The organism is Phenylobacterium aquaticum, from assembly GCF_022695515.1.
GTDB classification, from domain to species: domain Bacteria; phylum Pseudomonadota; class Alphaproteobacteria; order Caulobacterales; family Caulobacteraceae; genus Phenylobacterium; species Phenylobacterium aquaticum.
Map to the genome: position 1 here is coordinate 1 of NZ_JALDPT010000007.1, position 110093 is coordinate 110093.

General features: G+C 69.3%; 109 protein-coding genes and 2 pseudogenes (1 of these 111 running past the window's edge). 63 read left to right on the forward strand and 48 right to left on the reverse strand.

Annotation, left to right across the window (positions count from 1 at the left end):
- A partial coding sequence (locus MQH10_RS06920; RefSeq protein ID WP_242563336.1) for a hypothetical protein occupies positions 1 to 695 on the forward strand: 695 nt, incomplete at its 5' end.
- A gap of 128 nt (positions 696 to 823) precedes the next feature.
- On the opposite strand, the gene MQH10_RS06925 is transcribed toward MQH10_RS06920, so the two are convergent.
- Together MQH10_RS06925 and MQH10_RS06930 are read right to left on the reverse strand one after the other, a co-directional pair.
- Positions 824 to 1504: a class I SAM-dependent methyltransferase family protein gene (locus MQH10_RS06925; protein WP_242563337.1), complete on the reverse strand. Its 681-nt coding sequence runs from the start codon at positions 1502 to 1504 to the stop codon at positions 824 to 826.
- 168 nt (positions 1505 to 1672) lie between these two features.
- Positions 1673 to 1930, reverse strand: coding sequence for a hypothetical protein (locus MQH10_RS06930; RefSeq protein WP_242563338.1), 258 nt, complete (start codon positions 1928 to 1930; stop codon positions 1673 to 1675).
- A gap of 376 nt (positions 1931 to 2306) precedes the next feature.
- Between MQH10_RS06930 and MQH10_RS06935 the strand changes: the two genes are divergently transcribed.
- The 10 genes and pseudogenes from MQH10_RS06935 (at position 2307) to MQH10_RS06980 (ending at position 12002) form a co-directional block, all read left to right on the forward strand.
- The gene (locus MQH10_RS06935; RefSeq protein WP_242563339.1) at positions 2307 to 2516 is read left to right on the forward strand and encodes a cold-shock protein; all 210 of its coding nucleotides are present in this window, start codon (positions 2307 to 2309) and stop codon (positions 2514 to 2516) included.
- Positions 2517 to 2632: 116 nt separating this feature from the next.
- Positions 2633 to 2905 (forward strand): hypothetical protein, encoded by a 273-nt coding sequence (locus MQH10_RS06940; RefSeq protein WP_242563340.1) that lies wholly within the window; start codon positions 2633 to 2635, stop codon positions 2903 to 2905.
- Between the two features lie 39 nt (positions 2906 to 2944).
- Complete coding sequence (locus MQH10_RS06945) at positions 2945 to 3715, forward strand: ATP-binding cassette domain-containing protein (RefSeq protein WP_242563341.1); 771 nt, start codon at positions 2945 to 2947, stop codon at positions 3713 to 3715.
- On the forward strand, positions 3712 to 5259 hold the full coding sequence (locus MQH10_RS06950) for a glycine betaine ABC transporter substrate-binding protein (protein ID WP_242563342.1): 1548 nt from the start codon (positions 3712 to 3714) through the stop codon (positions 5257 to 5259). The genes MQH10_RS06945 and MQH10_RS06950 overlap by 4 nt, the downstream gene beginning before the upstream one ends.
- A gap of 64 nt (positions 5260 to 5323) precedes the next feature.
- Complete coding sequence (gene fliQ / locus MQH10_RS06955) at positions 5324 to 5587, forward strand: flagellar biosynthesis protein FliQ (protein WP_242563343.1); 264 nt, start codon at positions 5324 to 5326, stop codon at positions 5585 to 5587.
- 4 nt (positions 5588 to 5591) lie between these two features.
- Positions 5592 to 6350: a flagellar biosynthetic protein FliR gene (gene fliR, locus MQH10_RS06960; protein WP_242563344.1), complete on the forward strand. Its 759-nt coding sequence runs from the start codon at positions 5592 to 5594 to the stop codon at positions 6348 to 6350.
- Between the two features lies 1 nt (position 6351).
- Positions 6352 to 7425 carry a flagellar biosynthesis protein FlhB gene (gene flhB / locus MQH10_RS06965; protein ID WP_242563345.1) on the forward strand — a complete coding sequence of 358 codons (1074 nt, stop codon included), beginning with the start codon at positions 6352 to 6354 and terminating at the stop codon, positions 7423 to 7425.
- 147 nt (positions 7426 to 7572) lie between these two features.
- A pseudogene (gene cckA / locus MQH10_RS06970) lies at positions 7573 to 9656 on the forward strand (cell cycle histidine kinase CckA).
- A 169-nt stretch (positions 9657 to 9825) separates the two neighbouring features.
- Positions 9826 to 10017, forward strand: coding sequence for a hypothetical protein (locus MQH10_RS06975; RefSeq protein WP_242563346.1), 192 nt, complete (start codon positions 9826 to 9828; stop codon positions 10015 to 10017).
- Positions 10018 to 10130: 113 nt separating this feature from the next.
- Positions 10131 to 12002: a DEAD/DEAH box helicase gene (locus tag MQH10_RS06980; protein WP_242563347.1), complete on the forward strand. Its 1872-nt coding sequence runs from the start codon at positions 10131 to 10133 to the stop codon at positions 12000 to 12002.
- A 3-nt stretch (positions 12003 to 12005) separates the two neighbouring features.
- Here MQH10_RS06980 and MQH10_RS06985 read toward each other — a convergent pair whose 3' ends face one another.
- Positions 12006 to 13295, reverse strand: coding sequence for a M20/M25/M40 family metallo-hydrolase (locus MQH10_RS06985; protein WP_242563348.1), 1290 nt, complete (start codon positions 13293 to 13295; stop codon positions 12006 to 12008).
- Positions 13296 to 13467: 172 nt separating this feature from the next.
- On the opposite strand from MQH10_RS06985, the gene MQH10_RS06990 reads away from it, so the two are divergent.
- Both MQH10_RS06990 and MQH10_RS06995 read left to right on the forward strand, forming a co-directional pair.
- Positions 13468 to 14061: a response regulator gene (locus MQH10_RS06990; RefSeq protein WP_242563349.1), complete on the forward strand. Its 594-nt coding sequence runs from the start codon at positions 13468 to 13470 to the stop codon at positions 14059 to 14061.
- The gene (locus tag MQH10_RS06995; RefSeq protein WP_242563350.1) at positions 14058 to 14555 is read left to right on the forward strand and encodes a hypothetical protein; all 498 of its coding nucleotides are present in this window, start codon (positions 14058 to 14060) and stop codon (positions 14553 to 14555) included. Before MQH10_RS06990 ends, MQH10_RS06995 begins: the two co-directional genes overlap by 4 nt.
- Here MQH10_RS06995 and MQH10_RS07000 read toward each other — a convergent pair.
- Positions 14552 to 16186, reverse strand: a complete 1635-nt coding sequence (locus MQH10_RS07000; protein ID WP_242563351.1) for an AMP-binding protein — start codon at positions 16184 to 16186, stop codon at positions 14552 to 14554. The genes MQH10_RS06995 and MQH10_RS07000 overlap by 4 nt on opposite strands.
- 103 nt (positions 16187 to 16289) lie before the next feature.
- A complete protein-coding gene (locus MQH10_RS07005; RefSeq protein ID WP_242563352.1) occupies positions 16290 to 17300 on the reverse strand; it encodes a fatty acid desaturase in 1011 nt (336 codons plus the stop codon).
- Positions 17301 to 17571: 271 nt separating this feature from the next.
- Here MQH10_RS07005 and MQH10_RS07010 point away from each other — a divergent pair, with 271 nt between their 5' ends.
- Positions 17572 to 19395: a DUF885 domain-containing protein gene (locus MQH10_RS07010; protein WP_242563353.1), complete on the forward strand. Its 1824-nt coding sequence runs from the start codon at positions 17572 to 17574 to the stop codon at positions 19393 to 19395.
- Positions 19396 to 19408: 13 nt separating this feature from the next.
- Here the strand turns inward: MQH10_RS07010 and MQH10_RS07015 are convergent, their stop codons facing one another.
- Positions 19409 to 21031 (reverse strand): EAL domain-containing protein, encoded by a 1623-nt coding sequence (locus MQH10_RS07015; protein WP_242563354.1) that lies wholly within the window; start codon positions 21029 to 21031, stop codon positions 19409 to 19411.
- A gap of 180 nt (positions 21032 to 21211) precedes the next feature.
- On the opposite strand from MQH10_RS07015, the gene MQH10_RS07020 reads away from it, so the two are divergent.
- Positions 21212 to 21721, forward strand: coding sequence for an NUDIX hydrolase (locus MQH10_RS07020; RefSeq protein ID WP_242563355.1), 510 nt, complete (start codon positions 21212 to 21214; stop codon positions 21719 to 21721).
- A 3-nt stretch (positions 21722 to 21724) separates the two neighbouring features.
- Here MQH10_RS07020 and MQH10_RS07025 read toward each other — a convergent pair whose 3' ends face one another.
- Positions 21725 to 23575 carry an ATP-binding protein gene (locus tag MQH10_RS07025; protein WP_242563356.1) on the reverse strand — a complete coding sequence of 617 codons (1851 nt, stop codon included), beginning with the start codon at positions 23573 to 23575 and terminating at the stop codon, positions 21725 to 21727.
- Between the two features lie 130 nt (positions 23576 to 23705).
- Between MQH10_RS07025 and MQH10_RS07030 the strand changes: the two genes are divergently transcribed.
- Positions 23706 to 24800 (forward strand): phosphatidylinositol-specific phospholipase C1-like protein, encoded by a 1095-nt coding sequence (locus tag MQH10_RS07030; protein ID WP_242563357.1) that lies wholly within the window; start codon positions 23706 to 23708, stop codon positions 24798 to 24800.
- Here the strand turns inward: MQH10_RS07030 and MQH10_RS07035 are convergent.
- A complete protein-coding gene (locus tag MQH10_RS07035; protein ID WP_242563358.1) occupies positions 24797 to 25198 on the reverse strand; it encodes a GFA family protein in 402 nt (133 codons plus the stop codon). The two genes, MQH10_RS07030 and MQH10_RS07035, sit on opposite strands and share 4 nt — an antisense overlap.
- An 82-nt stretch (positions 25199 to 25280) precedes the next feature.
- Between MQH10_RS07035 and MQH10_RS07040 the strand changes: the two genes are divergently transcribed.
- A complete protein-coding gene (locus MQH10_RS07040) occupies positions 25281 to 27089 on the forward strand; it encodes a sodium:solute symporter family protein (protein ID WP_242563359.1) in 1809 nt (602 codons plus the stop codon).
- Positions 27090 to 27097: 8 nt separating this feature from the next.
- The gene (locus MQH10_RS07045; protein ID WP_242563360.1) at positions 27098 to 27289 is read left to right on the forward strand and encodes a hypothetical protein; all 192 of its coding nucleotides are present in this window, start codon (positions 27098 to 27100) and stop codon (positions 27287 to 27289) included.
- Here the strand turns inward: MQH10_RS07045 and MQH10_RS07050 are convergent.
- From MQH10_RS07050 to MQH10_RS07060, 3 genes are read right to left on the reverse strand one after another with little or no spacing between them, the layout of a single operon-like run.
- Complete coding sequence (locus tag MQH10_RS07050; RefSeq protein WP_242563361.1) at positions 27286 to 28221, reverse strand: amidohydrolase family protein; 936 nt, start codon at positions 28219 to 28221, stop codon at positions 27286 to 27288. The two genes, MQH10_RS07045 and MQH10_RS07050, sit on opposite strands and share 4 nt — an antisense overlap.
- A gap of 19 nt (positions 28222 to 28240) precedes the next feature.
- A complete protein-coding gene (locus tag MQH10_RS07055; RefSeq protein ID WP_242563362.1) occupies positions 28241 to 29017 on the reverse strand; it encodes an enoyl-CoA hydratase/isomerase family protein in 777 nt (258 codons plus the stop codon).
- A complete protein-coding gene (locus MQH10_RS07060; RefSeq protein ID WP_242563363.1) occupies positions 29014 to 29877 on the reverse strand; it encodes a hypothetical protein in 864 nt (287 codons plus the stop codon). The genes MQH10_RS07055 and MQH10_RS07060 overlap by 4 nt, the downstream gene beginning before the upstream one ends.
- A 108-nt stretch (positions 29878 to 29985) precedes the next feature.
- Between MQH10_RS07060 and MQH10_RS07065 the strand changes: the two genes are divergently transcribed.
- Positions 29986 to 30513: a GNAT family N-acetyltransferase gene (locus tag MQH10_RS07065; protein ID WP_242563364.1), complete on the forward strand. Its 528-nt coding sequence runs from the start codon at positions 29986 to 29988 to the stop codon at positions 30511 to 30513.
- A gap of 6 nt (positions 30514 to 30519) precedes the next feature.
- On the opposite strand, the gene MQH10_RS07070 is transcribed toward MQH10_RS07065, so the two are convergent.
- The 3 genes from MQH10_RS07070 to MQH10_RS07080 all read right to left on the reverse strand — a co-directional run bounded on the left by MQH10_RS07070 (position 30520) and on the right by MQH10_RS07080 (position 34162).
- Positions 30520 to 31626, reverse strand: a complete 1107-nt coding sequence (locus MQH10_RS07070) for an NAD(P)-dependent alcohol dehydrogenase (RefSeq protein WP_242563365.1) — start codon at positions 31624 to 31626, stop codon at positions 30520 to 30522.
- Between the two features lie 12 nt (positions 31627 to 31638).
- Entirely contained in the window at positions 31639 to 32721 is a 1083-nt protein-coding gene (locus tag MQH10_RS07075; RefSeq protein WP_242563366.1) for an ecdysteroid 22-kinase family protein, read from the reverse strand.
- Between the two features lie 127 nt (positions 32722 to 32848).
- A complete protein-coding gene (locus MQH10_RS07080) occupies positions 32849 to 34162 on the reverse strand; it encodes an MFS transporter (protein WP_242563367.1) in 1314 nt (437 codons plus the stop codon).
- 193 nt (positions 34163 to 34355) lie between these two features.
- Between MQH10_RS07080 and MQH10_RS07085 the strand changes: the two genes are divergently transcribed.
- From MQH10_RS07085 to MQH10_RS07110, 6 genes are all read left to right on the forward strand, one after another.
- Positions 34356 to 34985 carry a sulfotransferase family protein gene (locus tag MQH10_RS07085; RefSeq protein ID WP_242563368.1) on the forward strand — a complete coding sequence of 210 codons (630 nt, stop codon included), beginning with the start codon at positions 34356 to 34358 and terminating at the stop codon, positions 34983 to 34985.
- Between the two features lie 77 nt (positions 34986 to 35062).
- On the forward strand, positions 35063 to 35203 hold the full coding sequence (locus MQH10_RS07090; RefSeq protein WP_242563369.1) for a hypothetical protein: 141 nt from the start codon (positions 35063 to 35065) through the stop codon (positions 35201 to 35203).
- Entirely contained in the window at positions 35197 to 36852 is a 1656-nt protein-coding gene (locus MQH10_RS07095) for an arylsulfatase (RefSeq protein WP_242563370.1), read from the forward strand. Before MQH10_RS07090 ends, MQH10_RS07095 begins: the two co-directional genes overlap by 7 nt.
- Positions 36849 to 37553, forward strand: coding sequence for a glutathione S-transferase N-terminal domain-containing protein (locus tag MQH10_RS07100; protein WP_242563371.1), 705 nt, complete (start codon positions 36849 to 36851; stop codon positions 37551 to 37553). Before MQH10_RS07095 ends, MQH10_RS07100 begins: the two co-directional genes overlap by 4 nt.
- Positions 37550 to 37921, forward strand: a complete 372-nt coding sequence (locus MQH10_RS07105) for a hypothetical protein (protein WP_242563372.1) — start codon at positions 37550 to 37552, stop codon at positions 37919 to 37921. The genes MQH10_RS07100 and MQH10_RS07105 overlap by 4 nt, the downstream gene beginning before the upstream one ends.
- Positions 37922 to 37990: 69 nt before the next feature.
- Positions 37991 to 39199 (forward strand): serine hydrolase domain-containing protein, encoded by a 1209-nt coding sequence (locus MQH10_RS07110; RefSeq protein WP_242563373.1) that lies wholly within the window; start codon positions 37991 to 37993, stop codon positions 39197 to 39199.
- Positions 39200 to 39206: 7 nt separating this feature from the next.
- Here MQH10_RS07110 and MQH10_RS07115 read toward each other — a convergent pair whose 3' ends face one another.
- The gene (locus tag MQH10_RS07115) at positions 39207 to 40103 is read right to left on the reverse strand and encodes a LysR family transcriptional regulator (protein WP_242563374.1); all 897 of its coding nucleotides are present in this window, start codon (positions 40101 to 40103) and stop codon (positions 39207 to 39209) included.
- Positions 40104 to 40220: 117 nt separating this feature from the next.
- On the opposite strand from MQH10_RS07115, the gene MQH10_RS07120 reads away from it, so the two are divergent.
- The 3 genes from MQH10_RS07120 to MQH10_RS07130 are packed head-to-tail and all read left to right on the forward strand — an operon-like array spanning position 40221 to position 41932.
- Positions 40221 to 40766 carry a carboxymuconolactone decarboxylase family protein gene (locus tag MQH10_RS07120; protein WP_242563375.1) on the forward strand — a complete coding sequence of 182 codons (546 nt, stop codon included), beginning with the start codon at positions 40221 to 40223 and terminating at the stop codon, positions 40764 to 40766.
- Between the two features lie 57 nt (positions 40767 to 40823).
- A complete protein-coding gene (locus MQH10_RS07125; protein WP_242563376.1) occupies positions 40824 to 41459 on the forward strand; it encodes a pyridoxamine 5'-phosphate oxidase family protein in 636 nt (211 codons plus the stop codon).
- On the forward strand, positions 41456 to 41932 hold the full coding sequence (locus tag MQH10_RS07130) for a nuclear transport factor 2 family protein (RefSeq protein ID WP_242563377.1): 477 nt from the start codon (positions 41456 to 41458) through the stop codon (positions 41930 to 41932). Before MQH10_RS07125 ends, MQH10_RS07130 begins: the two co-directional genes overlap by 4 nt.
- A 36-nt stretch (positions 41933 to 41968) precedes the next feature.
- Here the strand turns inward: MQH10_RS07130 and MQH10_RS07135 are convergent, their stop codons facing one another.
- Entirely contained in the window at positions 41969 to 42364 is a 396-nt protein-coding gene (locus MQH10_RS07135) for a c-type cytochrome (protein WP_242563378.1), read from the reverse strand.
- Between the two features lie 121 nt (positions 42365 to 42485).
- Entirely contained in the window at positions 42486 to 42704 is a 219-nt protein-coding gene (locus MQH10_RS07140) for a hypothetical protein (protein WP_242563379.1), read from the reverse strand.
- Positions 42705 to 42879: 175 nt separating this feature from the next.
- Between MQH10_RS07140 and MQH10_RS07145 the strand changes: the two genes are divergently transcribed.
- Positions 42880 to 43536: a DsbA family oxidoreductase gene (locus MQH10_RS07145; protein WP_242563380.1), complete on the forward strand. Its 657-nt coding sequence runs from the start codon at positions 42880 to 42882 to the stop codon at positions 43534 to 43536.
- A 6-nt stretch (positions 43537 to 43542) separates the two neighbouring features.
- On the opposite strand, the gene MQH10_RS07150 is transcribed toward MQH10_RS07145, so the two are convergent.
- Positions 43543 to 44304: a glucose 1-dehydrogenase gene (locus MQH10_RS07150; RefSeq protein WP_242563381.1), complete on the reverse strand. Its 762-nt coding sequence runs from the start codon at positions 44302 to 44304 to the stop codon at positions 43543 to 43545.
- Between the two features lie 89 nt (positions 44305 to 44393).
- Complete coding sequence (locus MQH10_RS07155) at positions 44394 to 45548, reverse strand: dipeptidase (protein ID WP_242563382.1); 1155 nt, start codon at positions 45546 to 45548, stop codon at positions 44394 to 44396.
- Between the two features lie 221 nt (positions 45549 to 45769).
- On the opposite strand from MQH10_RS07155, the gene MQH10_RS26325 reads away from it, so the two are divergent.
- The 7 genes from MQH10_RS26325 to MQH10_RS07185 all read left to right on the forward strand — a co-directional run bounded on the left by MQH10_RS26325 (position 45770) and on the right by MQH10_RS07185 (position 54087).
- Positions 45770 to 46183, forward strand: coding sequence for an MFS transporter (locus tag MQH10_RS26325; protein ID WP_336605054.1), 414 nt, complete (start codon positions 45770 to 45772; stop codon positions 46181 to 46183).
- A 5-nt stretch (positions 46184 to 46188) separates the two neighbouring features.
- Positions 46189 to 47262, forward strand: coding sequence for an MFS transporter (locus tag MQH10_RS07160; protein WP_272886776.1), 1074 nt, complete (start codon positions 46189 to 46191; stop codon positions 47260 to 47262).
- Positions 47263 to 47703: 441 nt separating this feature from the next.
- A complete protein-coding gene (locus MQH10_RS07165) occupies positions 47704 to 48546 on the forward strand; it encodes a TauD/TfdA dioxygenase family protein (RefSeq protein WP_242563383.1) in 843 nt (280 codons plus the stop codon).
- A 117-nt stretch (positions 48547 to 48663) separates the two neighbouring features.
- Positions 48664 to 51195: a TonB-dependent receptor plug domain-containing protein gene (locus tag MQH10_RS07170; protein ID WP_242563384.1), complete on the forward strand. Its 2532-nt coding sequence runs from the start codon at positions 48664 to 48666 to the stop codon at positions 51193 to 51195.
- 2 nt (positions 51196 to 51197) lie between these two features.
- Positions 51198 to 52142 carry an ABC transporter substrate-binding protein gene (locus MQH10_RS07175; RefSeq protein WP_242563385.1) on the forward strand — a complete coding sequence of 315 codons (945 nt, stop codon included), beginning with the start codon at positions 51198 to 51200 and terminating at the stop codon, positions 52140 to 52142.
- A gap of 44 nt (positions 52143 to 52186) precedes the next feature.
- Positions 52187 to 52864 carry a peroxiredoxin-like family protein gene (locus tag MQH10_RS07180; protein WP_242563386.1) on the forward strand — a complete coding sequence of 226 codons (678 nt, stop codon included), beginning with the start codon at positions 52187 to 52189 and terminating at the stop codon, positions 52862 to 52864.
- A complete protein-coding gene (locus MQH10_RS07185) occupies positions 52861 to 54087 on the forward strand; it encodes a dipeptidase (RefSeq protein WP_242563387.1) in 1227 nt (408 codons plus the stop codon). Before MQH10_RS07180 ends, MQH10_RS07185 begins: the two co-directional genes overlap by 4 nt.
- On the opposite strand, the gene MQH10_RS07190 is transcribed toward MQH10_RS07185, so the two are convergent.
- The 13 genes from MQH10_RS07190 to MQH10_RS07250 form a co-directional block, all read right to left on the reverse strand.
- On the reverse strand, positions 54084 to 54647 hold the full coding sequence (locus MQH10_RS07190; RefSeq protein ID WP_242563388.1) for a flavin reductase family protein: 564 nt from the start codon (positions 54645 to 54647) through the stop codon (positions 54084 to 54086). The two genes, MQH10_RS07185 and MQH10_RS07190, sit on opposite strands and share 4 nt — an antisense overlap.
- A gap of 11 nt (positions 54648 to 54658) precedes the next feature.
- A complete protein-coding gene (locus MQH10_RS07195; protein WP_242563389.1) occupies positions 54659 to 55753 on the reverse strand; it encodes an LLM class flavin-dependent oxidoreductase in 1095 nt (364 codons plus the stop codon).
- Between the two features lie 105 nt (positions 55754 to 55858).
- Entirely contained in the window at positions 55859 to 56506 is a 648-nt protein-coding gene (locus MQH10_RS07200) for a glutathione S-transferase family protein (protein WP_242563390.1), read from the reverse strand.
- 25 nt (positions 56507 to 56531) lie between these two features.
- Positions 56532 to 57602 (reverse strand): rhodanese-like domain-containing protein, encoded by a 1071-nt coding sequence (locus MQH10_RS07205; RefSeq protein ID WP_242563391.1) that lies wholly within the window; start codon positions 57600 to 57602, stop codon positions 56532 to 56534.
- A complete protein-coding gene (locus MQH10_RS07210; RefSeq protein WP_242563392.1) occupies positions 57488 to 58093 on the reverse strand; it encodes a rhodanese-like domain-containing protein in 606 nt (201 codons plus the stop codon). The genes MQH10_RS07205 and MQH10_RS07210 overlap by 115 nt, the downstream gene beginning before the upstream one ends.
- Complete coding sequence (locus MQH10_RS07215) at positions 58090 to 58689, reverse strand: cysteine dioxygenase family protein (RefSeq protein ID WP_242563393.1); 600 nt, start codon at positions 58687 to 58689, stop codon at positions 58090 to 58092. Before MQH10_RS07215 ends, MQH10_RS07210 begins: the two co-directional genes overlap by 4 nt.
- Before the next feature lie 13 nt (positions 58690 to 58702).
- Positions 58703 to 59281, reverse strand: coding sequence for a type 2 periplasmic-binding domain-containing protein (locus MQH10_RS07220; RefSeq protein ID WP_242563394.1), 579 nt, complete (start codon positions 59279 to 59281; stop codon positions 58703 to 58705).
- Positions 59282 to 59301: 20 nt separating this feature from the next.
- A complete protein-coding gene (locus MQH10_RS07225; protein ID WP_242563395.1) occupies positions 59302 to 59688 on the reverse strand; it encodes a type 2 periplasmic-binding domain-containing protein in 387 nt (128 codons plus the stop codon).
- On the reverse strand, positions 59688 to 60539 hold the full coding sequence (locus MQH10_RS07230; RefSeq protein ID WP_242563396.1) for a class II aldolase/adducin family protein: 852 nt from the start codon (positions 60537 to 60539) through the stop codon (positions 59688 to 59690). The genes MQH10_RS07225 and MQH10_RS07230 overlap by 1 nt, the downstream gene beginning before the upstream one ends.
- A 14-nt stretch (positions 60540 to 60553) precedes the next feature.
- Entirely contained in the window at positions 60554 to 61504 is a 951-nt protein-coding gene (locus MQH10_RS07235; RefSeq protein WP_242563397.1) for a D-isomer specific 2-hydroxyacid dehydrogenase family protein, read from the reverse strand.
- A 2-nt stretch (positions 61505 to 61506) separates the two neighbouring features.
- Positions 61507 to 62676, reverse strand: a complete 1170-nt coding sequence (locus MQH10_RS07240; protein ID WP_242563398.1) for an acyl-CoA dehydrogenase family protein — start codon at positions 62674 to 62676, stop codon at positions 61507 to 61509.
- Complete coding sequence (locus MQH10_RS07245) at positions 62673 to 63467, reverse strand: ABC transporter ATP-binding protein (protein ID WP_242563399.1); 795 nt, start codon at positions 63465 to 63467, stop codon at positions 62673 to 62675. Before MQH10_RS07245 ends, MQH10_RS07240 begins: the two co-directional genes overlap by 4 nt.
- Positions 63468 to 63487: 20 nt before the next feature.
- Positions 63488 to 64222 carry an ABC transporter permease subunit gene (locus MQH10_RS07250; RefSeq protein WP_242563400.1) on the reverse strand — a complete coding sequence of 245 codons (735 nt, stop codon included), beginning with the start codon at positions 64220 to 64222 and terminating at the stop codon, positions 63488 to 63490.
- A 212-nt stretch (positions 64223 to 64434) separates the two neighbouring features.
- On the opposite strand from MQH10_RS07250, the gene MQH10_RS07255 reads away from it, so the two are divergent.
- Together MQH10_RS07255 and MQH10_RS07260 are read left to right on the forward strand one after the other, a co-directional pair.
- A complete protein-coding gene (locus tag MQH10_RS07255) occupies positions 64435 to 65292 on the forward strand; it encodes a LysR substrate-binding domain-containing protein (protein ID WP_242563401.1) in 858 nt (285 codons plus the stop codon).
- On the forward strand, positions 65289 to 65879 hold the full coding sequence (locus MQH10_RS07260; protein ID WP_242563402.1) for a malonic semialdehyde reductase: 591 nt from the start codon (positions 65289 to 65291) through the stop codon (positions 65877 to 65879). The genes MQH10_RS07255 and MQH10_RS07260 overlap by 4 nt, the downstream gene beginning before the upstream one ends.
- A gap of 31 nt (positions 65880 to 65910) precedes the next feature.
- Here MQH10_RS07260 and MQH10_RS07265 read toward each other — a convergent pair whose 3' ends face one another.
- Positions 65911 to 67251: an LLM class flavin-dependent oxidoreductase gene (locus MQH10_RS07265; RefSeq protein ID WP_242563403.1), complete on the reverse strand. Its 1341-nt coding sequence runs from the start codon at positions 67249 to 67251 to the stop codon at positions 65911 to 65913.
- A gap of 299 nt (positions 67252 to 67550) precedes the next feature.
- Here MQH10_RS07265 and ssuD point away from each other — a divergent pair, with 299 nt between their 5' ends.
- From ssuD to MQH10_RS07290, 5 genes and pseudogenes are all read left to right on the forward strand, one after another.
- Positions 67551 to 68726: an FMNH2-dependent alkanesulfonate monooxygenase gene (gene ssuD / locus MQH10_RS07270; protein WP_242563404.1), complete on the forward strand. Its 1176-nt coding sequence runs from the start codon at positions 67551 to 67553 to the stop codon at positions 68724 to 68726.
- A 24-nt stretch (positions 68727 to 68750) separates the two neighbouring features.
- Complete coding sequence (locus MQH10_RS07275; protein ID WP_242563405.1) at positions 68751 to 69698, forward strand: aliphatic sulfonate ABC transporter substrate-binding protein; 948 nt, start codon at positions 68751 to 68753, stop codon at positions 69696 to 69698.
- 163 nt (positions 69699 to 69861) lie between these two features.
- Positions 69862 to 70929 (forward strand): recombinase RecA, encoded by a 1068-nt coding sequence (recA, locus tag MQH10_RS07280; RefSeq protein ID WP_242563406.1) that lies wholly within the window; start codon positions 69862 to 69864, stop codon positions 70927 to 70929.
- 282 nt (positions 70930 to 71211) lie between these two features.
- A pseudogene (gene alaS, locus MQH10_RS07285) lies at positions 71212 to 73853 on the forward strand (alanine--tRNA ligase).
- Positions 73854 to 73907: 54 nt separating this feature from the next.
- Entirely contained in the window at positions 73908 to 75278 is a 1371-nt protein-coding gene (locus tag MQH10_RS07290) for an FAD-binding oxidoreductase (RefSeq protein ID WP_242563407.1), read from the forward strand.
- Positions 75279 to 75511: 233 nt separating this feature from the next.
- Here the strand turns inward: MQH10_RS07290 and MQH10_RS07295 are convergent, their stop codons facing one another.
- Entirely contained in the window at positions 75512 to 75889 is a 378-nt protein-coding gene (locus tag MQH10_RS07295; RefSeq protein ID WP_242563408.1) for a VOC family protein, read from the reverse strand.
- A 59-nt stretch (positions 75890 to 75948) separates the two neighbouring features.
- Positions 75949 to 76542: a DUF2939 domain-containing protein gene (locus tag MQH10_RS07300; RefSeq protein ID WP_242563409.1), complete on the reverse strand. Its 594-nt coding sequence runs from the start codon at positions 76540 to 76542 to the stop codon at positions 75949 to 75951.
- A 141-nt stretch (positions 76543 to 76683) separates the two neighbouring features.
- Here MQH10_RS07300 and MQH10_RS07305 point away from each other — a divergent pair, with 141 nt between their 5' ends.
- Complete coding sequence (locus MQH10_RS07305) at positions 76684 to 77517, forward strand: SDR family NAD(P)-dependent oxidoreductase (RefSeq protein ID WP_242563410.1); 834 nt, start codon at positions 76684 to 76686, stop codon at positions 77515 to 77517.
- Positions 77518 to 77586: 69 nt separating this feature from the next.
- Here MQH10_RS07305 and MQH10_RS07310 read toward each other — a convergent pair whose 3' ends face one another.
- A complete protein-coding gene (locus MQH10_RS07310; protein ID WP_242563411.1) occupies positions 77587 to 78054 on the reverse strand; it encodes a MarR family winged helix-turn-helix transcriptional regulator in 468 nt (155 codons plus the stop codon).
- Between the two features lie 62 nt (positions 78055 to 78116).
- Between MQH10_RS07310 and MQH10_RS07315 the strand changes: the two genes are divergently transcribed.
- The 4 genes from MQH10_RS07315 to MQH10_RS07330 all read left to right on the forward strand — a co-directional run bounded on the left by MQH10_RS07315 (position 78117) and on the right by MQH10_RS07330 (position 83443).
- The gene (locus tag MQH10_RS07315) at positions 78117 to 79607 is read left to right on the forward strand and encodes an FAD-dependent oxidoreductase (protein WP_242563412.1); all 1491 of its coding nucleotides are present in this window, start codon (positions 78117 to 78119) and stop codon (positions 79605 to 79607) included.
- 89 nt (positions 79608 to 79696) lie between these two features.
- A complete protein-coding gene (locus MQH10_RS07320) occupies positions 79697 to 80371 on the forward strand; it encodes a hypothetical protein (RefSeq protein ID WP_242563413.1) in 675 nt (224 codons plus the stop codon).
- 137 nt (positions 80372 to 80508) lie between these two features.
- On the forward strand, positions 80509 to 82740 hold the full coding sequence (locus tag MQH10_RS07325; protein WP_242563414.1) for a S9 family peptidase: 2232 nt from the start codon (positions 80509 to 80511) through the stop codon (positions 82738 to 82740).
- A 73-nt stretch (positions 82741 to 82813) separates the two neighbouring features.
- The gene (locus tag MQH10_RS07330; protein ID WP_242563415.1) at positions 82814 to 83443 is read left to right on the forward strand and encodes a TetR/AcrR family transcriptional regulator; all 630 of its coding nucleotides are present in this window, start codon (positions 82814 to 82816) and stop codon (positions 83441 to 83443) included.
- Positions 83444 to 83447: 4 nt separating this feature from the next.
- Here MQH10_RS07330 and MQH10_RS07335 read toward each other — a convergent pair whose 3' ends face one another.
- Positions 83448 to 85037, reverse strand: a complete 1590-nt coding sequence (locus MQH10_RS07335) for a class I adenylate-forming enzyme family protein (protein ID WP_242563416.1) — start codon at positions 85035 to 85037, stop codon at positions 83448 to 83450.
- Between the two features lie 113 nt (positions 85038 to 85150).
- Here MQH10_RS07335 and MQH10_RS26735 point away from each other — a divergent pair, with 113 nt between their 5' ends.
- A complete protein-coding gene (locus MQH10_RS26735; protein ID WP_242563417.1) occupies positions 85151 to 86017 on the forward strand; it encodes a MaoC/PaaZ C-terminal domain-containing protein in 867 nt (288 codons plus the stop codon).
- Positions 86018 to 86035: 18 nt separating this feature from the next.
- Here MQH10_RS26735 and MQH10_RS07345 read toward each other — a convergent pair whose 3' ends face one another.
- On the reverse strand, positions 86036 to 86368 hold the full coding sequence (locus MQH10_RS07345) for a hypothetical protein (RefSeq protein WP_242563418.1): 333 nt from the start codon (positions 86366 to 86368) through the stop codon (positions 86036 to 86038).
- Positions 86369 to 86625: 257 nt separating this feature from the next.
- On the opposite strand from MQH10_RS07345, the gene MQH10_RS07350 reads away from it, so the two are divergent.
- The 7 genes from MQH10_RS07350 (at position 86626) to purB (ending at position 95533) form a co-directional block, all read left to right on the forward strand.
- Positions 86626 to 86853, forward strand: a complete 228-nt coding sequence (locus MQH10_RS07350) for a hypothetical protein (RefSeq protein ID WP_242563419.1) — start codon at positions 86626 to 86628, stop codon at positions 86851 to 86853.
- The gene (locus MQH10_RS07355) at positions 86854 to 87204 is read left to right on the forward strand and encodes a helix-turn-helix domain-containing protein (RefSeq protein ID WP_242563420.1); all 351 of its coding nucleotides are present in this window, start codon (positions 86854 to 86856) and stop codon (positions 87202 to 87204) included. It abuts the gene before it with no gap.
- Between the two features lie 102 nt (positions 87205 to 87306).
- Positions 87307 to 87780, forward strand: coding sequence for an Lrp/AsnC family transcriptional regulator (locus tag MQH10_RS07360; RefSeq protein WP_242563421.1), 474 nt, complete (start codon positions 87307 to 87309; stop codon positions 87778 to 87780).
- 273 nt (positions 87781 to 88053) lie between these two features.
- Positions 88054 to 91080 (forward strand): TonB-dependent receptor domain-containing protein, encoded by a 3027-nt coding sequence (locus MQH10_RS07365; protein ID WP_242563422.1) that lies wholly within the window; start codon positions 88054 to 88056, stop codon positions 91078 to 91080.
- 126 nt (positions 91081 to 91206) lie between these two features.
- The gene (locus tag MQH10_RS07370) at positions 91207 to 91692 is read left to right on the forward strand and encodes a protease-associated domain-containing protein (RefSeq protein ID WP_242563423.1); all 486 of its coding nucleotides are present in this window, start codon (positions 91207 to 91209) and stop codon (positions 91690 to 91692) included.
- Complete coding sequence (locus MQH10_RS07375) at positions 91677 to 93449, forward strand: transferrin receptor-like dimerization domain-containing protein (RefSeq protein WP_242563424.1); 1773 nt, start codon at positions 91677 to 91679, stop codon at positions 93447 to 93449. Before MQH10_RS07370 ends, MQH10_RS07375 begins: the two co-directional genes overlap by 16 nt.
- A 704-nt stretch (positions 93450 to 94153) precedes the next feature.
- Positions 94154 to 95533, forward strand: a complete 1380-nt coding sequence (gene purB / locus MQH10_RS07380; RefSeq protein ID WP_242563425.1) for an adenylosuccinate lyase — start codon at positions 94154 to 94156, stop codon at positions 95531 to 95533.
- Positions 95534 to 95724: 191 nt separating this feature from the next.
- Here purB and MQH10_RS07385 read toward each other — a convergent pair whose 3' ends face one another.
- Together MQH10_RS07385 and MQH10_RS07390 are read right to left on the reverse strand one after the other, a co-directional pair.
- Entirely contained in the window at positions 95725 to 96822 is a 1098-nt protein-coding gene (locus MQH10_RS07385; RefSeq protein ID WP_242563426.1) for a serine hydrolase domain-containing protein, read from the reverse strand.
- Between the two features lie 140 nt (positions 96823 to 96962).
- The gene (locus MQH10_RS07390; RefSeq protein WP_242563427.1) at positions 96963 to 97664 is read right to left on the reverse strand and encodes a hypothetical protein; all 702 of its coding nucleotides are present in this window, start codon (positions 97662 to 97664) and stop codon (positions 96963 to 96965) included.
- 237 nt (positions 97665 to 97901) lie between these two features.
- On the opposite strand from MQH10_RS07390, the gene MQH10_RS07395 reads away from it, so the two are divergent.
- Complete coding sequence (locus MQH10_RS07395) at positions 97902 to 98549, forward strand: hypothetical protein (RefSeq protein WP_242563428.1); 648 nt, start codon at positions 97902 to 97904, stop codon at positions 98547 to 98549.
- Positions 98550 to 98556: 7 nt separating this feature from the next.
- Here MQH10_RS07395 and MQH10_RS07400 read toward each other — a convergent pair whose 3' ends face one another.
- The 3 genes from MQH10_RS07400 to MQH10_RS07410 form a co-directional block, all read right to left on the reverse strand.
- The gene (locus tag MQH10_RS07400; protein WP_242563429.1) at positions 98557 to 98841 is read right to left on the reverse strand and encodes a hypothetical protein; all 285 of its coding nucleotides are present in this window, start codon (positions 98839 to 98841) and stop codon (positions 98557 to 98559) included.
- A gap of 104 nt (positions 98842 to 98945) precedes the next feature.
- Positions 98946 to 100163, reverse strand: coding sequence for an NADP-dependent isocitrate dehydrogenase (locus MQH10_RS07405; RefSeq protein ID WP_242563430.1), 1218 nt, complete (start codon positions 100161 to 100163; stop codon positions 98946 to 98948).
- A 147-nt stretch (positions 100164 to 100310) separates the two neighbouring features.
- Entirely contained in the window at positions 100311 to 101318 is a 1008-nt protein-coding gene (locus tag MQH10_RS07410) for a serine hydrolase (RefSeq protein ID WP_242563431.1), read from the reverse strand.
- A gap of 396 nt (positions 101319 to 101714) precedes the next feature.
- Between MQH10_RS07410 and MQH10_RS07415 the strand changes: the two genes are divergently transcribed.
- The 4 genes from MQH10_RS07415 (at position 101715) to rpsD (ending at position 106110) form a co-directional block, all read left to right on the forward strand.
- The gene (locus MQH10_RS07415; RefSeq protein WP_242563432.1) at positions 101715 to 102494 is read left to right on the forward strand and encodes an RNA methyltransferase; all 780 of its coding nucleotides are present in this window, start codon (positions 101715 to 101717) and stop codon (positions 102492 to 102494) included.
- Between the two features lie 218 nt (positions 102495 to 102712).
- A complete protein-coding gene (locus tag MQH10_RS07420) occupies positions 102713 to 103951 on the forward strand; it encodes a DUF1254 domain-containing protein (RefSeq protein ID WP_242563433.1) in 1239 nt (412 codons plus the stop codon).
- Positions 103952 to 103998: 47 nt separating this feature from the next.
- Positions 103999 to 105324: a DUF1254 domain-containing protein gene (locus MQH10_RS07425; protein ID WP_242563434.1), complete on the forward strand. Its 1326-nt coding sequence runs from the start codon at positions 103999 to 104001 to the stop codon at positions 105322 to 105324.
- Positions 105325 to 105492: 168 nt separating this feature from the next.
- On the forward strand, positions 105493 to 106110 hold the full coding sequence (rpsD, locus tag MQH10_RS07430) for a 30S ribosomal protein S4 (RefSeq protein ID WP_242563435.1): 618 nt from the start codon (positions 105493 to 105495) through the stop codon (positions 106108 to 106110).
- Positions 106111 to 106187: 77 nt separating this feature from the next.
- Here rpsD and MQH10_RS07435 read toward each other — a convergent pair whose 3' ends face one another.
- Entirely contained in the window at positions 106188 to 106919 is a 732-nt protein-coding gene (locus MQH10_RS07435; protein ID WP_242563436.1) for a DUF4386 domain-containing protein, read from the reverse strand.
- A 143-nt stretch (positions 106920 to 107062) separates the two neighbouring features.
- On the opposite strand from MQH10_RS07435, the gene MQH10_RS07440 reads away from it, so the two are divergent.
- On the forward strand, positions 107063 to 107440 hold the full coding sequence (locus tag MQH10_RS07440) for a hypothetical protein (protein WP_242563437.1): 378 nt from the start codon (positions 107063 to 107065) through the stop codon (positions 107438 to 107440).
- A gap of 153 nt (positions 107441 to 107593) precedes the next feature.
- Here MQH10_RS07440 and MQH10_RS07445 read toward each other — a convergent pair whose 3' ends face one another.
- The 4 genes from MQH10_RS07445 to MQH10_RS07460 form a co-directional block, all read right to left on the reverse strand.
- Positions 107594 to 108013, reverse strand: a complete 420-nt coding sequence (locus MQH10_RS07445; protein ID WP_242563438.1) for an acyl-CoA thioesterase — start codon at positions 108011 to 108013, stop codon at positions 107594 to 107596.
- A gap of 17 nt (positions 108014 to 108030) precedes the next feature.
- Positions 108031 to 108375 (reverse strand): Grx4 family monothiol glutaredoxin, encoded by a 345-nt coding sequence (gene grxD, locus MQH10_RS07450; protein ID WP_242563439.1) that lies wholly within the window; start codon positions 108373 to 108375, stop codon positions 108031 to 108033.
- 75 nt (positions 108376 to 108450) lie between these two features.
- Complete coding sequence (locus MQH10_RS07455) at positions 108451 to 109338, reverse strand: aldo/keto reductase (RefSeq protein ID WP_242563440.1); 888 nt, start codon at positions 109336 to 109338, stop codon at positions 108451 to 108453.
- A 10-nt stretch (positions 109339 to 109348) separates the two neighbouring features.
- Entirely contained in the window at positions 109349 to 109582 is a 234-nt protein-coding gene (locus MQH10_RS07460; protein ID WP_242563441.1) for a BolA/IbaG family iron-sulfur metabolism protein, read from the reverse strand.
- 72 nt (positions 109583 to 109654) lie between these two features.
- On the opposite strand from MQH10_RS07460, the gene MQH10_RS07465 reads away from it, so the two are divergent.
- Positions 109655 to 110093, forward strand: partial view of a hypothetical protein gene (locus MQH10_RS07465; RefSeq protein ID WP_242563442.1) — the 5' portion only. It continues 200 nt past the right edge of the window; only the first 439 of its 639 coding nucleotides appear in the window; it begins with the start codon at positions 109655 to 109657; the stop codon falls past the right edge of the window.

Here is a 110093-nt window from a genome sequence, read left to right on the forward strand (position 1 = left end):
CGGCCGCCCTGCCGGCCCGGGCCGAACCCGACCTCGGCCCGGCCCTGATCAAGGTCCGCGCCGAGGATTGGCGGGGCGCGCTTGGCCTGCTCAACCCCATCACCGCCGCTGGCTGCCCCGCCATGGCGCTCTATCTCAGCGGCCTGTCCTCGGCCAAGCTGGGGGACGCCAAGGCGACCCTCAAGGCCGAAGCCCGCGCCCTCGGCTGCGCGCCGCCCCTGGCGCCTGCCTATGCCGACGGCGCTCGCAAGCTGACGACCTGGGCGGCCGAGACCCTCGCCGCCCGGCCGAGCTTCACCTTCGGCGGGACGATGAGCGTCGCGGGCCTGGGCGCCCTGGGCGGGGACAGCTTCGCCAGCCATGCCGGCGACGCGGGGGAGGGGGCCCCCGCGACCGGCCACGCTCCCACCCCGGAGGACGCCGCGGTCGCCGCCTGGATGAGAGCCCACGCCGCCGACGATTCCGCCGTCCGCACCCTGGTCCGCGACAGCGCCCGCGAGGCGCCCGGTCTCGACCAGGTCTATGCCCGTGCGCGCCGGAACAACGCCCGGCAGGTCGCCCAATGCGTTGATCCTCGGACGCCTCAGTCTGTGCGACTGTCCTGCTCGGACTGGCTCGCCAACGGGGTCGAGCCGCCGGAAACCCCCGTGGTCGCCCTGCCGGACGCCGCACCCTCCACGCCGCCCTCGCCATGATCCGACGGCGCTGCCGCCCTGGCGGCCAGCCCGTGTGGGCCAAGGGCCGCGAACCCGGCTTTCGATCCCCAGAAGTGCATGGCCATGGTCGAGGCGCCGGTTCCGCCGCCGCCGGAGGTCGCGGTTCCTTAGCGCTCGAGATCCGGGCGTTGCGCCCCCTGGGCCTCACCGACCCTCAGCCTGTCATAGCCCACGAACCGGAACATGTGCTGACCGGCGACCAGCGGTTCGGGCGTCCCCGCGAACCGGTGGGCGCCTAAGCCGAACCCGGCGTCCGGGTCGGAGAGCCACTGCAGTTCGAAGCCGCGGCGTTCGAACCTGTCGCAGATCAGCGGAACCCTGTCCGGCGGCTTGCGATGGCGCGTCCACACCACGATCCCACCGGTCGCGCAGAGCTGGGGGCAGGTGTCGATCACCCGCTCGATGTCAGGGTCGGTGATGTTGCCGAACAGCCCGCAAACCAGCACCAGGTCAGCGGGCGTCATGCCCTGGTAGTGATCGGTCAGCGAAGCGTCGCCCGTCACCATCTCGACCTGATGCAGCCCGAAGGCGCGGATCGTTTCCCGAGCGCAGTCGGCGTTGCGCTCATCCAATTCGACCAGCCGCGCCCGGACATCGGCACGCCGCGGGTGCTCGGCCAGCACCTCCAGCAGATCGCGCCCTTGGCCGGCGCACAGGCTTACAACGCGAAGCGGACCCGGCGGGGCGTCATCCAGAGCGTCGCGAATCCGCGCTTGAACGGCCCGCAGCCGTCGCGCCAAGGCCGAGTCTGGATTGTCATAGGCGTCTTGCCAGACCTGCCAGTCCATGACGGGCGCTCCGCGAGGGTGATGTCGAACCCTGCGTACTCTAGGTTGAAGAGCTGGCGCGCGTCAAAGGGACGGCCCCCATGAGCTTAGGCGCCGAACAAGGCCGGTTCGAGTGTCGCCCCGACGGCAGAGGCGTTGGAGGCGGGCCCCCGATCGCGGCGCCCGGGCCTATTCGGCGGGGCTCGGCTCCAGGCAGCTGACGGCGCCCTTCAGGACGCGGACGCCCAGGAAACGCATCTCGCCATTGGCGAAGCTGATGTCGGTGACCGGGATTTCCGGGTCGCGCTTCAGGGCGGAATCGTCGCGCGGGGTCAGGCGGACGACGAAGGAGTCCAGGTTCACGCCCTCGGCGCGAGCGGCTTCGATTTCCTTGCGCAGGCTGATGATGGCCTGCCGGGCGGTCTTGGGCATGGGGTTTGCGCGCATGGCCGAACCTTGCGCCTATTCCCCCTCCATGAACAGCCCCGGTCCGGCGGAGGTTGAGTATTTTCCGGCCACGCAGCACGTATTTTGCGCCTTGGGATCGGAAAAATTCCGTCGTTGTGGCTGAAATCCGTCGCGTTTTCTGTCCCGGGCGGCATGTCTTCGCGCGGATCGATCTGGCCTTGGAGAAATTAAATCGAGGCCCGGGCGACAGATTTCTGGCGGGCGTTGCGGAATAGACCTATGACGGCGGCGTCGATATCTGCTGCGCAACGCTCTAAAGGCCGTCCCCCCGCGTGGCGAATCTTGGACGCCGACCCTTCCAGACTCGATGGCCCGCCGGGATTTTCCGGCGGCCCCACGCGATACGGAGGCCGTCATGGCGACCGGAACAGTCAAATGGTTCAACCCCACCAAGGGCTTCGGCTTCATCCAGCCCGATGACGGCGGCAAGGACGTGTTCGTGCACATCTCCGCCCTCGAGCGGTCTGACCTGAATTCGCTCAATGAAGGCCAGCAGGTCGGCTTCGACCTGGAGCGCGACTCGCGCTCGGGCAAGGAAAACGCGGTCAATCTGAAGTCGGTCTGACCGGCTGCGCGTTACCACAGGGTCGGGGCGTCCTGCGCCGGCCCTGTTCCGCGCGGCCTGTCGCCGCGCCTCCGCCAGAAAGAAACCTCATGGCCATAGCCGACATGATCCCGGGAATGGACGATTCCGAACTGGCGAACCTGCGCCAGAACGCCCAGCGTCTCACCGCTTCCGCCGTGGCCCGCCAGCAGGAGCAGGCCGTGGCCCTCCTGCCGCTGATCGACGCCGAACTGGCCCAGCGCGCGGCCGCCAAGCCCGCCCCCAAGACGCCTGCGCCCAAGTCCCGCAAGGCCAAGGTCCAGGCCGCCGCGGCCGCCGCCTCGGCCGAGCTTGAGGCTGACGAGGCCGACGAGGAGCCCGCCAACGACGACGACCCGACCGAACTCTAGGTCGCGCGCCGCGTCCAAACCCATGCTAGCAATTCTCCCATGGCAGACGCGAAGATCGAACTCCTCGAGGTCCGCAAGACCTATGGCGGGCATGTCGCGCTCTGCGGCGTGAGCCTCGCCATAGCCGCCGGGACCTTCGTGGCCCTGGTCGGCGCCTCGGGGTCCGGCAAGACGACCCTGCTCAAGACCATCAACGGCCTGGCCGCGATCGACGCCGGCCAGGTCCGCATCGACGGAGAGGACGCCCGCGCCGTCCCGCCGCACGTCCTGCGCCGCCGCATCGGCTATGTGTTCCAGGAGGTGGGCCTGTTCCCGCACCTGACTGTGGCCGAGAACATCGCCATCACGCCCAAGCTGCTCGGCTGGGACCCGGCCCGGATCGCCGCCCGGGTCGAGGCCCTGCTCGATCTCGTCGCCCTGCCGCGCGAGGTCGCGGGCCGCGCGCCCGCCGCCCTGTCCGGCGGCCAGCGCCAGAGGGTGGGCGTCGCCCGCGCGCTCGCCGCCGAGCCCGCCGTCATGCTGATGGACGAGCCCTTCGGGGCGCTGGATCCCATCACCCGCGACGCGCTCGGGACCGATGTCCGGGCCCTGCACGAGCGGCTGGGCCTCACCACCGTGATGGTCACCCACGACATGGCCGAGGCCGTGCTGCTGGCCGACCGGATCGTCGTGATCGACGCCGGCGTGGTTCTGGCCGACGGCCCGCCCCAGGCGCTGGCCGCCAGCGCCGAGCCCAAGGTCCGCGCCCTGATGGACGCCCCGCGCCGCCAGGCCGCGCGCCTGGCCGAACGCCTGGGGCTCGGCTCATGAGCCCCGCCCTGGCCGCCGCCTGGGCCCTGCTGCCCGACTATCTCGGCTGGCATGTGCTGCTCAGCGCCAGCGCCCTGCTGCTGGGCGTGGCGATCAGCCTGCCGCTGGCTGTGGTCGCGAGCCGCAGCCCCCGCCTGCGCTGGCCGGTCCTGGCCTTCGCCGGCCTGATTCAGACCATACCGAGCCTGGCCCTGCTGGCCCTGTTCTATCCCCTGCTGCTGGGCCTCTCGGCGCTGTTCCAGGGGCTGATCGGCCACGGCTTCTCGGCGCTCGGCTTCCTGCCGTCGCTGCTGGCTCTGACCCTCTATTCGATGCTGCCCATGCTGCGGACCGCCACCACCGGCATCCTCGGCGTCGACCCCGCCGTGCGCGAGGCCGCCGATGGGGTGGGGATGACCCCCTCGCAGCGGCTGTTCCAGGTCGAGCTGCCGCTCGCCATGCCGGTGATCATGGCCGGGGTGCGCACCGCCGCGGTCTGGACCATCGGCGCGGCCACCCTGTCGACCCCCGTCGGCCAGACCAGCCTCGGCAACTATATCTTCGCCGGCCTGCAGACCGAGAACTGGGTCTCCGTCCTGTTCGGCTGCGCCGCCTCGGCGGTCCTGGCCCTGGTCGTCGACCAGCTCCTGGGTCTGGTGGAAGCCGGCTTCGCGCGCCGCGACGGACGCCGCATCGGGCTGGGCGCCGGCGCGCTCGTCCTGGGCTGCGCGCTCGCCATCGCCCCCATCGTCCACCTCGGCGGCAAGGCGGCCTATGTGGTCGGCGCTAAGAACTTCTCCGAACAGTACATCCTGGCCGAACTGATGGCCGACCGCCTGGAGAAGATCGGCGCCCAAGTCAGCCGCAAAGAGGATCTCGGCTCGGCCGTGGCCTATCGCGCGCTCGCCGCCGGCGAACTCGACGTCTATGTCGACTATACCGGGACCCTGTGGACCAGCGTGCTGAAGCGCCAGGACAATCCGGGCCGCGCCGCCGTCCTGGCCGGCCTGACCCAGGAGCTGAAGCGCCGCGACGGCGTGATCGTCCTGGGCTCCCTTGGCTTCGAGAACGCCTACGCCTTCGCCATGCGCACCGACCGGGCCCAGGCGCTGGGGGTGACCAGCCTGGCCGATCTCGCCCGTGCGGCGCCCAGCCTCACGCTCGGCACGGACATCGAGTTCCTGTCGCGGCCTGAATGGAAGGCGGTCGACGCCGCCTATGGCTTCCAGTTCAAGGCAAAGCGCTCGTTCCAGCCGACCTTCATGTACCGGGCGCTGGGCGGCGGCGAGGCCGACGTGATCTCGGCCTTCTCCTCGGACGGCCGCATCGCCGCCGACCACCTGACCGTGCTCACCGACCCCAAGGGCGCGCTGCCGCCCTATGACGCGGTCATCCTGGTCTCGCCCAAGCGGGCGGGGGACCGCCGGCTGATCGCCGCGCTGCAGCCCCTGGTCGGCGCGGTCGACGTTCGCGCCATGCGGGCGGCCAATTACAGCCTCGACCGCGACCAGGGGAAACTCACCCCGGCGCAAGCCGCGCGGACCCTTGAAAAGGGCTTCCGTTAGGCTTCGTTAACCATGTCGCGCGATGGTCGCGGCGTTAAGGTTAACGCTTATCCGAGAGGCCTCCATGAACGGCGCCGAGGTGCTGGACGTCGGTCGCGACGCCATCTGGCTCACCATCCAACTGTCTGCGCCCGTGCTGATCGTCGGCCTCGTGGTCGGCGTGGCCATCGGCCTGATGCAGGCCCTGACCCAGATCCAGGAAGCGACCCTGGTCTTCGCGCCCAAGATCGTGGCCGTGTTCATCTCGCTCCTGTTCTTCCTGCCGCTGATGGGCGCGCTGATGAACAGCTTCATGCAGCATATCGCCGCCCGCATCGCGGCCATGTAGGGCCGTGGAGTCCTACGCAACAGCTCAGCAGGTCTATGCCGGCGGCCTGATCTTCGCCCGGCTCGCGGCCCTGATCATGCTGATCCCAGGGTTGGGGGACACGGTCGTGCCCGCCCGCATCCGCATGGCCTTCGCCTTCCTCCTGACCCTGATGCTGGTCCCGGTGGTCTCGCCGGTGCTGCCCGCGGTGCCGGGGACGGTCAGCGCCATGGCGGGCGCGATGATCGGCGAGATCCTGATCGGCCTGATGATCGGCTCCATCCTGCGGCTGTTCATGATGGCGCTCGCGGTGGCCGGGGAAATCGTCTCGATCCAGACCACCCTGTCCTTCGCCCAGACCGCGGCGCCGGGCATCACTCAGAACTCCACGACGCTCGGCACCTTCCTCAGCCTGATCGGCACGGTGCTGATCATGACCACCAACCTGCACCACCTGTTCCTGGCGGGCATCGTGCGGTCCTACAGCCTGTTCCCTTTCGGCCACGCCGTGCCGATCGCCGACGCCGGCGAGCTGGCGGTCCGCACCATGTCCGGCGCGTTCAAGATGGGCGTCCAGCTGTCGGCGCCGGTCGCCGTCTTCGCCCTGGTGTTCAACGTCGCCACCGGCCTGGTCGGGCGGGTGATGCCCCAGTTCCAGGTGTTCTTCGTCGCTTCGCCCCTGATCGTCCTTCTGGGACTGTCGATCTTCGCGCTCAGCCTGGGCACGGTCGGCATGGTCTGGGTGAACGGGTATCGCGACCTTCTCGGCGTCTTCGGAGGCTGATTTGGCGGACGATCCCGAAGACAAAACAGAAGAGCCAACAGCCCGAAAACTGGCTGACGCCCGCTCCAAGGGCGATGTCGTCAAGACGCCGGACCTGCCGCAGCTGGCCTCGTTCATGGCCGCGGCGGCGGTGATCGCCGTGGCGGGCGGCTGGATGAGCCGCGACATGGCCGTCGCCCTCAAGCCGTTCCTGGAGCATCCCGAGGCCTTCTCGGTCGGCGGGGGCGGTGGCGTGGGCGTCGCCCATCAGGCGCTGATGGCCGCCGTGCCCATGCTGGCCGCCGTCCTGGCCGCCTCGGTCATCGCCGGGGTGGCGGGCAATGTCATGCAGACGGGGCTCTTGTGGACTCCCAGCAAGCTCGCGCCCAGCTTCGACAAGCTGTCGCCCATGTCGGGCCTGAAGCGGCTGTTCGGCGTCGACTCGATCATGCAGTTCGCCAAGTCGATCGTGAAGGTCGTGCTGGTCGGCTGGATCGCCTGGATGGTCGTGAAGCCCCGGCTTGCCGACATGCCGGGCCTGGCGGCCATGGATGCGCTGGCGATCCTGCCCTACCTCTGCGACATCCTGCGTCGCCTGGTGTTCTCGATCGGCGGCTTCCTGCTGGTCATCGCCGGCTTCGACTGGTTCTGGCAGCGCCAGCGCTTCATGGCGCGCCACCGGATGAGCAAGGAGGAGCTCAAGGAAGACTACAAGCAGACCGAAGGCGATCCCCACGTCAAAGCCAAGCAGAAGCAGATCCGCATCCAGCGCTCGCGCCGGCGGATGATGGCGGCGGTGCCGACCGCCACGGTGGTGGTCATGAACCCGACCCACTACGCCGTCGCGCTGAAGTACGAGGCCGGGGAGGGTGGCGCGCCGGTCTGCGTCGCCAAGGGGCTGGACTCGCTGGCCTTGAAGATTCGCGCCGTGGCCGAGGAGGCCGGGGTGCCGGTCATCGAGGATCCGCCGCTGGCCCGTTCGCTCTATGCGGCGGTCGAGGTCGACGACTTCATTCCGCCCAAGCACTACGAGGCGGTGGCCAAGATCATCGGGTTCCTGATGAACGGCGCCGGCTTCTCGGCGAACGCCGCATGAGCCCCGCCGCAACCCCTTTTCACGCCTGGAAATCCACAATCTGGGCGGGTGTGTCGCCGCTCGGCGAAATACCCTTACGAGTCTATGCTTATGAGTGATTCGAACGGGGCCTCGGCCCTCTCCCAAGACCCACGGCTGGGATACCCCATGGCCGAGCTGAGCCACCGCACGGACGCCCAGGAGACAGGGAAGCGTCGCTTTGATCCGCTGACCGCGGCCGCGGTGGTGTTTTCATCATGGCTGTGATGTTCGCCGGCGCGCCCGCGCTCAACGCCGGCCCGGCGACTCTCGCCGGCCTGCTGCTGCTGATCGGCCTGGCGGGGGTCTCTTGCCTCGGCCTGTTCGTCCTGCGCTCCTCGGCCGAAAGCCATGCGGACCAGGAGCCCGGCGCCGACAAGCTGATCGACGCCCTGGCCGAGCCGGCGGCGATCGCCGCCGCCGACGGCCGCATCCAGGCCGCCAACGCCCGCTGGCGCGAGGTGCTCGGCGCCGCGACCCGCCTGCCCAAGACCGGCGCCTCGGCCTCCAGCCTGTTCTCGGCCCTCACCGCCGCCCGGCGCGAGGGCTTCGGCCACGCCTCGATCCGCGCCCAGGGAACCGAGCACCAGGCGACGGTCGCCGCCCTGGGCGAGCGCCGCTATCTGGTCCGCCTGGCCGGCGCCCCCGCCGACCAGCTGTCCCTGCCGCGCGCCGCGGCCGAGGTGCTGACCGCCTTCACCACCGCCAAGCCGCCGCCGCCCAAGGTGCTCGACGCCTTCGCCGCCGCCTCGCCTTTCGGCGCCGCCCTGCTGGAGGGGGAGGATCCCTTCGAGGCGACGATCATTGAGGCCAACCCCACGCTCGCGGCCCTGCCGGGCTATGCCGGCGTCGGGTCGGTGTTCGGCGAGCTGATCGAGCCGGCCTCGCGCGCCGACGCCCGCGGCAAGCTCGACGACGGCGGCGCGGCGCTCGAAGTGCGCCTGGCCAACGATCCGACCAAGATCGCCCACCTCTATCTGTCCAAGGGCTCGGGCCGCTGGGTCGCCTATCTGGTCGACGTCTCCGAGCAGAAGCAGATCGAGCTGCAGCTGGCTCAGAGCCAGAAGATGCAGGCCATCGGCCAGCTGGCCGGCGGCGTGGCCCACGACTTCAACAATCTGCTCACCGCCATCTTCATGCAGCTGGACGTCCTGGCCAGCCGCCACCCGGTGGGCGACCCCTCCTATGAGGGGCTGAACGAGATCCGCCAGACCTCGACGCGGGCCGCCGACCTGGTGCGCAAGCTGCTGGCCTTCTCGCGCAAGCAGACGGTCCAGCGCGAGATCCTGGATCTCGGCGAGCTGATCAGCGAGTTCGAGGTGCTGCTGCGCCGCGTGCTGCACGAGGACGTGACGCTGGAAACCGAATACGGCCGCAACCTGCCGCATGTCCGCGCCGACCGCGGCCAGCTGGAGACGGCGGTCATGAACCTGGCGGTCAACGCCCGGGACGCCGCCCGCTCGTTCGGCGGCTCCAGGGTCAAGATCCGCACCGCCCGGCTGTCCGAGGCCGAGGCCCACGCGCTCGGCTATCCGACCGCCCAAGGCGAGCAGGCCCTGATCGAGGTCTCCGACGACGGCCCCGGCATCCCGCCCGAGGTCATGGACAAGATCTTCGACCCGTTCTTCACCACCAAGCCGGTGGGCGAGGGCACGGGCCTGGGGCTCGCCACCGTCTATGGCATCGTCAAGCAGTCGGATGGCTGGATCGCGGTGGCCTCCAAGCCCGGCGACGGGGCCGCCTTCCGCATCTTCCTGCCGGTCCATGTGCCCGCCGTCGGCGCGGCGCCTGCCCCGGCCCTGGCCAAGCCCGCCCGGCCCCAGGCCCGCGACCTCTCCGGCGCCGGCCGGATCCTGTTCGTCGAGGACGAGGACGCCGTGCGCGGCGTCGCGGCCAAGCTGCTGCGCGCCCGCGGCTACGAGGTGATCGAGGCGGCGTCCGGCGAGGAGGCCCTCGAACTGGCCGAGGAGCATGCCGGCTCCATCGACCTGATGATCTCCGACGTGGTCATGCCCGGCATGCAGGGTCCCGACCTTCTGAAGGCGGCCCGGGTCTATCTGGGCGGCGCGCCGGTGATGTTCATCTCCGGCTACGCGGAGGCCGAGTTCTCCAACCTGCTGGAAGGGGAAGCCAATATCTCGTTCCTGCCCAAGCCGATCGATATCAAGACGCTGGCGGAGCGTGTGAAACAGGAGCTGCAAAAGGCGGCTTGACCGCATCCCCCAAAATGGGAGTACTCATTTTGGAGATACGTGTTATTGCGAAATATTCGCGCGCGTGAAATCTGGATTAACTGAGACTTGCTAGTCTGGTTGAGCGTTATACCTGAAATGAGTGGCCGGTTTGCGGCTGGCTCATTCTGGAACACTTCCGGAGAACGTCGTGAAAGCTGAAACGCAAGCCATTCCGACCCGGCCCGCCGAGCCTCAGGTCGGCGAGCGCAAGATGGTCCGCATCACCCCCGAGCGCATCGCCGGGGTCGTCATGGACGCCTACGCCCCTCAAAGAGATCAGTTGCGACGCGCCGTCGCCGGCATCATCCGGGGGGATGACGCCCTGCGCCAGAAGGCCTGAGCGTCCCTCAGCCGCAGAGGGTGCGGGACATTATGTCTTGCTCCCGACGACACATGGGCCCATTAGGCGCCCCCGCGCTGTTTCTGTGTGTGTCGCGGGACGAAGGACACTCCATGCCATTTCCCGCCACCCATCCCGCCCTGGAGCGCGCGCTCGCGGCTCAAGGCTATGCGGAACCCACCCCCGTTCAGGCCGCCGTCCTGGCGCCCGAAGCCGCCGGCCGCGACCTGCTGGTCTCGGCCCAGACCGGCTCCGGCAAGACCGTGGCCTTCGGTCTCGCCTTCGGCCCAACCCTGCTGGGCGAGGCCGATCGCCTGACCAATCCCGGCGCGCCGCTCGCCCTGGTGATCGCGCCGACCCGCGAGCTGGCCCTGCAGGTCAACGCCGAACTGACCTGGCTCTACAAGGACGCCGGCGCGGTCGTCGTCTCCTGTGTCGGCGGCATGGATCCGCGCCGCGAGCAGCGGGCGCTGGCCGCTGGCTGCCACATCGTGGTCGGCACGCCCGGCCGCCTGAAGGACCACCTGGAGCGCGGCAATCTGAACTCCAAGGCCCTGCGCGTCGTCGTCCTCGACGAGGCGGACGAGATGCTCGACATGGGCTTCCGCGAGGACCTTGAGGAGATCCTGGACTCCGCGCCGGAAGGCCGCCGGACCCTGCTGTTCTCCGCCACCATCGCCAAGGAGATCGCGGCGCTTGCGCGCCGCTACCAGCGCGATGCCATGCGCATCGACACCATCCAGCGCAACGAGCCGCACGGCGACATCGAATACCGCGCCATGCGCGTGGCGCCGAACGAGGTCGAGCACGCGGTCGTCAATGTCCTGCGCTTCTTCGAGGCCCCCGGCGCCCTGGTGTTCTGCAACACCCGCGACGGCGTGCGCCACATGCATGCCGCCCTGCGCGAGCGCGGCTTCTCGGTCGTCGGCCTGTCCGGCGAGCTGGGCCAGCGCGAGCGCTCCGACGCCCTTCAGGCCCTGCGCGACGGTCACGCCCGGGTCTGCGTCGCCACCGACGTCGCCGCCCGCGGCCTCGACCTGCCCGACCTGGGCCTCGTCATCCACGCCGACCTGCCGGTGAACAAGGCCGGCCTGCTGCACCGTTCGGGCCGGACCGGCCGGGCCGGGCGCAAGGGCGTGTCGGTGCTGATCGTGCCCTATACCCGCCGTCGCAAGGCCGAGATGCTGCTGTCGTCGGGCAATATCGACGCCGAATGGGGCGCCGCCCCCACCGCCGACGCCATCCGCGCCAAGGACCAGGTCCGCCTGCTGGAGGATCCCATCCTGGCTGAGCCGGCCGCCGAGGAGGATCTGGCCCTGGCCGCCAAGGTGCTCGAGACCAAGAGCCCGGAAGAGGTCGCCGCCGCCCTGATCCGCCTCTACCGCGCCCGCCTGCCGTCGCCGGAAGACCTGTTCGAGGATCCGCGCGACCGCGGCAGCTCGGCCAAGGGCGACCGCTGGAGCCCGGACCGCGCCGAGCGCGGCGAGCGTCCGGACCGGGGCGATCGTCCTGACCGCGCCGAGCGCGAGTTCGGCAAGCCCGACCGCCTGTCGCCCGATGACGTGGTCTGGTTCCGCGTCACCGTGGGCCGCAAGAACAACGCCGACCCCAAGTGGCTCATCCCGCTGATCTGCCGCCTGGGCCACGTGACCAAGCCGGATATCGGCGCGATCCGCATCTTCGACAACGAGACCAAGTTCGAGATCTCCAAGGGCGCGGAAGCCAAGTTCAGCTCGGCCATCAAGGCGACCGAGGGCGAGGACATCCGCATCGAACCCTCGGCGCCCCCCGGTCCGCGTCCCCAGGGCGGGGCCCCCTACGTCAAGAAGCCCTTTAACAAGAAGAAGCCCTCCAACGACGCCCGCCCCGATCGCGGCGACCGTCCGGAACGCTCGGGCCCGCCCTCGGCGCACGGTCCGCGCAAGGGTTCGCCCGGCAAGGGCGGCGGCAAGCCCTTCAAGGGCCCGCCGCGCCGCAAGGACTAGGGTCTAGTCCACGCCAGCCACGGCCAGCAGGGCGGCCAGCCCGACCTGCATGCCCTTGACGCTGGCGGACTTCTCCACGTCGATCCATTCGTCCAGGGCGTGGGCGCGTCCGCCCGTGCCGCCCGACCCGATCGTCACGGCCGGAATGCCCAGGCTCATGGGCACATTGGAATCGGTCGAGGAGGCCCCGTGGTCGGGCGTGAAGCCCAGGGCCGCCACGCTGGCGTGGGTCAGGCGGACGATGTCGGTCTGGGGATCGGTGCGCCCCGCCGGCCGCTCGCCGATCAGCTTGGCCTCATAGCTCACCTTGCCGAACCTGGTGGAGCGGGCGGCGTTCTCGCCGGCCACCGCGCCGTCCAGTATGGCGGTCAGCTTCGCGTCCAGCTTGGCGAGTTCGGCGGCGCTCTCCGAGCGCATGTCGAAGTCCATATAGACCTCGTTGGGGATCGAGTTCACCGAGGTGCCGCCGCCGGTGACGCTGGCCGAATAGGTGGTCTTGGGGCTCTTGGGCGTGTCCACCGCATAGAGATCGACCACCGACTTCGCCATGGCCGCCATCGGATTGACGATCCCGAAGCTGCCATAGCTGTGGCCGCCCGGGCCGCGGAAGATCACGTGATAGCGCTTGGAGCCGACGCCCTGGTCGGTGATCCCGGCCGGGTCGTAGCTATCCATCGAGAAGAAGGCGCTGATCCGACCCTTATAGGCGCTCTTGTTGAACAGGTAGCGCACGCCGCGCAGGTCGCCCGGACCCTCCTCGCCGACATTGGCCACCAACAGCACATCGGCCTTGGTGCGGATCTTGGCGGCGTCGAGCGCGCGCATATAGGCCAGCAGCACGGCCAGCGAGCGGGTGTCGTCGCCGATGCCGGGGGCCATCAGCTTGGTCCCCTCGCGGCGGACCTTCACGTCGGTGCCTTCCGGAAAGACGGTGTCCTGGTGGGCGGCCAGCACCACGTAGGGACCCTTGCCCTTGGTGCGGGTTCCGGGGCGCACGCCGGTGACGTTGCCCTCGGCGTCCATCTCGACATCGGTCAGGCCGGCGGCTTTCCAGCGGGCCAGCAGCGCCTTGCCGCGCGCGGCCTCCTTGAAGGGCGGGGCGGGGATCTCGGTCAGGGTGATGATGTCGGCGACCGTCTGGTCGTGCTGGTCGGCCAGGGTCTGGACCGCGGTCTTGAAGGCCGGGCTGGAGATGATCTTGCCGACGGTCTGATCCGGCGTCGGCGCAGCCGACGCAGCGGTGGAGAGCCCCGACAGGGCGACGGACACGAGCAGGGCGGTGACGACGCGCATGGGCGCTCCTTTGTGGTTCGGCTCCTGATAGCCCAAAGCCCGCCAAGCGGCGAATTGTCTCGCAGGCGCCCAATTCGGGTCGGCCTCGGCAAAGCGGAACCGGAAATTTACTTCCGCGCCTTAACCAAAGAGGGCTGCGCGAGGCTTGCCTGCGCGACCTGGGCCGGGGGCCATGCAGAGTACGACCAAGATCAATCTCGAGAAGGCGACAGCCCTCGTGATCGATGACAACCAGCAGGCGCTCGACCTGCTGTCGAGCGTGCTCGCCAGTTTCGGCCTGCGCGACCAGGTGCGCTGCACCAGCGCCATGGAGGCGGTCGAGGTCTGCAAGCGCCGGGTCTTCGACCTGATCCTCACCGACGGCCAGATGCCGGTGATGGACGGCTACGAATTCGTCCACTGGCTGCGCCGCGAGGGCGGGGACGCCGGACGCCTGACCCCGACCATCGTGGTCACGGCCCACACCCGCAAATCACATGTGATCAAGGCCCGCGACTGCGGCGCCAACTTCATCATCGCCAAGCCCATCACCCCCACGGTCATCCTGCAGCGCATCTTCTGGGTGGCCCAGGCCAACCGGGTGTTCATCGAGACCGACAGCTATGTGGGCCCCGACCGGCGCTTCAAGCAGATGGGGCCGCCGGCGGAATTCCCGGACGGGCGGCGCAGGGACGACAAGCCGGTGGAGATCGGCGCGGCTCAGGAGCCGAACATGAGCCAGGATGAACTCAACAATATGATCGTCGCACAGAAGGCCGCGCTATGAGCGTCGTAAAGAAATACCACGTGAAGCCCCGGCTGGCCGAGATGATCCAGAAGGCGGGCGGCCTGCATGTCGGCGAGGCCATCAAGCGCGGTCAGGCCGTGATCGACGAGCATCGCGAGGAGTTCCTCAGCGAGATCGACGCCGCCATGGCCGCCATGGACGCGCTGGCGGCCCAGGCCGACTACGACATCGAGGAGATGTACAAGGCCTCGACCCGGGTGATCTCGGCCTGCGCCGTGCTGACCGACGAAAGCCTGGCCCAGGCCTCGCGCTCGCTCTGCGACCTGATCGACCGGGCGAGCGAGACCGGCAAGATCAATCCGCTGAGCGTCCAGGTGCACCTGGCCTCGATGCGCATGCTGCACCGCTCCGAAGCCAGTCCGGACGAGCGGGCCCAGATTCTCGAGGGCCTGACCAAGGTCGTCGAGAAGCAGGATCGTCAGGCGGCGGCCGCCCAGGCCAAGGGCGAGGCCGAGGCGGCCTCCGACACCTAGGCCTTGACCCCCAGGGCCTCCAGGGCCCGGGCTTTCACGGCCTTATAGTCGACCTTGCCATTGGGGGCGCGGCCGATCGAATCGACCACCACCAGCTCCCGCGGCGCCTTGTAGTGAGCGAGCTGGGCCTTCACGTGCTCGGTCATCTCGGCCAGGGTCAGGTCGTGGGCGCCCTCGGGCTCCACCACCGCGCAGATCCGCTCCCCGAAGCGCGGATCGGGCACACCCACCACCACCGCATCGCGGACATGGGCGTGGGTCTTCAGCGCCTCCTCGACTTCCTCGGGGAAGACCTTCTCGCCGCCGGTGTTGATGCACTGAGAGCCGCGGCCCAGCAGCTTCAGGGTGCCGTCGAGATTGACCTCGGCGAAGTCGCCCGGCACCGACCAGCGCACGCCCTCCATGATCTTGAAGGTCTTGGCGCTCTTCTCCTCGTCCTTGTAGTAGCCCATCGGCAGGAAGCCGGAGACCGCCACCAGGCCGCGCTCGCCGGAACCCGGCTCCACGCGCCGGCCGTCCTCGGTGAACACGGCCGTGTTCGGGCCCAGCATGAAGGCCGCGGTCTGGGCCTCGGCCCCCGCGGCGGACGCCGACGCCCCCAGCCCCACGGCCTCCGACGAGCCGAAGCTGTCGGCGATCATGGCGCCCGGGATATGGCTCAGCAGGCCGCGCTTGTTCTCCTGGCTCCACATGGAGCCCGACGAGCTCATGGAGCGGATGCTGGAGAGGTCCCAGCGGCCCGGGTTGGCCTCCAGCGCCTCCAGCATGGGGGTGGAGAAGGCCAGGCCCACCAGCACGATATTGGTCGCCTTCAGCCGCTCGGCCTCGTTCCACAGCTCGATGGCGTCGAACTTGCGCGAGGGCAGGGTGCAGACCGTGCCGCCGCCGATCAGCGAGATGAAGGCTGAGAACTGTCCGGTCCCGTGCATCAGGGGCGCGGCGGTGATCATCGTGGACCGCAGGTGCTCGGGCCCCTGGATGCGGGCGATCAGCTCGGGGATCGAGGTCGCGGGCGCGATGCCCAGGGCGGCGTTGCCGCCGGCGCCCAGCACATTGAACAGGTCGTCCTGCCGCCACATCACGCCCTTGGGCATGCCGGTGGTGCCGCCGGTGTAGAGCAGCACCAGATCGTCGGGGGAACGGCCCCAGGGGGCCTTCACCGGCCGCTGGGCGGGCGTCTTGGCGACCAGGGTCTCATAGTCCTCGGCCCAGGCCGGCGCCGGGTGGCCCGGCTCGGCGACCGCGATCCACAGCTTCACCTTGGGCAGGCGGGCGCGGACGGCTTCCAGGGTCTCGGTGAAGCCCGCATGGAAGACCACCACCTCGGCGTCGGCGTTGTCGAAGAGGTAGACCAGCTCCTCGCCGCCATAGCGGTAATTGGTGTTGATCGGGTCCAGGCCCGCCTTGAAGGCCGCGCAATAGACCTCGAGATATTCCGGCCCGTTGTAGAGATAGGCCGCGACCTTGCCGTCGGCGCCGGCCCCGGCGGTCACCAGGCGCGCGGCCAGGGCGTCGGCGCGGGCGTCGAACTGGGCCCAGGTCACCACCCGCTCCCCCTGGATCAGGGCCGGTCTGTCGGGCTGGACGGCTGCAATGGCTTCCCAGACGTCCGCGAATAGCCACGCGCTCATGGCTGCCTCCCTAGGCTTGTTATGCTTGGGCGGCAGTTGGCGTCGGGCCGGCCGTCTTAGTCAACGGTGACGCGAGGGGAGGCTGACCTAGGGGAATGTTTCCTCAGGCGGTGAGGCGCGCCCGGCGGCGCAATTCGCCGAAGGAGACGAGCCTCTGGCCCGCCTCGTCCCACAGGGCGAGGGGGATGCACCTGAGGCTTTCGCGCAGGCCGATGCGGCTGACGCCCTTCAGCTCCGGGTGGTCCGAGAGCACCTCGGTCAGCCGATAGAAGGGGATGCGGCTCGACAGGTGGTGGACGTGGTGGATGCCGATATTGGCGGTCAGCCAGCGCAGGACCGGCGGCAGGTCATAGTGCGAACTGCCGCGCAGGGCGGCGTCCTCGCGCTGCCAGTCGGAATGGCGGGCCCAGGCCACGCCCTCGAACTGGTGCTGCACGAAGAACAGCCACACCCCGATGGTCGCGGCGATCAGCAGGGTGAGCGCATTGATGATCAGGACGGGGGCCAGGCCCACCAGCCAGACCAGCAGGGCGCAGCCGACCAGGGCGGCCAGGCTATTGCCCAGGGTGGAAACCCAAGGCCGCCAGCCCTCGCGCATCAGGCCCACGGGGATCCGCTGCTGGATGAAGAACACGAAGGCCGGCCCCAGGCCGAACATGACCAGCGGATTGCGATAGAGCCGATAGCCCAGGCGGCGGATCGGCGGCAGGGCGAGATATTCCTCGACCGTCAGCATCTCGATCACGCCCAGGCCGCGCCGGTCCAGATTGCCGGAGGTCGCGTGGTGGATCGCGTGGGTGCGGCGCCAGTAGTCGTAAGGGGTGAGCGTCAGCACGCCGATGGCGCGCCCCACCCACTCATTGGCCGCCTTGGCCTCGAAGAAGGCGCCGTGTCCGCAGTCGTGCTGGATCATGAACAGCCGCACCAGAAAGACGGCGGCCGGCACGGTCAGCAGCAGGGCCGCGCCCCACCAGCCGGCCTTGAAGGCCATCCAGCCCAGGCCCCAGAGGGCGCAGAGGGGGGCCGCGGTGAGGGTCAGTTCGAAGACGCTGCGACCGAGGCTCGCCTGCTTGTAGGGCGCCAGGCGTCGGGTCCAGTCGGGAGAGGTCGTCACGTGCGGGCAGGCTTTCGTCGGAGGGAGCGGCCGTATGGCCCTCTATAGGAGGCATATGCGACGAAACGGTTATTTCGACCAGTCCCGGGGCGTCCGCGCTCAGACTTGCGACGATAGGTCCGCATTACGGAGAATTAATGTCCGCCCAGAGGCCCTCGCCTTGCCGGCTCCGGCGGGCGGCCCCTAGGGTCGTGTAACAGCTGTGACGTCCCTGCCCAGGCGGGGCCGATGAAGCCGTAACATGAGTTATATTGTTCAGGATATTGATTTAATGCATCAAATTGACCGTCGCTCATTTCTCGCGACCAGCGCGGGCGCCGCCCTACTCACCGCCGCTCCGGCCTTCGCCCAGACCGGCGAGGACGCGCGGCTGAAGGCCATGCTGGACCAGATGTTCGAGGCGCAGGTCGATGAGAGCCCGCAGCGCGCCACCAGCCTGGGCCTCGACAAGGGCGCGCGCGCGGCCCTCAAGGGCCAGCTGGACGACAACTCCGCTGCCGGCCGGGCGCGTCGCCTGGAAGCCGTCCGCGGCCGAGTCGCGGCGCTGAAGACCATCAAGCGCGAGGCCCTGTCCGACGCCGCCAAGGTCGATCTGGACGTGGTGCTCTATCAGAACCAGACGGCGCTCAACGCCGGCGACAAGTACAAGTTCGGCTCAGCCGGCGGCCGCTTCAGCCCCTATGTGATCAGCCAGCAGACCGGGGTCTATCAGTCGGTCCCCGACTTCCTGGACAACCAGCACAAGATCGTCACCGCCGCGGACGCCGACGCGTGGCTGTCGCGCCTGCACGCCTTCTCCGGCGCGCTCGACCAGGACCTCGACCGCATGAAGTCCGACGTCGCCGCCGGCGTCGTGCCGCCCGACTTCGTCTGCGACCTGTCCCTCGGCCAGCTCAAGGCCCTGCGCGACCAGCCGCCCGAGAAGACGGTCATGGTCACGTCCCTGGTCGCCAAGGCCAAGGCCGCCGGCCTTGCGGGCGACTATGCGACCCCCGCGGCCAAGATCGTCGCCGAGGAGATCTTCCCCGCCCTCGACCGCCAGATCGCCGCGGTCCAGGCCGCCCGCGCCAAGGCCACGAGCCAGGCCGGGATCGGCAAGCTGAAGAACGGCGCGGCCTATTATCAGGATGCGGTGCGGGCCTCGACCACCACCGACCTGACCCCGGACCAGGTGCACCAGATGGGCCTGACCCAGGTCGCGGAGATCTCCGCGCGCCTCGACACCATCCTCAAGGGCCAGGGCCTGACCACCGGCACGGTGGCCGAACGCCTGACCAGCCTGAACAACCGCCCCGACCAGCTCTATGACAACACCGACGAGGGGCGCGCGGCCCTGCTGGCGGCGCTCAATGTCCAGATCGGCGAGATCTACAAGAAGCTGCCCCTGGCCTTCGCGACCCTGCCCAAGGCCAAGGTGGAGGTGAAGCGGGTGCCCGCCTTCATCCAGGACGGCGCCGCCAACGGCCACTACCAGGGCGCGGCCCTGGACGGCTCGCGCCCGGCCAACTTCTTCATCAACCTGAAGGAGACCCACGACTGGCCGAAGTACAATTTGCCGACGCTCGTCTATCACGAGGCGGTGCCTGGCCATCACCTGCAGATCGCGCTGGCCCAGGAGAGCACGAAGATCCCGATCATCCGGCGCACCGGGGGCGGCTTCTCGGCCTTCTCGGAAGGCTGGGCTCTCTATGCGGAGCAGCTGGCGGACGAGATCGGCGTCTATGAGGGCGATCCCCTGGGCCAGGCCGGATATCTGCAGTCCCTGCTGTTCCGCGCCTCACGCCTGGTGATCGACACCGGCATCCACGCCAAGGGCTGGAGCCGCGATCAGGCCACCGACTACATGGTCAGCGTCACCGGCTATCCGCGCAGCCGCGCCCAGCGCGAGGTCGAGCGCTATTGCGTCTCGCCCGGACAGGCTTGCAGCTACAAGGTCGGCCATACGGTCTGGAACCGGGTCCGCGACGCGGCCAAGGCCAAGCTCGGCGCCCGGTTCGATCTGAAGGCCTGGCACGACGCGGCCCTGCTGTCCGGCTCCATGCCGATGACCGTGCTGGAGCGTCACATGTCGGAGTGGCTGGCGACCCAGGCCTGAGCCTGGGGCCCGGTCAGCCCCAGCCCTCGACGGCCCCGACCCGTCGGGCCGCCGGGCGGCCGGCGGGGGCGGCCAGGTTGATCGGCGGCTGGGGGGAGTCGGCGCCGGGTCCGTAGAGCCAGCCCTGGGCGTAGTCGACGCCGGCCTTGCGCACGGCGTCCTCGGCCTCGGGGCTCTCGACCATTTCGGCGAGCGTCTTGACCCCCATCTCGCCGCACATGTTGACCAGGTGCTTGATGAAGGTCGATTGCCGGCCGCCGTGTTCGATGTCGCGGATATAGCGGCCGTCGATCTTCACGATGTCGAGCGACAGGTGCTGGAGATAGGCGAGCGAGGCCGCGCCGGCCCCGAAGTCGTCCAGGCAGACCAGGCAGCCCTCGGCGCGCAGCATCTGCAGGTGGCGATCGGCCTGGCCCAGGTCGTCGATGGCCGAGCTTTCGGTCAGTTCGAACATCAGCCGCTTCTTGGCGGCCGGATAGGCGGCCAGCAGACGCTTCACCGCGCCCATGAAGTCGGCGTTGACGATGGTCCGGCCGGAGACGTTCACCGCCAGGTGGGCGGAGGTGTCGGCCATCAGCTTCTGCACCGTCCGTTCGACCACGGCGATGTCCAAGAGCTGGATCAGGTCCAGCTCCTCGGCCATGCGGATCATCGGGAACGGACTGGCGTCGTCGCCGAACCGCACCAGGACCTCGTGGTGGTGGAGCTTGGAATTGGCCTTCAGGTCGACGACGGGCTGGTAGATCAGGCGGAAGTCACGGCCGTTCAGCGCCTTCTGCAGGACGCTGACCTCGCTCAGGGTCCGCTTCACGGACTGGGTGACGGCGTCGTCCAGGGTGCCGGGCGGCACGCCGGGCAGGCCGTCCTTGATGAAGGTGTCCAGCGAATAGCGGATGGCGCGGATCGCCTGGCCGGGGCTGGCGGCGTCGACGCGGAGCGGGATCGACGAGGCCTGGGGGGTCAGCACTTCGTCAGACGCGAGCGCCAGCAGGCTCAGCACCCGCTTGGTCATGCCGTCGGCGGGCTCGCCTTGCTGGCGCACCAGGGCGAAGCGGTCCTCGGTCAGCTGGGCCGCGGCCCCGCCATAGCTCTGGGCCAGCAGGATGCCGGTCAGGCGCTCTTCCAGGGTCTTGGCGGCGTCGGGGCCGACCTTCTGGCGCAGGGCGGCCAGACCGCCCATCTCGACCAGCGACAGTTCGAGGTCGAGCCCGGTCTGCTGGGCGGATTCGAACAGGGTGGAGGTGACCGCCTCGAACGAGGACTTGTCGTGCAGGCCGTGGGTCGTCCTGGGCGCGGCGCGGGTGAGGGCGCACGAGATCGCCCCATCATTTCCCGGCAGGCAGAAGGTCGACAGGGCCGCCGCGCGCTCCGGTCCGCCAGTGGCCGCCAGGGAGACCACCACCGGACCGCCACGGCGTCCGGGCGTCGAGCCGTCGAAAAGGGCCTGGACCATGGGCCAGTCGCGGGCGTCGATGAATTCCTTCCAGGGGCGGCCATTGACCACGGTCTCGGGCGCGCCGGAGATCGCCTCGCTGGCGCCGATCGCTACCGCGATGGTCCCGTTCGTCGCCACTTCCAGCAGCAGGTCGGCGCTCGCGAAGGCGAAGCCGAGCAGTCGATGCGATGCGAGCGACAAGGGCGGGTTCCTGAGGTTTCCGGAGACCATCGGTCAACAGACTTAAATTCCAGTTGAAGTTCCGTGGTTTAGTGGCGCAACCCTGCGTCGAGACGTCGCATTTGTAACCCGAAACGGGGCGCAGAGGCCTCACTGGCCGCGGCGGTTGATTTCCCGGCGGGGGCAGGGCTTGCTGCGCCCATGTCCGACCTTGCGAGCCTGCGCCACCGTCCCACCGCCCGGGTCCTGTTGTTCGACGCCCAGGATCGTATCCTGCTGATGAAGGGGCGGCTGCCCAACCGACCCCAGGGCAGCAGCGCCTGGTTCACCGTCGGCGGCGGTCTGGAGCCGGGCGAGAGCCTGGAGGCCGGCGCCCTGCGCGAAATCGCCGAGGAGACCGGCTTCACCGAGGTCGAGCTCGGCCCGGTGGTCTGGCTGCGCGAGGGGGCGGGCGTTCTGGCCAGCGGCGAGCGGGTGCTGTTCCGCGAGACCTATGTCGTCGCCCGTTGCGCCGGCGGCGAGGCCAGCCGCGCGGGCTGGGAGGCGCACGAGGTTGATCTGGTGGATGACCTGCGCTGGTGGGCCTTCGAGGATCTGCTGCGCACCGAGGAGCGGATCTATCCCGAACGCTTCCTGGAGCTGCTGCCCGATGTCCTGGCCGGCCGCTATCCGGCCGAACCCCTGGTCATCACCGTGCCGCGCGTCCCGTGAGCCTCAGGCCGAGGCCGCGACCTCGGCGCCCGGCTCGTCCTCGTCCGGATTGGCGACCGCCGCCATCATGGCCGAGACCAGGTTCTGCACCTGCACGGGCTTGGTGACATAGCCGGCGAAGCCCAGCTCGGTGTAGCGCTCGGCGCCCAGCGTCATGGCGTCGGCGGTCACCGCGATCAGCGGGGTCTCGCGATTGGGGCCGGGGGCGGCGCGCAGGGCCTGCAGCACGTCGATCCCGGTCATTTCCGGCATCTGGATGTCCATCAGCACGAGGTCGAAGGCCTGGGAGGTCAGGGCCTCCAGCGCCTCGCGGCCGCCGGCCGCCTTGCGGACCACGAAGCCCATGGCGCCCAGCAATTGTTCCAGAACAATCAGGTTGGTCGGGTTGTCGTCGGCGGCCAGGATCGACAGGACCGGGGCCTCTTCCTCGGTGATCGCCTGGGCGGCCAGGTCGCCCTGGGCCGGCGCATCCGTGCGCTCCAGCGGCAGACTGAGCCGGAAGGTCGAGCCCTGGCCCAGCACGCTGTCCACCGAGACCGAACCGCCCATCAGGCTGGACAGCTCCTTGCAGATCGCCAGGCCGAGGCCCGCGCCCGCAAAGCGGCGCACATCGGTGGCGTCCGCCTGGCTGAACATCTCGAACAGGTGGGGCATGTCGAATTCGTCGATGCCGACCCCGGTGTCGGACACCGCGAAGACCAGGCGCTCGTCGTCCGCGCAGGTGAGCGTCACCGACACCCCGCCCTCGCGGGTGAACTTCAGGGCGTTGCCGACGAGGTTGAACAGCACCTGGCGCACGCGGCGGGGATCGAGCGCGGCATAGGCGGGAACGGCCTCGGCCACCTCGACGCTCAGGGCCAGGCCCCGCTCGGCGGCGGTCGGCGCCCAGAAGGCCTCCATCTCGGCCAGCAGGGTGCGCAGGTCGCAGGAGGTCTTGGAGATCTCCATCTGGCCCGCGTCGATCTTCGACAGGTCGAGAATGTCGTTGAGGATGACCATCAGGAGCTCGCCGCTCTTGATCAGGGTCTCGACCTGCTGGCGCTGGGCCGGCGTCATGTCGGAGCGCTGCAGCAGCTGGGCCATGCCCAGAACCCCGTTCATGGGGGTGCGGATCTCGTGGCTCATGGTGGCCAGGAAGGTCGACTTGGCCAGGCTGGCGCGACGGGCCTCCTCACGCGCCGTCTCGGCGGCGTCGCGAGCGGTGGTCAGGTGGTCGATCAGCCGGTTCTTCTCGTCCTGCCGGTCGAGCAGGTCGTCCTTGGTGCGGGTCGCCATCTTGCCGATCAGGGCGGCGATCATGCCCAGCCAGGCCAGAGCCCCGAACAGGGCCAGGTCCGCGCTGCGGCCCTGCACCGCCAGGACCAGGACGCCCAGGGCGGTCATCGGCGGGATCACCGCCTGGCGGAAGATCTGAGGCGCCAGCACCGACTGGATCACGCCGACCAGCAGCAGGCCGCTGGCGATCAGGCCCAGATAGACCAGGTCCGCCGGCTGCGGGCTCATCAGCATGACCGCGGCCGGGGCCGACAGGGTCACGATCCCGCGGACCAGCACGCAATTGGAAAGCCGCTTCAGGCCGACCGCGCTGTCGGTCGTATCCGCCGTGGCGAGCCAGCGGCGATAGAGCAGGCGCAGGGCGACATCGGCGGTGACGCAAGCCGGCGCCATGACCAGGGCCATCCAGGGATGGCCGATGATCGCGAAGATCAGGCTGGCGGCGATGTCGAAGGCGGTGGCGAGCCCGAGCCCCTGGATATGGTTTTCGAGCACCCTGCGAAACAGGCCCTTGTCGGACGGCGTGATCGTCCAGCTGGGCAGCGTGGCGGGGGTGGCGGCGTCCGGGGCGTCGACCATTGGGGTCCTTGGGTAGTCATTCTGACTGCACACCCACGCTTCGCATGCCAGGTATTGAAAAATCCTTTGCAAGCGGGTGGTTACGTGGCTCCTTGCAACCAAAGACGAAGGCTGTTGGGGAGCGGGACGGATGATGCTTGCGATGCTGGCTGCGGCGGCGGTCCTGGGCTCGGGCTGCGACCTTGAGCGCCCCTCCGGCGCCCCCGGCTGCACGGCCGGCTTGGTTGACGCCCTGCCCATGAACGCCATGCAGGTGATCGGCACCCACAACAGCTATAAGTCCGCCATCGCCCCGGCCGAGATGGCGATGCTGAAGTCCCTCAGCCCCAAGACCGCCGCCGGCCTCGACTACAGCCATCCGCCCCTGACCGAGCAGCTCAACGCCGGCGCCCGCCAGCTGGAGCTGGACTATGTCTATGACCCGCAAGGGGGGCGCTACGCTTCGCCGCTCGGGCTCAAGCTCGCCAAGGACGCGGCCCAGGCGCCCTATGACTCCGCCCCCATGATGGCGCCGGGCCTGAAGGTCATGCATGTGCCCGACATCGACTATCGCAGCGTCTGTCCGACCTTCGTCGGCTGCCTGACCGAGATCCGGGCCTGGTCGCGGGCGCACCGCAACCACGTGCCGATCCTGATCATCATGAACCTCAAGGACGACAACATCCCGTTTCCGGGCGCCGTCCCCCTGCTGCCCTTCGACGCCAAGGCGATGGACTCCATCGACGCCGAGATCCGCTCGGTGTTTCCCGAGGCCGAGCTGATCACCCCCGACAAGGTCCAGGGCAAGGCCGCCACCCTGCGCGAGGCCGTGGCGTCCGCGGGCTGGCCGAAGCTCAAGGCGGCGCGGGGCAAGGTCATGTTCGCCATGGACGAGGGGCCGGAGAAGACCAGTCTCTATCGGGGCCAGCGCAAGTCGCTGGAGGGCCGGGTGATGTTCGTCAATGTCGAGGAGACCTCGCCCGCAGCCGGCTACATCACCCTGAACGAGCCGATCGAACTGGCCGACCGCATCAAGGCTGCGGTCAAGGCGGGACTGATCGTGCGCACCCGCGCCGACGCCGATACCGTCGAGGCCCGCAGCAATGACCGCACCCGCCAGGCGGCGGCCTTCGCGTCCGGCGCCCAGTATGTCTCCACCGACTATATGAGCCCCGACGCGCGCCTCAGTTCCTATGAGGCGCACCTGCCGGGCGGCGGGGTCGCGCGGCTGGACCCGAAGCCCTAGGTCGGCTGGCGTTCGAGGTTCTGCGGCAGGGCGTCGGTGATCTCCCACCAGTCGGCCTTGGAGCCGACGAAATTGTGCACCGCCGGCCGGGCGGCGACCGGTGCGTCCAGCGTCCCGGCCCGCACCCGCACCACGCCGGGAACGGCGACGGCGCGGCTGAAGATCGGCGAGCCGCACTGGCTGCAGAACACCCGTTCCTTGCCCGGCGAGCTTTCATAGGCTCGCAGGGTCTCCTGGCTGGAGGTGAAGCGGAAATCCGCCACCGCCACCGGCAGGTTGGTGGCGAAGGGTGCGCCCTGCGCTTTGCGGCAGGCGCCGCAGTGGCAGATCTGGATGTCGGGCAGTGGGCCGGTGATCTCGAAGCGGATCGAACCGCAGAGGCAGGAGCCGGTGGTCATGGGAAACGCTCCGCGGAGGGGACTGAACGGGGCCTTCTAGCGCAACGGATTTGACGGGTCGCCCGGCGCAGTCGAACTATCCTTGCAAAACGCGCGGGGGGACGACGTGCATCTGGGCGCCATCGATGGCCTGATCCTGGGCCTTTATCTGGTTGTGGTCCTGCTGGTCGGCTGGCTGGCCGCGCGCAAGACCAAGAGCGGAACCGACTTCTTCCTGGCCGGGCGCTCGATCCCGGCCTGGGTCTGCGGCCTGGCCTTCATCTCCGCCAATTTGGGCGCGCAAGAGGTGATCGGCATGGGCGCCTCGGGCGCCAAGTACGGCATCGCCACCGCCCATTTCTATTGGCTGGGGGCCATCCCGGCGATGGTGTTCATCGGCGTCTTCATGATGCCGTTCTATTACGGCTCCAAGGCCCGCTCCGCGCCGGAATATCTGCGCATGCGCTTCGACGAGAAGACGCGGGCCTTCAATGCGCTGAGCTTCGCGGTGATGACCATCATCGGCTCGGGCGTCTCCATGTACGCCATGGCCAAGCTGATCCAGACCCTGCACGTGCTGGACGCGCCCTTCGCGGCGGCGGGCCTGCCCCAGACCTGGATCTTCCACGCCGCCATCCTGGCCTCGGCCCTGGTGGTGCTCGTCTACATCTACATGGGGGGCCTGAGAGGGGCGATCTACAACGAGGTCCTGCAGTTTTTCCTGATCGTCGCCGGCTTCGCGCCGCTCGCCTGGTTCGGCCTGAAGAGCGCCGGCGGCTGGGAGGGGATCAAGGCGACGCTCGGTCCCGCCTACACCCATGCCTGGCAGGGCATGGGCGACCCGGCGACCAACCGCCTCGGCGTCGACGGCTTCGGCCTGGTCATGGGCTTGGGCTTCGTCCTGTCCTTCGGCTACTGGTGCACCGACTTCCTGGTGGTTCAGAGGGCCATGGCGGCCGACAGCATGGCCTCGGCCCGGCGCACGCCGCTGATCGCCGCCGGCTTCAAGATGTTCTTCCCGTTCCTGGTGATCATCCCGGGCCTCGCCGCGCTCACCCTGACCACCGCCGCCATGGCCCCGGCCCAGGCCGCGGGGCCCGGCCATGTCCAGGCCGCCGCCGTCATCCCGGTCAAGCTCGACTCGGCCAGCGGCAAGCCGATGCTGGATTCCGCCGGCAAGCCCCAGCTCGACTACGACCTGGCGACCCCCAACCTGCTGATCCACACCTTTCCGACCGGCATGCTGGGCCTGGGCCTCACCGCCCTGCTGGCCAGCTTCATGTCGGGCATGGCCGGCAATGTGACGGCCTTCAACACCGTCTGGACCTATGATCTCTACCAGGCCTATCTGAAGCCCGAGGCCAGCGACGCCCACTATCTGGCGGTCGGGCGGCTGACGACCGCGGTGGGCATCCTTCTGTCGGTCGGCGCGGCCTACATGGCCAGCCAGTTCAACAACATCATGGATCTGATCCAGCTGATATGCGCCTTCGTGAACGCGCCGGTCTTCGCGACTTTCCTGCTCGGCATGTTCTGGAAGCGGGCGACGGGCCACGGCGCTTTCTGGGGCCTGGTGCTCGGCACGGCGGGCGCGGCCCTCCACCATGGCCTGACCCTGCCGCTCGGCTCGGTTCCGGGGATCAAGGGCGGCTGGCTGACCGTGGTCCACACCTATCCCAGCGAGATGGCTCAGAACTTCTGGACCGCGATCTGGGCCTGGAGCCTGTGCTTCGGCCTCACCATCGCCGGCAGCCTGGCGACCCGTCCCCGCGCCGAGGGCGAGCTGGTCGGCCTGGTCTACAGCCTGACGCCCAAGCTTGACGAACCCGGCGGCGGCTGGCTGCGCAATCCGGTGGTGCTGGGGGCGATCGTGCTCGGCGCCACCCTCGTCCTCAACCTCGTCTTCTGGTGAGATCGGCCATGGATGTCCGCCTGCCCATCGGCCTCTTGTTCATCGGCATCGGCCTCTTGCTGGTCGTCGCCGGCCTGACCACCCCCGCCGCCCAGCTGAAGCTGGCCAGCACCGGCGTGAACCTCGACCTCGCCTGGGGCGCCGCCATGACCGCTTTCGGGGCGGGCGCGGTGCTGCTCACCCGGATCGGACGGTCCTAGCCCAGGGCGTCCAGCCGGATCGCGTCCAGCTCGGCCGCGGTCATGACGCCCGCCTGGAACAGGGTCAGGAACTCCGCCGAGACGCCATTGCCGAACATCAGCGGATCGTCGGTGTTGACGCTCACCCGCACGCCGGCGTCGTACAGCCGGCGGATCGGATGATCCTCCATCCGCGCCACCCGGCCGAGCTTGAGGTTCGAGGTCGGGCAGAGGTTCAGCCGCACCCCGGTCTCGGCCAGCCTGCGCATCACCTCGGGCGAGTCCGCCGCCGCGATCCCGTGCTGCACCTCGTCCAGTTCCAGCAGTTCGACGGCGCGCCAGACGTCGTCGGCCGTCCCCCATTCGCCGACATGGGCCTTCAGCTTTAGCCCGGCGGCCTTGGCCTTGCGGTAGAGGGGGACGAACACCTCGATCGGCTGGGCGAACTCGTCGCCGGACAGGTCCAGGGTCTTGAAGGTCCCCAGCTCCAGCAGGGGCGTCATCCACCAATCCAGCGCCGCATAGGGACAGTGCCGGGACATCCCCATCTGCGGAATCCAGTCCACCTGCGGCCCGCCGCGAGCATGGGCCTCCGTCAGGGTGCGCCAGACGGCTTGCGCCGTGCCGTCATACTGGGTGATGCCCCAGACATCGTCGCCGACCTCCAGACGGGTCACGCCGTCCAGGGCGGCCTGGGCGAAGGTGGCTTCAAAGGCCACGGCCCGACCGGCCCCGCCCTTGAAGACGTCGCCAGTGGCGTCGCTGACCCAGGCGTGCATCTCGTCCATCGAGCCGAGCACGTGCTCAAGCGGGGCGATGTCACGGCCGGTGCGCGCACGGACCCAGTCGCGGTCGCCGCCCATCAGCGCATGTATATGCAGGTCGGCCTTGGGACAGGCCCTCAGGCCGGCAAGGTCGCCGGCTTCGAGCGCGGCCTGAAACTCCGTCTCCATGGCGCGCGCTCCTCGGGCGTCAGAGTTTGCTGAAGTCCGCCGGCCGTTTCTCGCGGAAGGCGGCCAGGGCTTCGAGATTGGCGGGGCCGCCCTCCAGGCCGCGGAACACCGCATCCTCCCGCGCCCGCGCGGCGCGGGCGGCGTCGAGGCGGGCATGGATCAGCAGGCGCTTGGTGGCGACCAGGGAGACGATCGGATTGGGGGCGATCAGCGCGGCCTGCGCCCTGGCCCGGTCGAGCACCGTCCCGGCCTGCGTCACTTCGCGGGCCAGGCCCATGGCGACGGCGGTGGGGGCGTCGATCCAGCGTCCCGTATAGACGATGTCGGCGGTGTTGGACCAACCGACCAGGGCCGGCAGCAGCGAGGTCGAGCCCGCCTCGGCCGTGACGCCCAGGGTCACGAACGGCGCCCGCAGCCGCGCGCCCTCATCCATGAACACGAAGTCGCAATAGGGCAGGAGGGTCAGGCCGATGCCGACCCCCAGGCCGTTGACGGCGGCGATCAGCGGCTTCTCGAAACTGTCCAGCGCATCCATGAACGGCCCGAAGCCATGGACCTCGCCCGGCGGATAGGTCGGGCGGTTCTCCATCTCGGCCAGGTCCTGGCCAGCGCAGAAGGCGCGGCCCTCGCCGGTCAGGATCACCACCGCCACGCCCGGATCGGCGGCGGCCAGGTTCAGGGCGTGGCCGACGGCGTCATAGAGGGCGTCGCTCATCGAATTGAGCTGGGCCGGCCGGTTCAGGGTCAGGATGCGGACGCGACCTTCGTCGGCGACCTTCAGGACGGGTTCGCTCATGCGTCGATCCTTTCGACTCGTTCGGGATGGCCGGACCAGGTCCAGGCCATGGTCGGGCGCGACACGCCCAGCATCATGCCGCCGAGGCTGGGCGGGTGCAGCCACAGCTGGTCGGAGTTGAGGTCGGCGGGGCGGGCGGCAGGCCGGTCGATGGTGATCCCGGTCCCGCCCGCCGCACGCTCGATCGCGCCCATGTCGCGGCTCTCGGCGAAGGCCATGTAGAAGCCGGCGCCCTCCTTGGCCTGATAGCGGCCCAGCGTCTTGTCGGGGTCGGTGGCGGTGATCACCTCGAACCGATGCAGCTTGCCCTTCTCGAACAGGGTCAGCACGCCGGTATAGCCGAAGGCCTCGGAGGTGATGGTCGTGAAGCAGCTCTCGTCCAGGCCGAAGGCGTCACGGATCTGGGCGACCGCGCCGGCCTGGTCGGCGGCTAGCACCGTGGCCTCATAGAGGAAGTCGATCCCGCCCACGCGCTCGCGCTCGGCTGGCGGCGAGATCACGAAGGCGATGGGGGCGTTCTCGATGGTGAGGGTCAGATAGTCCCGCCCGTCTGCGTGGCGATGCGCGGCCCCCGTGGCCACGGCGGTCTTGGCGACGGCCGCAGGATCCGGCGAAGCCGCGCCGGCGGCGAACAGGTGCGCGCGGCCCCGGCGCTTCAGGGCGTCGCCCACCGCCCCGGTTCCGTCCGGCTGCAGCAGTTCGATGTCGGAGGTTCCGAGCCTCAGGGTCAGGCGGGTTGCGCCCAGGCCGGGCAGGGCGTCGCGCCCGGCCTCCTCGGCGCCCAGCAGGGCCTTCCATTTCGCGGCCGTCGCGGCGGCGTCCGGCGTCGCCAACAGCACCCGATCGATCTCGGTCAGCACCGGTGTTCTCCCCGTCCTTCTTGTTGGCCGTGACGCTCGGCGAGAACGGGGCGGAAGGCAAGGCGGCCTGAGTTGCGGCGGGCCGGGAAATCGGCGATCAGCTTGGCCATGCCGCTCTATCCCGCCCAAGACTCCGAGCTCGAGGCCGTCGCCGCCCTGGTCAATTCCGCCTATCGCGGCGACAGCTCCCGCGTGGGCTGGACCACCGAGGCCGACTATCTCGACGGCCAGCGCACCGACGCCGACACCCTGCGCCGCGACCTCGCCGCCCAGCCGGAGGCCGCGCTCCTGCTGTTCAAGGACGCCCCCGACGGCCCGCCGCTCGGCACGGTCTGGCTGGAGCCGGCGGAGCCCGGCGTCTGGTATCTCGGCATGCTGACCATCAAGCCCGACCTGCAGGACCGCCAGCTCGGCCGCACCCTGCTGGCGGGCGGCGAGGCCCATGCCGCCGCCCGCGGCGCGAAGCGCATGCGCATGACCGTGGTCTCGATCCGCGACACCCTGATCGCCTGGTATGAGCGCCGCGGCTACGCCGCCACCGGCGAGACCCGCCCCTTCCCCTATGACGACGAAAAGTTCGGCCTGCCCCGCGTGCCGGGCCTGACCTTCATCGTCATGGAAAAGGCCCTGGGCTAGGCGCCCCTAGCCTTCCGGCAGGGTCAGCACGACCTTCACGCAGTCGCCATGATGCTGGGCGGCGATCGCTTGGTTGATCTGCGCGAACGGGAAGGTCTTGACCAGCTTCTCCAGCGGCAGCCGGCCAGCCCGCCAGTGGGCGATCAGCTCCGGGATGAACACGTCCGGATCGCTGTCGCCCTCGATGATGCCGCGTACGGTCTGGCCAAAGGTCAGCACGGTCCCGAGGTCGCCGGGCATGGGCGTGCCGGGGGCCGGAATGCCGACAATGCCCAGCACGCCCTTGGGCGCCAGGCAGGCCATGGTCGCGGTCAGGATGTCCTGACGGCCGGTGGTGTCGAAGGCGTAGTCGACGCCGGTGGCCAGGATCGCCCGCACGGCGGCGGCGACGTCGCCCGCCGCCGGATCAATGGCGTGGGTCGCGCCCAGCTCCTGGGCGAGCGCCCGGCGCGCCGCGTGGGGTTCGACCACGATGATGGTTCCGCAGCCGGCGATCGCCGCGCCCATCACCGCCGACAGGCCCACCGCCCCGCCGCCGAGGATCAGGATCGACGAGCCCTTGGCCGGAGCCAACGCCAGGATCACCCCGCCGGCGCCGGTCTGGATCCCGCAGCCCAGCGGCGCGGCCAGTTCGAAGGGAATATCGTCGGGCAGCTTCAGGACATTGCGCTCATAGGCCAGCGCATAGGTGGCGAAGGAGGACTGGCCGAAGAAGTTGGACGACACCGGCTGGCCGTCCTGGGCCAGGGCCTTGGTCCCGTCCGGACGCATGCCGATATAGTTCAGCATGGGCATGGAATAGCAGTAGGCCGGATCGCCGCTCTGGCAGCGGGCGCACTGACCGCAGGAGCGGAAGGTGATCGCCACCCGGTCGCCGGGCGCGACCTTGGTCACGGCCGATCCGACGCTCTCCACCACCCCCGCGCCTTCGTGACCCAGCACGGCGGGAAGGGCGAAGGGCATGCCGCCTTCGCGGGCGACGAGGTCGGTGTGACAGACGCCCACGGCGGCGACCCGCACGCGGATCTCGTCGGGACGCGGATCGTCCAGCTCGACGGTCTCCAGGGTGAAGTCCTGGCCCGCGGCGCGGGCGACGGCGGCGGTGACTTTCATGGGTCTGTTCTCCTAGCCCCAGAAGCTGAAGGTGTCGTGGTCGAGGGCCTGGGCGCAGCCGCCGCGGGTCATCTTCAGGAACAGCTCGTCGCCGCGCTCGGTGCGCTCAACCGCGATGGCCGAGAACACCCCCATGAACACTCCGTGGACGGCGTAGCGGCGATAGTCCTCCCAGCAGGTCTCCCAGCTGTAGTCCTTGACGCCATAGGTCAGGAGCTCGTCGTGATAGCGGCGGACCAGGTCCTGCTCGTGCTTGCGGCGGGTCTCGAAGGGCAGGCCGGCGGACAGGAAATAGGACACGTCGGTCAGGCCCGGACCGCAGGACACGGTCTGCCAGTCCAGCGTGCCCTGGCGGGCCTTGCCGCCCTGGACGTCGAACAGGATGTTGTCGAGCCGGTAGTCGCCGTGCTGGACCGTGAGCGGAATCTCGCGGGGCTCGTAATAGCCGCCCATGATCTGCGGCAGGCGCTCGACGATGGCCATGTATTCCGGCTCCAGCAGGCCGTCATAGCGCTCGCGATAGGCGGCGATCACCATGGGCATGGCGCCGACGATGTGCGGGGCCAGGTCCTTGCCGGTGTTGAGCCAGTCGATGGTCGGCAGGACCGGATCGCCCCAGCGCGGTCCGTGCAGGGCGGCGGCCTCCAGCATCGCGGTCTCGGCGTCCTCGACCGAGCAGCCTGTGAGCTGGTCGCCGGGGCGCGAGGGGCCCAGGTCCTCGAAGATCAGGGTGAAGTCCTGGGTCTCCAGATTGATGTCGGCGAAGTGGGCCTTGGGCGTGTTGATCTTCACCGTGTGCGCCAGCTCGCGATAGAAGGAGACCTCCTTGCGATAGAGCTGGTGGGCGGCGCCCGAAGCGCGGCTCGACGGATCCTCGGCCGGGAACTTGCCCACCACGCTGGCCGGCGCGCCGGCCTCGGCGGTGTCGTAGGTGAGCTGGAACCGGAAGCTGTCGCCCACCAGGCCGTTGCCGACCGGCTTGGCGGTGATGGCGGTCACCCGGGAGTCCTTGATGGCGCCCGACGCCCTCAGGGCCTGGGTCATCCAGTCCGCGTCGATCCCGGCGGGGCTGGCGGCGATCGCCGGCTTGGTCATGCAAACTCCTCCCGAACGCCCGCCCGCGGCGTCATGGAGGCGCGCCGCTCGGCGGAGATTGGGCAGTAAACTCCATTCCGCTGCGGCGCCTGCAAACGGGAAATGCCTCAGCCGTCCCGAATTCGCGTCAGGCCGTGGCGCGCTCCCCATCCCGCGCGGCGCTCAGGTGGCGGGGGACCAGCAGCATGCAGGGCAGAAGCAGGGCGTAGATGCCGAGCGAGACCAGGACAGCGGCCCTGAAGCCCCCAGGGCCGCCATAGAGCCAGGCGCCGAGAATGTCGCCGAACCGCACGGTCACCCAGTACATGGTCATGAACAGCATCATCATCGCCCCCTGCAGTCCCTTGGGGCACGAGCGGATGGCGAGGTCGGTATAGGCGGACTGGGCTATGCCGCCCATCGCCCCCATCACCGCCGCCGCGATCAGCGCCGTATGAGGCGTCTTGATCATCAGCAGAGGCGACATCTGGAGCACGGCCATGACCGTTCCGACCCACAGCAAGGTCTTCAGCCGGAACCTCTGGCAGAGCCAGCCATAGAGCAGATAGACCGGGGCGAAGGACCCGAAGAAGATGGCGTACCAGGCGCCGACCTGGGCGTCGCTGGCGTGCAGGTCATTGCCCATGTGATAGGGCAGCACCGCCCCTGTGGCCGGGGCGAACTGCCAGATCAACTGGATCAGCAGCACCGGATAGATCGGCGCGTGGCGCAGCAGCCGCAGGGCGTCCGCGGCCATCGTCTCAGTCCGGGGGCCCGTGTCAGCGGTCGTGAACAGGCGGGCCGGGCCAAACAGGCCGAACAGGGCGATGGCCCCCATCAGCCCCGCCCCGATCAGGAACAGGATGCGTGCGGCGACGACCGCGTTCTGGCCCTCGAGATAGGCGCTCAGGACCCCGCCGAGCAGATAGGCCGCCAGGCTCGGAATGGACGAGGCGATGTTCACCACCGTGGCCATCTGGCCGGTGATCGCCTGCTGCTGGCCGGCCGCGGAGACCAGGCCGCGCGCGGCGCTCCACAGCATCTGGACCCCGCAGGTGCCCAGCAGGACCCCGCCCAGCAGCACGAAGTAGCTCGGCGGCAGCAAGGCCATGACGGCGTAGATCGCCACCCCGACCGATCCGAACACCATCAGATGGCCCCGGTCGCCGCGCCCGCCCGGGCTCCAGGTGTCGCGGAGAAATCCGAACAGCACCCCGACCATCAGCGGGATGCCTGCGATCAGGTTGAACTGGGCCAGGGCCGAGGCGTCGAGGTGCAGCTTGTTCTTGAGGAAGAAGGTGATCGGCAGGCCGACCAGTCCCTCATAGGGCACGGAGAACTGCACCAGGGTGAGCAGCAGCCCACCGAAGATCATGAGGCTCCAGCGATCCCGACCCGGCAGGGGCGCGGGCGCGATGGACAGGGCTATGGATTCGACCTCGGCCTCCAGGGCGCCCGTCAAGCGCCGGGCCTGGCTGGCGTGGGGGTGCGGGGGTGATCCATGGCTGTCCTCCTGGGCTCACCCTCTAACAGAGGGTACAAGCGGCGCCATGACAAGTCTGTGCGATGGATCGTCTAATTAGCTCCATGCCCCACCGATTGGCTGGGAATTCCCACCGCCGCTAGGCTTCCGGCCAAGCTTTGGGGGACGGAACATGGCGCTGAAGGTGATCGGCTCGGGACTGGGACGCACGGGGACCAAGTCCCTGCAGACGGCGCTGAACATGCTGGGGCTCGGACCCTGCCACCACATGGTCGAGGTCTTCGCCCATCCGGAAAGCGTGCCCCTGTGGATCGAGGCAGGCGCGGGGCGGCCCAATTGGGACGCGATCTTCTCGGGCTACGGGGCGATGGTGGACTATCCGGGCGCCGCCTACTGGCGCGAACTCGCCGCCTTCTATCCGGACGCCAAGGTGCTGCACACCGTGCGCGATCCGGACCAGTGGTTTGAGTCCACCCAGGCCACGATCTTCAAGCCCGGCTCCGGCGCGAACCAGACCGAGGGGCCGATGGCGCCCTTCTTCAAGAGCTTTATCGGGGCGCTGCAGCCGCATCTGAACGATCGAGCCTATATGACCGACTATTTCGTCCGCCACACCGAGGCGGTGAAGGCGGCGATCCCGGCCGAGCGCCTGCTGGTCTACGAAGCCGGCCAGGGCTGGGAGCCGCTCTGCGCCTTCCTCGGCGTGCCGGTCCCGGCCGAGCCCTATCCGTCGGAGAACAATCGCGCCGAGTTCATCGCCCGCATGGCGGAGATGCAAGCCGGCGGGCCCGGCGCCCACTGAACTCCCGAGGTTTCCGGTCGCTCTTGATAATGGCATTTATAGTGTCATAATATCCGCAAAATCGGCGGGGCGGAGACATGGCGAATTCAGGGACGGCCTGGCTGGCCGGAGCGGCGCGCAAGGCGATCAGCCTCAGCCTCGCGGGCCTGTTGGTCGGTGGTCCGGCCCTGGCCCAGACCCCGGCGGCCCGCCCGCCAAGCGGCCGAACATCGTGCTGATCCTGGTCGACGATTCGGCCCTGATGGACTTCGGCGCCTTCGGGGGCGAAGCCCGCACCCCCAATATCGACCGGCTGGCGGCCAAGGGGGCGATGTTCACGTCCTACCACACCTCGCCGCTCTGCTCGCCGTCGCGGGCCATGCTGCTGACCGGGGTCGACAACCACCGCGCCGGGGTGGCGACCATCGAGGAGATCCTGCCGCCGTCGCAGCGCGGCAAGCATGGCTACGGCCTGCATTTCGAGCCCGGCGTCTGGACCATCGCCGACCGGCTGAGGGCGACAGGCTATCGCACCCTGATGGCCGGCAAGTGGCACCTCGGCCACGGGGCCGGGGAACTGCCCAACGCCCACGGCTTCGACCGGTCCCTGGCGCTGGACGCCTCGGGCGCCGACAACTGGGCGGCCAAGCCCTACATGCCCTATTACCAGGACGCCCCCTGGTTCGAGAACGGCGCGCCCGCCAAGCTGCCCAAGGACTATTATTCCTCCGACCTGCTGGTCGACCGGCTCCAGACCTACATCGACGAAAAGCCGGCCGGGTCCCAGCCCTTCTTCGCCTATCTGGCCTTCCAGGCGGTCCACATCCCGGTCCAGGCGCCCAAGGCCTATTCCGACCACTACAAGGGTCGCTTCGACGCCGGCTGGCCGGCCATCCGCCAGGAACGCGCCGAGCGCGCCCGCAAGCTCGGCCTTCTGCCCCCTGACGCCGACGTCCAGGGCATGCCGGCCTTCACGCGCAAGTGGGAGAGCCTGTCGCCGGACGAGCGCAAGATCTACGCCCGCAGCATGGAGGTCTATTCCGGCATGCTGGAGGCCATGGACGCCAGCATCGGCCGGCTGGAACAGCATCTGGCGGCGCGTGGCGAACTCGACAACACCCTGTTCGTCATCACCTCCGACAACGGCCCCGAGCCCAGCGATCCGGTCCACGCCAAGGGCATGGACATCTGGATGGCCCTGCACGGCTATGCCTGGAAGCTGGCGGGACAGGGCGAGAAGGGCAGCCTGAACTACATCGGCCAGGCCTGGGCCGCGGCGATCTCGGCGCCCGGCCAGCTGTTCAAGTTCTACACCTCCGAGGGCGGGGTGCGCGTGCCGCTCATCCTGTCCGGCCCCGGCGTCGCGCCCGGGACGCGGGTCAACTCCTCGGCCTTCGTCACCGACGTGACCCCGACCCTGATCGACTACGCCGCCGCGGCCCCAGCGCCCGGGGCGCTGGCCATGGACGGGCGAAGCCTCAAGCCGGTGCTGACCGGACAGGCCGCCGCGACCCACGGGCCGGACGAGCCGGTCGGCATCGAGGTCTCCGGCAATTCGGCCCTGTTCCGCGGGACCATGAAGATCACCCGCGACATGCCGCCGATCGGCGACGGCCAGTGGCGGCTCTACGACCTCGCAAAGGACCCCGGCGAGACCAAGGACCTAGCCAAGGCCGAGCCCGCCCTCTTCCAGCAGATGCTGGCCGACTACGCCGCCTATGAGACGCGGGTCGGGGTCGCGCCCCTGCCCAAGGGCTACACCACCGACAAGCAGTTGGTCGGCAATGCGCTCACCCGCCAGGTCGGGTTCCTGAAGGGCGGGCTGATCGGCCTGGCCCTGCTGATCGCGGGCGGCATCGGCTGGCTGATCTGGCGGCGCCGCCGGTGAGCGCGCCGGCCTATGTCCTGCACGGCCTGAAGCTCTCCTATTTCACGGGAAAGCTGGAAGGCTATCTGCGGGCCAAGGGGATCGCCTTCCGCTTCGTGGAGATGGACACCGCCGATTTCCGACGCTGCGCCCGGGCGACCGGCGTCGCTCAGATGCCGCAGCTGGAGACCCCCGACGGCGGCTGGCTGACCGACACCACCGCCATCATCGCCCACTTCGAAGAGGCCGTTCCTGAGCCCCGGCTGCATCCGGTCGACACGCCGGCTCGGTTCCTCAGCCTGCTGATGGAGGACGCCTTCGACGAATGGCTTTGGCGGCCGGCGCTCTATCACCGCTGGGCCTTCGAGGAGGACGCCCGGCTGATGGGCCGCCAGATCGCCCGCACCCTGCTGCGCGATCTCCCCGGACCCTTGGCCCTGCGCAGCTTCATCATCCGCAGGCGCCAGCAACGGGAATATCTGCGGCGCGACGGGGTGACCCTCCAGACCGCGCCGGTGATCGCGGCCCTCTATGGCGAGGTGCTCGATCTGCTGGAGCCGGTCCTGGCCGCGCGCCCTTCCTATTCGGGGCTCGCCCCTGCGAGGCGGACTTCGGCCTGTTCGGCCCCATGTTCCGCCACTTCTCGTCGGATCCGACCCCGGCGGCGATCCTGCGCGACCGCGCGCCCCACGTCCTGGCCTGGACCGCGCGCCTGTGGGTGACGACGCCGGCCGATCTGGCAGATGCGCCGGACCTGACGGAGGCGCCCGCCGATCTCGATCCCCTGCTGCGGAAGATCGGCCGCGAGCACCTGCCGGAGCTGACCGCCCAGGCGGCGGCCGTCGCGCAGGGGCTCACCCGCGCGCGCTTCACGGTCCAGGGCGTTCCCTGGGACCTGCCGGCCTCGCCCTATCGCGCGGGCTGTCTGGCGGCCCTGCAGCGCCGGTTCGCGGCCCTCGCGCCCGCCGACCGCGACATCCTCGCCGCCCGCATCGGCCCCGGCGCGGAGATCCTCGCCGCCGCCCCCCTCGACCCGCCGGTCCGCGCTGCGGGCGGTCCGCCCACGGACCGCCACGGCGTCGGCCGCTAGGTCGGGCTTGCCAAGCCCGCCGGCGCGGGCTTGGCTGGCGGACAGAACAAGACATCAGGGGAGGACGGCATGGACCGGGTGCTGAGCGCGGGCGAGCCGCGTGACGTGGGGCTTTCGCCGCAAGGACTGGCCGCCACCGATCAGGCCATCGCCGATCTCATCGCCCGGGGCGAACTCGCCGGGGCCGTGACCCTGGTCGCCCGCAATGGCCGCATCGTCCACCGCTCGGTCCAGGGCCTGAAGGATCTGGCCAGCGGCGAGCCGCTCGCCCATGACACCCTCTTCCGCATCTTCTCCATGACCAAGCCGGTGACCGGCGTCGCCATGATGATCCTCCACGACCAGGGCCTCTGGTCGCCAGACGACCCGATCGCCAAGCACCTGCCCGAGTTCGAGGGGGTGCGGGTGCGCAAGGGGGAGGGGACCGAGGCCGCCGATCACCCGCCCACCCTGCGCGAGCTCCTGACCCACACCGCCGGCCTGGGCTATGGCTTCAACCCCGAGGATCCCACCGACGCGGCCTATATGGCCGCCGGCGTCTGGACCTCGCCGGACCTCGCCGAATTCTCCCGCCGGATCGCCTCGGTCCCGCTCGCCTATCAGCCGTGCCGCCGCTGGCGCTACAGCCTGTCCATGGACCTGCAGGGCGCGATCATCGAGCGGCTGTCCGGCCAAAGCCTGCCGGAGTTCATGCAGAGCCGCATCTTCGGCCCGCTCGGCATGGTCGACACCGGCTTCCACGTGCCCAAGGCCAAGCTGCCCCGGCTCGCCACCCTCTACCGCATGAGCCAGAAGCGGAAGACGCTCAGCGTGGTTGAACGCCCCATGGGTCGCGGCGACCCCACGATCCCGCCGACCCTCGCGGGCGGCGGCGGCGGCCTGTTCTCGACGATCGACGACTATGCCCGCTTCGCCCAGATGCTGCTGAACAAGGGCGTCTATGGCGGGGCCCGGATCCTCAGTCCCGAGGCGGTGGCCCTGATGACCGCGAACCACCTGTCCGACGAGCTGCTCGGCGGCGGCTATGGCGTCGGCCACCAGCAGATCCGCCCGGGCTACGGCCACGGCTTCGACGGCGCCGTCTTCCACGATCCCGCCGCCGCGGGCTCGAAGGTGGGCAAGGGAACCTATCAGTGGGACGGCGCGGCCGGCACCTGGTTCTGGGTCGATCCCGAGAACGAGCTGTTGTTCGTGGGCCTCATCCAGCGCATGGCCGAGGAGGGCGCCCCGCCGCTCCAGGCCATGACCCAGGCCCTCATCGCCGAGGCCTTGGCCTGACCCGCGTCTAGGCGGCGACCGGCGACAGCGACGCGGTGCGGAACGCGGCGCGGGCGGCCTTCAGGAAGGTCGCGACATTGGCCGAGGCGACTCTGTGCGCCGGGTGCAGGGCGCTCACCGGCAGGACCGGCGTCGCCAGGTCCGGCAGCAGGACGACGAGCCGGCCCGCCTGCACCCCGGCCTTGACCTGATAGCTCAGCGCCCGGGTGATCCCCAGTCCCGCCTCGGCGGCGGCCAGGGCGGCGTCGGCGCTGTTCACCGACAGGCGTGGCTCCAGCCGATGAGCGCGGTCGCCGGGGCGCCAGTCGCTGGCCGGGCCGATCCCCTCGAAGGTGATCAGGTCGTGATCCTCCAGCTCGGCCAGGGTCCGGGGTTCGCCGCGGGCGCCCAGATAGGCGGGGCTGGCCACCAGCATCCGGGTGACCTCGCCCAGCTTCACCGCGATCAGGCTGGAATCGGCCAGCTCGCCGATGCGGATGGCGATGTCGACGCCTTCCTCGGCCAGCTGGACATTGCGGTCCGACAGGCTGAGCCGGATGTTCAGCTCACGGTGCTCGGCCAGCAGGCGGTTGACGATGGGCAGGATGTGCAGCCGTCCGAACAGGATCGGGGCGGCGATGGTCAGCAGGCCGCGGGGGCGGGCGTCCTCGCCGCGCACCCGCCGCTCGGCCTCCTCAAGATCGTCCAGGATCCGCCGGCAGCTGTCGAGGTGGATGGCGCCGCGCTCGGTCAGGGTCACCGAGCGGGTCGTGCGATGGAACAGCAGCACCCCCAGCTCATCCTCCAGCTGGGCCACGCCGCGGGTCACGGCCGAGGGCGACAGCCGCAAGCGCCGGGCGGCTGCCGCGAAGCTGCCCTGGCCGGCGACGGCGACGAAGGCGCGCATGGCGTCCAGACGATCCATGGATCATTGCTAATCTGGCAATAAAGACTTGTCAATTCCCCGGATTATCGCGGAGAGGGCCTGGGTCTAGATCTTCAGCACCGCCGGCGCCGCCGGCTTCCCAACCTGGAGATCCCCATGTCCCGCATCGTCCTGCCCGCCCGTGACGCCGCCCCGGCCGCCTCGCAACCCCTGCTCGACGCCGTCGAAAAGCAGCTCGGTGTCGTGCCGAATCTGTTCCGCCTGACCGCGCTGAGCCCCGCCGCCCTGACCGGGCTCACCAGCCTCAATGGCGCGCTCGGCAAGGCGCTGGACGTCAAGACCCGCGAGCGGATCGCGCTCGCCGTCGCCCAGGTGAACGGCTGCGACTACTGCCTCTCGGTCCACGCCTATCTGGCCGGCAATCTCGCCAAGCTGGACGCCGGCGAGATCGCGCTCGCCCGTCAGGGCCGATCCGGCGATCCCAAGGCCGACGCCGCCGTCGCCTTCGCCGCCAAGATCGCCCAGGCCCGCGGCCACGTCACCGACGCCGATATCGCCGCGGTGCGCGCCGCCGGCTTCACCGACGCCAACATCGTCGAGATCACCGCCCTGGTGGCTGAGAACTTCCTGACCAACTTCCTCAACATCGTGGCCGACACCGAGATCGACTTTCCGGTGCTGCGCACGGCGGAAGCGGCTTAATCCTGACCTGACCCGGGCGACCGTCAGCGGTCGCCCGGAACCCCCCGCGAGGACCCCATGGCCTACACCTTCCTCGACCTCCTCTCGACCCCCGCCGTCCAGGCCGCCCAGACGGCCCAGGGCAGCCGAAAGGTCTGGGAGAACCTCACCGCCGACCGCGCCTTCAACCGGTTCACGGAAAACGAGGCCGCCTTCATCGCCGCCCGCGACAGCTTCTACCTGGCCAGCGTGTCGGAGAGCGGCTGGCCCTATGTGCAGCATCGCGGCGGGCCGCCCGGCTTCCTGCGGGTGCTGGACGAGACCACGCTCGCCTTCGCCGACTTCTCCGGCAACCGCCAGTACATCAGCCTCGGCAATGTCGCGGCCGACGACCGGGTGTCCCTGATCCTGGTCGACTATCCCAATCGGGCGCGGCTGAAGATCCTGGCCCATATGGAGGTGCGCGATCTCGCCGCCGATCCGGACCTCGCCGCGCGCCTGACCACGCCCGGCTACAAGGGCCGGCCGGAACGGGCCTTCGTGCTGCGGCTTGAGGCCTTCGACTGGAACTGCCCCCAGCACATCACCCCGCGCTTCACGGCCGAGGAGCTTGCGCCGTCGCTAGCGCCCATCCGCGACCGGCTCGCCGCCCTCGAGGCCGAGAACCAGGCGCTGCGCGACCAGCTCGCCGCCGCCCAAGGACCTTCCACATGACCAACGTCCCCCGACCGCCCCTGCCGCCCTTCGACCGCGCGGGCGCCCTGATCAAGGTCCGCCGCGCGGAAGACGCCTGGAACGGCCGCGATCCCGCCAAGGTCGCGCTCGCCTATACGCCGGACAGCCGCTGGCGGAACCGCGATGTCTTCCTCACCGGCCGCGCGGCCATCACCGAATTCCTCACCGCCAAGTGGGTCCGGGAGCAGGACTACCGGCTGATCAAGGAGCTCTGGGCCTTCACCGACCACCGCATCGCCGTGCGCTTCGTCTACGAATGGCGCGACGCCTCGGGCCGGTGGTTCCGCTCCCACGGCAATGAGAACTGGGCCTTCGACGCCGACGGCCTGATGGCCGAGCGCCACGCCAGCATCAACGACGTCGCCATCACCGAGGATCAGCGCCTGTTCCACTGGGACCGCGCAGGTCCGCGCCCGGACGATCATCCGGGCCTGACCGAGCTGGGGCTGTGAGGCGAGGGGGCCGTCCGCGAACGGCCCCGCCCGCGCCTATTTCAGGGTGTTGAGATAGGCGATCAGGTTCTGCAACTGGGCCGGGTTCTTCAGGCCGCCATAGGTCATGCGCACCCCCGGCAGGGTCTTGGCCGGCGCCGCGATATAGGTGCTGAGCCGGTCGGAGGTCCACACCCCGCCCGCGGCCTTCATCGCCGGGGAATAGGCGAAGCCGGGCATGGTGGCGGTCTTGCGGCCCACCACCCCGAACAGGGTCGGGCCCAGGATCGGCTTGGCCCCCTTGGCCGCCGAATGGCAGACGGCGCACTGGGCGGTGAACACGGCCTTGCCCGCGGCGGCGTCGCCCGCGGCGGCGGCGGGCAGGGCGGCGGCGAGGACGGCGCCGGCGACGATCGCCGCGCTCAGGCGGGCCGGGGTCAGGAAGCGGAACATGGGGAGGCTCTCTGCATCTGTTGGCGTGCGGCGTCCCCGCGCGCCTTATCCGCCCCAGCTCGACCGGCGTCAAACGCAAGTGAAACCGAAACGGGCGTCCCCAGGGTGCGCCGCCGAAGGGTCAGCCGGCCTCGGCCGCCGCCTTCCAGCGGAACTGGTTGAGCGGCAGGCGCAGGGGCTGGGCGTGGGTGTCGTCGCGCAGCCAGGCCAGGCCGTCCTCCAGGGCCTCGATGCGGTAGATGGGCATGCCGCCGGCGTCCAGCGACACCCATTCGCCGACCTGGGCGGGAGCGGCGGCGGGGTCCAGCAGCGACCAGGCCAGGGTGCGGGGGTTTGTCATCGTCGTCTCGTGGGTGCGAACCGCCGAGCTGCAGCGGCTGAGACACAACCCTGCGCCCAGACCGCTGAGGGGCGGCTGAAGTCTCCGGTCAGCCGCCGTTCATCCGAACCCCGACGGTCGGGGTGAAAGATGTGTGCGGGCGACTATATTGCTCCCGTCACCCAAGGAACCGCCCATGCCCCAGCCGATGAAGATCGATTTCGTCTCCGACGTCTCCTGCCCCTGGTGCGTGGTCGGTCTGGGCGGCCTGGAGGAGGCGCTCGCGCGCGTCGGCGATCTCGTCCAGGCGGACATCCGGTTCCAGCCCTTCGAGCTCAATCCCGACATGCCGCCGGAGGGCCAGAACATCGTCGAGCATGTCGCCCAGAAGTACGGGGCCACGCCCCAGCAGTCGGCCGCCAACCGCGCAGCGATCCGCGCCCGCGCCGCCGAGGTCGGCTTTACCATGGCGATGACCGACGACAGCCGCATCTACAACACCTTCGACGCCCACCGCCTGCTGCATTGGGCCGGCGTGGTCGGCGGCCAGGCGGCCCTGAAGAAGGCCCTGTTCGACGCCTATTTCACGCAAGGCCGCAATCCCAGCGACCACGACGACTTGGTCGCCGCCGCCGAGGCCGCGGGGCTCGACGGCGCCGCGGCGCGTGAGGTGCTCGCCACCGGCCGCTACGCCGACGAGGTGCGGGCGGAGGCCTGGAAGTGGCGCTCCGAAGGCATCTCCGCCGTGCCGGCCGTGGTCATCAATGAGCGCTATCTGATCTCCGGCGGCCAGCCGGCGGAGGCCTTCGAAAAGGCCATCCGCCACATCGCCGCCGAGATGGCCCAGGCCTGACCGACGTCAGATGGCGGTGTAGCCGCCGTCGATCACCAGCTCCGCCCCGGTCATGAAGCTGGACTCGTCCGAGGCCAGGAACACGATGCCGTCGGCGATCTCGCGCGGAACGCCCAGCCGCCCCATCGCGTGGCGGGAGATCAGCATGTCGCGCATCTCGTTTCCGTTCTCGGCGGCGTGCAGGACGTTGGCCACCATCGGCGTCTCGATGAAGCCCGGATGCACCGAATTGACCCGGACGCCCAGCGGCGCAAGCTCCAGGGCCGTGGACTTGGTCAGCATCAGGACCCCGCCCTTGGACGCGCAATAGGCCGGCGCGCCGGGCAGGCCGACCTTCCCCAGGATCGAGGACAGGTTGATGATCGAGCCGCCGCCGGTCTCCACCATGGACGGCGCCACGGCCCGCATCCCCAGGAAGGTGCCGTCCAGATTGATCGACAGGATGCGCCGCCAGGACTCGAAGCTGATCTCCAGCAGGGGGCCGCCTTCGCTCGCCACCCCGGCGCTGTTGACCAGCACGTCGATGCGCCCGAACCGCTCGCGCGCGGTCCGCACCACCTCGGCCCAGCCGGCCTCGTCGGTGACGTCGTGGGCGATGAACAGGGCCTGGGATCCGATCTCGGCGGCCACCGCCGCCCCGGCCTCGGCGGCCATGTCGGTCAGGACCAGGGACGCGCCTTCCCGCGCCAGCCGCCGGGCGCTTTCCGCCCCCAACCCCGACGCCGCGCCCGTGATCAACGCCACCTTGCCCGCAACCCGTCCCGCCATCGTCCTGCTCCCTCGTCCGATCGGGGTCTGACGCCCCGCGCGGCGACCTTAGCCGAGCGCGGTCGGGTGCGAAGCCCTGAGTTCCCCGATCAGCGACCACGGCGGCGCCAGACCGTCCCGAACACCCGCAGGAAATTGCCGCTCAGGAACGCCCTGACCTGCGCCTCGCCATAGCCGCGCCGCAGCAGCTCCGACACCACCAGGGGCAGCTGGAGATAGCTGGTCATCACGGGGCGGAAATTGGCGTCCATGTCGGTGCCGAGCGCCACGTGCTCGGGCCCGACCGTCTCGGCCAGTTGGAAGATCCGGTCGACATAGTCATTGAGCGTCGCCGCCCCGATCCCGGCCGGCCAGGCGCCGATCACCCCGCCCTGGGCGGCGATCTCTCGCGCCAGGGCCGGGCTGATGAAGCGGGGGTTCTCGGTCCCGCGGCCCAGGATAAATGTGTGCGAGCACATCACCGGCCGGTCGGTCGCCGCCAGCACCCCGCGCACCACCGGCTCGGCCGCATGGGCGACATCGACGATCATGCCCAGCCGGCCCATCTCGCTCACCACCTCGCGGCCGAAGGCGGTCAGGCCCTGGCTCGCCCCCGGCGCGGTCTGGGTCTCTCCCAGCGGGTTGGAGTGATAGTGCACCAGGGTGATCGACCGCACCCCGTCCGCGAAGGCGCCGCCGAGGCCCGCCAGCTCGCCGCCCAGGAAGTCCGCGCCCTCCACCGTCAGCAGGGCGCCGATCTCGCCGCGTCGCTTGAAGCGGGCGAAATCGCCGGGCTCGCGCACCAGCCTGGCGCCGGCCGCCTGCACATAGGTCTTCAGATTGGCGATCTGGCGCCCATAGCTCGCCTGGGCCTCGCCCGGTGCGAAGTCGCGCGTGGCGGCCAGGGCCGTGCCCCGGGCGTCGAGGATCTGCATGTCGGCCACCGCCGCGAAGCTTGCGCCCGAGACGCCGCCGGCCCGCATGTCGGCGATGGCGCGATCCTCGAACGGTCCTCCGGCGATGATCGAGGCCGCCGCCGCCGACAGCCCCACCGCGCCGCGCCCGAAGGTCCGGCCCGGGTGGGCGTGAAGGTCGATGGCCGGAACCCGGTCCAGCAGCCGCCGGGCCTTGGCCACGAATTGAGCGTCCGGCGTGAAGCCCAGATGCTCGCTGTCCACGGGCGCCTCCGCCGCCTGAGCCGCCCCCAGCGGCAGAAGCGCCGCGGCCCCCATGGCCATCAGCCTGCGTCGGTCGGTGATGTGCATGTCGATGTCCCTCAGGTCTGATGTCGCTTCAGCTTGCCTGACGAGGCCGCCAAAGCCGACAGCCCGTCTTAGATCGCGCTCATCGGCGGCGATACAGACCTTGCGGTCGGGCTCCCATCAGGGCCCCGGCGGTCTTGTTGTAATAACCGTCAATAGTGATATTGACGGCGCGAGCGGGGCGTCAATCGCCCCGGGGCGAGCCTTTCCAGAGGGCCTGTCCCGTGGGAGCATCCCAGGCCAAGGTGGGGGACGGGCGATTGCCGGACATGGAAGGTTCTACGCCCGATGCGGGGCAGGCCCCCGTCGGCAAGCCGTCGCTGCCTGTGAAGCTGGCTTACAGTCTCGGCCAGGCGGCCCAGAACGGCGGGTTCGACACCGCGATCGGCTTCGTCTTCTTCTACTATTCCGCGGTCCTGGGTCTGTCCGGGGCGCTCGTCGGCGCGGCGCTGGCGGTGAGCCTGGCGTTCGACGCCGTCGTGGACACGGTCGTCGGCTCCTGGTCGGATAACCTCAGATCCCGGCTCGGGCGGCGCATTCCGCTGATGATCCTGGCCGCGCCGCTGATCGCCGTCTCGGTGGGGCTGCTGTTCTCGCCGCCGGCGGGCTGGGACAGGCCGGTCTGTTCGGCTGGCTGACGGTCATGTCGGTCGCCGCGCGCAGCGCCATTTCCCTGTTCAACGTCCCCTACATCGCCCTGGGGGCGGAAATGGCGACGGACTATGTCGAACGCACCAGCGTGGTCATGTATCGCGCCGTGGCCGGCCTGGTGACGGCCGTGATGATCACGGCGGCGGGCTATTCGCTGTTCTTCGCCAACGGGGGCCTGCAGCGTCCCGACGGCTATCCCGGGTTCGGATGGTCGGTGGCCGGGCTCCTGCTGGCCTGCATGACCCTCTGCTGCCTGGGCGTCTGGCGCTACGCCGCCAGCCTGCCCCAGCCCGAGCAGGCGCCCGGCGCTATGTGGCGCAGGCTGCCGGGCGAGGTGGTCGAGATCTTCGGCAATCGCTCGTTCCGGCTGCTGTTCGTCTCCGCCGTGATCCTGTTCGCGGCCCTGGGCCTGAACGCCAGCCTCAACAATCACGCCTTCATCTTCGTCTGGCGCATGAAGAGCGAGCTGATCCAGTTCATAGGCTACGCCTACATGATCGGCATTCTGCTCGGCGTCACCGGCGCCCCGATGCTCCAGAAGGTGATGGAGAAGAAGAACGTCGTGGTCTTCGGCTTCGCCCTTCTGATCGCCAACTGGCTGGTCCTGCAGGGTCTCATGCTCGCCGGGGTCTACCTGCCGCTGGGCCACGCGGCCCTTCTGCCGATGCAGATCAATTCCTTCGTGGCCGGCATCGGCACGGGCTTCGTGTCGGTGGCCTATCCGTCGATGATGGCCGACGCCGCGGACGAGCACGAGCACCTGTTCGGCCGCCGCCGTGAGGGGCTCTATTTCGCGGGCCTCGGGTTCGCCGGCAAGGCGGCGACGGGGCTTGGGGTCATGGCGGCGGGCGTCGCCCTGGATCTGGTGCGGTTCCCCAAGGATATCGGCCGGTCGGTGGGCGCGGTCCTCAGCCACGACATGCAGGTGAGGCTGGTGCTCATCTGGGGGCCGGTCGCCGCGGTGATCGCGGTCGTGTCCCTGGTGATCTTCGCCTCCTACAGCATCACCCGCGCCCGCCACGCCGAGATCGCCCTGGCCCTGGGTCGCTCAAGCCCTGAGGCTTAAGCGGTAAACACGGTCATTGAGGCTGTCAGCGACGCTGGAGATTGTCGCAAGAGGTGGGACGGCCCCTTCGACGGTCTGCGCCGGAGCCTCAGTTTGTCGCTGGAAATGGAAGAGGCCCGCGCGGGTGTTCGCCGGGCCTCATGGCGTTGTCCTGGAACTCAAGCACCGGGCCGTGGTCAACACCCTGTCAAAATAGGCCATCGCCATGCCGCCGCAAAGCCCATGGTCGCCTGGATCACCTGGTCCGCCTCTTTGTGAAGAAGCGATGATATGAGCGTTCGGCGACGCAAATAGATGGGCGGTGAAATATCTATATTTTCCACGGCGATATACATAAAACGCCGCCTGTAATTCAGAAATATTGCATCGCAGTCTTGGCGTCTGACGTCTTTTCTCTGACCTGCGGCCCAGCGCGCCGTGGTCATTCGTCAGGAGAGCGTCGTGAGCTCTGTCAGCCTCAAGACCCGGGAAGCCGGGACCCGTTATTCGATCCAGTTGCTCAATCCGACCATCGGCGCCGAGGTGTCCGGGGTGGATCTGGCCCAGCCGCTGTCGGCGGAGGAGCGGGCCGAGCTCAAGGCTCTGCTCTTGCAGTACAAGGTGCTGTTCTTCCGCGATCAGGCGATCACCCGCGACCAGCAGGTCGCCTTCGCCCTGAACTTCGGCGAGCTCTATGCGCATCCGACCGGTGGGGTCGACACCCACCGGGTGGTTCAGCCGATCGCGGCGGAGAACTTCAAGAAATATGCCGTCAGCGAGAGCCACTGGCATACGGACACCAGCTGGCGGATCGACCCGTCCTTCGGCGCCGTCCTGCGGGCGGTGCACATTCCCGAGGTCGGCGGCGACACCATCTGGGCGGACGGCGGGGCGATCTATCGCGGCCTGCCGGAGGATTTGAAGCGCCGGATCGACGACCTCTATGTCGTCCATGACTATCAGGACGCCCTGACCCGCTCGGGCGTGCGCTATCCGCTGGTGTCCCACCCCATCGTCCGCACCCATCCCGAGACGGGCGAGGACATTTTCTGGGTCAATTTCAGCCTCAAGCCGCGGATCGTCGATCTGGATCGGGCCGAGAGCGACGCCCTGCTGGCCCGGCTCTACGCCGAGGTGAAGCGGCCGGAATATCACGCCCGCTTCCGCTGGCGGCCGAACTCGGTGGCCTTCTGGGATAACCGGGCCGGCCTGCACTATGCGGTGCGCGACTACGGCGATTTCCCCCGCGTGATGGAGCGCGTCCTGATCGCCTCCGATGACATCCCCCATCGGGTGCGGGCCTAGCGCCCGCATCCCGCCGCGGCGTCCGCCTCCCGACGGACGCCGCGGCCCTTCCGTCCCACCTCCGACAGCCAAGACGGCGCCCGGCTCGCACCGGGACGGCCGCGCCATGAGTTGATGATGACCAAGACCGAGACCTTCCCCCGCCAGCGGCTTCGAGCCCGCGCCCTCCTGCTGACCGCGGCCTCCGTGATCGCCCTGGGCGGTGCGGCCCGGGCCGCCGAGGCCGACGCCACCGATGTCGAGGCCGTGGTGGTCACCGGGGTGCGCGGCGGGGTTCACCGCACCGTGGCCGACAGCCCGGCGCCGATCGACGTCATCCAGGAGAGCCAGCTCACCGACACCGGCAAGGTCGGGCTGAAGGAAGTGCTGAACACCCTGCTGCCGTCCTTCAACCTGCCGGGCATCAATGGCGGCGGGACGTCCTGGACCGTTCGGGCCATCACCCTGCGCGGCCTGAACGGCGACCAGGCCCTGTTCCTGGTCAATGGCAAGCGCCGGCACACGACCGCCCTGATCAACAATCTGGCCCGGGTGGGGCGCGGCGGGGTGCCGGTCGATCTCGACCTGATCCCCTCGGCCGCCATCGACCATATCGAGGTGCTGCGCGATGGCGCGGCGGCCCAATACGGCTCCGACGCCATCGCCGGCGTGATCAACATCATCCTCAAGGACAAGACCGAGGGCGGGGAGGTGAGCGCCCAGGCCGGCCGGTTCTACCTGGCCGACGGCGAGACCTATTCAGTGTCGGCCAATTATGCGCGGCCCCTAGGGCAGGCGGGTTTCGTCGATTTCGGCTTCAACTGGAAGAACAATGCGGCGGCCTCGCGGGCCATCCCGTCCCAGGCCAAGTACATTTATCCGGCTCTAGCCAACGGCAGCCCCGATCCGCGCGACGCCACGGTCGACCGCTACTACTGGGGCCAGTCCTACGGCGCCGGCGAGGAGGACCTGCTGGCCGCCTCCTATAATGGCGAACTGCCGTTGGCCAACGGGATCACCGTCTATTCCTTCGGCACCCTCAGCCACCGGGCGTCGAAGAAGAACACCGGCAGCTTCCTGCCCAACAACACGATCCGGCCCAACACGACCACGGCCCTGCCGGAGGTCTATCCGCTCGGCTTCAACGCCCTGCGCCGGATCTTCGAGCTTGATGAGCAGGTGGCGGTGGGCGCGCGAGGCGCGACCTCTGGCTGGGCCTGGGACCTCTCGACCACGGCGGCGCACGACAACGCCCAGCTCGACGCCGAGAACACCCTGAACGCCACGCTGGGCCCGGCCAGCCCGACCTATTTCCACCTGTCGACGCACCGCTTCGATCAGGTCACCACCAATCTGGATGTCAGCCGCGACTATCAGGTCGGCCTCGCCAAGCCTCTGTCGGTCGCCTGGGGCCTGGAGCAGCGCTACGAGCAGTTCGAGATCCTGCCCGGCGACGCCGCATCCTATGTGGTCGGCTCTTACGTCATCCCGGCGGGCCAGCCCTTCGCGGGCAAGCCGCCGGCGCCGGGCCTGTCCTCCTATGCCGGCACCACCCCGGCCGACGCCGGCAAGATCAACCGCAACACCTATGCGGCCTATGTGGACCTGGGGACCAATCTGACCCGGACCTGGTACGTCGGCGCGGCCGGCCGGTTCGAGCACTACACGGGCGGGGTCGGCGATACGACCAGCGGCAAGTTCTCCACCCGCTGGGAGTTCCTGCCGGGCTACGCCCTGCGCGCCACGGTCTCCAACGGGTTCCGCGCACCGTCCCTGGCCCAGACCATCTTCGCGTCCTCGACCTTCACCAGCGTCCAGTGCCCGCCGCCAGCCGGGGTGGTGGCCAACTGCATCGCCGGCCAGCCCTATGTCTCCACCCCGACCAAGGTGCTGCCGGTCTTCACCCCCGTGGCCAAGGCCCTGGGCGCTGAGCCGCTGCGGCCGGAAACCTCGGTGAACTACAGCGCCGGTCTCACGGCGGAGCCGATCTCGCGCCTGCGCCTGACGCTCGACGCCTACCAGATCGAGATCAAGGACCGCATCGTCGACACCGGCACGATCAAGGGGCCGGTGGTGGGCGCGATCCTGGCGGCCAACGGCCTGCAGAGCGACCTGTCGGTCTCCTACTACACCAACGCGGTCGACACCCGGACGCGCGGCCTCGACGCGGTGGCCGAATACAGCTTCGACCTGAAGGACTGGGGCGATCTGCGCCTGTCGGGCGCCTATGCCTGGACCAAGACGGTCATCACCCACCTGAAGCCGACGCCGGCGGTGCTATCGTCCCTGGGCTACGCCCTGTTCGACCGCCAGAAGCAGGCGGACCTGACCATCGCCCAGCCCCGCAACAAGGTGATCCTGTCGGCGACATGGGACCGCGGGCCTCTGACGGTGGCCTTCCGCGAGACCCGCTATGGCTCCTGGACCGAGGCCGGCGCCCAGGCGGTCAGCGACCGCACCTTCTCCGGCAAGTGGGTGGCGGACTTGGACGTCTCCTACGAGGTCAATCCGACCACGACGGTGGCGCTCGGGGCCAACAACCTGTTCGACCAGTATCCCGACAAGATCGGCGTGCTCAGCCCCGACACCGGCACGGGCCAGTACGGCAACCTGTCCCCCTTCGGCATCACCGGCGGCTACTATTACGGCCGCGTGACGCGGCGGTTCTGACCATGCAGCGACGCACCCTCATCTTCTCCGGCCTCGCCGGCGGCCTGGCGGCCTGCGCGCCGAAGACCGCAGCGACCGGCGTGCTCAAGGTCGGCAGCCAGAAAGGCGGGACCAAGGCCCTGGTCCTGGCCTCCGGCGTCCTGGCGGGCGCGCCCTATCGGGTGGAATGGAGCGAATTCCCCGCCGCCCAGCACCTGCTGGAGGCGGTCGGCGCCGGCGCTGTGGACCTGGGGGCGGTGGGCGATGCGCCCTTCCTGTTCGCCTATGCCAATGGCGGCAAGGTCAAGGCGGTGCAGGCCGCGCGGTCCTCCGGCGGCGGATCGGGTACGGCGGTCGTGGTTCCGGGCGGATCGTCCATCCGCACGGCCGCCGATCTCAAGGGGCGCAAGGTGGCGACGGGCCGCGGCTCCATCGGCCACTATCTGCTGCTGCGGCTGATCGAACAGGCCGGGCTGAGACCTTCGGACGTGACCCTGGTGTTCCTGTCCCCGGGCGACGCCAAGGCCGCCTTCTCGACCGGCGCGGTCGACGCCTGGGCGACCTGGGGCGCCTATATCGCGCTCGCCCAGCAAGGCGGGGCGCGGGTGCTGGCGGACGGGCGGGGGCTGTTGTCGGGTTACGGCTTCGAGGTCGCCAATGTCCAGGCGATCGCGACCAAGCGCGCTGAGATCCTCGACTTCCTGACCCGGCTGTCCAGGGCCCAGAAATGGGTCGGGGACCACAAGGCCGCGTACGCCGCGACGCTCGCCAAGGAGACCGGCCTTGATCTCGTCATCGCGGCCCAGACCCTGAGCTCCACGCGGGGCGAGCCGGTTCCCATCGACGCGACGGTGATCGCCGAGGAGCGGCAGGTCCTGGCCAGGTTCCAGGCGGCCGGCGCGATCCCGCCAGGCGCTGACATCGCCGGGGCGTTCGACGCCTCGTTCAACGCGGCCGTGGCGCCGTGAGCGCCAGGTCCGTCCGTCTCCCCTCACGCTGAAAGGAGCCCGCCATGGCCCAGACCGAAACCCTTCGCCAGCTACTCGCCGACCTCCACGCCGAGCGCGAGCGGACCTGGGATCCCGCCCAGTTGAAGCTCAATATCGACCAGCGCCGCATCCTGGTTGAGACCGCGGTCCCGTCGCGCTGGGTGAAGGCCGGCGACCGCCTGGGCCCGTTCGCGCTTGAGGAGGTGGACGGTGAGCCACTGACCCTGGAGAGCCTGACCCTGAACGGGCCGGCGGTGCTGATCTTCTTCCGCTTCGCCGGCTGCCCGGCCTGCAATATCGCCTTGCCCTATTATGAGCGGACCCTCGCGCCGGGGCTGAAGGCGCTGGGCGCCCGGCTTGTGGCGGTGAGCCCTCAGATCCCGGAGCGGCTGGTCGAGATCAAGCGCCGGCACAATCTGAGCTTCGAGGTGGCGACGGACCGGGACAACGCGCTCGGCCGGCGCTTCGGCGTGCTCTACACCGCCGATCCCGCCAATCAGGCCGCGGCCAAGGCCAAGGGGAGCTTCATCGGCGACACCACCGGGACAGGGGCCTGGGAACTGCCCCAGCCGACCGTGGTGGTGATCGGGACCGACGGAGTGGTAAGTTTCGCCGACGTCAGCCCTGACTGGCTGGTCCGCACCGAGGCCGAGCCGATCCTGGCGGCGGTCCGCGCGCTCACTCTGGAGTCCGCCCGATGAGCGCGAGCCTGACCGACCGCCGCGCCGTCCTGGCCGGGCTTGCCGCCGGAGCGGCCAGCCCCGCCCTGGCGGACGATCTCGACGCGCGGGCCAGGCGCATCCACGCCGCGACCCTGGTGCTCGACAGCCACCTGGACATCCCGCTCGACTACGGGACCGGCGCCCACGACCCGGCGATCGACGGCGACACCCAGGTCGATTTGCCCAAGCTGGAGCGGGGCGGGGTGGGCGCCGCGGCCTTCGCGGTGTTCGCGCCCCAGGGGCCGCGCACGGCGGAGGGCTTCGCCGCCGCCCGCACCCAGGCCGAGACCAAGCTCAAGGCGATCCACGGCATCGCCGAGCGATATCCCCTGCGCGCCGCCCTGGCGCTCAGTCCCGACCAGGTGCTGGCCGCCCGCAAGGCCGGCAAGGTCGCGGTGATCCCGAGCTTCCTCAACGCCTATTCCCTGGGAACCGACCCTGCGGCGCTCGACAGTTTCGTGGCGCGCGGGGTGCGGGTGCTGGGCTTCGTCCATGCGGGCAACAATGACTATGCCGACTCCTCGCGGCCCAGCGGGACGCCGGCCGTCGAGCACGGCGGCCTGTCGCCGCTGGGCAAGGCGGCGGTGCCGCGCCTGAACAGGCTCGGCGTGCTGATCGACGTCTCCCAGCTCACCGTGGACGGCGTGCTTCAGACGCTGGCGCTCAGCCGGGCTCCGGTGGTGGCGACCCATTCGGGCGTGCGGGGCGTCGTCGATGTTCCGCGCAATCTCTCCGACCGGGAGCTCGACGCCATCGCCGCCAAGGGCGGGGTGGTCCAGATCGTCGCCTTCAAGAGCTATCTGGTGCGGCCGGGCGCCGACTATGCCGACAAGGTCCGGGCCCTGAGGGCCGAGGTCGGTTTGCCGGCGGCGTTCGAGAAGCCCGGCGATGACGCGTCCGCCCTGCCGGCCGATGTCCGCGCCGACTACACCCACCGGCTGGGCGGCCTGCTGCGCGACGCCACGGTCGCCGACCTGGCGGACTCGATCGACTACGCCGTCAAGCGGGTCGGGATCGATCATGTCGGGGTGGGATCGGACTTCAACCACGGCGGCGGGGTGACCGGCTGGCGCAATGCCGGCGAGGCCTTTGGCGTCACCCGCGAGCTGGTGCGGCGCGGCTATTCGCAGGCCCAGATCGGCAAGATCTGGGGAGGCAACTTCCTGCGCGCCTGGCGGGGCGCCGAAGCGGCGAGGGGTTAGGCCCTCGCCGCAAGGTCGCCGAACTGGCGATCGAAATAGACCAGGGGGTTCCCGTCGCGGGCGGACGCCTGGCTGATGTCCAGAATGAAGATGGTGTGGCTGCCGGCGTCGATCCGGCAGTGCACCGGACCGCTGAACGCGACCAGCGCGTCCTTCAGCACCGGCGGCTCCAGCGGCACGGTGCGCCAGCCGTCGCCAAACCGCTCATGCGCCAAATCGGAGCTGGAGAACCGCGCCGCCTCGCCGTCCTGGTCGGCCGCCAGGATCGACAGGCTGATCGCCGGCGCCGCCAGCAGGGCCCCGTGCGCCGAGGCCGCCTTGCGGATGCAGAACAGCACCCGGGGCGGCTCCGTCGAGAGCCCGGTCAGGGAGCTGACCAGCAGCCCCCTGGGCTGGTCGCCGGACCAGCAGGCGACCACGGCCACGCCCGACGCGAGCCGGGCCAGACCGTCCTTGAAGGCCGCCGCGTCGGCCGGTGGCCAGAGGCGGACGACATCGCAGGCCTCAAACATGTCCGCGAGGTCCGCCGGGGTGTGAGCCTGGAGCGCGCCGTCCGCCATCACCGCCTCCCTCAGCCCGCCGCCGCGATGGGGTTGGCGTCGCGCTGGGCGACCAGTTCCCGCACGCGGGGCAGCAGGTCGCGGCCATAGCCGATGGCGTCGTCCAGGGGGTCGAAGCCACGGATCAGGAAGGTCGAGACGCCCAGGTCGTAATAGTCGAGCAGGGCCTCGGCCACCTGGTCGGGCGTGCCCACCAGGCCGGTGGAATTGCCGCTGGCGCCGGTGACCGCGGCGACGCCGGTCCACAGACGCTTGTCCAGGCGCGTGCCCTGGGCCGCGGCCTGCAGCAGGCGCTGCGAGCCCTCATTGGGCGGGGTGTGGCCCTCGGTCGGCAGGCCCGCGGCCTTACGGACCTCGATGGTGCGGGCGACGATGTCGTCGGCGCGCTTCCAGGCGGCCTCCTCGGTGTCGGCGATGACCGGGCGCAGGGACAACGAGAACTTCACGTCGCGGCCGTGCTTGGCGGCGGCGGCGCGCACCCGGGCGATGGTCTCGCGCACCTGGGCCTGGGTCTCGCCCCACAGGGCGAAGATGTCGGCGTGCTTGCCGGCGACCGGGATCGCCTCGTCGGAGGAGCCGCCGAAATAGATCGGGATATGCGGCTGCTGCAGCGGCTTCACGGAGCCGAAGCCCTGGACGACGTTGTAGTAATTTCCCTTGTAGTCAAAGGGCTTGGCGCTGGTCCATTCCTGCTTGACGATGTCCAGGTACTCGTCGGTGCGGGCGTAGCGTTCGGCCTTGTTGGTGTGGTCGCCGTCCTTGGCCATCTCGGCGTCCGAGCCGCCGGTGATGATGTGGACCGCGATGCGGCCCTTGCTGAAATGGTCCAGGGTGGCGAGCTGGCGGGCCGCGATGGTCGGCGCCGTAAAGCCCGGACGGTGGGCGATCATGAAGCCCAGCTTCTCGGTCACGCTGGCCGCATGGGCGACGATCAGGATGCTCTCCGGCGAGGTCGAGCCGAAGGCCACCAGGGCCCGGTCGAACCCGCCGGCGTCATGGGCCTTGGCGACCTTCTCGACATAGTCGACGTCGAGCGCCGGCCCCTTGGCCGGATGGGTTTCCGAGGCGTGCTGGGCCCCGATGAAGCCGATGAATTCGACAGGCATTCCAATCTCCTAGGCCGTTGTCTGAGCTTAAAGCCGACTTTAAGACTAGGAATTGAAGCGCGGCAGCGAGTTCTTCTCAATCGGCCTATCAGGAGCCCTGATCGATCACGCCGCCTTGAGGGTCTTTGTGGTGGTTTCCCGGTCCAGGGCGCGCTGGGTGGCGGGACGGGCCAGGGTCCGGCGGGCGTGGGCGGACAGGTGCGGGAAGGCGGTGACGTCGATGGCCAGCCGCTCGGCCCACCGCCAGAACACCAGGGCGTAGGGATCGACGAGGCTGAAGCCGTCTCCCAGCAGCCAGGGCCGTGCGTCGGACAGCCGGTCGTCCAGCTCGCCATAGGCGGTCAGCACGTTCTCGCGGCCTCCGGCCTTCAGCGCCGCCCAGGCGTTCTCATCGCGGGTGAAGCGCTCCGGGCGGAAGGCCTGGGCGAAGGAGACATGCACCCCGCTGGCGAACCAGCCGATCAGCTCATAAGCGCGGCCCAGCGCCAGGGTGTCGTCGAGCGGCAGCAGGTTCGCCTTGGGAAACAGCCGGGCGATCACCGACAGAACGGCGACGTTCTCGCCGATGGTCTGGCCGTCGACGGCCAGCACGGGCACTCGGCCGCGGGGGTGGATCGCCAGATAGTCCGGGGTGCGCTGGTCGCCTTCGGCGAGGATCAGGCGCACGGCGTCATAGGCGGCGCCCGCCTCCTCGAGCCCGACCAGGGCGGGCAGGGAACAGGATCCGCCTGCGAAATAGAGCGTCAGGGACATGGCCGGTCTCCTCCTTGTTCGGCCTTCAGATCACGTAGAAGCCGTGGGACCCGTCGCGCGCCAGCTGGTCGACCAGGCCGTATTCCCAGTCGAGATAGGCCTGCATGGCCTCCGCGGCGTTGTCCGTGCCCTCGTAGGGCCGGCGATAGATGTCATCGACGAAGGTCGCCGCCTGGAGACCGGGCTCCAGCGCCCCGCCCGCGGCGACCCAGGCCGCCGTGCCGCCCTCGAGCGCGAAGACCCGGCGCTCGGTCAGCCCCGCGAAGTCGACCGCGGCCAGGCGGGCCAGATCGCCGTCGGGCGAGGTGAAGACGACATCCAGCCCCTCGGGCAGGACGATCAGCGCCTGGGCCAGGCTGGCGCGCACCCCGAACCAGGCGCCGGGAATGTGGCCCTTGCGGTGCTGGGCGCTGGGGCCGACGTCGATGACCACGAGGTCGCCCCGCGCCGCGAACTCGCCGGCTGTCAGGGTCGGGACATCGGGCAGGGGCGGGCGGGTCGGACACCAGGACCCGCGCTCCAGCACGCCGTCGAACCCGCCGTCGAGCACATAGACCTCCCACCCCATCTGGGCGAGCCAGGAGGCGCTCATGTCGGCCCGTGCGCCCTTATCGTCGGCGAGCACGATGCGGGCGCCGCGCACGGGGGCGAAGACGTCGGTCTCCTGCACCAGCTGGCCGCCGGGCGCCGAGCGGAAGCCGGGGATGTGGCCGGTGGCGTATTCCTCCGGCGTGCGCACGTCGAAGCGATAGAGGGTGCGGCGTTCGTCACGGTCCAGGATGTCCAGGGTCCGGGTGTCGATGTGCTTCACCCCGGCGCGGTAGGAGACGGCGCGGGCCGCTTGGCGCGCCTCGGCCTCGCGGTCGGGAGAGGTCGGGGGGAACCGCCCGTCGCGGCCGTGCTCCAGGGACTGGCCGGCCAGGGTCCAGCCGATGGTGCCGTTGCGCAGGGCGTAGACCTTGTTGGGCAGGCCGGCGTTGATCAGGGACTGGGCCCCGATGATGCTGCGGGTGCGGCCAGCGCAATTGACGATGATGGTGGTGGAGGGATCGGGCGCGATCTCCCGCGCCCGCAGCACCAGTTCGGCGCCGGGCACGCTGACCCGCGCGGGATGCTCATGGTCTGGTATTCCTCGAACCGGCGCGCATCGAGCACCACCAGGTTCGGCTCGCTTTCGATCAGGGCCTTGGCGTCCGGGGCGGGCACCGACGGCGTATGGCGGCGAGACTCCACCAGCTCGCCAAAGGCCTTGCTGGCCGAATTGACGTCCTGGAACAGCTCCAGGCCGGCGCGCCGCCAGCCCTCCAGGCCGCCTGCGAGGGCCGTCACGTCCGTGTAGCTCAGCCGGGCCAGGAGCTCTGCCGCGCGTGGGACCAGGCCCTCGCCGTTATCGTAGAGCACGATCTTCGTGTCTCGCCGCGGAACCCGGTCGAGGATCTCCAGCTCCAGCCGGCTGAGCGGCAGCTGGGCGGCGAAAAGCGGGTGGTCCTTGGCGAAGGGATCCTCCTCGCGCAGGTCGATCAGGGCGATCTCCTGGCGGCTGATCCAGGCCAGGCGGACATCGGCCGGGGTGGTCTCGGAGATCATGACGCGGTCTTCTGCGAGGCGTCCCAGAGATTGGGGACGGTGGTGTTGGAATAGCCGGAGATGAAGGTCTTGGGCTCGCCGTTGGCGCTGAAGGTGTGGCGGCTGACCGCGCCGATATTGGCCCCATAGACATGGATCGAGACCGAGGTGCGGTCGTCATAGGCGTTGGCCACGCGATGGACGTCGCCCACGGTCGGCGACACCGCCTCGACATCGCCCGGCGACAGCCGATGGACCTCGCCGACCGGGGCAAGCCGGCCCGTCGCCACCTCATAGGCCTGGGCGAGCTCGGCCCCGCGCAGGACGCCGACCAGACCCCAGACCGTGTGGTCATGCACCGGCGTCGCCTGGCCCGGCCCCCAGACGAAGCTCACCACCGAGAACCGCTGCAGGCTGTCGCAATGCAGCAGGTACTGGCGATAGCGGGTCGGGTCGGGAACCGCATAGTCGTCGGGCAGCCAGTCGTCATGGGAGACCAGATCCTTCAGCAGGCCGCCGCCGACCTCCAGGATCCGAGCCTCGTCGTCCGTCGCGTCGAGCAGGCTGGCGAGGTTCACCACGAAGTCGCGCAGGCGCGGGAGATTGGGCTGGGTCATGAGGTCAACATAGTCACTGAAGGAATGCGATCGATTTGAGATCCGCATTCAGGGTGGTCGTCCAGAGCGGCCGGACATCCACGGCCGTCGGAATGACGCCGGCCTGGGCGAAGGTGTCGGCGACCTGCTGCTGCGAAGCGATGGCGTCGTCGGTCACCGGCCCCAGCTGTGTCGGGCCGCTGCGTTCCTTGTGCTGCTGCAGATAGATCTCGGCCGGCACGCCCGTGGCCTTGGACTGGGCGGCGGCCCAGATCTCGGGATTGGTCTCGCCCCACTGATAGGCTTTCTGCAGCCGGCCCAGATAGTCGACGATGGCGGCGCGGCGGGCGGGATCGTCGAGGGCCTCGGTCAGGGCCGCGTGGACGAAGTTCCCCGACAGCCGCCCCAGGCCGGTGGTCAGGACCCGGGCGTTCAGGCGGGCCCGGGCGATATTGCCCTGAACGCCATAGATCACCCAGGCGTCGATCGCACCGCGGCCGAAGGCGGCCAGGCCGTCCTGGGGGCTGAGCGCGACGGGCTGGATGTCGGCGAAGGTCAGCCGGCTCTCGGCCAGCAGGCGCAGCAGGAAGTAGTGCGAGGTCGTGGCCTTCACATAGCCGACCCGCTTGCCCTTCAGTCCGGCGCCGAGCGGATGGGCGAGCCGTCCGGAACCAGCACCACCTGCGAATTGACGTCCGCGCGCTGGACCGCCGCCTGCCGCAGCAGGGGCGCCTTGCCGGCCACGAAGATCGGCGGGATCTCGCTCATCGAGCCGATGTCGAGGGCCTTGGCGCTGATCGCCTCGGTGATCAGGTTGCCGCCGGCGAACTCGGAATAGACGACATTGTACGGCGTGTCGGCGAGCCCCGCGGCCGGCAGCAGGTTCTGCACCCCGCCCTTGTAGGTGCCCACCCTCAGGGTGACGCCGGCCGCCGGTCCATGGGTCCGGGGCGCGCAGGCGGCGAGGGCCGCGGCGCCCGCCAGGACGCCGCGCCGTGACAGATCCAGGGGCGAGGCCATCAGTCGAACAGGTCCGGCTCTTCCTCGGACACCACCTCCCAATAGGGCTCGAAGGCGTAGATGCCGCCGATCTCGCTGCCCATCTGGCCGGCGGTCAGTTTGGCGATGTGGTGCTGCATGGGCCGGGTCTGGCCCGCGGCTTCCGCCAGCAGTTGGGCCTGGCAGGCGTTCTCCATGGCGAGATAGCGCCAGACGGCGGCCTCGACGGAATGGGCGACGGTCAGCAGGCCGTGGTTCTGCAGGATCACCGCCTTCCGGTGACCGAGCGCCTGGGCGATCTTCTCGCCCTCGCTGGTGTCGAGCACCACGCCGGAGAATTCGGTGAAGATGGAGTGGTCGTCATAGAAGGCGGCCGAGTCCTGGGTGATCGGATCGAGCAGGCGCCCCAGCGCCGACCAGGCCTTGCCATAGAGCGAGTGCGAATGGGCCGCGGCCACCACGTCGGGGCGGGCCTTGTGCAGCTCGGAATGGATGGCGAAGGCGGCGCGGTTTAGGCGCGGCTTGGCGTGGGCCGGCGGCTGGACGATCTCGCCCTCGTGATTGACCAGCATCAGGTCGGAGACGGTGATGCGGCTGAAGTGCACGCCCGCCGGATTGACCCAGAACTGGTCGGGGAACTCGGGGTCGCGGGCGGTGATGTGGCCGGCGCCGCCCATATCGAAGCCGTTGCGGGCGAACAGGCGATAGCCCGCGGCCAGCCGCTGCTTGCGGTGCAGACGCTCTTCCTCGACCGAGGCGCGCCGGGGGATCGCGGCGGGCTGGGCGGTGGCGCGTTCCGGCAGCACAGTCTCCAGCTTGGCGGGATGCGGGGCCGGGCGGCCCTGGGGGCTGGACAGGGGCTGGACGGTCATGGGGGCTCCGTGGGTCAGTAGCCGCGCGCGGTGTCGACCACGTCGGCCAGGGGCGCGCCCTGGCGGAAGCGGGCGAGGTTCTCGGCGAACTGGGCGGCCAGGTTCTGGCGGGTGTCGGGGGTGTGAACCGAGGTGTGGGGCGAGAGCCGCACGCGCGGATGGCTGTAGTAGCGATGGTTGAAGGGCAGGGGCTCGGGATGGGTGACATCCAGGCTGGCGAGCGCCACCCGGCCGTCGTCCAGGGCGTCCAGCAGGGCGTCGTCGTCGATCAGGGCGCCGCGGGCGATATTGATCAGGTGCAGGCCGGGCTTGGCCTTGGCCAGCAGGGCGGCGTTGATCATCCGCTCGGTCTGCGGCGTCGCCGGCGCGGCCAGCACCACATAGTCGGAGCGCGCGAACAGCTCCTCCAGGTCGTCCAACTGCTCGACGCCGGGCTCGGCGATCGGGGTCCTGGAGCGACGCACCGCCAGGACGTTCAGGCCGAGCGCGCGGGCGCGGGGGGCGAGCGCCTCGCCGATGGAGCCGAAGCCCACCAGTCCGAGCGTGCGGCCGGCCACCAGGCTGATCGGGGTGGGCGCCCACTGCTCGAACCGGTCGATCCAGATCTCCGGCAGGCGCTTGGCCTGGGCGAAGATGGCGGCCAGAGCGAACTCGGCCAGGGCCACGGCCGAGGCGCCGCGGGCCGAGGTCACGACGGGGCCGTCGAACAGCCAGTCGGGATAGAAGTCGATGCCGACCGAGACCAGCTGCACCCACTTCACGTCGAAGGGCCAGCCGGGCGGGGCGCGCAGCGGCAGGGAGCCACCGGCCTTGCGGAACGGCGCGGCGATCAGCACCTCGGCCTCGCGGGGCAGACCGGCGGGCGAACCCGGCGGAACGCCGACGATCTCGATCTCCGGCAGCCGTTCGGCGAAGGCGGTGTTGAAGGTCTCGTTCAGCTGGCTGGCGACGACGATGCGACCCATGGTCAGCTCGCCGCCAGGCTGGCGAAGGCCGCCTTGCCGACCCCGGTCAGGACCACATCGGCCTGGGGCGAATGGATGCGGCCGCAAAGCACGTCGCGATAGTGGCGCTGCAGGGGGTTGTGGCGAGACAGGCCGGGGTTGCCCGAGGCCGCGATCGCCTTCTCCACGGCGGCGATGGCGTTCTCGGTGACCAGGTGTTTGACCAGCCCGCCCTGGGCCGGGCCCAGCCGGCCCTCCGCGGCGCTGTCCAGCAGCACCTTGTTCTGCAGCAGCAGGCCGTCGATCTCGCCGACCAGCTCCTGGAAGCGGGGCAGGGTGGAGAGCGAGGCGCCGAGATTGGCGGGCTTGCGCTCGATCAGCCAGCGCACGAACCAGTCGCGCGCCGCATGGGCGACCGCGTTATAGATCGCCGCGGTCAGGACCGGCGACCAGACGGCCATGGCCGGATCCGGCGCCTGGGGCGCGCCCAGGGGCTTGGGATCGAGGGCGTGATGGGCCGGGATCGGGGTGTTCTCGAACACCACGTCGTGGCTGCCGGAGGCGCGCAGGCCGGTGTGGTCCCAGGTCTCCTCGATGCGGCGGCCCGGCGCGTCCCTGTGCACCAGGAAGCCGCCGACCCGGGGCGTCTCCTCGTCGGTGCGGGCCCAGACGATCATCCAGGTGAGCGCCGGCGAGCCGGTCGAATAGATCTTGCGGCCCGACAGGCTCCAGCCGTCGGCCGTGCGGCGGGCGACCGTGGCGGGCAGGCCGCCGCGCGCCGGGGTGCCGAGCTCGGGCTCGACCCTCAGGGCGTTGATCAGGGCGCCGTCCTTGATGGCGTCGCGCACCACCTGGACCTTCAGCTCCTCGGTGAAGCCGCCGCGGCCCTCCAGGGAGGCGTGGAACAGGTACTGCATCAGCAGCACCAGGGCGGTAGCCGGTTCGCCGCGGGCGACCGCCTGGATGACCCGCAAGGTGGTCGGCAGGTCGGCTTCAAGGCCGCCGAGCCGGGCCGGCGCCGTCAGGGCCAGCAGGCCGTTGCGGTGGAGGGCCGCGAAGTTCTCGAACGGGAAGCTGGAGTCGCGGTCGTGATCGGCCGCCGTGGCCGCGAAGGCCTGCGTCAGCTGCGGCAGGATCAGGTCGAGGTCGGGGCGGGCGGGCGCTTCGACGGCGCGGAGGGCGGAGGGGCTCACGCGACCATCTCCCCGCTCGGAAAGGCGACCAGGGCGCCTTCGGTCGGCGCGGGCCGGCGGGCCGGCGCCTCGACGCCGAGATGGCCGAGCAGCCGGGTGCGGATGGCGTGGAAGGCGGCGTCGGGATCGCGCGGGCGGGGCAGATCGATCCGCTCCTCGGCGGCGATGCGGCCCTCGTCCAGCACCAGCACCCGGTCGGCCAGGGTGATCGCCTCGTCGACGTCGTGGGTGACCAGCAGCACGGCCGGGTTGTGGGTGCGCCACAGGGCCAGGACCAGGCCATGCATGCGGATGCGGGTCAGGGCGTCCAGCGCCGCGAAGGGCTCGTCCAGCAGCAGCAGGCCGGGCTCGCGGACCAGGGCGCGGGCGAGCGCCACGCGCTGAGCCTCGCCGCCCGACAGCGTCGCCGGCCAGGCGTCCAGCCGGTGGCCGAGCTGCACTTCGCCGAGCGCCGCCTCTGCCCGGTCGCGGACGCCGGGGCCGGACAGGCCGAGCGCCACGTTGCGCCAGACCTTCTTCCAGGGCAGAAGGCGCGGATCCTGGAACACGATGGCCTTGGCGGCCGGCGTGGTCACCGCCTGGCCATCGGCCGGGTCCAGGCCGGCCAGGGTGCGCAGCAGGGTGGTCTTGCCCGACCCGCTGCGGCCCAGAAGGGCGACGAACTCGCCGCGCCCGATGTCGAGGTCGAGATCGTGCAGGACGGTGGTCTGTCCGAACCGGCGGGTGAAGTTGCGGACCCTGACGGCCGGCTGGGCGGCGACGGGCAGGGCGACTTGGAGGGGGTGCGACACGGGGTCGGCCTTTCCGAAAATCAGGACTTGATGAAGGAGGGACGCCAGGCGAGCGCCCGCGTCTCGAGGGTGCGCACGATCTGGTCGGCGGTGAGCCCCAGGGCGGCGTAGACGATCAGGCAGACGACGATGACGTCGGTGCGCATGAAGTCGCGGGCGTTGTTGATAAGATAGCCGAGGCCCGCCTGGGCGTTGATCTGCTCGGCCACCACCAGCACCAGCAGCGCCACGCCCATGGCGTAGCGCAGCCCCACCAGGAACGAGGGCAGGGCGCCCGGCAGGATCACATGGACGATCAGGTCCAGGCCCTTGAGGCCGAAGCTGCGGGCCGCCTCGATCAGCCGGGCGTCGACGCCGCGCACGCCGGAGAACAGGTTCAGATAGATCGGGAAGGTCGTGCCCACCGCGATCAGGGTGATCTTCGGCGTCTCGCCGATGCCGAACCAGACGATGAACAGGGGCGTGAGCGCGAGGCTGGGGATGGTGCGCTTGATCTGCATCAGCGGGTCGACCGCCGTCTCGCCGATCCGCGACAGCCCCGAGACCAGGGCGAGCGTCGTCCCCACGATCAGGCCGATCGCCAGGCCCGCCGAGGCTCGCGCCAGCGAGACCACCAGATTGCGCGGCAGCTCGCCGCTGACCGTCATCTCCCACAGGGTGACCAGCACGGTCGACGGCGCGGCCAGGATGCGGGGCGGAATGACCCCGGTGCGCGAGCCCAGCTCCCATAGCAGCAGGAGCAGGACCGGCGACAACCAACGCGCATGGCTCAACTGAAAGCGCGGCAGGCTCAGTCCGATAGGATTTCTATCGATCGTCAATAGAGACACTGGAAGACCTCCGGGCCTTTGCGCGCCAAGGGAAATTTGCGCTTTGCCTTTCCGGAGAAAGCCTTCTAATTCCTATCAACTCAATAGAGTTATCTTGAAGCGACCCATTAGAGGTTCTCATAGTTGGACATGTCCCGATGGCCGTGAATCTGCCCACCGAGCTGCTGCGAAGCTTCGCCGCGATCGTCGACTCCGGCTCCATGCTGCGGGCGACGGAGCGGGTGTTCGTCACCCAGTCGGCGCTCAGCCTTCAGATGAAGCGCCTGGAGGAAACGGTGCAGACGCCGCTCTTCCACCGCGACGGTCGACGCCTGGTGCTGACCCCCACCGGCGAGACCCTGCTGGCCTATGCCCGCGACATCCTGTCGATGAACGACCAGGCGGTGGCCGCGGTCACCGGCGACGCCCTGGCGGGGCCCGCGCGCGTCGGCCTGGTGCAGGACTTCGCCGAGACCCTGCTGTCCGGCGTCCTGTCCCAGTTCGCCCAGCTGAACCCCGACGCCCAGCTGCAGGTCCGGGTCGGGGGCTCCCAGGAGCTGATCGATCTCCTGAACTCCGACCGCCTGGACGTGGTGCTTTGCATGGGGGCCAGCGACGACCTGGCGGCCATCCGCACGGCGCCGACCATCTGGCTGGGCGACGACGCCCTCCTGGCGCAGGAGGTCTTGCCGATCGCCGTGCTCGAGCGCCCCTGCCGGTTCCGCGACGCCGCCCTGTCGGCGCTGGACAAGTCTGGCCGCCCCTATCGGGTGGTGCTGGAGACCCCCAGCCTGTCGGTGCTCCGGGCCGCGGTGAATTCCGGGCTCGGCGTCACCTGCCGCACCGAGATCTTCTCCACCCGCCGCCTGGGCGAGGCGGAGGCTGCGACCCTGCCCGACCTGCCGGGCGTCGCCTATGTGCGCCACGTCCGCGCCAAGCCGCACCCGACCATCGATCGCCTGGCGGAGCTGATCCGCACGGCCGTCCTCGACCTCCAGACCCCGGTATCCGCATGAGCCAACGCCTCGACGACCCCGCCCTCGACCGCCTGTTCCGCATCGCCCGCACCCGCAACGGTTGGACCGCGGAGGAGATCTCCGACGCCCTGATCCGCGAGATCTACGACACGGCCAAGTGGGGCCCGACCGCGGCCAACAGCAACCCGGCCCGGTTCCGGTTCCTGAAGAGCCTGGAGGCGCGCACGCGCCTGGGCGATCTCGCCTCTGCCACCAATCGCGAGAAGATCCTGGCGGCGCCGGTCTGCGTGATCGTGGGCTATGACCTGGACTTCGCCGAGAAGATCCCCGAGCTGTTCCCGCACAATCCGGGCGCCAAGGCCTGGTTCGCCAATCCTGAGGCTGCCCGCGTCACCGCCGTGCGCAACGGCACGCTGCAGGGCGCCTATCTGATGATCGCGGCCAGGGCGCTCGGCCTCGACTGCGGGCCGATGTCGGGGTTCGACAACGCCGCCGTGGACGCCGCCTTCTTCGCCGGGACCAAGATCCAGTCGAACTTCATCTGCAATATCGGCCACGGCACGGACGAGGGGCTGTTCGACCGCAATCCGCGCCTGGCCTTCGAGGACGCCTGCCAGATCCTCTGAGCAAAGATCCTCTGACAGGCGCCCCCGATCGTCACGCCGCGGCGGTCCGGCTCCGGGCCGCCGTGTGGCGATTGACGGGGAAGTCGAGACCCAGGCTCTCGCGCAGGGTCGTGCCCTCGTATTCGGTCCGGTAGAGCCCGCGGGCCTGCAGGATCGGCACGACGGTCTCGACGAACACCTCCAGCTGGCCGGGCAGGGACTCGAAGACCATGAAGCCGTCGGCGCCGCGGGCCTCGAACCAGGTCTGCAGCGCGTTTGCGACCTGCTCCGGCGTGCCAACGAAATTGCTGCGCGGGGTGGCGAAGCGCAGGGCGACCTGGCGCAGGGTCAGGCCTTCCTCCCGCGCGGCGGCCAGGATCTTCAGCGAGGCGCTCTGATTGCTGTTGGCGCCGTGCTCGGCGACTTCCTGCGGGAAGGGCGCATCCAGGTCGTGGCGCGAGAAGTCATAGTCGTTGAACGGCCGGCCCAGCATCGAGAGCGCGTTCTCGATCGAGACCAGATTGGCCAGCTCCTGATACTTGGCCTCGGCCGCCTCCGGCGTCGCGCCGACCACGGGCCGGACGCCCGGCAGCACCACCACCTGGTCGGGATCGCGCCCGGCGCCGGCCGCGCGGGCTTTGAGGTCGGCGTAATAGGCCTGGGCCTCCTGCAGCTCATTGTGGGAGACGAAGATGGCGTCGGCGCGCTTGGCGGCGAAGGTCTTGCCGTCCTCCGAGGCGCCGGCCTGGAAGATCACCGGCTGGCCCTGGGGCGAGCGGGCGATATTGAGCGGCCCCTTCACCTGGAAGAACTCGCCCTTGTGATCGAGGGCATGCAGCTTGGCCGGGTCGATGAACTGGCCCGTGGCCTTGTCATGGACGAGGGCGTCGTCCTCGTAGGAATCCCACAGCCCCTGGACCACGTCGAGATGCTCGCCCGCCAGCCGGTAGCGCAGGTCGTGGGCGTAGTGATGGTCCTTGGAATAGTTTTGGGCGCTGCCCTCCAGCCAGGAGGTGACCACGTTCCAGCCGGCCCGGCCGTGGCTGATATGGTCGAGGGAGGCGAACTGGCGCGCGGCGTTATAGGGCTCGGTGTAGCTCGAGGTCACGGTCGCCACGAGGCCGATATGATCGGTGGCGCCGGCCAGGGCCGAGAGGATGGTCAGCGGCTCGAAGCGGTTGAGATAGTGCGGGCTCGACTTCTCGGTGATGAACACGCTGTCGGCCACGAACACGAAGTCGAACTTGCCGGCCTCGGCCACCTGGGCCTGGCGGCGATAGAAGGCGAAGTCGGTGCTGGCGGTGGGTTGGGCGTCTGGATGACGCCAGTCGCCCCAGCCGGGGCCGACCCCGTGCAGTATGAAACCGAGCTTGATCTTGCGTGGGTTCGACATGTCGCCGCCTCCGAGGTTTAGGTTGGCGGGACAGTTGTCAGGCGGTCAGGCCGTCATCCATGGAGTATTGGTCATGAGACTCATCAGCGCTCATGATTTCTAATCGCAAGAAGGCCTCGATCACCGGCGACAGAGGCGAATTCGGGTCGTGATTACAGAGCACAGTTGTGATGCTCATATGGGTGATGAGCCATTGAAATATCTTCAAATCTCATAGTCGGGGAAGAAAAACTCGGTCGCCCCGGCGGGCGCGGCCGGCGGATAACTGGGGTCAGGTTCAACACCGGTCCACAACGCCCATGTCCCAACGCGACGACGCCGTCCGCCCCTTCTGGTTCATTCCCACCCATGGCGACGGCCGCTGGCTGGGGGTGGGGCACCAGTCCCGCATCACCGATTTCAGCTACCTCGCCCAGGTGGGCCAGGCCGCCGACCGGCTGGGCTTCGAGGGCGTGCTGCTGCCGACCGGGCGCACCTGCGAGGACTCGTGGGTCGTGGCCAGCGCGCTGGCGCCCCTGACGCAACGGCTTAAGTTCCTGGTCGCGGTGCGGCCCGGGGTGACTTCGCCCCTGTTCGCCGCCCGCCAGGCCGCGACGCTCGACCGGGTCAGCGGCGGGCGGCTGCTGATCAATGTGGTGGCCGGCGGCAGCGCGCCGGAACTGGCCGCCGACGGCGTCTTCGTCAGCCATGACGACCGCTACGCCCTGACCGACGAGTTCCTGACCATCTGGCGCAGGCTGATGGCCGGCGAAAAGGTCGACTTCATCGGCCAGCACCTCAAGGTCGAGGGCGCGGAGCTGCTGTTCCCGCCGGTGCAGCAGGGCGGTCCGCCGCTGTTTCTTGGCGGCTCGTCCGATCCGGCCCTGCAGGTCACCGCCGACCACATCGACCACTATCTGACCTGGGGCGAACCCCCGGCCCAGGTGGCCGAGAAGCTCGACCAGATCCGTCGCCTCGCCGACGTCACGGGCCGCCAGGTGCGGTTCGGCGCCCGCTTCCATGTCATCGTCCGCGACACCGACGCCGAGGCCTGGGCGGAGGCCGACCGCCTGATCAGCCGCCTCGACGACGACGTCATCGCCAAGGCCCAGGCCGGTCAGGCGGCGCAGGACTCCGTCGGCCAGGCCCGCATGCGCGCCCTGCACGGCGGGCGGCGCGACAAGCTGGAGATCTATCCCAATGTCTGGGCCGGGGTCGGCCTGGTACGCGGCGGGGCGGGCACCGCCCTGGTCGGCTCGGCCGACAGCGTCGCCGAGCGCATCGCGGAATACCGGGCGCTGGGCGTCGAGACCTTCGTCCTGTCCGGCTATCCGCACCTGGAAGAGGCCTATCGCACCGCCGAGCTCCTGTTCCCCAAGCTCAATATCGCCGCCAATGACGACGCGGCGCCCCGCGCCAAGGTCCGGGCCGGTCGGGCCGGGGAGGCCGGAGTCTATTTCTCCCACGGCGGCCAGGTCGCCGCCGGGCCGTCCTAGCGTTCAAACCTCCAAGGAACTTCCATGTCTCTCTGGTCGCGCCGGACCCTGATGTTCGGCGCGGGCGCCGTGGCGCTCAGCGCCTGCGCGCCCGCAAAGGGCCTCAAGCCCATCCGCATCGGCGTTCAGAAGAGCGGCGTTCCCTTCCTCGCCAAGGCGCGCGGCGGGCTCGACGTCGCGCTCAAGGACGTCGCCGGGGCGGTCCAGTGGGTGGAGTTTCCGTCCGGCCCGCCGATGATCGAGGCCATGGCCGCTGGCGCCGTCGATTTCGGCCTGGTCGGCGAGAGCCCGCCGGTCTTCGCCCAGGCCGCCGGCGCCCCCATCGTCTATGTCGCGGCCCAGCCGGTCACCGGCGCGGGCTCGGCCCTGCTGGTTCCCAAGGCCTCACAGATCCAGTCGGTCGCCGAGCTCAAGGGCAAGCGCGTCGCCTTCACCAAGGCCAGCTCCGCCCACCTGTTCGTGGTCGAGGCCCTGAAGCAGGCCGGCCTGACGCTCGCCGACATCCAGCCGATCCAGCTCAGCCCCGGCGACGCGGCCGGCGCCTTCGCCTCCGGCGCCATCGACGCCTGGTCGACCTGGGACCCCTATTATGCCCTGGCCCAGCGCGACCAGCAGGCCCGCGCCCTGGTCACCGGCGAACACCTGCCCAAGACCAGCTCGTTCTATATCGCCACCCGCGGCTTCGCCGAGGGCTCGCCCGACGCGCTCAAGGCCCTGCTCGCCGCGCTGAAGATCCACGCCGACTGGGGCCAGGCGCACCGCGACCAGGTGGCCCAGATCATCGCCGCCGCCACCGGCCTGCCCGCCGACATCGCCCAGGCCGCGCTGCGCCGCGGCCGCTACGCCGTCGATCCCCTCGACGACGCCATCCTAGCCGGCCAGCAACAGGTCGCCGACACCTTCCACGCCATCGGCGCGATCCCGGCGGCTGTCCGGGTGCGCGACGCCGCCTGGCTGGGCTGGAAGGGCTAGGTCCGCGAAGGGCCGCCTCGACGTTCTGCGTCAATTCCGGACGTAGTCCGCGATGAGAACATCTTGCGAACAGAGAACAAAGCGGGTACCCATGAGTCCTGACGGGGCGCGGCGAACTGCGGCCGGTCGGGTTGGCGGAATCATGGAATAAGGAGCGCCCATCATGTCTAACCAATCGGCGTTGAAGCTCGTGGCAAGAGAAGAAGGCGATAAGCAGCGGGCGCTCGAAGCGGCGCTGGCTCAGATAGACCGGGCGTTCGGCAAGGGCTCGGTGATGAAGCTGGGCGACAAGGCCACCATGGAGGTCGAAGCCGTCTCCACGGGGTCGCTGGGCCTGGACATCGCGCTCGGGATCGGCGGTCTGCCCAAGGGCCGGATTGTCGAGATCTACGGGCCGGAAAGCTCCGGCAAGACCACTCTGGCCCTGCACGTGGTGGCCGAGGTCCAGAAGGCCGGCGGCACCGCCGCCTTCGTCGACGCCGAGCATGCGCTCGATCCCGCCTACGCCAAGAAGCTGGGCGTCAATCTGGATCAGCTCCTGGTCTCCCAGCCGGACACCGGCGAACAGGCCCTGGAGATCACCGACACCCTGGTGCGCTCGGGCGCCATCGACATCATCGTCATCGACTCCGTCGCGGCCCTGACGCCGCGGGCGGAAATCGAAGGCGAGATGGGCGACAGCCTGCCGGGCCTTCAGGCCCGCCTGATGAGCCAGGCGCTGCGCAAGCTGACCGCCTCGATCTCCAAGGCCAAGACCCTGGTCATCTTCATCAACCAGATCCGCATGAAGATCGGGGTGATGTACGGCTCGCCGGAGACCACGACGGGCGGCAATGCGCTCAAGTTCTACGCCTCGGTCCGCCTCGACATCCGCCGCACCGGCTCGGTCAAGGTCCGCGACGAGATCGTCGGCAACAATGTCCGCGTGAAGGTGGTCAAGAACAAGGTCGCGCCCCCGTTCCGCGAGGTCGAGTTCGACATCATGTATGGCGAGGGCATCTCCAAGCTGGGCGAGATCATCGATCTCGGCGTCAAGGCCGGGGTGATCGAGAAATCCGGCTCCTGGTTCTCCTGGAGCAGCCAGCGGATCGGCCAGGGTCGGGACAATGTGCGCGAGTTCCTGCGCAACAATCCCGACATCGCCAGCCAGATCGAGGCCCAGGTCCGCGGCGCCAAGGACGTCATCGAGGAAGAGCTGCTGGTCGGCCCCTCCGAGACCGACGACGAATAGGCGCCCGCGGGCGTCTGTCACCTCTCAAGATCTCTCTCCAGAGATCCCGACGGATGGCCGTTCCGGCGCCTGTGGCTTCGGGAGGCGCCGCCAACCCCGCTGTCCTCAAGCCTGGCGCTTAGGACCCCGCGCGGCTGTCCGTCGGGCCAGGACTCCGGACCTCCGCGTCCGGACGTCCTTTTTCTTTGGCGAGCGCGCCCAAGTTTCGTAAACGGTCCCCTTTCCGCAGCGCAGCACCAGCGCGGCGGGACCTCCCATTTCGACCCCAAGCGTTTCAGAGCCATGCCGAGCCTCAACGAGATCCGCGCCACCTTCCTCGACTATTTCCGCGAGCGGGAGCACCTGATCATCCCTTCGGCTCCGCTGGTGCCGCAGAACGATCCGACCCTGCTGTTCGTCAATGCCGGCATGGTGCCGTTCAAGAACTACTTCACGGGCGCCGAGACCGCTCCGGCTCCGCGCGCGGCCTCGTCGCAGAAGTCGGTGCGCGCCGGCGGCAAGCACAACGACCTCGACAATGTCGGCTACACGGCCCGCCACCACACCTTCTTCGAGATGCTGGGGAACTTCTCCTTCGGCGACTATTTCAAGGAAGGCGCGATCACCCACGCCTGGACCCTGCTGACCGAGGTCTTCAAGCTTCCGCCCGAGAAGCTCTGCGTCACCGTCTATCACACCGACGATGAGGCCGCGGACCTGTGGAAGAAGATCGCCGGCCTGCCGGACGAGAAGATCATCCGCATCTCCACCAACGACAATTTCTGGTCGATGGGCGACACCGGACCCTGCGGTCCGTGCTCGGAGATCTTCTACGACCACGGCGCCCACATCCCCGGCGGCCCGCCCGGCAGCCCGGACGAGGACGGCGACCGGTTCGTGGAGATCTGGAACCTGGTCTTCATGCAGTTCGAGCAGTTCGCCGACGGCACGCGCAAGCCGCTGCCCAAGCCGCAGATCGACACCGGCATGGGCCTGGAGCGCATCGCCGCCGTCCTGCAGGGCGTGCACAACAACTATGACATCGACCTGTTCCGCACTCTGATCGCGGCCTCCCAGGCCCTGGTCGGCGACGGCGGCGACATCGCCTCGCACCGGGTCATCGCCGACCACCTGCGCTCGACCAGCTTCCTGATCGCTGATGGCGTCTCGCCGTCGAACGAAGGCCGCGGCTATGTGCTGCGCCGGATCATGCGCCGCGCCATGCGCCACGCCCACTTGCTGGGGGCGCAGGAGCCCCTGATGCACCGCCTGGCCCCCGTGCTGGTGGCCGAGATGGGCGAGGCCTATCCGGAACTGCGCCGCGCCGAGCCGGTGATCGTCGAGACCCTGCGCCAGGAGGAGGAACGCTTCCGCCGCACGCTGGGCCGCGGCATGGCCCTGCTGGACGAGGCCACCGCCAACCTGCCGGAAGGCGGGGTCCTGTCTGGCGACGTGGCCTTCAAGCTCTACGACACCTACGGCTTCCCGCTCGACCTCACCCAGGACGCGGTCCGCGCCAAGGGCCTGACCGTCGATCTCGACGCCTTCGACGTGGCCATGAAGCGCCAGAAGGACATGGCCCGCGAGGCCTGGTCCGGCTCCGGCCAGGCGGCGGCGTCGGGCGAGTGGTTCGCGATCCGCGAGCGCCTGGGGGCCACCGACTTCATCGGCTATGACACCGTCGAGGCCACGGCCGCCCTGAAGGCCCTCGTGGCCGACGGCGCCGAGATCACCGAGGCGGGCGCCGGCAAGACCGTGTTCGCGGTGTTCGACCGCACCCCCTTCTACGCCGAGAGCGGCGGCCAGGCCGGGGACACCGGCGAGGTCGAATGGGCCGACGGCAAGGGCAAGGTGCTGGACACCCAGAAGCAGGCCGGCGACCTCTTCGTGCACGAGATCGAGGTGACCGAGGGCATCCTCACCGTCGGCGATCAGGCCCGCCTGGCGGTCGACGCCGAGCGCCGGCTGACCACCCGCTCCAACCACTCCGCGGCCCACCTGGTGCACGCGGCGCTCCGCCATGTGCTGGGCCCGCACGTCTCCCAGAAGGGCCAGCTGGTCGATGGCGAGCGCATGCGCTTCGACTTCAGCCATGGCGGCCCGCTGACACCGGCCGAGATCGAGGCCATAGAGGCCGAGGTCAATGCGGTGATCCGCCAGAACCTGCCGGCCGTGACCGAGGAGATGGCCCCTGACAAGGCCATCGAAGCCGGCGCCATGGCCCTGTTCGGCGAGAAGTACGGCGACAAGGTCCGGGTGCTGACGCTTGGCCAGGCGCTGGAAGGCGAGGGCGCCTATTCGGTCGAACTGTGCGGCGGCACCCATGTGGCCCGCACCGGCGACATCGCGCTGTTCAAGATCATCTCCGAAGGCGGGGTGGCCGCCGGCATTCGCCGCATCGAGGCCCTGACCGGCGAGGCGGCGCGCCGCTGGCTGACCGAACAGGCCGGCGTCGCCAAGGCCCTGGCCGACCAGTTCAAGACCCCGGTCTCCGAGGTCCTGGCCCGGGTCGACGCCCTGGAGGCCCAGCGCCGCAAGCTGGAAAAGGAACTGGGCGACGCCAAGCGCCAGCTCGCCATGGGCGGTGGCGGCGGCGCGGCCCCGGCGGCGATCGAGGAGATCGCCGGTGTCCAGGTCATGGCTCGGATCATGGACGGCGTCGGCGGCAAGGACCTGCGCCCCATCGCCGAGGAGTTCAAGAAGCAGGTGACCGACGGGATCATCGCCCTGGTCGGCGTCGCCGACGGCAAGGCGGCGGTGACCGTGGCCGTCACCGGCGCGGCGGCGGGCAAGTTCTCGGCCGTCGATCTGGCCAAGGCCGCCGTGATCGCCATGGGCGGCCAGGGCGCGGGCGGCCGGCCCGACTTCGCCCAGGGCGGCGCCCCGACGGCGCCAAGGCCAGCGAGGGCCTGGACGCCATCAAGGCCGCCGTCCGGCTGACTTGACCTGGATCACGGCCTCACCGCCCCCGCGCGCCATGGTGCGCGCGGGAGGACGGCATGGACGATCTGATTTCGAAACTGCGTGCGGCGCTCGGCGACCGGGGCGTGCTGGCGGGTGACGACGCCCGTGACGCCGCCGCCCAGACCTGGTCGCGGCTGGGCGTCCCCCTGGGCATCCTGCGGCCGGCCTCCACCGCCGAGGTGTCCGCGGCGCTGAAGATCGCCCATGCGGCCGGCGCGGCCGTCGTCCCCTGGGGCGGGCGCACCGGCCTGGTCGACGGCGCCCAGGCCGAGGGGGCGCTGGCGCTCTCCCTGGAGCGCATGACCGCCATCGAGGAGATCGATGTCGAGGCCTCGACCCTGACGGTCCAAGCCGGCTGCCCCCTGCAGACCGCCTGCGAGGCCGTCGAGGCGCGCCATCTGCTGCTGCCCCTGGACCTGGGCTCGCGTGGCTCGGCCACCATTGGCGGGACCATCTCCACCAATGCCGGCGGCAACCGGGTCCTGCGCTACGGCATGATGCGCGACATGGTGCTGGGGCTGGAGGCGGTGCTGGCCGACGGCACGGTCGTCACCGCCCTGAACGGCCTGATCAAGAACAACGCCGGCTATGACATCAAGCAGCTGTTCATCGGCTCGGAGGGCACGCTCGGCGTCGTCACCCGCGCGGTGCTGCGCCTGCGGCCCCAGGCGCTCAGCCAGGACGTCGCCCTGCTGGGCGTGGAGCGCTTCGACGACCTGCCGCGGCTGCTGCGCCATCTGGAACGCCGGCTCGGCGGAACCCTCTCGGCCTTCGAGGTGATGTGGAAGAGCTTCCACGACCTCGTCACCACCGAACCCGCCAAGGGCCGCCCGCTGCTGTCCGGCGACTATCCCTATTACGTCCTGGTCGAGACCCTGGGCGCCGATCCGGCCGCTGACGCCGAGCGGTTGGAGGCCGCCCTGGCCGAGGCCGCCGAACTGGACCTGATCGCCGACGCGGTATTTGCCCGCTCCGAGACCCAGGCCAAGGCGATCTGGGCCTTGCGCGACGACGTCGCCCAGGTCGCCCGCGACGGGCCGATCCTGACCTTCGACGTCAGCCTGAAGATCTCGGCCATGGAGACCTACGTGGCCGAGCTGGAGGCCGCGCTCCAGACCCGCTGCCCCGGGACCCGCCTGGTGGTCTTCGGCCATCTGGGCGACGGCAATCTGCACCTGATCGTCAGCCTGAGAGACCGCGACGCCCGCGCGGCGATTGAGGAGATCGTCTACGGCCTGGTCCGGGCCCAGCAGGGCTCGATCTCCGCCGAGCACGGCATCGGCCTGCAGAAGCGCGACTATCTCGGCTGGACCCGCAACCCCGCCGAGATCGCGGTGATGCGCACCCTGAAGACCGCGCTCGACCCGAAGAACATCCTCAATCCCGGCAAGGTGCTGGCGGGGTAGGGGGGCTGTTCCCTCCACACAACCCAGGTCGCGTGCAAGTGCCGTCCTTCTCCCCTTGCGGGAGAAGGTGTCGTCCGACTGGACGACGGATGAGGGGTCTCTCAGAACTCTCCGTCGACGTTGGTGCTGTGCGGTGGAGAGGCCCATCGACCCCTCATCCGACCCTGCTCCGCAGGGCCACCTTCTCCCTCAAGGGGAGAAGGATGCGGAAACGTCTACCCAGCCCCCCAACCTCACGTCCGCGCGAACACGCAGAGCTTGTTGCCGGTCGGGTCGCGGAAATAGGCGCCGTAGAAGCTGGTCGATTCGGGCGGCCGCGGCCCCGGCGCGCCCTCGTCCTGGCCGCCGGCCGACAGCGCCGCGGCGTGGGCCGCATCGACGGCCTCCTTCGACGGGGCGAGATAGCCGATCATGATCCCGTTGCCGGCCCGCGCCGGTTCGCCGTCGAAGGGCGGGCAGATATAGGTGTCGGCGTCGGCGCCCTTGGGGCCATAGCCGGCCCAGCCGCCCTGGAAGAAGCTGCGCTCGCGGCCCATCGCCCCGAACACCGCGTCATAGAAGGGGAGGGACGCCTCGACGTCGAGCGCCCCGATGGTGACATAGCCGATCATGTTCGGTTCCTCCGCTGAACAGGCCGGCAGCCTAGCTCACGAAGGGAACAAAACAAGAACTATTTCGTCTTAGGCGGCAGCTTGATGTTGACCAGCTTCCAGCTGAACCAGCCCTTGCGCTCGAAGGTGAACACCGTCTCGCGCTCCGGGGCGCCCGGGTCCTTCACGGCCAGCCGCGTGCGGTTCGGGTCCCAGAACTGGGTGCGCGGCCAGTTCTGGTGCAGCGCGGCCTCCACATGGGCCTTGAAGGTCGCGGGCGGCGGGGGCTCGGCCGGGGCCTTGCCGGGGGCGTAGCCGCGGGTGAGCGCGTGCAGCCCCTCGACGCTGACATAGCGCTCCACCGCCGGCGGCGGCGGGGTGAGCGGCTGGATCGCCTGGCGCAGGGCGCCCAGCGGATCGGTCCAGACGCTGGGCGGCGGGGTGGCCGGCGCCGGCTGGTCGGTGAGCTGGGCCTTCAGCGAGGCGCGCACGGCGTTGTAGTCGATCAGTTCGGCCAGGCCCTGGGCGTCGCCGTCGCGAGCGTCGGCCTTCAGGGCGCGGAAGGCGAACCAGGGCGCCGCCAGGAAGGCGGAGGCCGCGATCAGCAGCAGCACCAAGATCAGGTTGAAGAAGTTGCGCGCCATGCCGCCCGCCTCGCGATCTCGCTTGCTCATGGGAAAGGATTAACACGCCCTGGCCGCGCAACCAGCCTTTCCGCCCATCAGGCGAGCCGGGCGGCTTGCGCGCGCGTCCCAACGGCGCGAGGCTCGCTCCATTGTTTGAACCATAACGAGGCCCGGGGAGGGCCCTATTTGATGTCCAGCGACAGCGCCATTGCGCCCAAAATCAACCCGAACGGAACGCTGAAGGGCAAGACCGCCCTGGTCACCGGCGCCAGCCGCGGCATCGGCGCGGCCATCGCCGCCCGGCTCGCCATGGAAGGCGCACGCGTCGTCGTCTCCGCCCGCACGGCGGAGGAGGGCGAGAGCCGCCTGCCCGGCACGCTCGCCGAGACCGTCGAACACATCCGCGCCGCCGGCGGCCAGGTCGCCTTCATCAAGGCCGATCTCGCCCAGGCCAGCGAACGCGAGCGGCTGGTCGAGGAAGCCGAGGCGACCTTCGGCCCCATCGACATCCTGATCAACAACGCCGCCATCACCTTCTTCATGCCGGTGGTCGAGTTCACTGAGAAGCGCTTCAAGCTGATGATGGAGGTCCAGGTCTACGCCCCCTTCCACCTGTCCCAGTTGGTGCTGCCGGGCATGATCGCGCGCAAACAGGGCTGGATCGTCAACATCTCCTCGCCGGCCGGCATCCATCCGCAGAAGCCCTATCGCGGCAGCCGCGGCGGCACGGTCTATGGCCTGTGCAAGGCGGCGCTGGAGCGGTTCACCACGGGTCTGGCCTCCGAGGTCCAGGCCGACGGGATCGCGGTCAATGTCGTCTCGCCGGGCCTGGTCGACACCCCCGGAGTGGCCGTCCACGGCCTGATCAACGAGGCCACCAAGGACCGCGTCCAGCCGATCGAATATATCGCCGAAGCCGTCTATCAGCTCAGCAAGGGCGACCCCGCGACCATGACCGGCCGCGTCGACTACGCCGAGCCCCTGCTCAAGGAACTCGGCCTGGAGCCCTCCGCGCTGATTTAGCGCCTCTTCTCCCTCTCCCCACGTCGTGGGGAGAGGGCCGGGGTGAGGGGCTCTTTCGGCCCGACGGCCCTAATCATCCTTCGTCATCGTCGCAATCCCATCGGCGAAGCGCCGCATCAGCCGCGACAGCTGCTCGATATCGGCGGGGTCCCATCCCTCGAACAGGGCGTGCGCCATGCGCATGCGCGCGGCGTCGACCTGGTCGGTCATGGCCTTGCCCTTGGGCGAAATGACCGCGTTCCGCACCCGGCGGTCCCGGGCGTCCGCCTGCCGTTCGACCAGGCCCAGGCTCTCCAGCTTGGCGACCTGGCGGCTGACCGTCGTGTGGTCGCGACCCGCCCGATCGGCCAGATCCACCACGCCTATGGGGCCGAACCGCTCAATGCCGAGCAGCAGCGGGAACAGGGCCCGGTCCAGGGAAATTCCCGCCTCGCGCAGCATGGCCTCGTCGGCCTGCGGCCGGTTCATAAACACCGTCACGTCCACCAGGGCCGAGTGCAGGACGCGGAACGGCGCCTCAATATGTGTATTTTGCACGGTTTTTCTTGACGTCATGGCGCGATCCTATTTATGTGCATAATGCACACAATGAGGTCGCTATGGCAAACCCCGACATCGACATCCTGATCTGCGGCGCGGGCGCCGCCGGCCTGACCCTGGCCATAGACCTGGCCCGTCGCGGCGTGTCCTTCCGGCTGATCGAGAAGCGCGAGACGCCCTTCGACGGCTCGCGGGGCAAGGGCGTCCAGCCCCGCAGCCAGGAGGTGTTCGAGGATCTCGGCGTCCTGGACAAGCTGATGGCCAGGGGCGGCCTCTACCCGCCCCAGCGCCACTATCGGCCCGACGGCGGCTTCACCGACAGGCTGATGAGCGACCCGGTCCCGGCCAGCCCGGCCGAGCCCTATCACTGGGCCCTGATGGTCCCGCAGTTCCTGACCGAGGCCGTCCTGCGCGACCGCCTCGCCGAACTGGGCGGCGTGGTCGAGTTCGGCTGCGAGCTGACCGCCTTCACCCAGGACGACGAAGGCGTCACCGCCAACCTCATGGGACCCCGGGGCCCGGAAACCGTGCGCGCCCGATATCTGATCGGCGCCGACGGCGGACGCAGCTTCGTGCGCCGGGCGCTCGGCATCGGCTTTCCGGGAAAGACCCTCGGGGTCCGCGCCATCGGGGCCGACGTGGCGGTGACTGGTCTGGATCGGGAGGTCTGGCACGAATGGAACGACGGCGACATGGCGCGCCAGGTCGGGCTGGGACCCCTGCCGGGCACGGATCTCTTCCAGTTCCAGGCGCCGATCCCATTGGAGGGCGAGGTCGATCTCTCCGTCGCGGGGCTCAACGCAATTCTCACGGCGCGCAGCGGCCGCGACGATATCCGCATCACGGCGGTGCATTGGGCCTCGGCCTTCACCATGAGCGCGCGGCTCGCCGACCGTTATCGCGAAGGCCGGGTGTTCCTCTGCGGCGACGCGGCCCACGTGCATCCGCCGACCGGCGGCCAGGGCCTGAACACCAGCGTGCAGGACGCCTACAATCTTGGCTGGAAACTGTCCGCGCGCCTGTCTGGCGCGCCAGACGCGGTGCTGGACTCCTACGAGGCCGAGCGGCGGCCGGTCGCCGCCGAGGTTCTCGGCCTGTCGGGCCGTCTGCTCGATGCGGCGAAACAGGGCGAGTCCAAGCGCGGACGGGAGGTCAGCCAGCTGGACCTGTCCTATCGTGGCGGCGCCTTGGCCCATGACACGCGGGGTGGCGCCCTGGCCGCTGGCGATCGCGCGCCCGACGCGCCGGTGATCGGCGCCGCGGGACAGCCGGTTCGCCTGTTCGAGCTCTTCAAGGGCCCGCATTGGACCCTGCTCCTGGGTGGCTCCGCCACGGCCCCCGCCGCCCGCAAGGGTCTTTCGATCCATCGCGTCGGCGGCGACATCCAGGACAGGGCCGGATGCCTGGCGGACGCCTACGCCCTCGGATCCGACGAGGCGATCCTGGTCCGCCCGGACGGCTATGTCGGGGCTGTCCTGGCCTCGGCCGCCGCCGCGGGCCTGGACGGCTATCTCGCCCGCGTGGGTTTGGAGCTGTCGCCGTCGATCTAGGGCGGTGCGAACCGGATCTGGGGCGCCCCGCACTTGCAGGACGGGGCGCGCTTCGTCAGATCGGCGCATCTTCGGGGGACGAGATGATGATGCGTTTGAACACCGGCCTAGCGGCCGCCGGACTGGCTTTGGCGGTGTGGATCGCGGGCGTCGCGGCCCCGGCTCACGCCGCCGCCCCTGTCCTCGCCGTGGTGCGCAAGGGCCCGGTCCTCACCCTGACCGCGGGCGGCAAGCCGGTCGCCCGGTTCACCAACAGCGCCGCGCTCGAATGGATCGAAGTGGGCGGCGCCGTCATCAAGACCGCCGCCGGCCCCAAGCCGGTCTTCACTCTGTCCCCGAACTATCCCAATCCCCAGGACGAAGAGGAGGCCGGGGACCAGCCGAACTATCTGTTCGACGAGACCGGGCGGCTGTTCTGGATGATCGAGGGTCAGTTCAATCCGGGCAAGAGCGTCCTGCTGGTGAACCAGCACGAGACCTTCGCCATCGACGACTATGAGGCCCGCTTCAGTCTGGAGGACTTCACCCGCACGCCGCACCTGAAGTTCGCCTTCAAGTCCAACTGCTATGTGGAAGACTGGGTCAGCGACACCGAGCTCAAGGCCCGCTGCCCGCGCACCACCGCCAGGGGGCCGGTGGTGGAGACCGACGCCGTGGTCCGCAAGGTCTCGCCCACCCAGTGGCGGCTCACGGAAAAGGCCCTGCCGAAGGCGAAGCTCCAGGTCGGCCCGACAATCCGCCCACCCTGTTCAACGAACTGGTGACGGGCGTGCGCGCGCCGCCCGAGGTCCAGGCCCTGCCCGACGATCTGGCGGCGACCTACAAGCGCTTCTGACCCCGCCGGGCCCTTGCCAATCGGCCCGACGCTCCGTCACATCGCCGCCTTCGTGGGAGTCTGACGATGACGCGGTGGATGGGCGCCCTGGCGGGCCTGGTTCTGGGGATGACGATGGCGGGTACGGCGGATGCGCAGAAGCTGACGGCCGAGCGGGTATATGCCGCGCCGGACCTTTCGGGGCCCCGCGCCCGCGGCGTCAGCCTGTCGCCCGACGGCACGCTCGCCACCTATCTGAAGGCCAAGGCCGACGATCCGCGCATGACCGATCTGTGGGCCGCCGACATCGCGGGTGGCGAGCCCCGCCTGCTGATCGACGCCCGCGCCCTGATCCCCAAGGACCGCGAGCTCTCCGAGGCCGAGAAGAGCCGCCGCGAGCGCCAGGGCGTCCAGACCCGCGGCGTCGTGGCCTATGACTGGGACGACCAGGGCCGCTTCATCCTGGTCCCGGTCGAGGGCGACCTCTGGCTCTACAGCCGCGCCGACGGCCAGGTCAGCCGCCTGACCAACACCACCGACGACGAGATCGACGCCAAGGTCTCGCCCAAGGGCGGCTTCGTCTCCTTCGTGCGGTCCGACAATCTCTATGTCCTGCCGCTCGGCGGCGGGGCGGAAAAGGCGCTGACCACCGACGGGAGCGAGCTGAAGAGCTGGGCCACCGCCGAGTTCATCGCCCAGGAGGAGATGGACCGTCAGACCGGCTATTGGTGGAGCCCGGACGAGCGCCGCATCGCTCTGACCCATGTCGACCAGACCGGCGTCGATGTGGTCGAGCGGGCCGACATCGGCCCGACCGGCGCGACCATCGTCAGCCAGCGCTATCCCCGCGTCGGCCGGCCCAATGCGCGGGTCGACCTCTATGTCGCCGACGTCGCCACCGGCGCGCGGGTCAAGGTCGACCTGGGCCCCGATCCCGACATCTATCTGGCCCGCGTCGACTGGGCCAAGGACGGCAAGACCCTCTACGTCCAGCGCGAGACCCGCGACCAGCGCCGCCTCGACCTGCTGGCCGTCGACGTCGCCACCGGCGCCGCCCATGTGATCCTGAGCGAAACCAGCCCGCACTGGATCGACCTCTCCGACGACTTCCGGGCGCTGAAGGACGGCGGCTTCCTTTGGTCCTCGGAACGCTCCGGCTGGAAGCACCTCTATCTCTATGGCCCCACCGGCAAGCTGGTCCGCCAGGTGACCGAGGGCGACTGGCCGGTGGACGCCATCCAGGGCGTGGACGAGGTCCGCGGCGTGGTCATCTTCACCGCCAACAAGGACACGCCGATCGAACGGCGGCTCTATGAGGTCTCCTACAAGGCCCATGCTGCGCCCAAGGCGATCACCAAGGCCGGCGGCTGGTGGACGGTGAAGGTGGCCAAGGCTGGCGGCGCCTTCGCCGGCACCTATGAGGATCCGGCCACCCCGCCCCAGACCGGCGTCTATCGCGCCGACGGAACCCTGGTCCGCTGGATCGAGCACAACGAGCTCGCCGAGGGCCACCCTTATTTCCCCTACGCAAAGCGCCTGCGCGTCCCGACCTTCGGGACCCTCAAGGCCAGTGACGGCGCCGACCTGCACTGGATGATGCGCACCCCGCCGGGCTTCGATCCCGCCAAGCGCTATCCGGTCATCGTCAAGGTCTATGGCGGGCCGGGCAGCGCTCTGGTCCGCAAGATCTGGGCCGACCCCGCCGACCAGCTCTATCTGGAGGCCGGCTTCATCCTCTTCACCCTGGATAACCACGGCACGCCCAACCGCTCGGTGGCCTTCAAGACCGCCATCGACCGCAAGCTCGGAACCTGGGAGGTCGCCGACCAGACCGCCGGCGCCAACTACCTGAAGACCCTGCCTTACGTGGATCCCGCCCGCATCGGCGTCACCGGCTGGTCCTATGGCGGCTACATGACCCTGATGCTGCTGACCGCGCCCAACACCCCGTTCGCGGCCGGCGTCTCCGGCGCCCCGCCCACCGACTGGACGCTCTACGACACCCACTACACCGAGCGCTACATGGGCACGCCCAAGGACAACGCCGCCGGCTATGCGGGCTCGGAGGTCACCGCCCGGGTCGACGGCCTCAAGCCGGACGCCCTGCTGCTCATGCACGGCATGGCCGACGACAATGTCACCTTCGACAACTCGACCCGGCTGATGGCGGCCCTGCAGGCCAAGGCCATCGCCTTCGAGACCATGCTCTATCCGGGCCTGCGCCACCGCGCCGGCTGGACCCAGGCCCACCTCAAGCACCGCACCGAGGCGACCATCGCCTTCTTCACCCGCAAGCTGACCCCGACACCCGCGCCCTAACCCTCATCCGCTCACCCCTGCCGGCGCCCGAGTCATGCTATCGCGGGCGCGGCGGCGAACAGGAGCAGGACGCTTGGACAAGGCGACGGACAGCGAGGCGGGCGACGGGCGCCAGCGGCTGATCACCGCCGCCCTGAAGCTGTTCGGCCAGAAGGGCTTCGACGCGGTCACGGTGCGCGAGATCGCCGCCGCCGCCCAGGTCTCCATCGGCCTGATCAAGCACCACTTCGGGTCGAAGGAGGGGCTGAGGGCCGCCGTCGACGACGCCTTCATGATCCAGTTCGAGGAGGCCCTGTCGCTCGCTCCGCGCCGGCGCGCCGAGGGGCCGGCCACCGCCGAGGACTTCGCCGCCAGCATCGATGACTGGATCAGCCGCCACCAGGACGACTGGCCCGACACAGTCAGCTATTTCCGCCGCGCCCTGCTGGAGGAAAGCGACTGGGGCTACGCCCTTTTCGCCCGGTTCTACGCCATCGTCCAGGAAACAACCGCCCGGATGGACCGGCGCGGTCAGCTGGCGGCCGACGTCGACCGCGACTGGCTGCCGTTCCTGATGATGTATCTCGAACTCGGCACCATGCTGTTCGACCCCTATATCCGCCGCGCGACGGGCAAGTCCGGCTTCGACGGCGAGCCCTGGCGCCGCCGCCACCGGGCCTACATGAACCTCATCGTCCGCGGCGTGGCCCCGCCCAAGACTTGAAGCTCTAGGCGACCGTCGTCGCCCTTTCCGCGGCCAGGGCCCGCAGGCTCATCTTGTCGATCTTGGAATTGGGCAGCTTGGGCAGCTCGGCCTGGATCTCGAAGGCCTTGGGGACCTTGTAATTGGCGATCCGCGCCTTGAGGAAATCCCGCAGCTCGTCGCCGGTGACGCTGGCGCCGGGCCTGGGCTCCACGAAGGCCATGCCGACCTCCTGGAACGTCGGGTGATCCATCGGCACGACAGCGGCCAGGGCCACGGCCGGGTGCTCGCAGATCGCCTGCTCGACCTCGACCGGATAGACATTGTAGCCGCCCGACTTGAACATTTCCTTCAGCCGGCCGACGAACACCAGATTGCCGTCCGGCCGCCGCCGACCCAGGTCGCCGGTGCGCAGGAAGCCGTCGGCGGTGAAGGCCTCGGCTGTCGCCTGGGGATTGCGGAAATAGCCGGACATCACATGCGGCCCGCGGATCTGGATCTCGCCGGTCTCGCCGACAGGAACCTCCGCGCCGTCCGCGCCGGCGATGCGGGCCTCGGCCCCGGCCAGGGGCCGCCCGATGGTCTCGGCGTGCGCCTCCAGGGCGTCGCCCGGATCGGTGTGGGTGATGATCCCGCAGGTCTCCGTCTGCCCATAGACCGAGGACAGCCGTGACCCATAGGGCGCGATCTGCTCCAGGACGGAGAGCGCGGTCATGGCCCCGCCGAACACGATCAGCCGGGTGTGGCGCAGGCGCTCGCCGATGCTGCGCGGATTGCTCATCATCATTGCGAAGCCGGTGGGCGAGGAGACCAGATAGGTCGGCTTCTCCTGGCGGCTCAGGGCGCCCAGCGCCGGCAGGTCGACCCGCGGGTGGAAGATCAGCGTCCCGCCGGCGGCCAGCACATTGGTGCAGATGTTGTTGATCGCGCCCACATGATTGACCGGGGCGGCGCAGACGCTGCGCGCCAGATCGTCGGCCCCCATCCAGGCGGCGTTGGCCCGCGCCGACGAGACAATCGCCCGATGCGACAGCATGGCCCCCTTCGGCCGGCCGGTGGTGCCGGAGGTGTAGACGATCACCGCCGCGTCCTCAGGATCGACCCGCGCCCGCGCCGCGGCCAGATCGGCGTCGGAGACGGCGGCGCCCGCCGCCAGGACGTCGCTCAGCGCCAGGGCGCCCGCGCTCGGCGTTCCATGACAGACGATGGCGCAGGCGTTCGGCAGCAGGGGCCGCAGCTCGGCGCAATAGTCCCGGTCGTCAAACGGCGACACCGCCAGCAGCACGGCCGGCGCGCTGTCCTCCAAGAGATGGGCGAAGTCGCGCTGCTGATAGCGGGGATTGACCCCCACCCAGATGGCGCCGATCGAGGTCGCCGCGTGCAGGGCGACCCAGAAGTCGAGCGAGGGCGGGACCAGCATCGCCACCCGGTCGCCGCGGGCGACCCCCAGATTCAGCAGGGCCTTGGCATATGCGTCGATCCGCGCCTCCAGCTCGGCGAAGCTCAGCCGCGTCTCGCCGTCCACCACGGCCAGGGCCTCGGGCGCACGGGCCGCGACCTCGCGAAACAGGTCCCGGAGCGTCAGGCCGGTGGCTTGGGCAGGGGGCTTACTCATGTCAGGGCGCTCCTGTTCGGGCGGGCGGAAGGCCATTGAACAGTCACTATACATTTGTATAGTGTCAAGCCTTGGCGGCCTGACGCGTCAGGCCCAGGACCCGGAGGACGCTCGTGCCCTTTCCCACCGAACGGATCGGCTTCCATCTCAACCCGGCCGCCCGCGACATCACCCCCCGCAGCATCCTGGCCTATGCGGCCGGGATCGGGGCGGACGAGCCGGCCTATCTGAATGACGCCCAGCCGGGGGGCCTGCGGGCCCTGCCGTTCCAGTGCGTCTCGCTCGAATGGCCGGTGCTCCTGTCCCTGCGCGAGGCCGTGAAGGAGGTTCTGTCGCCCCAGGAAGCCATGCGCGGCGTCCACGCCATCCAGGATTCCACCTTCCACCGGCCCATGCGGCCCGGCGATCAGCTGATCACCGAGGGCCAGTTGGTCCAGGCCAAGGCCATTCGCTCCGGCGCCCTGGTGGTCCTGCGCCTCATCACCCGCGACCGCGCCTCGGGCGAGCCGGTCACCACGACCTGGACCACCTCGATCTATCGCGACGTCGCCCTGACCGGGGAGGCCGCCAGCCTCGCCGAACCCGATGCGCCGGACGCCGACGATCTTGCCGCCCCCGGGCCGGACGCCGAGACCGTGGCCATCCCCATCTCGAGGTCGGCGCCGCACGTCTATTCCGAGTGCGCCGACATCTGGAACCCGATCCATACCGAGCGGGCGGTGGCCCTGGCGGCGGGCCTGCCCGACATCATCCTGCACGGCACCGCCACCTGGGCGCTCGCCGGCCTCACCCTGCTGCGCCGCTATGGCGGGAATGATGTGGGCGCGCTCAAGCGCATCACCGGCCGGTTCTCCGGCATGGTGGCGCCGGGCGAAACCATCACCGTGCGCCACGAGCGCGCGCCCTCTGGCGCCATCCGCTTCGAGGTCCGCACCGAAAGCGGCGCGCCGGCCATCAGCCAGGGCTGCGCCTGGCTCTGACCGCGCCTGGGCTCATGCTCACGGCCCGATCGTCACCGCCTCGGCGATGATGGCGTCGAGCGCCGCGCACAGCCGCTCGCCCTTGGGTGTCAGCTCGCCGGCCATGATCGGGGCCATGGTCCAGCGGCGCACCTGGACCAAGCCCTGGCCGGCGCGCGAGGCGTCCAGGGCCGCCACCGCCTTCCAGGCCGCGTGGCGCGACATGTCCGCCCGGCGGCTGAGGTCGGGCAGGGGCAGGGGCGCCTGCTCGTCGGCGATATGCAGCAGGGCGATCAACTGGCCGACCGTGAAGGCGGGATAGACCTCGCGAAGCAACTCCAACGCTTCCAGCATCGCGTTGCGGCGGCGCATTGATAAATTTCCTGTAATCATTCGCCCGTGTCGCCTAAGTGTGACGAATCGGCGGGTGTGATCAAGCAAATGCTGGCTGGCGTGATGGATTACAGCAATGTAATGACTGTACCATCGACGTAACATCGCAGCGAAAGCGAAATTGAAGCCGAATTTCGGATCGTTCGCGCAATGGCTACCTTCTAAATGCTCGGAACAGGCGCGGAAACGCGCCTAGTTTGGTTGCCTGTGAGACAGCAACCAGTACGAGGCGAGTTATGAAGCTGTGGGGTCAGATCTCCGTGGAGCTCACGGTCGGCGACTATGTCGAGGCCGCCGACCATCAGCGCCGCCTGGAGGACATTCTGAAGCTGGTGAAGGACGCCTATCCCGAGGCCACCCTGTGCATGCGCGAGCGCCGGCAGCGGAAGTCCCAGCCCATGGTCCGCCCCCTGCCCAGGTCGGCGACCACCGGACGGCTGAACGACTATTTCGAGCGGTCCTAGATGCGGCCCAGGGATTCCCTGCTCGAGGGATTGTCCTTCTTCCGCGCCCTCAGCCCGGCGGTGACCGTCAACGAGATCATCACCTTCCTCTACACCTGCGAGAACGAGGGGCTGAGCGTCCAGGAGCTGGCCTATGTCAGCCGCATGACCGAGCCGACCGCCTCGCGCAGCATCCGCACCTTCGGGCCGGAGGGCTCGGAATGGGCGCGGCCGCCGGCGCTCGGCCTCGTCGAGGCCTTCCTCAATCCGCAGGACGGCCGCAGCCGGGTGATCCTGCTCACCGAGGCGGGGCGCCAGGCGCGGGCCCGGCTCGACGAGGTCATCCGCCAGGCGATCGTCATCGCCCGCTGAACCGCCCAGATGAACGCTAGTTAACTGGCCTCACAGGGCCGGCGAGGTGTTTCGTCGGCCGCTCAGGGCTTCCAGATCAACCAGAGCCGGGGAGGGGATCAGGTGTCTGACTTCGAGCTCGATCGCCTCGACCTCAGGATCCTGTCGATCCTGCAGGAGAACAACCAGGCGAGCGCCCAGGATCTCGCCGAGCGCGTCCACCTGTCGCCCTCGGCCATCCTGCGCCGCATCCGCAGCTATCGCGCCACGGGCGTGATCACCGCCGACGTCTCGGTCCTCGCTCCCGACCTGACCGGCGAGCGGATCAGCGTGCTGCTCCTGGTCCAGCTGGAGCGCCACGCCCCGCCGGTGGTGGCGGAGTTCCGCACCCAGCTCGCCAATGCGCCGGAGGTCCAGATCTGCCTGGAGATCTCCGGCGTCTACGACATCGCCTGCGTCGCCACCTTCCGCAGCATGGAGGCGTTCAACGCCTTCGCCGACGCCAACATCGCCGGCCACGCCGTGGTCCGCCGCTATGAGGCCAGCTTCGTGAAGCGCCGCGCCAAGATGAGCCTGGCCCTGCCCATCCTGCCCTGAGCCGTCGCGGGGGCCGCCGCGGCCGCACGTCGGCTAAATACTTGCAGATGTGAAATCAATTTATCTAAGAATAGATAGGTCGTAATTTGTGTCTTTAACGCGACACGACTCAAACAAGATTCCGTCAATTCTGTAACGACATTGACGCTTTCAATGATCCGCTCGTAACTCCCCTGTAACCGGGTTCGAGGTTCGCGCCCGGGACCGAAGCTCGTTTGGGGAGCGGCGCTGTTCGTCGGGATCGACGCGGCGGGCCGCCGGAGGATTCTGACCTTGAAAACCAATGCCATGCGGGAGCGCCTGTTGGCCTCCTCGATGATCTGCGGGGCGGCCATGGCCGTGCTCGCCGGCGCCCCGGCCCGGGCGGCGGACACGGAAGTCCAGGAGGTGGTGGTCACCGGCACCCGGATTCCCAGTCCCAACCTGACCAGCACCAGCCCGGTCCAGGTGATCACGGACAAGGAGTTCAAGCTCCAGGGCAAGACCGACGTGATCGAACTGGTGAACAACCTGCCCCAGCAGTACCAGAACAGTCAGGTCGACTTCTCCGGCACCTCCAACCCGCTGTCCTCGCCGGGCGGTATCTCCACCGCCGACCTGCGCGGCCTGGGGCCCCAGCGGACCCTGGTCCTGGTGGACGGCCGGCGCCTCGGCATCGGCGACGCCAACACCGGCAACAACAATCCCTCGCCCGACCTAAACCAGATCCCCGGCCAGCTGGTCGACCGGGTCGAGGTCCTGACCGGTGGCGCCTCCTCGACCTACGGCTCCGACGCCGTGGCCGGGGTGGTCAACTTCGTCATGAAGCACAATTTCGAGGGCATGCAGATCGACGTGCAGACGGGCCTGGCCCAGCACTCGCAGCATAACGACCTCGCCCAGGGCCTGCTCAAGGCCAAGGGCTTCACCATCCCCGGCGACCGCTGGGACGGCCGCTCCCGCGACGTCTCCATCGTGATGGGCATGAACGGGGCGGACGGGAAGGGCAACCTGACCGGCTATCTGGTCTATCACCGGCAGGACCCGGTCAATCAGGGGACCCGCGACTATTCCGCCTGCAAGATCAATGTCGGTCCCGCCAGCGGCCCGACCACCCCGGTCTGCAGCGGCTCGGCCAATTCAAACCAGTTCATCGACCTGAACAGCGGAAACACCCTGACGGTGGTCGGCCATCAGTTCCTGCCCTGGCCCCAGGCGGCCTCGGATCCGCCGGCCCTCTTCAACTCCAACCCGTTCCAGTACCTGCAGCACCAGGACACCCGCTATTCGGCGGGCTTCTCCGGCCACTACGACTACAGCAAGTTCCTGAACCTCTATTCCGAGTTCAGCTTCATGGACGACAAGTCCACCACCCAGGTGGCGCCGTCCGGCCAATTCGAAGGCGGCGGGGCGGGCCCGAGCGGCGGCGACCTCGTCAACTGCAACAACCCCCTGCTCAGCGCCCAGCAGGCCAACACCATCTGCACCCCGGCCCAGATCGCCAGCGGCGACAGCGTCGAGCTGCTGATCGGTCGTCGCGCCATCGAGGGCGGCGGGCGCGCCAGCGCCTATGAGCACCAGAACTATCGCGCGGTGTTTGGGATCAAGGGCGCCGTGCCGGAGTACGAAGACTTCCGCTACGACATCTACGGCCAGTATTACTACACGTCGCTGTTCCAGGAGAACCACAACTACCTGAGCCTCTCGCGCATCGCGAAGGCCCTGCAGGTGGTCAATGTCGGCGGCGTGCCGACCTGCGTCGCCAAGGTGACCGGGGCCGACAGTTCCTGCGTGCCCTACAACATCTTCACCCAGGGCGGGGTGAACGCCGACCAGATCAACTATCTGAACTCCACCGGCACCGAGGAGGGCACGGTCGAGCAGACGGTGGTCTCCGCCAGCGTGGCCGGCAATCTGGGCAAGTTCGGGATCAAGTCGCCCTGGGCCAATGACCCGGTGGGGGTGGCGCTCGGCGTCGAGGACCGTCGCGAACACTATCGCTTCGCGCCCGACGCCGCCTCGCTCTCCGGCGACCTGTCCGGCTTCGGCGGCGCCTCGACCCCCATCGACGCCAGCCTGGGCGTGACCGAGGTGTTCGGCGAACTGCGCGTCCCGGTGGCCTCCGACCTGCCCATGGCCAAGAACCTCAGCTTCGAGCTGGGCTACCGCTATTCCGACTATTCCAGCGGACTGACGGCCGACACCTACAAGATCGGCGGCGACTGGTCGCCGATCGAGGACATCCGGTTCCGCGGCTCCTATCAGCGGGCGATCCGTGCGCCCAACATCATCGAGCTGTTCAACCCGCAGGCGGTCACCAACACCAGCCAGCTGGCGGCCGACCCCTGCGCCGGCACGGCGGCCACCCCGGCGACGGCGACCCTGCAGCAATGCATGAACACCGGCGTCACCGCGGCCCAGTACGGCAACGGCGGCTCCACCAACCGCATCGTCCAGTGCCCCGCCGGCCAGTGCGCGGTGCTGAACGGCGGCAACCCGGCCCTGCGGCCGGAGACGGCCGACACCTATTCGCTGGGCTTCACCCTGCGGCCGACCTGGCTCACCGGCTTCACCGGCAGCGTCGACTACTGGGACATCAAGGTCGCCGACGAGATCAACTCGGTGCCGCTCGTCTTCACCGTCAACCAGTGCCTGACGACCGGCAATCCGCTGTTCTGCTCGGGCGTGGTGCGGACGGCCAGCGGCAACCTGTTCGGCACCAGCCAGGCCACCGGCGGCTATGTCCGCGGCACGGTGGTCAATGTCGGCCTGGCGCACAATTCCGGCGTCGACTTCCAGGCCAGCTACAACGTCAATCTCGACGCCATCGGCCTGGGCGACCACGGCGGGCTGCAGTTCAACTTCATCGGCTCCTACCTCTTGAAGGCCGAGGTCCAGCCGACGCCGGGGGCGCACACCTATGACTGCGCCGGGCTCTACGGCCCCACCTGCCAAACGGTGAACCCCACCTGGCGCCACACCCTGCGCGGCAGCTGGCAGACCCCCTGGGATCTGCTGCTGTCGGCCCAGTGGCGCTACATCGGCGATGCGAAGCTGGAGACCAACACCTCCGACCCCACCCTGACCAACGGCGTCATCGACAAGTTCGACGGCAAGCTGAAGGCGGTGAGCTATCTGGACCTCTCGGGGATCTGGAACGTGGGCGACCACTTCGTGGTCCGCGCCGGGGTGAACAACGTGTTCGACAAGGACCCGCAGATCATCTCCTCGCTGATCGCCCAGACCGGTTCGCCCAACGCCTATCCGACCTATGACCTCCTGGGCCGGACCCTCTTCGTGGGCCTGACCGCGACCTTCTAGAGCCTGCCCCGCGTACGGAAAGGCCAGAGCGGCGGAGCGATCCGCCGCTCTTTTCTTGCGCCCTTGCCCCCCGCCCAAATGGGTGTCTAGCTGCGCGCCTTGTCACAAAGTTACGGGGGAATTCCCATGCGTCGTTCGACGTCTTCCATCCTGGCGTTGATCGCCGCCGCGGGCCTGGTCGGCCCCGCCTTCGGGCAGTCCTCGGACCTGGAAAAGCGCTTCGACGCCCAGATCTCCCCGCCGGAGATGAGCGCCTGGATGAAGGACCAGGCGTCGGAGCCCAACCACGTCTCCTCCCCGCACGACAAGAAGAACGCCGAGACCATCCTGGCCCAGTTCAAGTCCTGGGGCTGGGACGCCCATATGGAGAGCTTCCAGGTTCTCTACCCGACCCCGATCTCGGAAAGCCTCGAACTCGTGGCGCCCACGCCCTTCAAGGCGACGCTCACCGAGTCCCCGATCCCCGGCGACGAAACCTCCAGCCGCACCAAGGACGAACTGCCCGCCTATGTCGCCTTCCAGGGCGACGGCGATGTCACCGCCCCGCTCGTCTATGTGAACTACGGCATGCGGCCGACTATGACGCTCTGGCCCGCATGGGCGTGTCGGTGAAGGGCAAGATCGTCATCGCCCGCTACGGCGTCGGCTGGCGGGGGCTGAAGCCCAAGCTCGCCCAGGATCACGGCGCCGTCGGCTGCATCATCTATTCCGACCCGCATGACGACGGCTACGCCCAGGACGACGTCTATCCCAAGGGCGCGTCGCGGCCGGCCAACGGCTTCCAGCGCGGCTCGGTCGCCGACATGCCGCTCTATCCGGGCGACCCGCTGACCCCCGGCGTCGGCGCCACGGAGAAGGCCAAGCGCCTGAAGCGCGAAGACGCCGCCACCATCCTGAAGATCCCGGTCCTGCCGATCTCCTATGGCGACGCCACCCACTTCCTCCAGGCGCTGGAAGGCGATGTGGTCCCGCCGTCGTTCCGCGGCTCCCTGCCGATCACCTATCATGTGGGCGGCACGGACGCGGCCAAGGTCCATATCGCGGTCAAGTCCGACTGGTCCTTGAAGACCGTCTACGACGTGGTCGCCATGATGAAGGGCTCGACCTATCCCGATCAGTGGGTGCTTCGCGGCAACCACCATGACGGCTGGGTGTTCGGCGCGTCGGACCCGATCAGCGGCCACGTGGCCATGATGGCCGAGGCCAAGGCCATCGGCGGCCTGGCCGCCAAGGGCTACAAGCCCAAGCGCACCCTCGTCTACCTCAGCTGGGACGCCGAGGAGCCGATGCTGCTGGGCTCCACCGAATGGGCCGAGACCCATGCCGACGAGCTCAAGGCCAAGGGCGTCATCTATATCAACACCGACGGCAACGCCCGGGGCTTCCTGGGCGCCGAGGGCAGCCATTCCTACGAGCATCTCGTCAACCAGGTGGCCGATGACGTGACCGATCCCCAGACCGGCGTCTCGGTGGAGCAGCGCCTGCGCGCCGCCCTCATGGTCGAGGGCTCGGCCCCCGGCGCGGGCGAACGCGCCAAGGCCGCCGCCAAGATGGCCGCTGATCCGACCCACGACCTGCCGATCGGCCCCCTCGGCTCCGGCTCCGACTATTCGGCCTTCATCGAGCACCTGGGCCTGGCCGCCATCAATCTGGGCTATGGCGGGGAAGGGGACTCCGGCGGGGTCTATCACTCGGCCTATGACACCTGGGAGCATCACAGCCGCTTCGTCGATCCGGGCTTCGCCTATGCCGGCGCGCTCGCTAAGACCGGCGGCCGTCTGGTCCTGCGCATCGCCGACGCCGACCTGCCCCTGCAGCGCTACGGCAATTTCGCCGAGACGGTCGCCACCTATAACGACGAGCTGAAGAAGCTGGCCGACGGCAAGCGGGAAGCCGCCGCCACTCAGGCCAAGCTGATCGCCGCCGGCGCCTACAAGCTGGCCGACGACCCGACCCACACCAACGGCCCGCCCAACCCGCTGGCCACCGTGCCCTATTTCAACCTCGCCCCGCTCGACAACGCCGTCGATCACCTGAAGCGCAGCGCCAAGGCCTATGACACGGCGCTCGCCGCTAAGGGCGCGGGCCTCTCGCCCGACGCCAAGGCCAAGCTGTTCGAACTCAACCGCGGCCTCGAACAGACCCTGACGGCCGAGATCGGCCTGCCCGGCCGGCCCTGGTACAAGAACCTCGTCTACGCCCCCGGCAAGTTCACCGGCTATGGCGCCAAGACCCTTCCCGGCGTCCGCGAGGCCATCGAGGAAGAACGCTGGAGCGACGCCGACAAGTACTCGGTCCTCACCGCCCAGGTGCTGGAGACCTACGCCGCCAAGCTCGACGAGGCGACCAAGCTCATCAACGGCGGCTGATCACCCCCGCCGTCCCCCCGGTCGCCCGCGCGGACGATCGGGGGGAGGGCAAGGCCTCCCCACCCCCGCTCATCCCGGCGCAGGCGGGGAGCCAAGCTGAGTCGGCGCGAGCACCGATTGATTGTGCTGCCGCTGAGACTGAACACGCGGGCCTTGATGCGGATCGTGTTTGATCCGTAATCACGCCGATGGCCTTTTCCCGCGCGCTTCAATTTTCGACCAAGGTGCAGCGCTTGTTTGTGATCGCGCTGCTTTGCTTCACCGGCATTGCTAACGCGGCGGCTGCGGCAAGCCCGCCCCTCCACGCATCCACGGCCGTAGGGCTTTGCGTCCTGGTCGGGAGAACCGATCTAAAGATCCGTGCAGCAGAGATCGTCGCCCCTTCCAGCAACCCGCTGTGGGACGCACGTGCGAAGAGTGACGCGCTCGGCATCCGCACCCCGACACCAGTCGCGTGGACTTCGGACTTCTGGTCCCCGCTTTGGGTCGCAGACCCCAAGGTGAAGACCCCATCCAAGCTCCCAACACTCAATTGCAGCAAGTTCAATCAGCGACTTTGCGGAATGGATGAGTGTCGGTTGGCGCTCCCCAGGTCGAGGTAGTTCATCTGTCCCCTCCAACATCCCCCACACGCAACGCGCCCCTTTTCAAATCCCGGCGTGTATGATTGAGCCGTGCCGCCCGCACCCATGCCCGGAGTTCCCGTGACCTCACTGCCCCCTCAGCCGCTCAGCCCGCTTGACGGCCGCTATCGCCCGGCCGTCGCCGAGCTCGCCGACTATCTGTCGGAGGCGGGGCTGAACCGCGCCCGGGTCGAGGTCGAGGTGGAGTGGCTGATCGCCCTGACCGACGCCGCCCTGTTCGGGTCCAGGCCGCTGGGCGAGGCCGACAAGGCCCGGCTGCGCGCGCTCTACGCCGAATTCGGCCAGGCCGAGATCGACTGGCTGGCCGAGCGCGAGAAGATCACCCGCCATGACGTCAAGGCGGTGGAGTACCTCGTCCGCGACCGGCTGGAGCAGCTGGGCCTCTCCGCCATCGCCGAGCTCACCCACTTCGCCTGCACCAGCGAGGACATCAATTCCACGTCCTATGCGCTCACCGTCCAGCGCGCCGTCGCCCGCGTCTGGCTGCCCAAGCTCCAGGCCGTCACCGCCAAGCTCAAGGCCCTGGCGCTCGCCCATCGCGACGCCCCGATGCTGGCCCACACCCACGGCCAGCCCGCCACCCCCACCACCATGGGCAAGGAGCTCGGCGTCTTCGTCTGGCGGCTCCAGCGCGTCATCCGTCAGATCGAGGCCACCGACTATCTGGCCAAGTTCTCCGGCGCCACCGGCACCTGGGGCGCCCACCTATCCGCCGAGCCGGACGTCGACTGGCTGGCCCTGACCCGGAGCTTCATTGAAGGCCTCGGCATCGGCTTCAACCCGATGACCACCCAGATCGAATCCCACGACTGGCAGGTCGAGCTCTATGATCGGGTCCGCCACGCGGGCGGGATCCTGCACAACCTCGCCACCGACGTCTGGACCTATATCTCCATGGGCTATTTCGCCCAGATCCCGGTGGCCGGCGCGACCGGCTCCTCGACCATGCCGCACAAGATCAACCCGATCCGCTTCGAGAACGCCGAGGCCAATCTGGAGATCGCCGGCGGCCTGTTCGCGACCCTCGCCCAGACCCTCGTCACCTCGCGCCTGCAGCGCGACCTCACCGACTCCACCACCCAGCGCAACATCGGCGTCGCCTTCGGCCACTCGATGGTCGCCCTCGACAACCTGGAGCGCGGCCTGGGCGAAATCTCGCTGGCCGCCGACGTCCTGCTCGCCGACCTCGACGGCAATTGGGAAGTGCTGGCCGAGGCGATCCAGACGGTGGTCCGCGCCGAGATCACCGCCGGCCGCTCCCAGATCACCGACCCCTATGCGCTTCTGAAGGAGCTCACCCGCGGCCGCCGCGTCGGCGCCCCGGAACTCGCCGAATTCGTCCGCGGCCTCGACATCGGCGACGCCGCCAAGGCCCGCCTGCTCGCGCTCACGCCTGCGACCTATACGGGGCTGGCGGGTCAGATCGTGGATCTGGTCTGAGGGGAAGGCAAAACGGGAACCCCTTCTCCCCTTGCGGGAGAAGGTGGCCCTGCGAAGCAGGGTCGGATGAGGGGTTGATGGGCCTCTCCACCTAGCCGCCGCCGACCTCTGCGAAGGGTTCTGAGTGACCCCTCATCCGTCGTCCATTCGGACGACACCTTCTCCCGCAAGGGGAGAAGGAGCGCTAAATCTCAAACCACCCCCAACGCCTGCCAGCTCGCCATGGCCAACCCAAGCGCCCGCATATCCCCCGTCGTGGTGCCGGCCATCTTGTTCATGGCGAAGGCGATGGTCGTGCGCGCATCCATGTCGATGATCACCAGCGACCCGCCATAGCCGCCCCAGAAGATCGTATTGGGGTTGGGCAGGGGCACGACGCCGCCGGCCAGGCCGAAGCCCAGGCCGAACCGGGCCGGGCCGCCCATCACCAGGTCGGTCCCCTCGATCTGCAGCTCCAGCGCCTTGCGGCAGCCGGCCTCGGACAGGAAGCGCTTGCCCTTGGCGATCCCGCCATTGGCCAGGATCATATGGATCTCAGCCACCGAGCGGGCGTTACCGGTCCCGCCCGCGGCGGGGATCTCGGCCCCGCGCCAGGCCCGCGTCTTGGTGGCCGCGACGTCGATGCCCGGATTGTTGAAGGTCAGGGCCTGGATCTCGCTCTGGCCCGCGCCGTCGCCTGCACCCTGGCCGGGCGGCGGCGGGATCAGCTCGGCGACCCGGTCGTCCTCCGAGGCCGGCAGGCCGATATGGAAGTCGGCGCCCAGGGGCTCGGCCACCTCCTCGCGGAAGAAGGTCCCCAGCGTCTGGCCGGTGATCCGGCGCACCACCTCGCCGACCAGATAGCCCTGGGTGATGGCGTGATAGCCGGGCTGGGTTCCAGGCGCCCACAGGGGCGCCTGAGCGGCCAGCAGAGTCGTGGCTTTCTCCCAGTCGTAGAAGTCTTCCTTGGCCATCGGCGCGCGCCAGGCCGACATGCCGGCCGAGTGGGCCATCAGCTGGCCCACCGTGATCGCGTCCTTGCCGTTCGCGGCGAACTCCGGCCAGTAGCGGGCCACCGGCGCGTCGAAGTCGAGCGCGCCCCGGTCGGCCAGGATCAGGGCGCAGAGCGCCGTCATGGTCTTGGTGGTGGAATAGACATTGACGATGGTGTCCCGCTCCCAGGCGCGGGTCTTGGCCGGATCGGCATAGCCGCCCCACAGGTCCACCAGGGTCTCGCCGTCCTGCGTCACACAGACCGCGGCCCCCACATCCGCCCCACTGGCCAGATTGGCCTCGAACGCGGCCCGCACGCCTTTGAACCGCGGATCCACAGTTCCCTGAACCGCCCCTGACGCCATGGCGATATCCCTCCCGTTTGTTTGTTGGGGCGGAGCCTATCGGAGGGTCGGGTGGCGGTCACCCCGGAGAGGGGCGGCAAGGATCACCCCGCCTAGCGCCCGGCGCCCCCGAGCATCGGGCTGCACAGGGTCTTCACGCGCGGCAGGGCGCGCAGGCTGTAGTCCTTCGGCTTGGGCGTATCCTTGAACGGGGTCAGCCATGTGCCCGATCCCTGGGTCGTGAGGTCGGTCTTCAGAAGCGCGTTCAGGTCCGCCGCCTGCTCATAATTGGCCCGGACGACGCTCCAGTCCTCGGCGGTCAGGGCGCGCGCATGGTTCAGTCGCCCCAGCTCCCGCCACACCTCGCGCTCGCTGGTCATGACCTGCACGAACACCTTGTAGGACCCCAGCTTCGAGAAATAGCCCGTCTGCTCCTCGAACGGCATGTGTGAAAAGGCCTGGTCCGCCAGGGACATGTCGAACACGCCCAGGTCGGCGACGCTGGCGGTGGGCGTTCCGAGAGGCCCGACGACGCTCAGCGGCTGGCCGGCGTCATGCCGCGCCAGGATCGTGGCGATGTCGCCCAGCCGGCGGTCGACGCAGTCCTGCATATCGGCGCGGCTGAGCATGGCGAGGTAGAGGTCGGAGACCGAGCTGTCCAAGGCCTCGCGGTGCTGGTGAACGACATGGCGCCAGTGCAGCTGCTCGACCATCTGCTCCAGGCCGATGGCGGTCAGGACCCCCAGCACGATGATCCCGTATTCCTTCAGGAACTCGCGCAGGCCATGCCACGGCTTCGGCCGATGAATATCCATGTCGCCCCCAACTGCAGAAGGCGCGACGGTAGGCGAACTCTTCGGGCGGCGGCAATGGGGGCGAGCCATCTCCTGCACCGCTCATCCCCGCGCAGGCGGGGACCCACGCCGAGTCCGTTGCAGCCGGAACGCGTACGATCTTTCTTGAGCCTGCGGCTGTCCAGCAAAGACGCTCGCCGTCGTGCCGCAGAGCCCGTAAGTGGTGCACTCGCTCCTGTTCCCGCCCTGGAGGAAGTCATGCGCGCTGCAGCCTGGGTCGCAATCGTATTGCTGGCGCTGGCTTCTAAGCCCGCCCTGGGCGCGGAGGGCGAGCCGGAATGCTTCGACGTCGCGGCCATCGCCAGAATTGACCGGAACGTTGCGACGCCTCTGCCCGAAAATCAACGCGACGCCATGATCGCACGTTGGCCCTGGCTCGCAGAAATCAGCGTGGAGGAGGTATTGCTGGGTTCGGAAGGCCAGCGTCACCTTCAGACCGTGCAAATGCAGCACGTGGGCTTTGACCCAAGGTACCAACACTGGCTCCTGCTGCTAAAGCGCAGCGGAGACGGAACTTACAGTATCGTCGATGACCAGCCGTTCGTGATCAGAGACCTACGCGGTCGTTTCGTTATCCCATTGACCAATCCATGGGTCTTGCGCCCCGGATGGAATTCTCCTGATTTCGTCGCCGCCGCGCGGCCCATCCAATACCGCGCCTCCGATGCGTGGTGGCTCGCTCGATGGCGCAAGTTTGATGTCGAGGGAGAAGGCGCGGGTTGGACCATCCTCTCAAATGGCCACGCGGTTGCGTTACGAGGTCTTTACGTCGATGACCTTGTGAACTTGCTCAGGCCTCGATGGGCGCAGCTGTGCGGCGCATCGGGCCCAGGGCAGATTCCGTAACGACAGGTCATCTGACTGCCGGGCCCGACTCTGTCAGCACATGCGGAAAGGCCTTGAGGTCCCATTCGTCGGGGCGGAAGAGAACCTTTCCGTTCAGCAGCACGCGATCACCCGCCTGATAGGGAACCGCCGAGAGCGGTATGTCGGTGGCGTCGGCGATGTCCGGATCGTCGTAGTGATCGAGATGCAAGTGGTCCCACGCCTCGCTCAAAGCTTGGAGTTTCTTGACCAAGAGATCCCGTCCGGCTGCGTTGAGCCAGAGGTCGAAGCTTCCGTCCGGTTGGACGCTCATTGTCACTCTTGGCGTCATTGACACCCCCTCCACACCCCCCAAACGAAAACGGCCGGCCCCCCGTCAGGGAGCCGGCCGCAGTCCGCTCAGCGGTCCAACCCGCCTCAGCCCTCGGCGAGCGCCTTGTCCAGGTTCGCGGCGACCTTGTCGATGAAGCCTTCGGTGGTCAGCCAGCCTTGGCTGTCGCCGACCAGCAGGGCCAGGTCCTTGGTCATCGAGCCGCTCTCCACGGTCGAGACGCAGACCTTCTCCAGCGTCTTGGCGAAGTGGTCGAGCTCGGGGTTGCCGTCCAGCTTGGCGCGGAAGGCCAGGCCTTGGGTCCAGGCGAAGATCGAGGCGATCGAGTTGGTCGAGGTCGATTCGCCCTTCTGGTGCTGGCGATAGTGGCGGGTGACGGTGCCGTGGGCGGCTTCCGCCTCCATGGTCTTGCCGTCCGGGGTCAGCAGCACCGAGGTCATCAGGCCCAGCGAGCCGAAGCCCTGCGCCACCTGGTCGGACTGCACGTCGCCGTCATAGTTCTTGCAGGCCCAGATGAAGCCGCCCGGCCACTTCAGCGCCGAGGCCACCATGTCGTCGATCAGGCGGTGCTCATAGGTGATGCCCGCCTCCTTGTACTTGGCGGCGTAGTCGGTCTCGTAGACATCCATGAAGATGTCCTTGAACCGGCCGTCATAGGCCTTGAGGATGGTGTTCTTGGTCGAGAGATAGACCGGGTACTTGCGTTCCAGGCCATAGGCCAGGGAGGCGTGGGCGAACTCGCGGATCGACTCGTCCAGATTGTACATGGCCATGGCCACGCCGCCGCCCGGATAGTCGAACACCTCGTGCTCGATGACCTGGCCGTCCTCGCCTTCCCATTTGATCGTCATCTTGCCCTTGCCGGGCACGACGAAGTCGGTGGCGCGATACTGGTCGCCGAAGGCGTGGCGGCCGATGATAATCGGCTGCGTCCAGCCGGGGATCAGCCGCGGCACGTTCTTGCAGATGATCGGCTCGCGGAACACCACGCCGCCCAGGATGTTGCGGATCGTGCCGTTCGGCGACTTCCACATCTTCTTGAGCTTGAACTCCTCAACCCGGGCCTCGTCCGGGGTGATGGTCGCGCACTTGATGCCGACGCCGTACTTCTTGATGGCCATGGCCGAGTCGACGGTGACCTTGTCATCGGTCGCGTCGCGGTGCTCGATCCCCAGGTCGTAATAGTCGATGTCGAGGTCGAGATAGGGGAAGATCAGCTTGTCCTTGATCCACTTCCAGATGATGCGGGTCATCTCGTCCCCGTCGATGTCCACGACAGGATTGGCGACTTTGATCTTGGCCATGAGGGGGCAGGCGCTCCGGCGAAAAGGGTAAGGTTGAAGGCCGTATATTCGGCTTCGGCCCTCCGCGCAAAGGCCCTGACCCACGCGAACGCGAGTCTGCGCAAAACTTCGCCGGGCGATCGGTAACCGGTGTCAGATCGCCAAGCCCTAGCGGACGCTACGGCCGGCGGCGGCCACGGCCTTGTCCAGCACAGCCGCCCGCGCGCCCGGGGGCGAAACCGCGCCGGCCAGAAACACGGCGATGGCGTAGCGGCGCCCATCCTTTAGCGTGAGAACGCCTACATCATTGTCGATTCCGGGGGCGCCGGCCGGCGCGCGCAGGGCCGCGCGCTTGTGGGCGTAGCGGGCGCCGGCGGGCAGGCCGGGCACGGCGACCCCAGCCATCGCCCCGGTCAGCCGCGCCGCCCCGGCGTTGGAGATCAGCTCCCCGGCCGTCACCGCCTGCAGGAAGCGGATCATCCCCCGGGGCGTCGCCGTGTCGCGGGGATCGGCCAGATAGGCGGCCATGGCGGCCCGGCGATCCTCGGGCGCCACGCTGGCCTGGGCGGCGGCGTAGGCCGCCTCGCCCTTCCAGCGGGATCGGAAGGAGCCCAGCCCGCTGCGGGCCGGATCGATCTCGCGGCGATAGCGGTCCAGCCGCACCTCCGGTACATGCTTGTCGACCAGCCAGGCGGTCACCGCCCCAGGCCCGCCGACCCGGTGGATCAGCAGGTCGTCGGCCGTGGCGTCCGATCCGCCGACCGCGGCGTCGATCAGGGCGTCGGCGCGATAGTCCGTCTGGCCGGGCCAGGCCTCGGCGATCCGGCTGGGCGGCGGCGACAGATCGACCTCGCGCACCTGCAGAATCTCGCCCGCCGACAGCCGGGCGCCTTCCATCTCGCCGATGGCCGCGGCGGCGAGCGGCAGGGCGGCGATGTCGTCGAGCGGGAACCGGCGCTCGCCGTTGAAGGTCCAGGTCTCGCCGCTGCCCAGGTTCATGATCGCAAACCCCATCACCCCCGGCGCGGCCGCGGCGGCGATCGGCTTGATCTCCCGCTCCAGCCGCGCCGTGTCGAGCGGCGGGCTGTCGCCGGTCGAACGCATCAGCGGCTGCCGGCAGCCGGCGGCGCTGGCGCACAGGACGAGCAGGGCGGTCAGGACGAGGGCGCGGCGCATAGAGTGTGCGGGAGGGTCTATTGGGCGGATGATCGTGGAATGCCGGGCTACCGGCTTCGCGCTCCTCTCCCCCTTGCGGGGAGAGGGTAGGGTGAGGGGGTGTCGGCGCCGATGCTCGCCGATTTCGCTTCGGGATCGCCAATTCGAAAACGCGAGGCTCGGAGCTTGCACCCCCACCCCAACCCCTCCCCGCAAGGGGGAGGGGCATTGGTTGTGTCGGCCCCGGTGTGGGATTGCGGCCCATAGCCGCCAGCCATCAACCATCGCCATATCCGTCAGCCCTGCATCCGGCCGCCCGCCGGCTCCCATGGTGAAGCCTTGAGCCGCGGGTCAGTTCCGCCCGCTGCGGCGACCGCGCCCTTGCCTTCGGGGGCCAGAGGGGCTGAAAAGCGGCCCATGACCGCCGAGCCGCCCTGCATCATCCTCGACAAGCCGCAAATGGCCGCCAACATCGGCGCCGTGGCTCGCGCCATGGCCAATTTCGGCCTGGCCGATCTGCGGCTGGTCAATCCCCGCGACGGCTGGCCCCAGGAGCGGGCCTGGGCCACGGCCTCGGGCGCCGAATGGCCGCTGAACGCCGCCCGCGTCTATGACAGCGTCGAGGCCGCCATCGCCGACCTGCACCTGGTCTATGCGACCACGGCCCGGCCCCGCGAACTTCAGCTGCCGATCCTGACCCCGCGCGCCGCCGCCGCCAACATGCTTCAGGAGTTCGGCGAGGGCCATCGCACCGGTCTCCTGTTCGGCGGCGAGCGGGCCGGGCTGGAGACCGCCGACATCGCACTCTGCCAGGCCGTCGTGACCCTGCCGATCGACCCTCGCTTCCGTTCCCTCAACCTGGCCCAGGCGGTGATCATCCTGGCCTATGAGTGGCGCATGACCCAGGAGACCGGCGCGCCCGCCATCTTCCGCGACGCCCCGCCCCCGGCCGAGGCCGCCGCCATGCTGGGCCTCTATGAGCATTTCGAGCGCGAGCTCGACACCGCAGGCTTCTTCCATCCGCCGGAGAAGAAGCCCTCCATGGTCCAGAATCTGCGCGCCGCCCTGGGCCGCGCCCGCATGTCCGACCAGGAGGTCCGCACCTTTCGGGGCGTGGTCACCGCCCTGTCCCGCGGCCGCGGCCGGGTGCTCGACAAACTCGCCAGGGCCAAGGCCGCCAGCACTCCAGACACCTAGGGCCCCCCAAATCCGCTCATCCCTGCGAAGGCCGGGACCCAGATGGAATGGCGCGGGGGCGGGTTCCAGATGCGCCGCGCGCGTCCAATCAGCCTTCCAGCCTTAGGATCTGGGTCCCGGCCTTCGCCGGGATGAGCGGTTGAGTCATGCATCCCCCCGCTTGCGCAAAGCGCTCAAACCGGCGACACCCGACGCGCCAATAGTTGGGAGATATGGCCATGGCCGGGACCGCTCTGGACGACCTGAAAGCCGCCGCGCGGGAGGCCTATCTGTTCACCCTGCCGCTGGTGGAGATCGCCACCACCCGGGCGCGGGGCCAGGCCGTGGGCTCGCCGATGAACGTCTTCGGCCATATGCGCCGGCTGGCGGACCACAGGGCCCGCGCCGTCACCACCCCCAACAACGACACCTTCTATTCCACCGCCCAGGTCGATCTCAGCGCGGGGCCGGTGACCATCACCCTGCCGGCGACCGGCGATCGTTATTTCTCGCTCGCCCTGATGGACGCCTACACCAACAATTTCGCCATACTGGGCACGCGGACCACCGGGCCGGACGGTGGGACCTTCACCCTGGTCGGCCCGCGCGACGCCGCCGACGGGCCCAATGTCGTGCGCTCGCCCACCAACCACGTCTGGGCGCTCGCCCGCATCCTGGTCGACGGGCCGCATGATGCAGAGGCCGCCAAGGCCGTTCAGCACGGCCTGACCATGCAGGGCCCGGCCGTCGACTTCCCCGGTCCCTTCGCCCATCGCGGCGCGGGCTGGGCGGACTATTTCGACACCGCCGCCCGGCTGATGGCGCTCAACCCGCCGCTCTACACCGACCGGGCGATCCTCGCCGTCATGGCCCCGCTCGGCCTCGACGCCTTCGATCCCACGCGCTTCGACCCCGAGGAGGTCGCCGCCATCGAGGCCGGCCTCGCCGAGGGCAAGTCGGTCTCGCGCCGCAACGGCCTGGGCGGCAACAGCTTCATCAACGGCTGGTCCTATCCGTCCTCGCGGCTGGGCGTTTTCGACCAGGACTATGCGTTGCGCGCCGCCGTCGCCCTGTCGGGCCTGGCCGCCCTGCCGCCGGCCGAGGCCATGTACATGCGCGCCGAGGGCCATCTGCCCCACGCCCTCTATGACGGGACCCGCGCCTGGCGCCTGCATTTCCCCGCCGACCAGCCCCTGCCGGTCCATTCCTTCTGGTCGCTCAGCCTTTATGAGGCGACCGAGGACGGCCAGTTCTTCTTCACCGACAATCCCCTGAACCGCTACGCCATCGGCGACCGCACCGAGGGGCTGGCGACCAACGCCGACGGCTCGCTCGACATCTGGATCGGCCACGCCGATCCCGGGGGCGCGCGCACCGCCAACTGGCTGCCGGCCCGGCCGGGCCCTTCGCGCTGTTCATGCGCGCCTATCTGCCCAAGCCCGAGTTGCTGGACGGCGCCTATCGCCTGCCGCCGGTGACCGAGGCCTGATCCCGGACGATCCGAAGAACCCCAAGGGAGGGGACCATGAACCGACGTGACCTGATGGCGGTGCTGGCGGCGATCGCTGCGACCCCGGCCGCCCGCGCCTTCGCCGCCGAGGGCGATCTCGCCGCCGCCGCCCGCGAGGCCTGGCTCTACGCCCTGCCGCTGATCGAGATGGCCCAGGCCCGCCAGCGCATGCTGCACGCCACCGGCGCCGACGCCCAGACCGCCGGCATCAACCGCTTCGGTCATGCCCGCAAGCTGGCGACCCCCGCCAACCGCTGGATCACCACCCCCAACAACGACACGCTCTATTCCAGCGCCTGGGTCGACCTGACCAAGGGCCCGGTCACCCTGACCCTTCCCGCCACGGGCAAGCGCTACCTCTCGGTGGCGGTGATGGACATGTACACCGACAATGACGTGGTGCTGGGCACGCGCACGATCGGCGGCGGGGGCGGGACCTTCACCCTGGTCGGTCCGGGCCAGACGGGATCGGGCGCCGATGTCGTCCGCGTCTCCACCCCCCACGCCTGGCTGCTCGCCCGCACCCTGGTCGACGGCGACGCCGACCTCGCCGCCGCCCATGCGGTGCAGGACGGCCTGGTCCTAAAAGGTCCCGCCGGCGCCGAGCCCGGCCCCTATGGGACCCGCCAGGCGCCCTGGGACGCCTATTTCGCCAGCGCCGCCAGGCTGCTCGCCTCCGATCCGCCGCGGGCCGAGGATGCGGGCCTGTTCCGCCAGGTCGCCGCGCTCGGCCTCACGCCCAAGGGCGGCTTCGATCCCAAGCGCTTCGACGCCGCCGCCATCGCCCAGATCCAGGCCGGCGTCGCCCAGGCCTCCATGGGCCTCGTGGCCTTCACCAAGCGCATGGCCTTCGTCCAGGGCTGGAGCTATCCGCGCGCCAACCTCGGGAACTACGGCCAGGACTATCATTTCCGCGCCTTGGTCGCCCTGGCCGGCCTCGCGGCCCTGCCGGTGACCGAGGCCATGTATCTCCGCGCCCAGGGCGACGACGGGGCGATCTTCACCGGCGACGGGCCCTATCGCCTGTCGGTCCCGGCCCAGATGCCGGTCGACGCCTTCTGGTCGCTCACCATGTATGAGGCGACCGCCGACGGTCAGTTCTTCCTGACCGACAACCCGATCTCCCGCTACGCCATCGGCGACCGCACCCCGGGCCTGAAGCGCAACGCCGACGGGTCCTTCGACATCTGGATCGGCCGCGCCGATCCGGGCGGCGAGCGCACCGCCAACTGGCTGCCGGCCCCCGCCAAGGGGCCCTTCGCCATGACCTTGCGGGCCTATCTGCCCCGGCAGGAGCTGCTCGACGGCCGCTTCCGCATGCCCGCCGTGGTCAAGGTCTGAGCCGCCGGAGTTGACTCTCCGGGGCCTTGCCGCCATACACCGCCCCTTCGCGCCGCCGGGTCCGCCTGTCGGTCCGCGAACCTATGACGGGTGATGCGACGCCGCCGTTGAAATCGCGCCTCCACTGACGGAGACGCCGGCCTGCATCGAGCTTGAGAAGAGACGAACATGTCTAAGCGGCATTCCGCGAAGTATAAAATCGACCGCCGGATGGGCGAAAACATCTGGGGTCGCCCGAAGTCCCCGATCAACCAGCGCGCCTACGGCCCCGGCCAGCATGGTCAGCGCCGCAAGCAGAAGGTCTCCGACTTCGGCCTGCAGCTGCGCGCCAAGCAAAAGCTGAAGGGCTACTACGGCAACCTCACCGAAAAGCAGTTCGCGCGCACCTATGACGAAGCCGCGCGCCGCAAGGGCAACACGGCCGAGACCCTGATCGCCCTGCTGGAAGCCCGTCTGGACGCGGTGGTCTATCGCGCCAAGTTCGTGCCGACCGTCTTCGCCGCCCGCCAGTTCGTCAACCACGGCCACGTCCTGGTGAACGGCAAGCGCGTCAACATCGCCTCCTATCGCGTGAAGGTCGGCGACATCGTCTCCGTCCGTGAGCGCTCCAAGAACATGGCCCTGGTGCTCGAGGCTCTGCAGTCCTCCGAGCGCGACTGGCCGGACTACGTGGAAGTCGACGCCAAGGCGATGACCGCGAAGTTCATCCGCGCCCCGGAACTGGCCGAAGTGCCGTATCCGGTGAAGATGGAACCGAACCTGGTCGTGGAATTCTACGCCTCCTAAGGCGCCGAAACCCAAAGCCGATACAAAGAAGGCCCCGGAGCGATCCGGGGCCTTTTGCTTGAGCGCTATCGGGGCGATCAGGCCGCCGCGGCGGCGATTCGGGCGTTCCAGCGCGGCACATTCACCCCGAAGACCAGCAGCCACAGGCACATGGCGCTCTCGCCGACCAGCGGCACGATCAATATGCCGGGCGAGATGATCCGGGCGACCACCGGTGCGAACAGGGTGGCGAAGCAGACGATCAGATAGGCGACGCCGGCCAGCTGCATCAGCACCCCGATCGTGCGGGGCAGAAAGCCCGAGCGGAACACCAGCCAGCCATTCACCAGGCAGGCGCAGCCGAAGAACACCAGCGACACATGGAAGGTCGCGAAGTGCAGGGCCATGGCCAGGCGCACGAAGATCTCCTGGTCGGCCAGGGGCAGGGGGTGGATGAACCCGCCGCCGCCGACCGCCGGGGCCACGATCAGCAGGAACACCTTGCTCGCCGACTCGATGGCCAGCGACACGATGTTGAAGGCCAGGAACAGGAGCGCCGCGCCGCGCCCGACCGGCCGCAGCAGCTGGTACTCGATCCAAAGCTGGATCGTGCCGATGATCGGGATGATCAGTCCGCCGGCCACGCCCAGGTTCCACAGCGTCATGGAGGCGGAGATGTTGCGCGCCGTGGCCGCCGGATCACCGGGGACGACGACGGCGTCCATCGCCGTCATCTGGGAGAAAATCCCCAGGACGATGATGCTGAGATAGATGGCCCCGGCCGTGCGGGCATAGGCCTGGGGGGAGGTCTCGATGGTCTTGCCGGCCATGGCCTGGGGTCCTCGGATTGCGGTGAGTTGTTCGTATTTCATATGTCAGAAAATACTTACATATGTATCCGAGTCAATCACCCTCCCCATCGGCGCGCGAATTGGGGCTCGCCATCAGCCTCCGCCTATGGCGAACTGGCCCCATGCACCGCCGTTTCCTGCTGATCGCGAGCCTGGGCCTTCTGGCCGGCTGCGCCACGACCGCCCCGCCCGTCGTCGCCCCGGCGGGGTCGGCCCTGAACGAGCTGGAGCCGCTCTATTCGGCCAGCGCCGGGCGCGAGGCGCTGACCATCCGCGTCGCCTCCAACGGCTGCACCAAGAAGGAGGACTTCGCCTTCTTCCTCGAGAAGAAGGGGGAGGCGGTGACCCTCGCCTTCGGCCGCAAGCGCCTGGACCCGTGCAAGTCCTTCGCCATGGGCCACACGGACCTGACCTTCACCTATGCCGAACTCGGCGTCGCCCCCCGCACCCCGCTCTTCCTGCTGAACCCGTTCTATCCCTGGACCGGGCCGGGCAGCTGAGAGCGCTCCTCCCCCCCTTGGGGGAGGTGGCCCAAGGGGCCGGAGGGGGCCGCCCTCGAAGGGGGCGGTTCCGGTCGATCGGTTGTATCCGGCCCTGCGGGCCGGCCCCCTCAGGCGCTTCGCGCCAGCTCCCCCAGAGGGGGAGCAACCTACCTAGACGAACCGCGCCACAATCTCCGCCGGCACCCTGCGCGGCCGGCCGTTGGCCTGTTCGATCAGGCACCAGGTGGTCTTGGCCTGGGCGCACATGGCGCCGTCGGGGCCGTCGATGCGGACATAGCGGTCGAAGCGCGGGCCGTCCGGGGCCGTCGCCACCCAGGTCCGGGCTTGGGCCGTCTCGCCCGGCATCAGGGCGCGGCGATAGTCCACCTCATGGCGCAGGCAGATCCACGCCCAGCGGGCGCGGTCCTCCTCGGGCTGGCGGCTATCCCAATGGGCGATGGCGATCTGCTGGACCCAGTCCATATAGACCACGTTGTTCACATGCCCGTTGGCGTCGATATCCGACGCGGTGGGCGTGAAGCTCATGGCGAAGACCTGCTGGCCCTGCGGCGGTTCAAGCAGCTTCGTCATCGCCGGCGCGCGGGGGTTCAGGCCGCCAGCACGCCCTGTTCGATCAGGTGCGGCTTCAGCTCGCCCGACTGGAACATCTCGCGGATGATGTCGGCGCCGCCGACGAACTCGCCCTTCACATAGAGCTGCGGGATGGTCGGCCAGTCGGTGAAGCTCTTGATCCCGTCGCGCAGGGCGTCGTCCTGCAGCACGTCGACGCCGACGAAGTCGACGCCCAGATGGTCGAGGATCTGGACCACCAGTCCGGAGAAGCCGCAGCGCGGCTGTTCGGGCACACCCTTCATGAACAGCACCACGGGATTCTCGGCCACGGTCTTGCCGATGAAGTCATGGACGGGATTGGCGGCGGTGATGTCGGTCATCGTGCGGGTCTTTCGACGAGGGTCTTGGCCAGACAGCTAGGGAGCCTGGGCCCCCGGGTCAAGCGCGGGCGACGATCAGGCGCGCCGGCGGCCGTCCGCATCGGTGCTGAACCGGGCCATCTCGATCTGGGCCGCCACCCCGGTGGGCAGGTCGCGGTCGGTCACGGCGGCCAGCCGGTCGATGGTGTCGGCGCGGAACGCCTCCAGCTGCACGCTGGCGAAGGAGGGCTCGGTCAGCACATAGGCCAGGCACAGCTCTTCCGACGACCAGCCCGAGGTTTCATGCAGGAAGGCGTAGGTGCCGGCCCCGGCCAGGGGATTGTCGTTGCGCTTGAACAGCCCGCCCTTCTGCGGCTGGCTGGTCGGCAGCCTGAGCGCCGAGGGGAAGGGGTCGGTGGCCACGATGGTCATGTTCGCCGCCGAGGCCTCGCGGATTCGGCGGCGCGCCTGCCAGTCGGAGGTCAGGTTGAACGGGGTGGCCAGCACGTCGAAATCGCCGGTGGCGATGCAGGCCTGGGTCGCGGCGCCGTCGCCGGTCACCCCCAGCTGCAGCACCAGGCCAGCCGCGCGCAGGTCGGCGATATAGCCCAGCGCATCGGGCTCCAGGCTCTCATAGGCCGCGTCGTCCAGCATCAGGAGATCGAAATAGCCGGCGCCGGTCTTCTGCAGCCCGGCCTTGACGCTGTTCGACACCGCCTCGGCGGTCAGCGGCCGGTGCGGGTCGCCGCGCAGCCGCCAGGACAGGAAGATCAGCCGCCGCTCGACCGCGCGCAGGGCCTCGCCGACCCCCAGCGCCATGACGTCCAGCCCGGCGGTGACCTCGAAGCTGTTGATCCCGCTCTCCATCGCCGAGAAGGCGAGCGCCCGCCACGCCTGGGGCGTGGCCATGTTGGGCGCCTCCCGCATCAGCAGGCTGACGGCGGAGACCGCTTTTCCTGTGGCGCCGAAGGGACGGTAGCGCATCTGACGAGCCTTAAGCCGGGGCCTGGGTTTCGAGGGCGAGCGCATGCAGTTCGCCGCCCACCTTGCCCTTGAGCGCGGCGTAGACGAGCTGGTGCTGGCGGACGCGGGACAGGCCGGCGAAGGCGCTCGACACGATCCTGGCCCGATAATGGTCATTGTCGCCGGCAAGATCGTCGATACGGATCTCGGCGTCAGGGAACGCCGCCTTCAATTCGGCTTCCAGGTCGGCGATGGGCATGGGCATGAGTAAGGCTCCACTCAAGTGAATCTTTCTGGGCTAGAAAGCTTAACAACCGCCATATGGGAGTGTTCGTTCATGATGCGCAGCCTGACGGCGATCCTTTTGGCGCTCAGCCTCTCGGCCTGCGCGGCGGTCACCTCCGAACGGCCGCTGTTCGCCGCCGCCGACACCCGCGGCGCGCCGGTTCCCCGGCCGGGCCTGTGGATCATGCCCAGCGCCGGCTGCCGCTTCAGCCCCAGGGCCTCCGCCGCCAGCTGGCCCGACTGCGCCAACGGCGCCCTCGTCACGCCTTCGACGATCACCGGCGGCCGCAGGGACGCCACGGGCGCCTTCACCGAGGCGCTCAGCTATCAGCTGGCGGCGGGCGATCCGGCGGTGATGGAGCTCTTCACCCCGGCCAGCCGCGACCCCTCTGATCCGGCCATTCTCTATGTGGGGGTCCGCCCCCTCGCCGCCGACGCCGATGGCCAGATCACCCAGGCCCGCGTCTGGATGGCGCTCTGCGCGCCGCCGG

What these genes read in the sequence shown, in the direction of transcription:
- MQH10_RS07075 (WP_242563366.1), bottom strand. Translation starts at nt 32,721, where the DNA reads ATGACCAAGCCGGCGATCGCCGCCAGCCCCGCCGGGATCGACGCGGAC.
- MQH10_RS06985 (WP_242563348.1), bottom strand. Translation starts at nt 13,295, where the DNA reads ATGCGCGTCGTCACCGCCCTGCTCGTGTCCGTCGCCCTGTCGGGGCTC.
- MQH10_RS07370 (WP_242563423.1), top strand. Translation starts at nt 91,207, where the DNA reads ATGCGTCGTTCGACGTCTTCCATCCTGGCGTTGATCGCCGCCGCGGGC.
- MQH10_RS07335 (WP_242563416.1), bottom strand. Translation starts at nt 85,037, where the DNA reads ATGAGTAAGCCCCCTGCCCAAGCCACCGGCCTGACGCTCCGGGACCTG.
- MQH10_RS07235 (WP_242563397.1), bottom strand. Translation starts at nt 61,504, where the DNA reads ATGGGTCGCATCGTCGTCGCCAGCCAGCTGAACGAGACCTTCAACACC.
- MQH10_RS06940 (WP_242563340.1), top strand. Translation starts at nt 2,633, where the DNA reads ATGGACGATTCCGAACTGGCGAACCTGCGCCAGAACGCCCAGCGTCTC.
- MQH10_RS07375 (WP_242563424.1), top strand. Translation starts at nt 91,677, where the DNA reads ATGGGCGTGTCGGTGAAGGGCAAGATCGTCATCGCCCGCTACGGCGTC.
- MQH10_RS07125 (WP_242563376.1), top strand. Translation starts at nt 40,824, where the DNA reads ATGGCCTACACCTTCCTCGACCTCCTCTCGACCCCCGCCGTCCAGGCC.
- MQH10_RS07395 (WP_242563428.1), top strand. Translation starts at nt 97,902, where the DNA reads ATGCGCGCTGCAGCCTGGGTCGCAATCGTATTGCTGGCGCTGGCTTCT.
- fliQ (WP_242563343.1), top strand. Translation starts at nt 5,324, where the DNA reads ATGAACGGCGCCGAGGTGCTGGACGTCGGTCGCGACGCCATCTGGCTC.
- MQH10_RS07435 (WP_242563436.1), bottom strand. Translation starts at nt 106,919, where the DNA reads ATGGCCGGCAAGACCATCGAGACCTCCCCCCAGGCCTATGCCCGCACG.
- MQH10_RS07390 (WP_242563427.1), bottom strand. Translation starts at nt 97,664, where the DNA reads ATGGATATTCATCGGCCGAAGCCGTGGCATGGCCTGCGCGAGTTCCTG.
- recA (WP_242563406.1), top strand. Translation starts at nt 69,862, where the DNA reads ATGTCTAACCAATCGGCGTTGAAGCTCGTGGCAAGAGAAGAAGGCGAT.
- MQH10_RS07350 (WP_242563419.1), top strand. Translation starts at nt 86,626, where the DNA reads ATGAAGCTGTGGGGTCAGATCTCCGTGGAGCTCACGGTCGGCGACTAT.
- MQH10_RS07300 (WP_242563409.1), bottom strand. Translation starts at nt 76,542, where the DNA reads ATGAGCAAGCGAGATCGCGAGGCGGGCGGCATGGCGCGCAACTTCTTC.
- MQH10_RS07290 (WP_242563407.1), top strand. Translation starts at nt 73,908, where the DNA reads ATGGACGATCTGATTTCGAAACTGCGTGCGGCGCTCGGCGACCGGGGC.
- MQH10_RS07345 (WP_242563418.1), bottom strand. Translation starts at nt 86,368, where the DNA reads ATGCGCCGCCGCAACGCGATGCTGGAAGCGTTGGAGTTGCTTCGCGAG.
- MQH10_RS07455 (WP_242563440.1), bottom strand. Translation starts at nt 109,338, where the DNA reads ATGCGCTACCGTCCCTTCGGCGCCACAGGAAAAGCGGTCTCCGCCGTC.
- MQH10_RS07325 (WP_242563414.1), top strand. Translation starts at nt 80,509, where the DNA reads ATGACGCGGTGGATGGGCGCCCTGGCGGGCCTGGTTCTGGGGATGACG.
- MQH10_RS07255 (WP_242563401.1), top strand. Translation starts at nt 64,435, where the DNA reads ATGGCCGTGAATCTGCCCACCGAGCTGCTGCGAAGCTTCGCCGCGATC.
- MQH10_RS07175 (WP_242563385.1), top strand. Translation starts at nt 51,198, where the DNA reads ATGCAGCGACGCACCCTCATCTTCTCCGGCCTCGCCGGCGGCCTGGCG.
- MQH10_RS07025 (WP_242563356.1), bottom strand. Translation starts at nt 23,575, where the DNA reads ATGGTCGACGCCCCGGACGCCGCCACCCCCGCCACGCTGCCCAGCTGG.
- MQH10_RS07400 (WP_242563429.1), bottom strand. Translation starts at nt 98,841, where the DNA reads ATGAGCGTCCAACCGGACGGAAGCTTCGACCTCTGGCTCAACGCAGCC.
- MQH10_RS07260 (WP_242563402.1), top strand. Translation starts at nt 65,289, where the DNA reads ATGAGCCAACGCCTCGACGACCCCGCCCTCGACCGCCTGTTCCGCATC.
- MQH10_RS06925 (WP_242563337.1), bottom strand. Translation starts at nt 1,504, where the DNA reads ATGGACTGGCAGGTCTGGCAAGACGCCTATGACAATCCAGACTCGGCC.
- MQH10_RS07320 (WP_242563413.1), top strand. Translation starts at nt 79,697, where the DNA reads ATGCGTTTGAACACCGGCCTAGCGGCCGCCGGACTGGCTTTGGCGGTG.
- MQH10_RS07415 (WP_242563432.1), top strand. Translation starts at nt 101,715, where the DNA reads ATGACCGCCGAGCCGCCCTGCATCATCCTCGACAAGCCGCAAATGGCC.
- MQH10_RS07265 (WP_242563403.1), bottom strand. Translation starts at nt 67,251, where the DNA reads ATGTCGAACCCACGCAAGATCAAGCTCGGTTTCATACTGCACGGGGTC.
- MQH10_RS07405 (WP_242563430.1), bottom strand. Translation starts at nt 100,163, where the DNA reads ATGGCCAAGATCAAAGTCGCCAATCCTGTCGTGGACATCGACGGGGAC.
- ssuD (WP_242563404.1), top strand. Translation starts at nt 67,551, where the DNA reads ATGTCCCAACGCGACGACGCCGTCCGCCCCTTCTGGTTCATTCCCACC.
- MQH10_RS07055 (WP_242563362.1), bottom strand. Translation starts at nt 29,017, where the DNA reads ATGAGCGAACCCGTCCTGAAGGTCGCCGACGAAGGTCGCGTCCGCATC.
- MQH10_RS07150 (WP_242563381.1), bottom strand. Translation starts at nt 44,304, where the DNA reads ATGGCGGGACGGGTTGCGGGCAAGGTGGCGTTGATCACGGGCGCGGCG.
- MQH10_RS07295 (WP_242563408.1), bottom strand. Translation starts at nt 75,889, where the DNA reads ATGATCGGCTATGTCACCATCGGGGCGCTCGACGTCGAGGCGTCCCTC.
- MQH10_RS06980 (WP_242563347.1), top strand. Translation starts at nt 10,131, where the DNA reads ATGCCATTTCCCGCCACCCATCCCGCCCTGGAGCGCGCGCTCGCGGCT.
- MQH10_RS07425 (WP_242563434.1), top strand. Translation starts at nt 103,999, where the DNA reads ATGAACCGACGTGACCTGATGGCGGTGCTGGCGGCGATCGCTGCGACC.
- grxD (WP_242563439.1), bottom strand. Translation starts at nt 108,375, where the DNA reads ATGACCGACATCACCGCCGCCAATCCCGTCCATGACTTCATCGGCAAG.
- MQH10_RS07190 (WP_242563388.1), bottom strand. Translation starts at nt 54,647, where the DNA reads ATGGCGGACGGCGCGCTCCAGGCTCACACCCCGGCGGACCTCGCGGAC.
- MQH10_RS07440 (WP_242563437.1), top strand. Translation starts at nt 107,063, where the DNA reads ATGCACCGCCGTTTCCTGCTGATCGCGAGCCTGGGCCTTCTGGCCGGC.
- MQH10_RS07225 (WP_242563395.1), bottom strand. Translation starts at nt 59,688, where the DNA reads ATGGCCTCGCCCCTGGATCTGTCACGGCGCGGCGTCCTGGCGGGCGCC.
- MQH10_RS07355 (WP_242563420.1), top strand. Translation starts at nt 86,854, where the DNA reads ATGCGGCCCAGGGATTCCCTGCTCGAGGGATTGTCCTTCTTCCGCGCC.
- MQH10_RS07410 (WP_242563431.1), bottom strand. Translation starts at nt 101,318, where the DNA reads ATGCGCCGCGCCCTCGTCCTGACCGCCCTGCTCGTCCTGTGCGCCAGC.
- MQH10_RS07085 (WP_242563368.1), top strand. Translation starts at nt 34,356, where the DNA reads ATGGCGCTGAAGGTGATCGGCTCGGGACTGGGACGCACGGGGACCAAG.
- MQH10_RS07090 (WP_242563369.1), top strand. Translation starts at nt 35,063, where the DNA reads ATGGCGAATTCAGGGACGGCCTGGCTGGCCGGAGCGGCGCGCAAGGCG.
- MQH10_RS07030 (WP_242563357.1), top strand. Translation starts at nt 23,706, where the DNA reads ATGATGCTTGCGATGCTGGCTGCGGCGGCGGTCCTGGGCTCGGGCTGC.
- MQH10_RS07115 (WP_242563374.1), bottom strand. Translation starts at nt 40,103, where the DNA reads ATGGATCGTCTGGACGCCATGCGCGCCTTCGTCGCCGTCGCCGGCCAG.
- MQH10_RS07010 (WP_242563353.1), top strand. Translation starts at nt 17,572, where the DNA reads ATGCATCAAATTGACCGTCGCTCATTTCTCGCGACCAGCGCGGGCGCC.
- MQH10_RS07195 (WP_242563389.1), bottom strand. Translation starts at nt 55,753, where the DNA reads ATGCCTGTCGAATTCATCGGCTTCATCGGGGCCCAGCACGCCTCGGAA.
- MQH10_RS07145 (WP_242563380.1), top strand. Translation starts at nt 42,880, where the DNA reads ATGCCCCAGCCGATGAAGATCGATTTCGTCTCCGACGTCTCCTGCCCC.
- MQH10_RS07160 (WP_272886776.1), top strand. Translation starts at nt 46,189, where the DNA reads ATGTCGGTCGCCGCGCGCAGCGCCATTTCCCTGTTCAACGTCCCCTAC.
- MQH10_RS07065 (WP_242563364.1), top strand. Translation starts at nt 29,986, where the DNA reads ATGCCGCTCTATCCCGCCCAAGACTCCGAGCTCGAGGCCGTCGCCGCC.
- MQH10_RS07215 (WP_242563393.1), bottom strand. Translation starts at nt 58,689, where the DNA reads ATGACCCAGCCCAATCTCCCGCGCCTGCGCGACTTCGTGGTGAACCTC.
- MQH10_RS06990 (WP_242563349.1), top strand. Translation starts at nt 13,468, where the DNA reads ATGCAGAGTACGACCAAGATCAATCTCGAGAAGGCGACAGCCCTCGTG.
- MQH10_RS07120 (WP_242563375.1), top strand. Translation starts at nt 40,221, where the DNA reads ATGTCCCGCATCGTCCTGCCCGCCCGTGACGCCGCCCCGGCCGCCTCG.
- MQH10_RS07045 (WP_242563360.1), top strand. Translation starts at nt 27,098, where the DNA reads ATGGATGTCCGCCTGCCCATCGGCCTCTTGTTCATCGGCATCGGCCTC.
- MQH10_RS06935 (WP_242563339.1), top strand. Translation starts at nt 2,307, where the DNA reads ATGGCGACCGGAACAGTCAAATGGTTCAACCCCACCAAGGGCTTCGGC.
- MQH10_RS07135 (WP_242563378.1), bottom strand. Translation starts at nt 42,364, where the DNA reads ATGTTCCGCTTCCTGACCCCGGCCCGCCTGAGCGCGGCGATCGTCGCC.
- MQH10_RS07230 (WP_242563396.1), bottom strand. Translation starts at nt 60,539, where the DNA reads ATGACCGTCCAGCCCCTGTCCAGCCCCCAGGGCCGCCCGGCCCCGCAT.
- MQH10_RS07185 (WP_242563387.1), top strand. Translation starts at nt 52,861, where the DNA reads ATGAGCGCGAGCCTGACCGACCGCCGCGCCGTCCTGGCCGGGCTTGCC.
- MQH10_RS07130 (WP_242563377.1), top strand. Translation starts at nt 41,456, where the DNA reads ATGACCAACGTCCCCCGACCGCCCCTGCCGCCCTTCGACCGCGCGGGC.
- MQH10_RS06930 (WP_242563338.1), bottom strand. Translation starts at nt 1,930, where the DNA reads ATGCGCGCAAACCCCATGCCCAAGACCGCCCGGCAGGCCATCATCAGC.
- MQH10_RS07020 (WP_242563355.1), top strand. Translation starts at nt 21,212, where the DNA reads ATGTCCGACCTTGCGAGCCTGCGCCACCGTCCCACCGCCCGGGTCCTG.
- MQH10_RS07170 (WP_242563384.1), top strand. Translation starts at nt 48,664, where the DNA reads ATGACCAAGACCGAGACCTTCCCCCGCCAGCGGCTTCGAGCCCGCGCC.
- MQH10_RS07000 (WP_242563351.1), bottom strand. Translation starts at nt 16,186, where the DNA reads ATGAGCGCGTGGCTATTCGCGGACGTCTGGGAAGCCATTGCAGCCGTC.
- MQH10_RS07305 (WP_242563410.1), top strand. Translation starts at nt 76,684, where the DNA reads ATGTCCAGCGACAGCGCCATTGCGCCCAAAATCAACCCGAACGGAACG.
- MQH10_RS07445 (WP_242563438.1), bottom strand. Translation starts at nt 108,013, where the DNA reads ATGACGAAGCTGCTTGAACCGCCGCAGGGCCAGCAGGTCTTCGCCATG.
- MQH10_RS07200 (WP_242563390.1), bottom strand. Translation starts at nt 56,506, where the DNA reads ATGTCCCTGACGCTCTATTTCGCAGGCGGATCCTGTTCCCTGCCCGCC.
- MQH10_RS07155 (WP_242563382.1), bottom strand. Translation starts at nt 45,548, where the DNA reads ATGCACATCACCGACCGACGCAGGCTGATGGCCATGGGGGCCGCGGCG.
- MQH10_RS07035 (WP_242563358.1), bottom strand. Translation starts at nt 25,198, where the DNA reads ATGACCACCGGCTCCTGCCTCTGCGGTTCGATCCGCTTCGAGATCACC.
- MQH10_RS07460 (WP_242563441.1), bottom strand. Translation starts at nt 109,582, where the DNA reads ATGCCCATGCCCATCGCCGACCTGGAAGCCGAATTGAAGGCGGCGTTC.
- MQH10_RS06945 (WP_242563341.1), top strand. Translation starts at nt 2,945, where the DNA reads ATGGCAGACGCGAAGATCGAACTCCTCGAGGTCCGCAAGACCTATGGC.
- MQH10_RS06995 (WP_242563350.1), top strand. Translation starts at nt 14,058, where the DNA reads ATGAGCGTCGTAAAGAAATACCACGTGAAGCCCCGGCTGGCCGAGATG.
- rpsD (WP_242563435.1), top strand. Translation starts at nt 105,493, where the DNA reads ATGTCTAAGCGGCATTCCGCGAAGTATAAAATCGACCGCCGGATGGGC.
- MQH10_RS07420 (WP_242563433.1), top strand. Translation starts at nt 102,713, where the DNA reads ATGGCCGGGACCGCTCTGGACGACCTGAAAGCCGCCGCGCGGGAGGCC.
- MQH10_RS07180 (WP_242563386.1), top strand. Translation starts at nt 52,187, where the DNA reads ATGGCCCAGACCGAAACCCTTCGCCAGCTACTCGCCGACCTCCACGCC.
- MQH10_RS07140 (WP_242563379.1), bottom strand. Translation starts at nt 42,704, where the DNA reads ATGACAAACCCCCGCACCCTGGCCTGGTCGCTGCTGGACCCCGCCGCC.
- MQH10_RS07110 (WP_242563373.1), top strand. Translation starts at nt 37,991, where the DNA reads ATGGACCGGGTGCTGAGCGCGGGCGAGCCGCGTGACGTGGGGCTTTCG.
- MQH10_RS07070 (WP_242563365.1), bottom strand. Translation starts at nt 31,626, where the DNA reads ATGAAAGTCACCGCCGCCGTCGCCCGCGCCGCGGGCCAGGACTTCACC.
- MQH10_RS07315 (WP_242563412.1), top strand. Translation starts at nt 78,117, where the DNA reads ATGGCAAACCCCGACATCGACATCCTGATCTGCGGCGCGGGCGCCGCC.
- MQH10_RS07275 (WP_242563405.1), top strand. Translation starts at nt 68,751, where the DNA reads ATGTCTCTCTGGTCGCGCCGGACCCTGATGTTCGGCGCGGGCGCCGTG.
- MQH10_RS06950 (WP_242563342.1), top strand. Translation starts at nt 3,712, where the DNA reads ATGAGCCCCGCCCTGGCCGCCGCCTGGGCCCTGCTGCCCGACTATCTC.
- MQH10_RS07210 (WP_242563392.1), bottom strand. Translation starts at nt 58,093, where the DNA reads ATGATCTCCGAGACCACCCCGGCCGATGTCCGCCTGGCCTGGATCAGC.
- MQH10_RS07050 (WP_242563361.1), bottom strand. Translation starts at nt 28,221, where the DNA reads ATGGAGACGGAGTTTCAGGCCGCGCTCGAAGCCGGCGACCTTGCCGGC.